This window comes from Mesorhizobium sp. M1004 (assembly GCF_040318795.1).
GTDB lineage: Bacteria > Pseudomonadota > Alphaproteobacteria > Rhizobiales > Rhizobiaceae > Mesorhizobium.
This window is the reverse complement of sequence record NZ_JAMYNB010000004.1, coordinates 224,347-338,382: the sequence shown is the minus strand read 5'-3', so window position 1 is coordinate 338,382 and position 114,036 is coordinate 224,347. Positions and strand designations below refer to the sequence as shown.

Annotated in this window: 103 protein-coding genes and 1 pseudogene (2 of these 104 cut by a window edge); 38 read left to right on the top strand and 66 right to left on the bottom strand. The window is 63.8% G+C overall.

What is annotated here, in order from left to right; genetic code table 11:
* The 5 genes in view from NKH54_RS10900 to NKH54_RS10880 are tightly spaced (each overlapping or abutting the next) and all read right to left on the bottom strand, a layout consistent with a single transcriptional unit that may run on beyond the window.
* Positions 1-672, bottom strand: partial view of an NAD(P)/FAD-dependent oxidoreductase gene (locus NKH54_RS10900; RefSeq protein ID WP_353028197.1) — the 5' portion only. It extends 624 nt beyond the left edge of the window; the window shows 672 of its 1,296 coding nt (coding positions 1-672); it begins with the start codon at positions 670-672; its stop codon lies beyond the left edge, outside the window.
* Complete coding sequence (locus tag NKH54_RS10895) at positions 669-1,652, bottom strand: branched-chain amino acid ABC transporter permease (RefSeq protein WP_353028249.1); 984 nt, start codon at positions 1,650-1,652, stop codon at positions 669-671. The genes NKH54_RS10900 and NKH54_RS10895 overlap by 4 nt, the downstream gene beginning before the upstream one ends.
* On the bottom strand, positions 1,649-2,557 hold the full coding sequence (locus NKH54_RS10890; RefSeq protein WP_352886421.1) for a branched-chain amino acid ABC transporter permease: 909 nt from the start codon (positions 2,555-2,557) through the stop codon (positions 1,649-1,651). Before NKH54_RS10890 ends, NKH54_RS10895 begins: the two co-directional genes overlap by 4 nt.
* Entirely contained in the window at positions 2,554-3,303 is a 750-nt protein-coding gene (locus NKH54_RS10885) for a branched-chain amino acid ABC transporter ATP-binding protein (RefSeq protein WP_352652790.1), read from the bottom strand. Before NKH54_RS10885 ends, NKH54_RS10890 begins: the two co-directional genes overlap by 4 nt.
* Positions 3,300-4,100: an ABC transporter ATP-binding protein gene (locus NKH54_RS10880; RefSeq protein WP_353028196.1), complete on the bottom strand. Its 801-nt coding sequence runs from the start codon at positions 4,098-4,100 to the stop codon at positions 3,300-3,302. Before NKH54_RS10880 ends, NKH54_RS10885 begins: the two co-directional genes overlap by 4 nt.
* 124 nt (positions 4,101-4,224) lie before the next feature.
* On the opposite strand from NKH54_RS10880, the gene NKH54_RS10875 reads away from it, so the two are divergent.
* The 6 genes from NKH54_RS10875 to NKH54_RS10850 are packed head-to-tail and all read left to right on the top strand — an operon-like array spanning position 4,225 to position 8,564.
* Positions 4,225-4,947, top strand: coding sequence for a GntR family transcriptional regulator (locus NKH54_RS10875; RefSeq protein WP_023682687.1), 723 nt, complete (start codon positions 4,225-4,227; stop codon positions 4,945-4,947).
* Position 4,948: 1 nt separating this feature from the next.
* The gene (locus tag NKH54_RS10870) at positions 4,949-5,437 is read left to right on the top strand and encodes a DUF3830 family protein (RefSeq protein WP_023667857.1); all 489 of its coding nucleotides are present in this window, start codon (positions 4,949-4,951) and stop codon (positions 5,435-5,437) included.
* Positions 5,438-5,791, top strand: coding sequence for a TIGR04076 family protein (locus NKH54_RS10865; RefSeq protein WP_023682686.1), 354 nt, complete (start codon positions 5,438-5,440; stop codon positions 5,789-5,791).
* On the top strand, positions 5,788-6,843 hold the full coding sequence (locus NKH54_RS10860; protein WP_353028195.1) for an aldo/keto reductase: 1,056 nt from the start codon (positions 5,788-5,790) through the stop codon (positions 6,841-6,843). Before NKH54_RS10865 ends, NKH54_RS10860 begins: the two co-directional genes overlap by 4 nt.
* Positions 6,840-7,268: a hypothetical protein gene (locus tag NKH54_RS10855; protein WP_023667860.1), complete on the top strand. Its 429-nt coding sequence runs from the start codon at positions 6,840-6,842 to the stop codon at positions 7,266-7,268. The genes NKH54_RS10860 and NKH54_RS10855 overlap by 4 nt, the downstream gene beginning before the upstream one ends.
* Before the next feature lie 36 nt (positions 7,269-7,304).
* On the top strand, positions 7,305-8,564 hold the full coding sequence (locus NKH54_RS10850; RefSeq protein WP_023692246.1) for an ABC transporter substrate-binding protein: 1,260 nt from the start codon (positions 7,305-7,307) through the stop codon (positions 8,562-8,564).
* A gap of 81 nt (positions 8,565-8,645) precedes the next feature.
* Here the strand turns inward: NKH54_RS10850 and NKH54_RS10845 are convergent, their stop codons facing one another.
* The 6 genes and pseudogenes from NKH54_RS10845 to NKH54_RS10820 form a co-directional block, all read right to left on the bottom strand.
* Positions 8,646-9,665: a LacI family DNA-binding transcriptional regulator gene (locus NKH54_RS10845; protein WP_353028248.1), complete on the bottom strand. Its 1,020-nt coding sequence runs from the start codon at positions 9,663-9,665 to the stop codon at positions 8,646-8,648.
* A pseudogene (locus tag NKH54_RS10840) lies at positions 9,662-10,452 on the bottom strand (transporter substrate-binding domain-containing protein). Before NKH54_RS10840 ends, NKH54_RS10845 begins: the two are co-directional and overlap by 4 nt.
* A 17-nt stretch (positions 10,453-10,469) precedes the next feature.
* Entirely contained in the window at positions 10,470-11,390 is a 921-nt protein-coding gene (locus NKH54_RS10835) for an isoaspartyl peptidase/L-asparaginase (protein ID WP_353028192.1), read from the bottom strand.
* A gap of 2 nt (positions 11,391-11,392) precedes the next feature.
* Positions 11,393-12,127: an amino acid ABC transporter ATP-binding protein gene (locus NKH54_RS10830; RefSeq protein WP_353028191.1), complete on the bottom strand. Its 735-nt coding sequence runs from the start codon at positions 12,125-12,127 to the stop codon at positions 11,393-11,395.
* A 1-nt stretch (position 12,128) separates the two neighbouring features.
* Positions 12,129-12,800, bottom strand: coding sequence for an amino acid ABC transporter permease (locus tag NKH54_RS10825; protein ID WP_023682681.1), 672 nt, complete (start codon positions 12,798-12,800; stop codon positions 12,129-12,131).
* The gene (locus NKH54_RS10820; RefSeq protein ID WP_353028190.1) at positions 12,800-13,471 is read right to left on the bottom strand and encodes an amino acid ABC transporter permease; all 672 of its coding nucleotides are present in this window, start codon (positions 13,469-13,471) and stop codon (positions 12,800-12,802) included. The genes NKH54_RS10825 and NKH54_RS10820 overlap by 1 nt, the downstream gene beginning before the upstream one ends.
* 178 nt (positions 13,472-13,649) lie before the next feature.
* Between NKH54_RS10820 and NKH54_RS10815 the strand changes: the two genes are divergently transcribed.
* The gene (locus NKH54_RS10815) at positions 13,650-13,808 is read left to right on the top strand and encodes a hypothetical protein (RefSeq protein ID WP_196814892.1); all 159 of its coding nucleotides are present in this window, start codon (positions 13,650-13,652) and stop codon (positions 13,806-13,808) included.
* A 10-nt stretch (positions 13,809-13,818) separates the two neighbouring features.
* On the opposite strand, the gene NKH54_RS10810 is transcribed toward NKH54_RS10815, so the two are convergent.
* The 4 genes from NKH54_RS10810 to NKH54_RS10795 all read right to left on the bottom strand — a co-directional run bounded on the left by NKH54_RS10810 (position 13,819) and on the right by NKH54_RS10795 (position 18,461).
* Entirely contained in the window at positions 13,819-14,928 is a 1,110-nt protein-coding gene (locus tag NKH54_RS10810) for an alcohol dehydrogenase family protein (protein ID WP_353028189.1), read from the bottom strand.
* Between the two features lie 9 nt (positions 14,929-14,937).
* Positions 14,938-16,317 carry an aspartate aminotransferase family protein gene (locus NKH54_RS10805; protein WP_023682678.1) on the bottom strand — a complete coding sequence of 460 codons (1,380 nt, stop codon included), beginning with the start codon at positions 16,315-16,317 and terminating at the stop codon, positions 14,938-14,940.
* 32 nt (positions 16,318-16,349) lie between these two features.
* Positions 16,350-17,843, bottom strand: coding sequence for an NAD-dependent succinate-semialdehyde dehydrogenase (locus NKH54_RS10800; protein ID WP_023753983.1), 1,494 nt, complete (start codon positions 17,841-17,843; stop codon positions 16,350-16,352).
* A gap of 129 nt (positions 17,844-17,972) precedes the next feature.
* Positions 17,973-18,461, bottom strand: a complete 489-nt coding sequence (locus tag NKH54_RS10795) for an Lrp/AsnC family transcriptional regulator (protein WP_023686966.1) — start codon at positions 18,459-18,461, stop codon at positions 17,973-17,975.
* 82 nt (positions 18,462-18,543) lie between these two features.
* On the opposite strand from NKH54_RS10795, the gene ehuR reads away from it, so the two are divergent.
* The 10 genes from ehuR (at position 18,544) to doeB (ending at position 28,507) form a co-directional block, all read left to right on the top strand.
* Positions 18,544-19,929, top strand: a complete 1,386-nt coding sequence (ehuR, locus tag NKH54_RS10790) for a MocR-like ectoine utilization transcription factor EhuR (RefSeq protein ID WP_023753984.1) — start codon at positions 18,544-18,546, stop codon at positions 19,927-19,929.
* A 124-nt stretch (positions 19,930-20,053) separates the two neighbouring features.
* The gene (gene ehuA / locus NKH54_RS10785; protein WP_023682675.1) at positions 20,054-20,839 is read left to right on the top strand and encodes an ectoine/hydroxyectoine ABC transporter ATP-binding protein EhuA; all 786 of its coding nucleotides are present in this window, start codon (positions 20,054-20,056) and stop codon (positions 20,837-20,839) included.
* Between the two features lie 64 nt (positions 20,840-20,903).
* Positions 20,904-21,755: an ectoine/hydroxyectoine ABC transporter substrate-binding protein EhuB gene (gene ehuB / locus NKH54_RS10780; RefSeq protein WP_023704762.1), complete on the top strand. Its 852-nt coding sequence runs from the start codon at positions 20,904-20,906 to the stop codon at positions 21,753-21,755.
* 201 nt (positions 21,756-21,956) lie between these two features.
* The gene (ehuC, locus tag NKH54_RS10775) at positions 21,957-22,616 is read left to right on the top strand and encodes an ectoine/hydroxyectoine ABC transporter permease subunit EhuC (RefSeq protein WP_023667875.1); all 660 of its coding nucleotides are present in this window, start codon (positions 21,957-21,959) and stop codon (positions 22,614-22,616) included.
* Positions 22,616-23,275 carry an ectoine/hydroxyectoine ABC transporter permease subunit EhuD gene (gene ehuD, locus NKH54_RS10770; protein WP_023709687.1) on the top strand — a complete coding sequence of 220 codons (660 nt, stop codon included), beginning with the start codon at positions 22,616-22,618 and terminating at the stop codon, positions 23,273-23,275. The genes ehuC and ehuD overlap by 1 nt, the downstream gene beginning before the upstream one ends.
* Positions 23,276-23,283: 8 nt before the next feature.
* On the top strand, positions 23,284-24,063 hold the full coding sequence (gene eutA, locus NKH54_RS10765) for an ectoine utilization protein EutA (RefSeq protein ID WP_023682672.1): 780 nt from the start codon (positions 23,284-23,286) through the stop codon (positions 24,061-24,063).
* A 5-nt stretch (positions 24,064-24,068) separates the two neighbouring features.
* Positions 24,069-25,055: a hydroxyectoine utilization dehydratase EutB gene (gene eutB / locus NKH54_RS10760; RefSeq protein WP_353028188.1), complete on the top strand. Its 987-nt coding sequence runs from the start codon at positions 24,069-24,071 to the stop codon at positions 25,053-25,055.
* 232 nt (positions 25,056-25,287) lie between these two features.
* Positions 25,288-26,280, top strand: coding sequence for a cyclodeaminase (locus NKH54_RS10755; RefSeq protein ID WP_023704765.1), 993 nt, complete (start codon positions 25,288-25,290; stop codon positions 26,278-26,280).
* A 38-nt stretch (positions 26,281-26,318) separates the two neighbouring features.
* Positions 26,319-27,497, top strand: a complete 1,179-nt coding sequence (doeA, locus tag NKH54_RS10750) for an ectoine hydrolase DoeA (protein ID WP_023704766.1) — start codon at positions 26,319-26,321, stop codon at positions 27,495-27,497.
* Positions 27,498-27,502: 5 nt separating this feature from the next.
* A complete protein-coding gene (gene doeB / locus NKH54_RS10745; protein WP_353028187.1) occupies positions 27,503-28,507 on the top strand; it encodes a N(2)-acetyl-L-2,4-diaminobutanoate deacetylase DoeB in 1,005 nt (334 codons plus the stop codon).
* A gap of 25 nt (positions 28,508-28,532) precedes the next feature.
* On the opposite strand, the gene NKH54_RS10740 is transcribed toward doeB, so the two are convergent.
* Entirely contained in the window at positions 28,533-30,029 is a 1,497-nt protein-coding gene (locus NKH54_RS10740) for an aldehyde dehydrogenase family protein (protein ID WP_353028186.1), read from the bottom strand.
* A gap of 532 nt (positions 30,030-30,561) precedes the next feature.
* Positions 30,562-32,079 (bottom strand): winged helix-turn-helix domain-containing tetratricopeptide repeat protein, encoded by a 1,518-nt coding sequence (locus NKH54_RS10735; RefSeq protein WP_023704770.1) that lies wholly within the window; start codon positions 32,077-32,079, stop codon positions 30,562-30,564.
* Positions 32,080-32,334: 255 nt separating this feature from the next.
* Here NKH54_RS10735 and NKH54_RS10730 point away from each other — a divergent pair, with 255 nt between their 5' ends.
* The gene (locus tag NKH54_RS10730; RefSeq protein WP_023735668.1) at positions 32,335-32,562 is read left to right on the top strand and encodes a DUF1127 domain-containing protein; all 228 of its coding nucleotides are present in this window, start codon (positions 32,335-32,337) and stop codon (positions 32,560-32,562) included.
* Between the two features lie 102 nt (positions 32,563-32,664).
* Positions 32,665-33,846: an MFS transporter gene (locus NKH54_RS10725; RefSeq protein ID WP_023704772.1), complete on the top strand. Its 1,182-nt coding sequence runs from the start codon at positions 32,665-32,667 to the stop codon at positions 33,844-33,846.
* Here NKH54_RS10725 and NKH54_RS10720 read toward each other — a convergent pair.
* From NKH54_RS10720 to NKH54_RS10705, 4 genes are all read right to left on the bottom strand, one after another.
* On the bottom strand, positions 33,837-33,971 hold the full coding sequence (locus NKH54_RS10720) for a hypothetical protein (protein WP_023682661.1): 135 nt from the start codon (positions 33,969-33,971) through the stop codon (positions 33,837-33,839). The genes NKH54_RS10725 and NKH54_RS10720 overlap by 10 nt on opposite strands.
* Positions 33,972-34,183: 212 nt before the next feature.
* Positions 34,184-34,348 (bottom strand): DUF3309 family protein, encoded by a 165-nt coding sequence (locus tag NKH54_RS10715; RefSeq protein ID WP_023667887.1) that lies wholly within the window; start codon positions 34,346-34,348, stop codon positions 34,184-34,186.
* A 368-nt stretch (positions 34,349-34,716) separates the two neighbouring features.
* The gene (locus NKH54_RS10710; protein ID WP_023726296.1) at positions 34,717-36,603 is read right to left on the bottom strand and encodes an ABC transporter ATP-binding protein; all 1,887 of its coding nucleotides are present in this window, start codon (positions 36,601-36,603) and stop codon (positions 34,717-34,719) included.
* The gene (locus NKH54_RS10705) at positions 36,603-38,459 is read right to left on the bottom strand and encodes an ABC transporter ATP-binding protein (RefSeq protein ID WP_023745621.1); all 1,857 of its coding nucleotides are present in this window, start codon (positions 38,457-38,459) and stop codon (positions 36,603-36,605) included. The genes NKH54_RS10710 and NKH54_RS10705 overlap by 1 nt, the downstream gene beginning before the upstream one ends.
* Positions 38,460-38,815: 356 nt before the next feature.
* On the opposite strand from NKH54_RS10705, the gene NKH54_RS10700 reads away from it, so the two are divergent.
* The 3 genes from NKH54_RS10700 to NKH54_RS10690 all read left to right on the top strand — a co-directional run bounded on the left by NKH54_RS10700 (position 38,816) and on the right by NKH54_RS10690 (position 41,422).
* Positions 38,816-39,052: a toll/interleukin-1 receptor domain-containing protein gene (locus NKH54_RS10700; RefSeq protein WP_353028185.1), complete on the top strand. Its 237-nt coding sequence runs from the start codon at positions 38,816-38,818 to the stop codon at positions 39,050-39,052.
* Positions 39,052-39,441 (top strand): S1 family serine peptidase, encoded by a 390-nt coding sequence (locus NKH54_RS10695; protein WP_353028184.1) that lies wholly within the window; start codon positions 39,052-39,054, stop codon positions 39,439-39,441. The genes NKH54_RS10700 and NKH54_RS10695 overlap by 1 nt, the downstream gene beginning before the upstream one ends.
* A gap of 379 nt (positions 39,442-39,820) precedes the next feature.
* Complete coding sequence (locus NKH54_RS10690; protein ID WP_353028182.1) at positions 39,821-41,422, top strand: trypsin-like peptidase domain-containing protein; 1,602 nt, start codon at positions 39,821-39,823, stop codon at positions 41,420-41,422.
* A gap of 168 nt (positions 41,423-41,590) precedes the next feature.
* On the opposite strand, the gene NKH54_RS10685 is transcribed toward NKH54_RS10690, so the two are convergent.
* The gene (locus tag NKH54_RS10685; RefSeq protein ID WP_353028181.1) at positions 41,591-42,499 is read right to left on the bottom strand and encodes a dihydrodipicolinate synthase family protein; all 909 of its coding nucleotides are present in this window, start codon (positions 42,497-42,499) and stop codon (positions 41,591-41,593) included.
* Between the two features lie 265 nt (positions 42,500-42,764).
* Here NKH54_RS10685 and NKH54_RS10680 point away from each other — a divergent pair, with 265 nt between their 5' ends.
* Positions 42,765-43,697, top strand: a complete 933-nt coding sequence (locus NKH54_RS10680; RefSeq protein WP_353028180.1) for a LysR family transcriptional regulator — start codon at positions 42,765-42,767, stop codon at positions 43,695-43,697.
* Here NKH54_RS10680 and NKH54_RS10675 read toward each other — a convergent pair.
* The 3 genes from NKH54_RS10675 to NKH54_RS10665 form a co-directional block, all read right to left on the bottom strand.
* Positions 43,648-44,379: an SDR family oxidoreductase gene (locus NKH54_RS10675; RefSeq protein WP_353028179.1), complete on the bottom strand. Its 732-nt coding sequence runs from the start codon at positions 44,377-44,379 to the stop codon at positions 43,648-43,650. The two genes, NKH54_RS10680 and NKH54_RS10675, sit on opposite strands and share 50 nt — an antisense overlap.
* A 163-nt stretch (positions 44,380-44,542) precedes the next feature.
* Positions 44,543-45,151 (bottom strand): NAD(P)-dependent oxidoreductase, encoded by a 609-nt coding sequence (locus tag NKH54_RS10670; RefSeq protein ID WP_353028178.1) that lies wholly within the window; start codon positions 45,149-45,151, stop codon positions 44,543-44,545.
* Between the two features lie 36 nt (positions 45,152-45,187).
* Positions 45,188-45,823 (bottom strand): DsbA family protein, encoded by a 636-nt coding sequence (locus NKH54_RS10665; protein WP_353028177.1) that lies wholly within the window; start codon positions 45,821-45,823, stop codon positions 45,188-45,190.
* 102 nt (positions 45,824-45,925) lie between these two features.
* Here NKH54_RS10665 and NKH54_RS10660 point away from each other — a divergent pair, with 102 nt between their 5' ends.
* The 3 genes from NKH54_RS10660 to frp all read left to right on the top strand — a co-directional run bounded on the left by NKH54_RS10660 (position 45,926) and on the right by frp (position 47,628).
* Positions 45,926-46,843: a LysR substrate-binding domain-containing protein gene (locus tag NKH54_RS10660; RefSeq protein WP_023726302.1), complete on the top strand. Its 918-nt coding sequence runs from the start codon at positions 45,926-45,928 to the stop codon at positions 46,841-46,843.
* A gap of 88 nt (positions 46,844-46,931) precedes the next feature.
* Positions 46,932-47,213, top strand: coding sequence for a hypothetical protein (locus NKH54_RS10655; protein ID WP_023726303.1), 282 nt, complete (start codon positions 46,932-46,934; stop codon positions 47,211-47,213).
* A 220-nt stretch (positions 47,214-47,433) separates the two neighbouring features.
* Entirely contained in the window at positions 47,434-47,628 is a 195-nt protein-coding gene (frp, locus tag NKH54_RS10650) for a fluorescence recovery protein (RefSeq protein ID WP_280940380.1), read from the top strand.
* Between the two features lie 77 nt (positions 47,629-47,705).
* Here the strand turns inward: frp and NKH54_RS10645 are convergent, their stop codons facing one another.
* From NKH54_RS10645 to NKH54_RS10605, 9 genes are all read right to left on the bottom strand, one after another.
* On the bottom strand, positions 47,706-48,728 hold the full coding sequence (locus tag NKH54_RS10645) for an ROK family protein (protein ID WP_023726305.1): 1,023 nt from the start codon (positions 48,726-48,728) through the stop codon (positions 47,706-47,708).
* A complete protein-coding gene (locus tag NKH54_RS10640) occupies positions 48,728-49,453 on the bottom strand; it encodes a ribulose-phosphate 3-epimerase (protein ID WP_023726306.1) in 726 nt (241 codons plus the stop codon). The genes NKH54_RS10645 and NKH54_RS10640 overlap by 1 nt, the downstream gene beginning before the upstream one ends.
* 4 nt (positions 49,454-49,457) lie before the next feature.
* Positions 49,458-50,279 carry a sugar phosphate isomerase/epimerase family protein gene (locus tag NKH54_RS10635; RefSeq protein WP_353028176.1) on the bottom strand — a complete coding sequence of 274 codons (822 nt, stop codon included), beginning with the start codon at positions 50,277-50,279 and terminating at the stop codon, positions 49,458-49,460.
* 39 nt (positions 50,280-50,318) lie between these two features.
* Complete coding sequence (locus NKH54_RS10630; protein ID WP_023726308.1) at positions 50,319-51,161, bottom strand: carbohydrate ABC transporter permease; 843 nt, start codon at positions 51,159-51,161, stop codon at positions 50,319-50,321.
* 4 nt (positions 51,162-51,165) lie between these two features.
* Positions 51,166-52,062 carry a carbohydrate ABC transporter permease gene (locus NKH54_RS10625; RefSeq protein WP_023726309.1) on the bottom strand — a complete coding sequence of 299 codons (897 nt, stop codon included), beginning with the start codon at positions 52,060-52,062 and terminating at the stop codon, positions 51,166-51,168.
* Positions 52,063-52,201: 139 nt separating this feature from the next.
* Positions 52,202-53,449 carry an ABC transporter substrate-binding protein gene (locus tag NKH54_RS10620; RefSeq protein ID WP_023820943.1) on the bottom strand — a complete coding sequence of 416 codons (1,248 nt, stop codon included), beginning with the start codon at positions 53,447-53,449 and terminating at the stop codon, positions 52,202-52,204.
* A gap of 115 nt (positions 53,450-53,564) precedes the next feature.
* Positions 53,565-54,710, bottom strand: a complete 1,146-nt coding sequence (locus tag NKH54_RS10615; RefSeq protein ID WP_023686996.1) for an ABC transporter ATP-binding protein — start codon at positions 54,708-54,710, stop codon at positions 53,565-53,567.
* 89 nt (positions 54,711-54,799) lie between these two features.
* Positions 54,800-55,750 carry a PfkB family carbohydrate kinase gene (locus NKH54_RS10610; protein WP_353028175.1) on the bottom strand — a complete coding sequence of 317 codons (951 nt, stop codon included), beginning with the start codon at positions 55,748-55,750 and terminating at the stop codon, positions 54,800-54,802.
* A gap of 3 nt (positions 55,751-55,753) precedes the next feature.
* Positions 55,754-56,554, bottom strand: a complete 801-nt coding sequence (locus tag NKH54_RS10605) for a beta/alpha barrel domain-containing protein (RefSeq protein WP_023692211.1) — start codon at positions 56,552-56,554, stop codon at positions 55,754-55,756.
* A 163-nt stretch (positions 56,555-56,717) separates the two neighbouring features.
* Here NKH54_RS10605 and NKH54_RS10600 point away from each other — a divergent pair, with 163 nt between their 5' ends.
* The 3 genes from NKH54_RS10600 (at position 56,718) to NKH54_RS10590 (ending at position 59,878) form a co-directional block, all read left to right on the top strand.
* Positions 56,718-57,479 (top strand): DeoR/GlpR family DNA-binding transcription regulator, encoded by a 762-nt coding sequence (locus NKH54_RS10600; RefSeq protein ID WP_353028174.1) that lies wholly within the window; start codon positions 56,718-56,720, stop codon positions 57,477-57,479.
* Positions 57,480-57,734: 255 nt separating this feature from the next.
* Positions 57,735-58,883 carry a Gfo/Idh/MocA family protein gene (locus NKH54_RS10595; RefSeq protein WP_353028173.1) on the top strand — a complete coding sequence of 383 codons (1,149 nt, stop codon included), beginning with the start codon at positions 57,735-57,737 and terminating at the stop codon, positions 58,881-58,883.
* 14 nt (positions 58,884-58,897) lie between these two features.
* A complete protein-coding gene (locus NKH54_RS10590; protein ID WP_353028172.1) occupies positions 58,898-59,878 on the top strand; it encodes an alpha/beta hydrolase in 981 nt (326 codons plus the stop codon).
* Here NKH54_RS10590 and NKH54_RS10585 read toward each other — a convergent pair.
* Entirely contained in the window at positions 59,866-60,930 is a 1,065-nt protein-coding gene (locus tag NKH54_RS10585; RefSeq protein ID WP_353028171.1) for a LacI family DNA-binding transcriptional regulator, read from the bottom strand. The genes NKH54_RS10590 and NKH54_RS10585 overlap by 13 nt on opposite strands.
* Before the next feature lie 226 nt (positions 60,931-61,156).
* Between NKH54_RS10585 and NKH54_RS10580 the strand changes: the two genes are divergently transcribed.
* The gene (locus tag NKH54_RS10580; protein ID WP_353028170.1) at positions 61,157-62,542 is read left to right on the top strand and encodes an FAD-binding oxidoreductase; all 1,386 of its coding nucleotides are present in this window, start codon (positions 61,157-61,159) and stop codon (positions 62,540-62,542) included.
* A gap of 13 nt (positions 62,543-62,555) precedes the next feature.
* Here the strand turns inward: NKH54_RS10580 and NKH54_RS10575 are convergent, their stop codons facing one another.
* Positions 62,556-63,200 (bottom strand): YjbE family putative metal transport protein, encoded by a 645-nt coding sequence (locus NKH54_RS10575; RefSeq protein ID WP_352758141.1) that lies wholly within the window; start codon positions 63,198-63,200, stop codon positions 62,556-62,558.
* A 255-nt stretch (positions 63,201-63,455) separates the two neighbouring features.
* Between NKH54_RS10575 and NKH54_RS10570 the strand changes: the two genes are divergently transcribed.
* The 3 genes from NKH54_RS10570 to NKH54_RS10560 all read left to right on the top strand — a co-directional run bounded on the left by NKH54_RS10570 (position 63,456) and on the right by NKH54_RS10560 (position 66,638).
* Positions 63,456-64,097, top strand: a complete 642-nt coding sequence (locus tag NKH54_RS10570; protein WP_353028169.1) for a ThuA domain-containing protein — start codon at positions 63,456-63,458, stop codon at positions 64,095-64,097.
* Between the two features lie 139 nt (positions 64,098-64,236).
* Positions 64,237-65,343 carry an OmpA family protein gene (locus NKH54_RS10565; RefSeq protein WP_353028168.1) on the top strand — a complete coding sequence of 369 codons (1,107 nt, stop codon included), beginning with the start codon at positions 64,237-64,239 and terminating at the stop codon, positions 65,341-65,343.
* Positions 65,344-65,387: 44 nt separating this feature from the next.
* Positions 65,388-66,638, top strand: a complete 1,251-nt coding sequence (locus NKH54_RS10560; protein WP_502907498.1) for a caspase family protein — start codon at positions 65,388-65,390, stop codon at positions 66,636-66,638.
* A 58-nt stretch (positions 66,639-66,696) separates the two neighbouring features.
* Here NKH54_RS10560 and NKH54_RS10555 read toward each other — a convergent pair whose 3' ends face one another.
* Positions 66,697-67,260 (bottom strand): DUF6931 family protein, encoded by a 564-nt coding sequence (locus tag NKH54_RS10555; protein ID WP_023687008.1) that lies wholly within the window; start codon positions 67,258-67,260, stop codon positions 66,697-66,699.
* Positions 67,261-67,489: 229 nt separating this feature from the next.
* Here NKH54_RS10555 and NKH54_RS10550 point away from each other — a divergent pair, with 229 nt between their 5' ends.
* Entirely contained in the window at positions 67,490-68,026 is a 537-nt protein-coding gene (locus NKH54_RS10550) for an OmpA family protein (RefSeq protein ID WP_023682635.1), read from the top strand.
* Between the two features lie 79 nt (positions 68,027-68,105).
* Here the strand turns inward: NKH54_RS10550 and NKH54_RS10545 are convergent, their stop codons facing one another.
* From NKH54_RS10545 to tagH (NKH54_RS10510), 8 genes are all read right to left on the bottom strand, one after another.
* Positions 68,106-69,719 (bottom strand): caspase family protein, encoded by a 1,614-nt coding sequence (locus NKH54_RS10545; RefSeq protein ID WP_353028165.1) that lies wholly within the window; start codon positions 69,717-69,719, stop codon positions 68,106-68,108.
* Between the two features lie 265 nt (positions 69,720-69,984).
* Positions 69,985-72,381, bottom strand: a complete 2,397-nt coding sequence (locus tag NKH54_RS10540; protein WP_353028164.1) for a M23 family metallopeptidase — start codon at positions 72,379-72,381, stop codon at positions 69,985-69,987.
* Positions 72,378-72,791, bottom strand: a complete 414-nt coding sequence (locus NKH54_RS10535; RefSeq protein WP_023738403.1) for a DUF1036 domain-containing protein — start codon at positions 72,789-72,791, stop codon at positions 72,378-72,380. Before NKH54_RS10535 ends, NKH54_RS10540 begins: the two co-directional genes overlap by 4 nt.
* A 59-nt stretch (positions 72,792-72,850) precedes the next feature.
* Positions 72,851-75,262, bottom strand: a complete 2,412-nt coding sequence (locus tag NKH54_RS10530) for a serine/threonine-protein kinase (RefSeq protein WP_023738404.1) — start codon at positions 75,260-75,262, stop codon at positions 72,851-72,853.
* A complete protein-coding gene (locus NKH54_RS10525) occupies positions 75,259-76,017 on the bottom strand; it encodes a PP2C family protein-serine/threonine phosphatase (RefSeq protein ID WP_023692196.1) in 759 nt (252 codons plus the stop codon). The genes NKH54_RS10530 and NKH54_RS10525 overlap by 4 nt, the downstream gene beginning before the upstream one ends.
* Before the next feature lie 157 nt (positions 76,018-76,174).
* Positions 76,175-79,696, bottom strand: coding sequence for a type VI secretion system membrane subunit TssM (gene tssM / locus NKH54_RS10520; protein WP_353028163.1), 3,522 nt, complete (start codon positions 79,694-79,696; stop codon positions 76,175-76,177).
* Positions 79,693-81,219, bottom strand: coding sequence for a type VI secretion system protein TssL, long form (gene tssL / locus NKH54_RS10515; protein WP_353028161.1), 1,527 nt, complete (start codon positions 81,217-81,219; stop codon positions 79,693-79,695). Before tssL ends, tssM (NKH54_RS10520) begins: the two co-directional genes overlap by 4 nt.
* A 250-nt stretch (positions 81,220-81,469) precedes the next feature.
* Positions 81,470-82,492, bottom strand: coding sequence for a type VI secretion system-associated FHA domain protein TagH (gene tagH, locus NKH54_RS10510; protein ID WP_023692193.1), 1,023 nt, complete (start codon positions 82,490-82,492; stop codon positions 81,470-81,472).
* Between the two features lie 271 nt (positions 82,493-82,763).
* Between tagH (NKH54_RS10510) and NKH54_RS10505 the strand changes: the two genes are divergently transcribed.
* Genes NKH54_RS10505 through NKH54_RS10495 form a run of 3 tightly spaced genes read left to right on the top strand, consistent with a single transcriptional unit; the run spans position 82,764 to position 85,888 of the window.
* A complete protein-coding gene (locus tag NKH54_RS10505; RefSeq protein ID WP_353028160.1) occupies positions 82,764-85,097 on the top strand; it encodes a type VI secretion system Vgr family protein in 2,334 nt (777 codons plus the stop codon).
* Between the two features lie 12 nt (positions 85,098-85,109).
* Positions 85,110-85,553 carry a DUF6484 domain-containing protein gene (locus tag NKH54_RS10500; RefSeq protein WP_353028158.1) on the top strand — a complete coding sequence of 148 codons (444 nt, stop codon included), beginning with the start codon at positions 85,110-85,112 and terminating at the stop codon, positions 85,551-85,553.
* Positions 85,553-85,888 carry a hypothetical protein gene (locus NKH54_RS10495; protein ID WP_023804384.1) on the top strand — a complete coding sequence of 112 codons (336 nt, stop codon included), beginning with the start codon at positions 85,553-85,555 and terminating at the stop codon, positions 85,886-85,888. Before NKH54_RS10500 ends, NKH54_RS10495 begins: the two co-directional genes overlap by 1 nt.
* Positions 85,889-85,924: 36 nt before the next feature.
* On the opposite strand, the gene NKH54_RS10490 is transcribed toward NKH54_RS10495, so the two are convergent.
* The 17 genes from NKH54_RS10490 to tssA all read right to left on the bottom strand — a co-directional run bounded on the left by NKH54_RS10490 (position 85,925) and on the right by tssA (position 106,127).
* The gene (locus NKH54_RS10490; RefSeq protein WP_023804383.1) at positions 85,925-86,854 is read right to left on the bottom strand and encodes a hypothetical protein; all 930 of its coding nucleotides are present in this window, start codon (positions 86,852-86,854) and stop codon (positions 85,925-85,927) included.
* A gap of 14 nt (positions 86,855-86,868) precedes the next feature.
* Positions 86,869-87,828: a DUF4150 domain-containing protein gene (locus NKH54_RS10485; protein WP_353028157.1), complete on the bottom strand. Its 960-nt coding sequence runs from the start codon at positions 87,826-87,828 to the stop codon at positions 86,869-86,871.
* On the bottom strand, positions 87,828-88,853 hold the full coding sequence (locus NKH54_RS10480) for a 3-oxoacyl-ACP synthase (RefSeq protein WP_353028156.1): 1,026 nt from the start codon (positions 88,851-88,853) through the stop codon (positions 87,828-87,830). Before NKH54_RS10480 ends, NKH54_RS10485 begins: the two co-directional genes overlap by 1 nt.
* Positions 88,850-89,947, bottom strand: a complete 1,098-nt coding sequence (locus NKH54_RS10475) for a DUF2169 family type VI secretion system accessory protein (RefSeq protein ID WP_023804380.1) — start codon at positions 89,945-89,947, stop codon at positions 88,850-88,852. The genes NKH54_RS10480 and NKH54_RS10475 overlap by 4 nt, the downstream gene beginning before the upstream one ends.
* Positions 89,947-90,489, bottom strand: coding sequence for a type VI secretion system-associated protein TagF (gene tagF / locus NKH54_RS10470; RefSeq protein WP_353028155.1), 543 nt, complete (start codon positions 90,487-90,489; stop codon positions 89,947-89,949). Before tagF ends, NKH54_RS10475 begins: the two co-directional genes overlap by 1 nt.
* Positions 90,471-94,007: a type VI secretion system membrane subunit TssM gene (gene tssM, locus NKH54_RS10465; protein WP_353028154.1), complete on the bottom strand. Its 3,537-nt coding sequence runs from the start codon at positions 94,005-94,007 to the stop codon at positions 90,471-90,473. Before tssM (NKH54_RS10465) ends, tagF begins: the two co-directional genes overlap by 19 nt.
* A 1-nt stretch (position 94,008) precedes the next feature.
* A complete protein-coding gene (icmH, locus tag NKH54_RS10460; RefSeq protein ID WP_353028153.1) occupies positions 94,009-95,334 on the bottom strand; it encodes a type IVB secretion system protein IcmH/DotU in 1,326 nt (441 codons plus the stop codon).
* 4 nt (positions 95,335-95,338) lie between these two features.
* Positions 95,339-96,673, bottom strand: a complete 1,335-nt coding sequence (gene tssK, locus NKH54_RS10455) for a type VI secretion system baseplate subunit TssK (protein ID WP_023825972.1) — start codon at positions 96,671-96,673, stop codon at positions 95,339-95,341.
* A gap of 160 nt (positions 96,674-96,833) precedes the next feature.
* Positions 96,834-97,286, bottom strand: a complete 453-nt coding sequence (gene tssJ / locus NKH54_RS10450) for a type VI secretion system lipoprotein TssJ (protein WP_023687030.1) — start codon at positions 97,284-97,286, stop codon at positions 96,834-96,836.
* Positions 97,287-97,289: 3 nt separating this feature from the next.
* On the bottom strand, positions 97,290-98,771 hold the full coding sequence (tagH, locus tag NKH54_RS10445) for a type VI secretion system-associated FHA domain protein TagH (protein WP_023729248.1): 1,482 nt from the start codon (positions 98,769-98,771) through the stop codon (positions 97,290-97,292).
* Complete coding sequence (gene tssG, locus NKH54_RS10440) at positions 98,768-99,811, bottom strand: type VI secretion system baseplate subunit TssG (RefSeq protein WP_353028152.1); 1,044 nt, start codon at positions 99,809-99,811, stop codon at positions 98,768-98,770. Before tssG ends, tagH (NKH54_RS10445) begins: the two co-directional genes overlap by 4 nt.
* Positions 99,775-101,649, bottom strand: a complete 1,875-nt coding sequence (tssF, locus tag NKH54_RS10435; protein WP_353028151.1) for a type VI secretion system baseplate subunit TssF — start codon at positions 101,647-101,649, stop codon at positions 99,775-99,777. Before tssF ends, tssG begins: the two co-directional genes overlap by 37 nt.
* A 3-nt stretch (positions 101,650-101,652) precedes the next feature.
* Positions 101,653-102,408: a type VI secretion system baseplate subunit TssE gene (tssE, locus tag NKH54_RS10430; protein WP_023682612.1), complete on the bottom strand. Its 756-nt coding sequence runs from the start codon at positions 102,406-102,408 to the stop codon at positions 101,653-101,655.
* A complete protein-coding gene (locus NKH54_RS10425; protein ID WP_023673716.1) occupies positions 102,395-102,844 on the bottom strand; it encodes an Hcp family type VI secretion system effector in 450 nt (149 codons plus the stop codon). Before NKH54_RS10425 ends, tssE begins: the two co-directional genes overlap by 14 nt.
* Before the next feature lie 52 nt (positions 102,845-102,896).
* Positions 102,897-104,402, bottom strand: coding sequence for a type VI secretion system contractile sheath large subunit (tssC, locus tag NKH54_RS10420; protein ID WP_023682611.1), 1,506 nt, complete (start codon positions 104,400-104,402; stop codon positions 102,897-102,899).
* A gap of 3 nt (positions 104,403-104,405) precedes the next feature.
* Positions 104,406-104,942: a type VI secretion system contractile sheath small subunit gene (tssB, locus tag NKH54_RS10415; RefSeq protein ID WP_023673718.1), complete on the bottom strand. Its 537-nt coding sequence runs from the start codon at positions 104,940-104,942 to the stop codon at positions 104,406-104,408.
* Positions 104,943-104,948: 6 nt separating this feature from the next.
* Entirely contained in the window at positions 104,949-106,127 is a 1,179-nt protein-coding gene (tssA, locus tag NKH54_RS10410; RefSeq protein ID WP_353028150.1) for a type VI secretion system protein TssA, read from the bottom strand.
* A 324-nt stretch (positions 106,128-106,451) separates the two neighbouring features.
* Between tssA and tssH the strand changes: the two genes are divergently transcribed.
* Entirely contained in the window at positions 106,452-109,226 is a 2,775-nt protein-coding gene (tssH, locus tag NKH54_RS10405; protein WP_353028149.1) for a type VI secretion system ATPase TssH, read from the top strand.
* Here tssH and NKH54_RS10400 read toward each other — a convergent pair whose 3' ends face one another.
* The 4 genes in view from NKH54_RS10400 to NKH54_RS10385 are tightly spaced (at most 19 nt apart) and all read right to left on the bottom strand, a layout consistent with a single transcriptional unit that may run on beyond the window.
* Positions 109,227-110,462, bottom strand: coding sequence for a VWA domain-containing protein (locus NKH54_RS10400; protein ID WP_353028148.1), 1,236 nt, complete (start codon positions 110,460-110,462; stop codon positions 109,227-109,229). It abuts the gene before it with no gap.
* 2 nt (positions 110,463-110,464) lie between these two features.
* Positions 110,465-112,717, bottom strand: coding sequence for a DUF5682 family protein (locus NKH54_RS10395; RefSeq protein WP_353028147.1), 2,253 nt, complete (start codon positions 112,715-112,717; stop codon positions 110,465-110,467).
* A 4-nt stretch (positions 112,718-112,721) separates the two neighbouring features.
* Positions 112,722-113,801 carry an ATP-binding protein gene (locus NKH54_RS10390; protein ID WP_023673899.1) on the bottom strand — a complete coding sequence of 360 codons (1,080 nt, stop codon included), beginning with the start codon at positions 113,799-113,801 and terminating at the stop codon, positions 112,722-112,724.
* A 19-nt stretch (positions 113,802-113,820) separates the two neighbouring features.
* Positions 113,821-114,036: the 3' end of a DUF5691 domain-containing protein gene (locus NKH54_RS10385; protein ID WP_023738416.1), read on the bottom strand. The gene runs 1,218 nt beyond the window's last position; 216 of the gene's 1,434 nt are visible here — the last part of the coding sequence; the start codon falls outside the window, past its right edge — the gene reads right to left on this strand; it ends in the stop codon at positions 113,821-113,823.

The following is a 114,036-nucleotide window of genomic DNA, read 5'->3' as shown; positions in this document are numbered from 1 at the left end:
CCAGCCATCCGCAGCGCGGTCGATGGAAGCGACGCGCGTCTGCTCGAAGATCCGCGCGCCGGCTTTTTCGGCGGCATCGGCCAAGCCGCGCGCATACTCGACCGGATTGAGGACGCCGCCCGAGTTATCCATCCAACCGCCGGCGTAGCCGCCGATACCGGTGAGCGTCGTGACCGCCTTGGCATCGAGCGTTACGGTCGGCCTGCCCCGCGCCGCCCATTGCTCGGCACGCGATCGCGTCTTTTCCAGCGCCGCGGACGAATGCGCCGGCTGGATCCAACCATTCTGCACAGCGTCGCATTCGATGCCATGCCGCTTGATCAGGCCGAAGACGAGGTCAGCGCTTCCCGCGGCGAAATCGATCAGCCTCCCGCCGCGCTCGGGTCCGAGTTCGGTGATGATGTCGTCTGGATCCCGCTTGGCAAAGTTCGGAACGACGAAGCCGGCATTCCGGCCGGTCGCACCCCAGGCAATGAATTCGGCTTCGAGGACCGCGACCGGAAGCCCCTTCTCGGCGGCATGCAATGCCGTCGACAGGCCGGAAAAGCCGCCGCCAACGATTGCGAGATCGACGTCGAGCCCGCCTTGCAGCGTGCCCCGGTCGCAGCGGTTGCGGCTGACGGCATGCCAGAGTGAAACGCCATGCACGTCTTGCCGGATCATGGCATTCATGGTCCGGCCTCGTTCTCCCTGGCCGCCGCCTTTTTCTGTTTGCCGGGCTTCGGCCGGCGCGGCCGATCGCCGAACAATCCGTTCGGCCGGATCAGCAGGATGACGCACAGCATGACGCCGATGGCGACGATCTGCAGCGAGGCCGCGCGTGCTTGCTGCTCGGGCGCAAACAGCACGCTGGTCAGCGTGCCCGACCCCGCCCATATCGCCCAGACCAGGATGCTGCCGGCAATGGCGCCGGCATTGCTGCCCGAGCCGCCGACGATCAGCATCACCCAGACCTGGAAGGTCAGGATCGGCAGATAGTTATCGGGCGCGATGAAGCCGGTGAAATGCGCCTGCAAAGCGCCGGCCAGCGCCATGATGGCGCCGCCGACGGCAAAGGCCTGGACGCGGTAGAAGCGCGCGCTCTTGCCCAGCGAAATCGCCGCTCGCTCGTCCTCGCGCAGCGCCTTGAGCACGCGGCCCCAGGGGCTGCGCGACAGGTGCTCCAGAGCGAGATAGGCGATCAGCGTCACAGCCGAAACGACGGCGAGGTTCGACAGGTTGAACAACAGCGGCGTTTCGGCAAGGCCGCCGAACGGGCGCGGGATGAAACCGATGCCGAACGGGCCGCCCGTGAGTTTTTGCGCGTTGAGCGCGACCAGCTGCACGACGACGGCGACGCCGAAGGTGGTGATCGCCAGGTAGTCTGATCGCAGACGCAGCGTGGCCATGCCGGTAATTGCTGCGGCGATACCGCCGACGATCATGGCGCCCGCCCAGCCGGCCAGGATCGGCAGACCGAAGCCGCCGAAGCGCGCGGCATCGTCCGGGGTCGTGAGCAGCGCCGATGTATAGGCGCCGATGGCGACGAATCCGGCAAGGCCGACATTGAAAAGGCCAGTCAGCCCCCACTGCAGATTGAGCCCCAGTGTGACCAGCGAAAAGATCAGTGCGGTGGTCAGGAAGAAGGCGCCGTAGCCGAGCAGGTCCATCAGCGTTCCCTCACACCAAACAGGCCGATCGGCCGCACGAACAGCACCGCCATCAGGATGATGAAGGAGATTGCGGCGCGCCATTCGGCGCCGATCAGCTGCACCGCACCGGCTTCGGCAAGGCCAATGATCAGGCCGCCGAGCACGGCGCCCGGTATGCTGCCGATGCCGCCCAGGATGGCGGCTGCGAACATCGGTAGCAGCATGTCGAAGCCCATGAACGGGCGGATCTGCACCAGAATGCCGATCATCACGCCGGCCACGCAGGCCAGCGCCCCGCCGATGATCCAGGTGACGCGCACCACGGAGGCAACATCGATGCCGACGATGAGGGCCAGGGCCGCATTTTGGCTCAGCGCCTGCATGGAGCGGCCGGTCTGCGTGCGTGTCATCAACAGATGCACGCCGAGCACCAGCACTGCGGTCAGCAGCAGCAGCGCGATCTGATCGGGCGTGATGCGGATGCCGAAGCCGACCGGCATGGCGATCTGGATCGCCCGGCTGAAATAGGTCGGGCGTGAGCTGAAGGTGAATTCGAGCAGGCTGCGCAGCGCCATCGAGGCGCCGAAGCTCGCCATCACCACGATGATGGCTTGCCCCTGCGAGCGCAGCCGCGAAAACAGCACCTTGTCGAGCAACAGCGCCAGCAGGGCGGTGAAAGTCATGCCGACAACCAGCGCAACCAGCAGCGGCCAGCCGAAAGACAGCGGTCCAATGGGGGCCACCTTGCCGAACATCGCGCCGATGGCGCTGACGACGGCGAGCGTCGCATAGGTGCCCCAGGCCATGAAGTCGCCATGGGCGAAGTTCGAGAAGCGCAGGATCGAGTAGGTCAGCGTCACGCCGATGGCGCCAAGGCCGATCATCGAGCCGGTCAGCAGCCCATCGACGACAAATTGCAGGCTCATGCCGCGCCTCCCTTGCCGACGGGGGACGGGCGTTGGCCGAGATAGAGTTCGGCGACGACAGGATCGTTCCACAGTTCGGAAGCAACGCCCTCGTGCCGGTCCTTGCCGTCGACCAGCACATAGGCGCGGTCGCCGATGGCAAGCGCTGCCTTGGCGTTCTGTTCGACCAGCAGGATGGTGACGCCGGACTTGCGGATGCCGGCCAGCATCTCGAACACCGTCGATACGAATTTCGGCGACAGGCCGGCCGACGGCTCGTCGAGCACCAGCACCTTGGGATGGACGATTAGGGCGCGTGCGACGGCAAGCATCTGCCGTTGTCCGCCCGACAGATTGCCGGCGGCGGTGCGGCGCTGGCGGACGAGGTCGGGGAAGGCCGCATACATTTCCTCGATGCGGGCAGGGATTTCGCGTCGCTCGAGGATGCCGCAGGCGACTTTCAGATTGTCCTCGACCGACATCAGCGGAAAGATGTTCTCCGTCTGCGGTACGAAGGCGAGGCCGAGCCGGACCATGGTGTGGGCCGGCGCGGCGGTTATGTCCTTGCCGTCCAGGAACACCGCGCCGCCGGTGATCGGGACAAGGCCGGCGATCGCCTTGATGAAGCTCGACTTGCCGGCGCCGTTGGGGCCGAGCACGACGACGATCTCCCCCTTGCCGACGGTGATCGAGGCGCCGCGCACAATCGGCACGCCGGGCTCATAGCCGGCCTCGAGATTGCGGACGTTGAGGACAGTTTCGCTCATGCCGCACCTCCGAGATAGGCCTCGATGACGCGCGGGTCGCGGGCGACCTCTTCCGCAGTGCCTTCGCTGAGCAACTGGCCGCTCGCCATGACCAGCACGCGGTGGCAGAGCCGCGTCACCATGTCGATATCGTGCTCGATCAGCAGAAAGGTGATGCCGCGCGCGTTGATGTCGCGGATGCGGTCGATGATGATCTCGAGCAGCGTTGCGTTGACGCCGGCCGCCGGCTCGTCGAGCAGGATGATCGCCGGATCGGCCATCATGACGCGGGCGAGTTCGAGCAGCTTGCGTTGGCCCCCGGAAAGCACGCGCGCCGGTTCGTGCGCCAGCCGAGCGAGCGAGACGAGCTCCAGCAGCTCGAGTGCCTTTGCCCTGGCTGCTCTTTCCTGTGCCGCCACTCGCCACGGCGTGACGAAGTTGGCGAGCAATTTTTCGCCGGCTTGGCCCTGCGCCGCCAGCATGATGTTTTCGATCAGCGTCAGATTGGGCAGGGGGCGCGGGATCTGGAAGGTGCGGCCAAGACCACGGCCGATACGCAGATGAGCGGCTTCGCCGGAGACGCGCGTGCCATTGAGCAGGATATCGCCGCTGGTTGGCAATATGCTGCCCGCCAACAGATCGAACATCGTCGTCTTGCCGGCGCCATTCGGCCCGATCAGGCCGAGGATTTCGCCCGCTTTGACATCAAACGAGACATCGTTGACGGCGACAAGGCCGCCAAAACGCCTGACGACGTTTCGTGCCGTCAGAACTGGCGCACGGGTCTCCTGCCGTTGGCGCTCCGCTGCATCGCTCATCAAACCCTCTGGCCGAAGACGATCGTTGTCGCCTCCTGATTTTTGATTTGTGATCACACTTGCGTTGATCACGTTATTCGGCTTTAATTTCATTCGCAAGCCGAAAACGGGGCAAATGCCGGTAATGCAGAAGGCTGCCATCGACAAGAACAACGGGACGATCGCAGCCCAGCTTACGCCGGTCGGCCGCGAGACGGTGCAGGATCGCGTCTATTCCGAGTTGCGCCGTGCTCTGATCGGTGGCCTTTTCGAGCCAAACCAGGTGCTGACTATCCGCGGTCTCGCCGATGCGCTGGTCACCTCGACCATGCCGGTACGCGAAGCGCTTGGACGGCTGATCACGGAAAAGGCGCTGGAGGCGCTGCCCAACCGCTCGGTGCGCGTGCCGCCGATCACGCTGGAGCGCATCGACGACCTCCTGCGCGCCCGCTCACTCATCGAAGGCGAAGCGATCGCGCTTGCCGCCACGCGTATGAGCCCGCGCCAGATCGCTTCGATCGAAGCCATGCTGGGCGAGTGGGACGAGATGCGGGCCCTGAAGCACAAGAAGGATATCGACCGCGAAGCGACGCTCAACCAGAGCTTCCATTTTGAGATCTACCGCTGCTGCGGCTCGGCTGTGCTGATCCCGATGATCGAAAGCCTCTGGCTTCAATCGGGACCCTGCATCCGCGTCGCCATCTATGCCTTCTCCGAGGCCGGCGAGGTCGATACCGCGCACTATCACCGCGGCATTGTCGCGGCACTTGCCAAACAGGATGCGCTAGCGGCGCGCGAGGCGCTGGTAGCCGACATCAGCCGCCCCTTCGCCTTCCTGCGCGACAAACTTCAATCGGCGAAGGACTGACATGCCCAAGCCCGCCATCGGCATCACAGAACCACGCTCGAAGCTTTCCGTGACGGCGCTGCTATTGCCCGAAAAGGCGCCGGAGAATGCCGCCTTCCTGCTGGCGTATCTGGCGCAGCCACGCATCATCCCAGGCATCCATGCGATGTGGACAGGACCGGAAATCTCGTGCCCGGTTCCGTCAGCCGATCTCCACGGCCAGGCCTATGCCCAGTCTTTGCCACCGGAGAATGCAACGCTGACGCCGCAGCCCGGCGATATCGTGCTGTCCTATGTGCCGCCACGCGTGTGGGGCGGCAATCCCAATGCCATCTTCGATATCGGCCTGTACTACGGGCAGGGGGCGCGGCTGCTGTTCCCGATCGGCTGGCTGGCCGGCAGCGTGGTCGCGCAAGTACTTGCCGGAGAGCGCGATCAGTTTGCCGCCGCCTGCGGCGTCATCCGCCGCAACGGCGCCTGTGACATCACCTTCAGCCTGGTGGAGGCCTGAATGGCCGACGACAGTTTCGAACTCTTCGATCTGCGCGTCGAAGCGGTCATCCCCGAGGGCAAGCCGGTCTATTGCGGCGCCAGGGCCGGCGACTATTTCGAACTCAAGGGCGAAATGCTGTCGCTGCCGGCGGGGCAGGGTTTTTCGATTTACTCGATCTCCGCCGTGTTGCCGCTCCTGGCGGCAAAGCAGCGCCCGACGCATGCAAATGACTGGATGACCTCGGATGCCGAGATCGCCTGTCCCGATCCCAATTGCGCCAGCCGGCTGCGGATCGTCAGGCTGGCCAAGCGGCGGTTCAGCCATGCCCAAACCACGGCTGTGCCGCTGCCGAAGGAGACCGACAAAAGATGAGCGCCAGGACCGTCGAACTCAGCCCCGGCTATACGATCTCGCGCGTCATCCGCGGCGGCTGGCAGCTGGCCGGCGGCCATGGCGCTATCGACCGCAGGCAGGCCGTGACCGACCTCATCGCCACCTTCGATGCCGGCATCTGGACCTATGATTGCGCCGACATCTACACCGGCGTCGAGGAACTGATCGGCGCCGCGCGCCTGCGGCTGGCCGGCGAGCGCGGTCTCGATGTTGCGGCCAGGATGAAGGTGCACACCAAGCTGGTGCCGGACCTCGAACGACTGGCAAGCATCAGCCGCGACTACATCAGGGGCATCGTCGATCAGTCGCTTCGCAGGCTGAAGACGGAGCGGATCGATCTTGTGCAGTTTCACTGGTGGGATTATGACCAGCCTCGTTACGTCGAGGCGATGGGTTGGCTCGACGAGCTTCGGCTGGAAGGCAAGGTGCGCAATCTCGGCACCACCAATTTCGATACGCCGAGGCTAGCCGAAATCCTCTCCGCGGGCATCCCGCTGGTCAGCCAGCAACTGCAATATTCAGTGCTCGACCAGCGGCCGGCAAACAGCCTTGCGGGCCTTGCCGCTAAGAACGGTGTCCGCTTCCTCTGCTACGGCTCGGTGGCGGGGGGCTTCCTCAGCGACAAATGGCTTGGCGTGGCCGAGCCCTCCACGCCGCTCGAAAACCGCTCGCTGGTCAAATACAAGCTGATCATCGACGACTTCGGCGGCTGGGAGCTGTTCCAGTCCCTGCTCAAGGCGCTGAAAGCGGTCGGCGATCGCCACGGCGTCGACATCGCCACCATCGCCTCGGCATGGGTGCTCGAGCAGCCGCAGGTCGCGGCCGTCATTGTGGGTGCGCGCAACCAGGCACATGCGCTGGCCAATACGAAAATCATGGACGTCGCGCTCGACGCCGACGATCGCGCGCGGATTGCTGCCGCCATCGCACAAGGCACCGGCCTCGCGGGCGATGTCTACGCGCTGGAGCGCGACCGTCACGGCCGCCATGGCTCGATCATGCATTACAACCTCAATGCGGGGAAGAAATGAGCGGAGAGCCTTCCCTTTTTTCGCGTGCCAGCGCTGAAATCATCGACCTGCATCGCTTCTTCGTCGACTGGTTTGTCGCCGCGCGAGCCGACGCTGTGGAGTTCGGCCGCTTCGAGGCTGTCATGGGCGAAGGCCTCACCATGGTGGCGCCGAATGGCCAGATCCTCGATCGCGACGCGGTCGTAGATCATGTCCGGACAAGCCGCGCCACTTGCGACGACGGTTTTGCCATATCGATCGAGGACATCAGGCCGGGTTGGCAGGACGCGGACACGATCGTCATCTTCTACATCGAGGCGCAACTGCGCGCCGGCAAACACAGTCGCCGGCAGTCCAGTGCGGTCTTCACCACCAGTTCATCGGCACCAAACGGCGTCGAATGGCGGCATCTGCATGAGACCTGGCTGCAGGCGCCGGAAGGCTGAACAGGCAAAAGTTCAAACAAGAAAAGGGGAACGGCAATGAAGAAGACGATACTTCAAATCACCACAGCACTGGCTCTCGTGACGATGGCCGGCGCCGCACACGCAGCGGACTGCAAGATCACCGTCGGCCTGGTCATGGAGCTCACCGGTCCGGCCGGCGAATACGGCCAGGCCGGCGCGAAGTCCGTCGAAATGGCCTTCCGCGACATCAATGAAGCCGGTGGCGTACGCGGCTGTGATCTCGCAACCGACACGCGCGACAGCCAGAGCCAGGGCAATATCGCGGTCGATGCCGCGACCCAGCTGGTACAGGTCAAGAAGGTGCCGGTGATCATCGGCGGCATCATCTCCTCCGTGTCGATCCCGATTTTGACCTCGGTCACCGGGCCGGCCAAGATCGTGCAGGTGTCGCCGGCTTCATCCTCGCCGACGCTGACCGCCCTTGGCCGCGATGGCAAGACCAACGGCATCTTCTTCCGCACCATCACGTCGGATGCGCTGCAAGGCGTGGCCGCCGCCAAATACGCCATCGACAAGGGTTTTAAGAAACTGTCGATCATCCACGTCAACAACGACTTCGGCGTCAACATGGTGGCGGAATTCTCGCGCGCCTACAAAGCGCTCGGCGGCACCATCGTCTCCGACACGCCCTATAATGAAAAGCAGTCGAGCTATGCTTCGGAAGTGACGGCGGCGATGGGAGGCGAGCCGGACGGACTCTACCTCGTCAGCACGCCGGTCGACGGCGCAACGGTCGCCCGCACCTGGATATCGCAGGGCGGCGTGCAGAAATTCCTGCTCAATGACGGCATGAACAGCCCGGACTTCATCGAATCCGTCGGCGCCGATTATCTGAAGGATGCCTATGGTACCTCTTCCGGCACCAGCCCGACGGCATCCACCGACTATTTCCTGAAAAACTACAAGGAGTTTTCGGGCATCGAACCGTCGAACCCGGCAGCCGACCGTTCCTATGATGCCGGCGCCATTGTCGGTCTCGCCATTGCCATTGCCGGCTCCGAGGATCCAGCCAAGATCAAGGATGCCATGTACAAGGCGGTCGATCCTGCCGGCACACCGATCTATGCCGGCAAGGACGAGTTCGCCAAGGCGCTCGGCCTGATCAAGGACGGCAAGCCGATCCGCTATGAAGGCGTCATCGGTCCGGTCAGCTTCGACAAATATGGCGACATCACCGGTCCGTTCCGGCTGTGGAAGATCGTCGACGGCAAGGTGACGACCGACGGTGAAATGACAACCGACGACGTCAACGCGCTGCAGGCGAAATTGCAGTAGGCGCCGGTACATTGTCCGGCGCGATCTCCGTTCGATCTCTGGGAGATCGACGCCGGACAAGCAGTCCAACATCGGCGCTAGTTACGCGGTCAAGCGCGAAATCAGCCGGGTCAATATAACGACAGGCGGCTGGCCGGGCATGAAGACCTGCGGATTGGAGAGGGCGCCGACGATATGACCCACATAGTCTGATTTGTCGTAGCCGATTGACGATATCGGGTAGGCGTCGAAATTGGTCAGGGACACATTGTCGAAGCCATAGAGGCGGAAGCGGCTGGGCCGGTTGTCGGGGAAATCCGCCCGGCAGACATCCAGAACACCCATGGCCATCGCGTCGGACGTACAAAAGACCGCATCGGGACAGCCGCGTCCCGTCAGGCCGGCGGCTGCCGCATAGCCCGACTCGTAGGAATAGTCTCCCTGGACCGTCTGCAGCAGTTCAATTCCATGATGCCGGAACGCTTCGAGGTAGTGGCCGATGCGCAGCTGTTCGACCCGCGAGGACGAACGGCCGGTCAGCAGGCTGGCCGTGCGCGCGCGCTTGGCCGCCGCATCCGCCACGGCCTCGGCGATGCCGACGCCTTCATCGGGAATGACGGTGGGTGACAGATCGTCATGCAGTCCGTTCAGCATGATGACCAGGTCCGAGCGAAACATGCGCCGCACCGTCGCTGCATCGGCAAAGTCGGAGAACACCACGGCGGCATCGACATGATAGGCAACGCCGTTGCGCAGAAAATCCTCGACCCCTTCCGCCGAGCCGATGCGGATGAGGGTGACCTGCTTGCCGATCGACTGGATTGCGTCGAGCAGCCGGTCGAACAGGTCGAGATCTGAAAGGTCGTGAATGTGGTTGACCACGACGGCAACCAGATTGACGGTCTTGGTGGTCAGGCTTTGCGCCAGGAGATTGGGTTTGTAGCCGAGCTGCGCGGCGGCCTGCACGACACGTTCGCGTTTGTCCGCCGAGACCGGTCGCGGTCCGCTCGACAGCGCACGGCTGGCCGCGGCACGCGACACGCCTGCCAGCCGCGCGACATCGGCGATCGTTGCGACGGCGCCTCGAGTGTGCGCCGATCGGTTAACGGTAGTGGGTGTCACCACAGCGGGTTGAGCGCCGGCGGGTTGGAGTCCGGGCCCCACCACTTCTTGTAGGTCGTCTCATAGGTGCCCGACTGGATGAAGTCGGACACGAACATGTCGAGCCAGCGGACGAATTCGGGATCGCCCTTGGCGACCGCGATGCCGATCGGATCGTTGGAATAGAGGCCAGGCAGCGTCACCAGGCTCGGTGTCTTGGTTGCGAGGTAATCGAGCAGCGAGGAATCCTCGATCGCCGCATCGACGCGCTTCTGTTGCAGCTGCAGAACCCCGTCGGGCGCGAACTGGTCGACATAAACGAGCTCTGCGTCCGGCACGGCTGCCTTGAGGAAGGTTTCGCCCGTGGTGCCGCGGCCGACGACAACCTTCTTGCCCGCGAGCCCCTTGAGGTCGGTTATCCCGGCATCCTTCTGGACGATGACGCGCAGCCCGGCCCGGTTGTAGGGGATGGTGAAGTTGACGGTCTTGGCCCGCTCGAGCGTTGCCGAGGTGTTTGCGACCGCGACATCGATCTGTCCCGACACCAGCATGGAAATACGCGCATCGCCCGAGACGTCGACGAACTCGACCGGCACGCCGAGCTTTTGCGCCAGCAGCGTCGCGACATCGACATCGTAGCCGACAGGGTTGTTTTGTGCATCGCGAAAGCCGATCGGCTCGCCGCCGAGCGATACGCCGATGCGAATGGTGCCGCGTGAGCGGATGTCGTCAATCATGCCGGCAAGGCTGGAAATGCCGAACCGGCCACGATGGCCAGCGCGGCGAAGGCACGCAGTACGGTCTTCATGGTTCCTCTCCTTATTTTCAAGTGACGCGTCTTGCTGCCCGCAATTCGGGTGCGGACATGGAATCCTTCCAGAGCCAGTAGCGGACCTCGCCCTCGCATCTGAAATTCACCACCTCGTGGTTCTGCTCGGCGTCGACGGCGTGGATGACCACTCCGGCCAGGAAGCCGGTGTCGAGTTCAGCCAGTTCCTCGACCGCCAGCGCGACCGCATCCGACAAGGATCGGCCAAGCTTCATGGCCAGCACGACGGTCCGTGCGGTGGCGCAGCGCATCGTCATCTCGCCGGTATGGGTGCACGCCGCCGCGCCATAGCGGCTGTCGGCGTAAAAGCCTGCGCCGGGAATGGGAGAATCGCCGAGCCGGCCCGGATATTTCCACGCCCAGCCCGAGGTCGAACTCGCGGCATGGACGCCGCGCCGCGCATCCGCCGACAGGAAGACGGTGGTGTCGCGGACCCGCTCGGGATCGGTGATAGTACGGCTGAGCGGCGCCAGATCGATATCGGGGAATTTCGCCAGCTGTTGCGGTGTGAGTTCCTGTTGCAGCCGCTCCCACCAGACGCGCTTGCTGTCCTCGAACAAGACTTCGTCTTCGGCAAAACCGATTTCGCTGGCAAAGCGCCGCGCCCCTTCGCCGGTCAGCATCACATGCGGCAGGCGCTTCATTACCTGCTGCGCCAGGGCAGCGACCGCCAAGGTCCTTGGCACGGCGCCGACTGAACCGACCTCTCTTGTATTGCCGTCCATGACGCCGGCGTCGAACTCCATCTCGCCCAGTATGTTCGGCCAGCCGCCATAACCGACGCTGCGAACCTTGACCTCTTTCTCCACCATGCCGATGCCGGCAACCATCGCGTCCAGGCTGACGGCGCCATCGCGCAGCATTTGCACCGAGGTTTCGAATCCCGGCCATGCTTCGTTGTTGGCTAACAGCAGCATTCCTAGTCCTTGCGCATCCTGGAGAGAAACTGCGCAACCCGCGGCTGCGCCCGGCCGCCGTCCGCGGCGAAGAAACGATCCGTTGGCAGATCGACCACCAGCCTGCCCTTGTCGAGGAAGACGATGCGGTTGGAAATCTCGCGCGCGAATTCGATCTCGTGGGTGACGAACAGCATCGTCGTGCCTTGCGCGGCGAGCTTTGCCAGGATGGCCAGCACCTCGGCCGTCATTTCCGGGTCGAGCGCACTGGTCACTTCATCGAGCAGCAGATAGCGCGGCTGCATGGCGAGCGCCCGGCAGATGCCGACACGCTGGCGCTGCCCGCCCGACAACTGCGCCGGGTAGGCGTTGGCCCGATCGGCAAGGCCGACGGACTCGAGCAGCTTGCGCGCCAGCGCCTCGGCCTCAGGGCGCGGCATCTTCAGCACCTCGATCGGGGCGAGCGTAATGTTCTGAAGCGCGCTCATATGCGGATAGAGGTTGAACAGCTGGAAAACGGTGCCTGAGCGCTTGCGCGCCTCGGCCAGCTCCTTCGGCTTGCTGACATCGAAATCGTCGACCGTGATGCGGCCCGACTTCAGCTTTTCGAGGCCGTTGATGCAACGGATCAATGTCGACTTGCCGGACCCTGACGACCCGAGGATCGAGACCACTTCGCCGGGCGCGATCGTCAGGTCGACGCCGTCCAGCACAGTGACCTCGCCGAACGCTTTGTGCACGTTTTCGATCTTGAGCATGTTAAAGCCCCCGCCAGGCGCTGTGCGCCCGCAGGCGGTTTTCAAGACGCTCGCCAAGCAGGGCGACCAGCTTTGCCGCGCCATAGTAGAGCAGTCCGACGACGGTCCAGACCACGAACGGCTTCAAGGTCCGCATGTTGAGGATGTGGCCGATCTTGGTCAGGTCGACGACGCCGATGACAGAAATCAGCGACGTCACCTGAAGCTGGTTGACCAGCAGCGCGACGAGCGGGCCGACCGCGAAGGCGGCAGCCTGGGGCGAAACGATATGGCGCAGGACCTGCCACCGGGTCAGGCCGAAGACACGCGCGGCCTCGACCTGCTCGCGTTCGATCGACTCGACCGCCGAGACCGCGATGACATAGACGAATGCCGCGGTGTTCGCCGACAGAGTGATGGTCGCTGCGGTGACCGGCGTCACCCTTATATGCAGCAGCGCCGGCAGGCCGAAGAACACCAGGAACAGCTGCACCAGCACCGGCGAGTTCTTCAACAGCTCCGACAGGAAGGTGACGATCTGGGCCAGAACCGGCACACGGTAGAACCGCACCAGCGCCCAGCTCAGGCCAATCAGCAGTCCGATCAGCGACGTGATGAGAAACAGCGCGACGTTGGTGCCGAGACCTTGCGCCAGCAGGATCAGGTCGTAGGAGGTGAAGTCGCTGAACCGCATCAGTCGACCGCCTCCATCATGTCCCGATTGAGATGGCGGTGGAGCAGGGTGACGCCCAGCGAGACCAGATAGGTCAGGGCCGCATAGGCACAGAGCAGCACCATATAGACCTCGAAGGGCCGATAGGTCTGCGAGACCACGATCTGGGCTGAGCCGGTGAGCTCGTTGAGCGTGATGGTCGAGAGGATCGAGGACGTAAGGATCATGTTGATGAGCACGGATCCGAGCGGTCGCACGGAGGTGCGCAGCGCAATCGGCAGCACGATGCGGGTGAAGATCTTGCGCCTGGACAGGCCGCTCACTTCAGCGGCGTCGATGATGCCCTGGTCGATGGCGAGGATGCCGGCGCGAATGATGTCGGAGGCATAGGCGCCGCCGGCAATCGAAAGCGCCACGACGCCGGTGGTGAAGGCATCGATGTAAATGCCGAGCTCGGGCAGGCCGTAATAGAAGAAGAACAGCTGGACGATGAACGGCACATTGCGGAAGAGATCGACATAGACGAAGGCGATCCGTCGAAGCATTGCCGAGGCGGAGGTGCGTGCGATCGCCACCAACGCGCCCATGAAGACGCTTCCTACCAGCGACAGCGCGCAAGCCGCGGCCGTGAGTTCGGCGCCGCGCGCCAGAAAACCCAGATGCGGGAGCAGAGTGGACAGATCGAAATGCACCGGCGGTCCCCAGTGAAACCGGTTTCACTCTTTTGGCTTTCGCCTCGTCTGTCAAGATGCAGGGTCTGGTTGCCGGCCTGTGGATTGCATTCGTTGCGATGATTCCGGTTCGCCTCATGCGCGCTATGTCTCAAGCGCCGACAATTCGCCGCCGGCTTTCAACTCGACGACGCCGCCTATGCCAGCCGCGCGTCGCTGCGATGGCGGCTGGGGCGGCGCCCTCGGTTTTGCCGATCCCGGCGCCGGTGTCGGATTCGGCTACGTCACCAACCGCATGCTGGGTTTCGACGACTCCACGCCGCAAGGTGTTGATGATGCCGTTTACGACGAGCTCTGACGTAGGGGCGTTATGTGCGGATATTCGGGTTCCACATGGCGTCCGGCACGATCACCAGCTTGCCGACGAAGTCCTTGGCAATAAAGTCTGCCTGCGCCTTGTGAAAATCGGAGAGCCTGTAGACGCCGCCGACCAGCGGCCGGATTTTCTTCGCTTCGATGTATCCAATGATGCGGCGGAAGTCGGCGCGCGTGCCCTGGCTCGATCCGTGCAGTTGCAGCTGCTTGAGATACATGGTCCTGAGATCGAGCTGCACGACCGGGCCGGCGATGGCGCCGGCGGTGGTGTACCGGCCTTCAGGTCGCAGGATGCGCAGCAGGTCGTTGAAGATCGCGCCGCCGACGAGATCGGCGACCACATCGATCGGCTGGTCGCCAGTGGCTTCATTCACGGCGGCGGGAAGATCGGCAACCCCACGGGTAATGACCGCTTCGGCGCCGATGTCGCGCACCGCCTGCTCCTTGCCCTTGCCGACGACCGCATAGGGAATGGCGCCGCGCGCCCGCGCCAGCTGCACGATGCCGGAACCGACGCCGCCCGAGGCGCCGGTGACCAGCACGCGTTCGCCGGCTTTCAGCCCGGCGCGCTCCAGCATCTGTTCGCCGGTGAGGTAGGCGCAGCAGAAGGTGGCGAGTTCGACGTCGCTCATGTCAGTATCGACGAAATGCGCATTCTCGCCCGGCACCGTCTGGTACTCGGCGTACCCGCCGTCGCGACCGTGGCCCATATAGTCAATGTCGGCGAGGGAATCGTCGTCGCGGTTGTAGATCGAAAAATCGACCATTACCCGTTCGCCGATACGGCCCGGGGAAACGCCTTCGCCGACGGCAGCGATGGTGCCGACCGTGTCGGTGCCCTGGATGCGCGGGAAGGTAAGCGTGTTGCCTTGCCGCCGCCACGTCGACACGGCGGCAGCGTCCTCCTCCGTGCCATAGGCGCCCGGGCGTACCCAGACATCGGTGTTGTTCATACCGCAAGCGCTGACCTTAACCAGCACCTCGCCGGCGGCAGGCACAGGCACTTTCACATCGCTGCGATAGACGAGCTTTTCCGGTCCGCCATGCCCGGTGAGCAGCACGGCGGCCATGGTGGCGGGGAGGGTCTTGGTCATGGCATTCATGGGTCGATCTCAGAGATTGGAAAACACGCTGTTGACGGCATCGGCGGTTTTCGAAACGACGATGTCGGCTTCCTCACGCGTCAGGCAGAGCGGCGGCGCGAAGCCTAGTATGTCGCCCTGCGGCATGGCGCGGCCGATGACGCCGCTGGCGGCAAGTGCTGTCGCCACTTGCGGCCCGATCTTGAGCGAGGCGTCGAAGAACACCCGGTCGTCCTTGTCGGCGACAAATTCGACCGCCGCCAGCATGCCATCGCCGCGCACGTCGCCGACGTGTCTGTGCCCGCCGACAGCCTTGGTCAGTTCGGCGCGGAAATAAGCGCCGGTCTCACCGGCGTTCGTCACCAGGTCCAGTTCGTCGATCAGTTCGAGATTGGCGACACCTGCGGCGACGCAGATCGGATGCGCGGCATAGGTCCAGCCATGGCCGAGCGAACCGAGCTTGTCGGAGCCCTGCACCAGCACCTGCCACATCTTGTCGGCAACGATGACGCCCGACAGCGGCGCGTAGGCCGAGGTCAGCCCCTTGGCGATGGTGATGAGGTCTGGCTTGATGCCGTAATGGTCGGAGCCGAACATGGTGCCCAGACGGCCGAAGCCCGTCACCACCTCGTCGGCGACCAGCAGCACGTCATACTTCTTCAGCACCGCCTGGATCTTCTCCCAGTAGCCGGCCGGCGGCGGCACGATGCCGCCAGTACCGAGGATCGGCTCGCCGATGAAGGCGGCGACGGTTTCGGGACCTTCGGCCAGGATCATCTCTTCCAGTCTGTCGGCGCAATGCTGCGAGAACTGCTCCTCGCTCATCGAGCGGTCGGCGCGGCGGAAATAGTAGGGCGCTTCGGTGTGCAGGACCGGCGCGCGCGGCAGGTCGAAGGCGTTATGGAACAGGTCGAGCCCGGTCAGTGATCCCGTCATCACGCCCGAACCGTGATAGCCGCGCCAGCGCGAGATGATCTTCTTCTTCTCCGGCCGCCCAAGCACGTTGTTGTAGTACCAGATCAGCTTGATGTTGGTCTCGTTGGCATCCGAACCCGAGAGGCCGAAATAGACCCTCGACATGCCCTTCGGCGCGCGGTCGATGATCATCTTGGCCAGCGTGATCGAGGCCTCGGTCCCGTGGCCGACATAGGCGTGGTAGTAGGCGAGGTTCTTCGCCTGGGTGGCGATCGCGTCGGCGATCTTCTGGCGGCCATAGCCGACATTGACGCAATAGAGACCGGCAAAGGCATCGATGCTCTTCCTGCCATTGTTGTCCCAGACGGTGACGCCTTCGCCGCCGGCCATGATGCGGGTCGGCGATTCACCCCGCGCATGCGTGCCCATATGGGTCGAAGGATGGAAGAAGTGGTCGCGATCCCAGGCATTGAGTTCGTTGGATTGGTCGAGCATTTTTTGACTCCTTGAGAGATGGCCGGACGGACTTATGCGACGTCCAGGCAGAGGTACTTCAGATCGGCGAAAGCTTCGAGCCCATGGCGCGAGCCTTCGCGGCCGATGCCGGATTGCTTGACGCCGCCGAATGGGATCGGCGCGCCGGTGATCTTGACGCGGTTGATAGCGACCATGCCGTAGTCGAGCGCGCGGCCCAGGCGCTGCTGGCGGGCGCCGTTCTCGGTAACGACATAGGCAACCAGGCCATATTCTGTGGCGTTGGCACGGGCGATCACTTCGTCCTCACTGTCGAACGGCGTGACGGCGGCGACCGGCCCAAAGGTCTCCTCGCGCATGATCAGCGCTTCGTCGCTGACATCGGCCAGCAGCGTCGGCTGGTAGAACAGCGGCCCGGCCTGATGCCGCTTGCCGCCGGTGAGACAGCGCGCGCCACGAGCGATGGCATGGGCGACCTGCTCTTCGACCCTTGCGACGGCACGCTCATGCATCAGCGGCCCGATGTCGATCTTGTCGGTAAGGCCGTTGCCGGTGCGCAGCGCCTCGATACGCCTGGCAAAAGCGGCGCAGAAGCGATCGTAGATCGGGCGCTGGACATAGATGCGGTTGGCGGCGAGGCAGTCCTGGCCGGAGGTGGCGAATTTGGCATCGATGGCGATGCTCACCGCCTTGTCCAGATCGGTATCGGCAAAGACGATCAGCGGCGCGTGGCCCCCAAGCTCCATCACCAGCCGCTTCATCGTCGGCGCGCTTTGCGCCGCGATCAGCCGGCCGATCTCGGTCGAGCCGGTGAAGCTTATGGCGCGAACGCGCGGGTCTTCGCACATGCGGCCGACGATGGTTGCAGCCTTTCCGGTGATGACGTTGAAGACACCGGCGGGGATGCCGGCGCGCTCGCCAAGTTCCGCCAGCGCCAGCGCCGACAGCGGCGTCTCGGATGAAGGATGCGCGACGATGGTGCAGCCGGCGGCAAGGGCGGCCGCCGCCTTGCGGGTCAGCATCGCCGCCGGAAAATTCCAGGGCGTGACGACGCCGACAACGCCGAGCGGCTCTCGTCGCACCATCATTTCCGCTTTGGGCAGATGGCTGGTGACGCTCTCGGCGTTGAGGCGCTTTGCCTCTTCGGCATACCACTCGACGAAGGAGGCGGCGTAGTCGATTTCGCCAAACGATTCCTGCAGCGGCTTGCCCTGTTCCAGTGTCATCAGCAGGGCCAGATCATCCTTGGCTGCAACGATCAGCTCGAACCATTTTCGCAGAATTCTGGACCGCTCCTGCGGCAGCAGTGACCGCCAAGCCGGGAAGGCACGCGCGGCGGCACCGATTGCCCTTGTCGTTTGCTGCGCATCGAGCGCGGCGACAAACGCGACCGTCGCGCCTGTGGCCGGATCGGTGACTTCAAAGCTTTCGGCCGCTTCGCTCGCGGTCCAATGCCCATCGACATAGGCAAGCTCGCGCAGCAGCCGGCGGTCGGAGAGGCGGTCGAGCGCCTCATGGCGATGCGAGCGGGCAAAATGCGCGGACATGGTCGAGGCCTCCCGGTTCGGACGATGCGGGAAGACTATCCGTCACATGCAGACAGAGAGACTGTTTCGACGCCCTGAAGGAGAGAGACTCTCTCTATTGTGCCGTCCCGACAGACATTCTCTCCGGGCTTATGCCGACGCCGGCAGCAGATCGGCTATCGGCAGCACGATTTCGTCCTTCACCGTCTTGGTGACGATGTAGGTGAAGTAGCGGTCGATGCCGATCTCGCGCTCCAGCAGGTCGTCGACCAGCCGCTGATAGGCGTCGATGTCGCGCGTCATCACCTTGACCACATAGTCGACGCCGCCGCCCACCGACCAGCAGGCGACGATTTCGGGGATGTCGCGGATGACGCGTTCGAAGCGGTCGAAATCGGCCTGGCGATGGCTGGCCAGCGTCACCTCCATCAACACGGTGGCGACCGGCGCCACCACGCGCATGGCGATCCTGGCGTGGTAGCCCGAGACGATGCCTGCCTTCTCCAGCTTGCGCAGCCGCATCCAGCACGGCGTCGGCGACAGCCCGACCTGTTCGGCCAGCGCCAGCTTGGTGATGCGCCCGTCGCGCTGGATGGCGTCGAGTATCCTGAGGTCGACCGCGTCGAGTTTCGATGTCATCGGCGTCCGCTTTTTGTCGGCATCACCATGACGGCGCATTATTTCGATTGTCAATTGCACTGATTTCGATCTCTATTAAGTCATGACATTATGGCAACCCGACCCTGCGCTCATCCGCCGGCCAGCCTATCAAACGCTGGCCGACCAGTTCGCCCGCGCCATTCATGACGGGCGGCTGGCCAACGGCGCGCGGCTTCCAACGCATCGAAGGCTGGCAGACGATTTAAAACTGTCGGTGCAGACGGTCAGCCGCGCCTACGAAGAACTGATCCGGCGCGGCCTGATTTCGGGCGAGATCGGCCGTGGCAGCTTTGTCCAGACGCAGCGCCGCGACCCGGAGCCGCCCTATCTGCCGGAGCGCCTCGGCGAGGTCATCGATCTGTCAATCCTGAAGCCGGTCTGCGAGCCGATGCATTTGGAGCGGCTGAAGCAGGCGCTGGGCTGGCTGGCCGAAAACCTGCCATCCAGTTCGGCGTTGTCGTTCCGGCCCAACATGGTGTTCCCGCGTCACCGCGCGGTGGCTGTCGAATGGCTGAAACTGTGTGGGCTCGACACCTCCGCACAGAATATCAGCCTGACCAATGGCGCGACCGCCGGGATGACCGTGGCGCTGATGAGCGTTGCGCCGCCGGGATCGACTGTCGCCACCGAGGCTATCGGCCACCACACGCTGGTGCCGCTGGCGCGCTATCTCGGCTTCAACCTGGAAGGCCTGCCGATCGACGGCAATGGCCTGATCCCGGAGGCGTTGAACGAGGTCTGCCGGCTCACCGACATTCGCGCGGTATTCGTGCAACCGTCGGTGATCAACCCGACGGCGACGCTGATGGACGCTCGGCGGCGCGAAGAGATCGCCGCGGTCGCGCGCAAGCACGACATCGCCATCATCGAGAACGATGTGCTGGGTCCGCTGGTCGAGGACCGGCCGCCGCCGGTCGCCGCCTTTGCGCCGGAGCGCACGCTCTACGTCACTTCCTTCACCAAGATCACCGTACCTGGCCTGCGCATCGGCTATCTCGCGGCGCCCGACCGCTATGTCGCCGCCGTTGCCAACCGGCATCTGGTGTCGAACTGGATGGCGACGCCGCTGGTGGCCGAGATCGCCACCAAATGGGTGACCGACGGCACGGCGATGGAACTCGTTCGCTGGCAGCGCGCGGCATTGCGCCGCCGCCAGGACATCGCAGCCGAGGTGCTGGGCGGGGTTGGTTATCGCGCCAGGCGCGACGGGCTGCATGTCTGGTTGCAACTGCCCGCGGACCGTGCCGAGGAAAGCTTCGTCGCCCAGGCCCGCCTGCAAGGCGTGGCGATCGCGCCCGGCACCTCCTTCCGCATCTCGGATGCGCCCTGGCATCCGGCGGTGCGCATCTCGCTCGGCTCGACCACCGAGGGGGAACTGCGCGCCGGCCTCGGCGTTGTCACCAAGTTGCTGCTTGGCGATCCGGAGCATCTGCTGCTCGCAATCTAAGCGGGAATTGCTCTGGAATCATGCAGTGCCGGAAATATTGTCATGATTTTATTTTCCCAATTGACATGATTTGGCGCGTTCCGCATCGTTAAGGGCACAGGCTTCTCCAGCAGGGGAAATTCATTTGTCCTCACCCATCATCAAGGTCGACGCCATTTCGAAGAGCTTCGGCTCGTTCAAGGTACTGGACGGCCTGTCGATGCAGGTCATGCCCGGCGAGAAGCTGGCGCTGATCGGCCCGTCCGGCTCGGGCAAGACGACGATCCTGCGCATCCTGATGACGCTGGAGAAGATCGACGGCGGCCATATCCAGATCGATGGCGAGCAGCTCTACCACATGGAGCGCAATGGCCAGCTGCTGCCCGCCGACGAGCGGCACCTGACCAAGATGCGGCAGAAGATCGGCATGGTCTTCCAGCTGTTCAATCTGTTTCCGCACAAATGCGTCATGGATAACGTCACGCTGGCGCCGATGCTGACCAAGGGCACGCCTCGCGCCGCCGCTGAAAAGCGGGCCATGGAACTGCTCGACATGGTCGGCATGGCTGACAAGGCGAAGTCGATGCCGGCGCAGCTGTCCGGCGGCCAGAAGCAGCGCGTGGCGATTGCCCGTGCGCTGGCATTGTCGCCGAAGATCATGCTGTTCGACGAGGTGACGTCGGCCCTCGATCCGGAGCTGGTCGAGGAGGTGATGAATGTCATGCGCAAGCTCGCCGCAGAGACCGACATGACCATGCTGCTGGTCACCCACGAGATGGGCTTTGCCCACGACTTCGCCGACCGCGTGCTGTTCTTCGACCGCGGCAAGATCGTCGAAGAGGGCAAACCAGACGAGATTTTCCGCCATCCAAAGCAGGAGCGCACGCAAGGCTTCCTGAAGAAGATCATCGCGGCCGGACATCGTGTCTGACCGCTTTGCGGGGCGGAAGACCGCCCCAGACAAAACCAAGAAGACAACAAAGGAGTTGGGAACAATGAAGAAACTTGGCATTCTGGCCGGCGTCGCCGGTCTCGCACTGACGGCGGTGCTCGCCGCGTCGAGCACCGGTTCGGCCGATGACAGCAAGCTCGAGCAATTGAAGGCGCAGGGCTTTGCCCGCGTCGCGATCGCCAACGAGCCGCCCTATACGGCGGTCGCCGCCGACGGCAAAGTTTCGGGTGCGGCGCCCGACGTGGCGCGCGAGGTCTTCAAGCGTCTCGGTGTTGCCGACATCGTCGCTTCGATCTCCGAATATGGCGCGATGATCCCCGGCCTGCAGGCCGGCCGCTTCGACGTCGTCACCGCCGGCCTGTTCATGAAGCCGGAGCGTTGCGCGGCGGTCGTCTATTCCGAGCCGGTGCTGTGCGACGCCGAGGCGATGCTGGTGAAGAAGGGCAATCCGAAGGGCTTCAAGAGCTACGAGGACGTCGCCAAGGACACGTCAGCCACCATTGGCGCGCCCGGTGGCGGCACGGAGGAGAAGCTGGCGCTCAACGCCGGCGTGCCGCGCGAGCGCGTCATCGTCGTGCCGGACGGCCAGAGCGGCCTGAAGATGCTGCAGGACGGTCGCATCGATGCCTATTCGCTTCCCGTCCTGTCGATCAACGACCTCGTCAAGAAAGCCAACGATCCGAACCTCGAAGTCATCGCCCCGGTGGTCGGCGCGCCGGTCTATTGCGACGGCGCCGCCTTCAAGAAAGGCGATGAGGCCCTGCGCGACGCCTTCGATGTCGAGCTCGCCAAGCTGAAGAAATCCGGCGAGTTCGCCAAGATCGTCGAGCCCTACGGCTTCTCGGCCGCAGCCGCGATGTCGACCACGCGGGACAAGCTCTGCGCGGCGAAGTGATTTTTCCTTCTCCCCGTTCAACGGGGAGAAGGTGGCCCGAAGGGCCGGATGAGGGGCGGCGCCAAGTTCTGTTATGCTAGCGCTGCCCCTCATCTGCCTGCCCGTCCTCCGCAGCAGCTGCGCTGCAGCTTCGGAGGGTGGACTGGCATCTTCTCTCCGTGAACGGGGAGAAGGAAGCTAACCGCCAACGTTGGAACCCGAATGACCCAGTGGTCCGGCTACCTCGGCCTGATATTGCAGGGAGCGCTTGTCACCATCGAGCTGACGCTGATGGGGTCGGTGCTCGCCCTGATCATGGCCTTCCTCGCCGGCATGGGCCGCGTGTCGCGCTTCTTTGCGCTGCGCTGGCTGGCCACCGCCTATATAGAATTCTTCCGCGGCACCTCGATCTTCGTGCAGCTGTTCTTTGCCTATTTCGTGTTGCCGTTGATCGGCCTCGAACTGACCCCCCTGCAGGCGGGTGTGCTGGCGCTGGGCCTCAATGTCGGCGCCTATGCGGCCGAGGTGGTACGCGGCGCCATCCAGTCGGTCGGCCGCGAACAATATGAGGCCTGCATCGCGCTCAACCTCGGCCGCTGGCAAGGCATGCGCCATGTCATCCTGCCGCAGGCGCTGCTGGTCATGCTGCCGACCTTCGGCAACAATGCCATCGAACTGCTCAAGGCGACCTCCGTGGTGTCGCTGATCTCGCTCGCCGATCTCACCTTTCAGGCGCAGGTCGTGCGCTCGCAGACCGGTAACACGCTGGCGCCGTTCACCACCATCCTGATCATCTATTTCGCCCTGGCGCTGATCATCTCCTGGGGCGTGCGTTCATTGGAACGCCGCATGGCGCGCGGCCTCGACGGGGTGCGCGTCTGATGGATTGGGACTGGAACTTCGTCTGGGAGATCCTGCCGACGCTGATCCAGGGCGTGAAGATCACCATCCTGGCAACGCTGCTCGGCTCCGTGCTGGCCGCTGTCGTGGGTCTGGGCATCGCGCTAGCACGACGCTCGCCCAACAAGGCGCTGTCGCGCACCGTTGGTTGGGCGGCCGAATTCATCCGCGGCACGCCGCTTCTGGTGCAGCTCTATTTCATCTTCTACGTGCTGCCGGATTTCGGCATCCTGTTGCCGCCGCTGGTCGCCGGCGTCATCGGGCTCGGCCTGCACTACGGCACCTACACGGCGGAAGTCTATCGCGCCGGCATCGACAACGTGCCGCGCGGCCAGTGGGAGGCGGCCAAGGCCTGCAATCTGAGCGCCACGCAGACCTGGACCAACATCATCATTCCGCAAGCGATCCCACCGATGATCCCGGCGCTGGCCAATTATTTCATCGCGATGTTCAAGGAGACACCGCTGCTATCGGCAATCACCGTGCTGGAGCTGATGAACCAGGCAAAGAGCGTCGCCAACACCTACTATCGCTACATTGAGCCGATCACGCTGGTCGGCGCTTTCTTCCTCGTCATCAGCCTCTTCTCGGTCGTGCTGCTGCGCTGGCTGGAACATCGCTACGGCAAGATCGAAAGGTAATTCTCAAGATGAAACCGCTGCCCGAAATCAGGCTGATGCCGACAAGGCCGGCGCTCGATGCGCGCCCGCTGGAAAAGCGCGTCGGCCTGATCATCCTTGCCACCGACCACACCAGCGAACCGGATTTCCGCCGCATGGTGGCGAGCGAGCGCATCGGCGTCTATGTCGCGCGCATTCCCTACAAGAATCCGACGACGCCGGAAAACCTTCGCAAGATGCAGCCGGAGCTGGCGGCGGGCGCCGCGCTGATCCTGCCAGACGAGCCGCTCGACGCGATCTGCTACTCCTGCACCTCGGCCTCGGTGGTGATTGGCGACGCCGAGATCGAGGCGGCGATCCAGTCTGCCAAGCCGGGTGTTCCTGTGGTCACGCCGCCCATGGCAGGCGTGCGCGGGCTGAAGGCGCTGGGTGCCAAGAAGATCAGCATCCTCACCCCTTACACCGTAGAAACCTCCAGACCGATGGCGACGTATTTCGCCGAGCGCGGCTTTGAGATCGTCAGCTTCACCTGCCTCGGCTTCGAGGACGATCGCGAGATGGCGCGCATTGCGCCGGCAGCGATCGCCGACCTGGCTCGTGAGGCGACGAATGCGCAGGCCGATGCACTGTTCGTGTCCTGCACCGCATTGCGCGGAGCGCTCGCGGTTCCCGGGATGGAACAGGCGATCGACCGCCCGGTCGTCACCAGCAATCAGGCCAGCGCCTGGAATTGTTTGCGGTTGTGTGGCGACGGGACGTCGCATCCCGAATTTGGCCGTCTGATGACGCTGCCTTTGCCGCGCGATTGACGATCATGACGACAGTCACCCTTAACGATATTCGTGCCGCCCGGGAGCGAATTGCCGGCAAAATCGAACGCACGCCGACAGGGTTATCTCACAGCCTTTCCGAACGACTGGGCATCCCCGTCCACCTCAAGCTTGAACACCGCCAGACCACCGGCAGCTTCAAGCTGCGCGGCGCCTCGAATGCCATTGCTTCGCTGAGCGCCGAGGAGAAGGCGCGCGGCGTGGTCGCGGCGTCGACCGGCAATCATGGCCGTGCGCTGGCCCATGCCGCGAAGCTCGAAGGCATGCGTGCGGTGATCTGCATGTCGCGACTGGTGCCGGGCAACAAGCTCGACGAAATCCGTCGGCTTGGCGCGGATGTCCGCATCATCGGCAACAGTCAGGACGAGGCGCAGCAGGAGGTCGAACGGCTGGTGGCGCAGGAGGGACTGGTGATGCTGCCGCCCTTCGACCACCCGGCCATCATCGCAGGGCAAGGCACGCTCGGACTGGAGATGATCGAGCAGGTCCCGGATGCCGCTCTCGTCCTGGTGCAACTCTCCGGTGGTGGACTCGCCTCGGGCATCGCCGCCGCCGTCAAGGGCGTCAGCCCCGGGACAAAAATCATCGGCGTTTCGATGGCGCGTGGTGCTGCGATGAAGGCGAGCCTGGATGCCGGTCGCCCGGTCGAGGTGGAAGAACTGCCGACGCTGGCGGATTCGCTCGGCGGCGGCATCGGTCTCGGCAACCGGCTGACCTTCGCCATGTGCCGCGATCTGCTCGACGACGTCATCCTGCTCAGCGAGGACGAGATCGCCGCCGGCATCCGCCATGCCTATGAACAGGAGCGCGAGATCGTCGAAGGCGCCGGCGCGGTCGGCATCGCCGCGCTGCTTGCCGGGAAGGTCAAGGCGACCGGGCCGGTGGTCGTTCTTCTCTCGGGCCGCAATATCGACATGAACAAGCATCGCAAGATCGTCTGGGGTGACGCAATCGCGGAGCGCGCGGCATGAAAACTCTCCCACGCCGAATTCCCGCCCACCCCCCTCTGTCCTGCCGGACATCTCCCCCGCAAGGGGGGAGATCGGCAGCTTCGATGCGGTCGCTGTTCTTGCTGCGCTGGAGATTGGCGAAGGCAGGAGTGCAGTCCAATCTCCCCCCTTGCGGGGGAGATGGCCGGCAGGCCAGAGGGGGGGGTGACGGAACACTATCCTTCGCAGTGCGCGCCTTCGCGGAGCGCGTCGCATGAGCCGGATGACGATCCTCACCGAGAAGGAACTGCGCACAATCGTGACGCTCGATCTCGACGCGGTCGCCTGCGTCGAAAACGCTTTCCGCGCGCTCGCCACATTGCCGGTGGCGATGCCGCCGATTCTGCGGTTGGACATTCACGAGCAGCGCGGCGAGGTGGATGTGAAGTCCGCCTATGTGCCTGGAATAGACGGTTTCGCCGTCAAGATAAGCTCCGGCTTCTTCGATAATCCGAAGCTCGGTCTGCCCAGCGGGGGCGGCATGATGGTGTTGCTCTCGGCAAGAACCGGTGTGGTCGAGGCGCTGCTGCTGGACAATGGCTATCTCACAGATGTCCGCACCGCTGCTGCCGGCGCCGTCGCGGCGAAGCATCTGTCGCGGCCGGATTCGTCCGTCGCCGCAATCTTCGGCGCCGGCGTGCAAGCCGGGCTGCAACTCGAAGCACTCATGTTGGTGCGGCCGATCGCCGAGGCACGTATCTGGGCGCGCGATGCGGTCAAGGCGCAGACGGCCGCAGGCGCGCTGCGCGAAAAGCTCGGCATTCTCGTGCGCGCCGAGCCGGATGCAGCCAAAGCAACCATCGGCGCCGACATCATCGTCACCACCACGCCGTCGACCGAGCCGCTGATCAAGGCCGGCTTTGTCGTTGCCGGGCAGCACATCACCGCCATGGGCTCGGATGCCGAACACAAGAACGAGATCGCGCCGGCGATCCTGCGCATGGCCGATCTCTATGTCGCCGACAGCGCCAAGCAGACACGGCGTCTGGGAGAACTGCATCACGCCATCGCATCGGGCGTGATGGGAGCCGATGCCGCGGTCACCGAACTCGGCCAGATCATCGCCGGCGAACGGCACGGAAGGCGCTCACCCAGCGATATCACCATTGCCGACCTCACCGGCACCGGCGTGCAGGATACGGCGATCGCCACGCTCGCTCGCGACCGGGCGCGGGCGGCCAATGCCGGAACCATTTTTGAAAGCTGATGCTGGCCGCAAGGCCCAACAAACGAGGACCAAGAACAATGCAACCGAACCTGAAATTCTCGCGCGCCGAATTTGCGGATCGCCTCGCCAAGACGCGGAAAGCCATGGAGGTGAAGGGCGTCGATCTCCTGGTTGTCAGCGACCCCTCCAACATGGCCTGGCTGACCGGCTACGATGGCTGGTCGTTCTATGTGCACCAAGCAGTGATTGTGCCCCCATCGGGCGAGCCGGTCTGGTACGGCCGCGGCCAGGATGCCAATGGCGCCAAGCGCACCGCCTATCTCGCGCATGACAACATCGTCGGCTATGCCGACCACTACGTGCAGTCGACCGAGCGCCACCCGATGGATTTTTTGGCCAGCGTGCTTAGTGATCGCGGCTGGGGCAAGCTGACCATCGGCGTCGAGATGGACAATTACTGGTTCTCGGCTGCCGCCTTCGCCGCGTTGCAGAAGCACCTGCCCAACGCCCGCTTCGTCGACGCGACAGCGCTGGTCAACTGGCAGCGCGCGGTGAAGAGCCCGACTGAAATCGACTATATGCGCAAGGCGGCCCGCATCGTCGAAGCCATGCACCAGCGCATCGTCGACAAGATCCAGGTCGGCATGCGCAAATGCGATCTGGTCGCCGAGATCTACGATGCCGGCACGCGCGGCGTCGACGGCATCGGCGGCGACTATCCGGCGATCGTGCCGCTGCTGCCGTCGGGCGCCGACGCCTCGGCGCCGCATCTCACCTGGGACGACCAGCCGATGAAGTCGGGCGAGGGCACCTTCTTCGAGATCGCCGGCTGCTACAGCCGCTACCATTGCCCGCTGTCGCGCACCGTCTTTCTCGGCAAGCCGACGCAGGAATTCCTAGATGCCGAGAAGGCGACGCTGGAAGGCATGGAGGCGGGGCTTGCGGCGGCAAAGCCCGGCAATGCCTGTGAGGACATCGCCAACGCCTTTTTCGCCGTGTTGAAGAAATACGGCATCGTCAAGGACAACCGCACAGGCTACTCGATCGGCCTGTCCTATCCGCCGGATTGGGGCGAGCGCACCATGAGCCTGCGCCCCGGCGACCGCACCGAACTCAAGCCCGGCATGACCTTCCATTTCATGACCGGCCTGTGGCTGGAGACGATGGGACTGGAAATCACCGAATCCATCCTGATCACCGAAACCGGTGTAGAGTGCCTCGCCAATGTACCGCGCAAACTGGTGGTGAAGAATTGAGCCCGATGCCTAGCCTCCGCCCATCTCCGATCGCGCCGACCGTCGATTTCGACAAGGACGGCGTGCAACATGGTTTCCTGCGCCTGCCCTACAGCCGCGACGACTCGGCCTGGGGTTCGGTGATGATCCCGATCTGCGTCATCCGCAACGGCAAGGGACAGGCCGCGCTGCTCACCGGCGGCAATCATGGCGACGAGTATGAGGGGCCGCTGGCGCTCTACGATCTCGCCCGCACGCTCGATCCCAAACAGGTCAGCGGCACGGTGATCATCGTGCCGGCGATGAACTATCCGGCCTTCCGCGCCGGCACGCGGACGTCGCCGATCGACAAGGGCAATATGAACCGCAGCTTTCCCGGCCGTCCCGACGGCACGGTGACCGAGAAGATCGCCGACTACTTTCAACGCGAACTGCTGCCGCGCGCCGACCTCGTCTTCGATTTCCACTCCGGCGGCAGGACGCTGGATTTCGTGCCCTTCTGTGCCGCCCACACGGTGCCCGACAAGGCGCTGGAGCAGAAAGCCTTCGACGCGGTCGCCGCGTTCTCGGCCCCGTTCTCGATGCGCATGATCGAGATTGACTCCGTCGGCATGTATGACACGGCGGCCGAGGAAATGGGCAAGGTCTTCGTCAGCACCGAGCTTGGCGGCGGCGGCACCTCGCGTGCCCAGACCGTGCGGATCGCGCGGCGCGGCATCAGCAATGTGCTGCGCCATGCCGGTATCCTTGATGGTGCGGTCGAGAAGGGCAGAACTCAGTGGCTCGACATGCCGTCAGGCGATTGTTTCTCCTTCGCCGAGGACGACGGCATGATCGAGACCATGGTCGATCTCGGCGAGCCTGTGAAAGAAGGCGCGGTGCTGGCGCGCATCCATTCCACCGGCCGCACTGGCATCGCCCCGCAGGAGATCAAGGCAAAAATGTCCGGCATGCTGGCTGCGCGGCATTTCCCCGGCCTGGTCAAAGCCGGTGACTGCGCGGCCGTCCTGGCCGTTTTGGTTTCATCGTGATTTCGCATAGAACGCCGCGCGAATATCAGTCGGTCTGGATCCAGACCGACTTGGTCTCCAGATACTCGTGCAGATGCTCGATGCCGCCCTCGCGGCCATAACCCGACATCTTCATGCCGCCGAACGGCACCGCCGGGTCGATGGCATGGTACATGTTGACCCAGACCGAGCCGGCCTTGACCCGGCGCGCAAGCTTGTGCGCGGTGCCCAGATGCGTGGTGAAGATGCCGGCGGCCAGGCCATAGGGCGTCGCATTGGCACGCGCCACCGCTTCGTCGAGCGTGTCGAAGGGCATCGCCGAAATGACCGGGCCGAAAATCTCCTCGCGCGCGATGGTCATCTGGTCCGACACGGCGCCGAAGACCGTCGGCGCAATGAAGTTGCCGCCATCGTAGAGCTCGCCGGTCAGCCGCGAGCCACCGGCGACCAGTTCGGCGCCTTCGTCGCTGCCGGCCCTGATATAGCCCTCCACCTTGCCTGCCTGCTTGGCATTGATGAGCGGTCCGATTTCCGTCTCTGCCTCGATGCCATGGCCGATCCGCAGTCTGCCGGCGAAATCGGCGAGCCGGCGGACGAACTCGTCATGGATTTCGCGCGCCACGAACAGCCGCGAGCCGGCAATGCAGATCTGGCCCGAATGCACGAACACCGCCATCGCCGCGATCGGAACAGCCTTGTCGATGTCGGCGTCGCGGCAGACGATGATCGGCGACTTGCCGCCGAGCTCCAGTGAAACGCGTTTGAGGTTGGCCACGGCTGCCCGCGCGATGGCCTGGCCGGTCAGCGTCGATCCGGTGAAAACGATCTTGTTGACGTCTGGATGTTCGGCGAGCCGCGCACCGGCTTCGGCCCCGGTGCCGGTGACGACGTTGACGACGCCGTCGGGCACGCCGGCTTCCTGCATCAGTTGCGCGATCAGCAGCGGCGTCAGCGACGCATCCTCGGACGGTTTCAGCACGATGGTGCAGCCTGTCGCCAGCGCCGGCGCGATCTTCCAGATCGAGGCGGCGGTCGGCGCGTTCCAGGGAATGATCGCACCAACGACGCCCACCGGCTCGCGCCGGGTGAAGGTGACGATCTCGCCGGGAATCGAATTGTCGATCGCCTCGCCATGCAGCGCCGTCGCCATGCCGGCATAGAAGCGCAGCATGCCGATGACGCGGCGCCGGTTGGAGAGCGTGCGCGTGATCGGCAGTCCCATATCGAGCGTGTCGGAAACGCTGAGCTCTTCCCAATGCGTCTCGAACAGATCGGCGATCCTGAGCAGCACGCACTGCCGCTCGTAGGGCGAGAATTTGGACCATGGGCCTTCGAAGGCCGCGCGCGCGGCGGCCACCGCCGAGTCGATATCGGCAGCCCCGCCGCGCGGCACTGTCGCCAGCACCTCGCCTGTTGCCGGATTGAGTGCCTGCATGCCCTGGCCGGACTGCGCGGCGACCCACTTGCCGCCAATGAACATCGGTCGGAATTCGCCATGGTACAACGCCGTGGCCTTCGCCTTCGGGTCGAAGTTCAGCGTCATCTCTTCCTCCTCGCAATTCCTTGGCGACTATTACTCCCGCCGCCGACCTCAAACAAGGAAAGCTAAAGGGCGCTCAGATAACCAGGTTGTGCGGGTGACTTCCGATCGCGCCAGCAACAAGAAACAGACAGCCGCTAGAGCATGGTCCCGAAAAGTGGAAACCGGCTTTCGGAAAAGATTGTGCTTCGACAAATGGCATCTAGAAAAATCATCGCGAGTTGTCGGAGCGCGTCGCTAAAAGCTCAATGAGGCAAGCCGATCATTGCCCACGGCGACCGTGATGCCGGCATTGCAGACGAGAGCGCAACAGGCAGTCGCCAGCCGCCACCCAGCGCTCACCCGTGGCCGGATCGATCGTGGCCGTTCCAGCCGGCTTCACCGTGACAGAGGTTTCGCGCGCCGCTTCGCTGCAATCGCTGTTGGATGACTGCTCGCGGAAGCAAGATCGGTCGAGCGGCCTCGCGACGTGCAAACATTGGCAGGATTGATCCGCAACCGACGGTGCCTGGCATCGATCGAGCACGCCGGTCCGTCACTCCGGAAGGCCGGCCTTTCGGAAGCCATCGACGAAATGGTCGAGCGTGGCAGTGTCGCGGAACGGCTCCGTCTCGACCCAGTGACGGGTGGTGAAATGTGGGTTCGCGACGAGGAACAGGTCGACCTCGGCGCGCGCCTCGTCGATCCGGCCGAGTTGCGCAAGGCTTGCCGCAAGGAAACGGCGCGAGCTTGTCCGATACGTCTCGTCCCGGCGCGTCGTCTCGACGGCGGCTTCATAGTCGCGCGCCGCATATTGCGCCTGGCCGAGCGTCAGATAGTACCAGCTTGCCGGAAACGGGTTCAGCCGGAACGCCTTGCTGATATAGTCGAGGCCCTCCTCGACGCGCCCGGCCAGGACCGCGATGTCGGACAATGTCGCCCAGGCATCGGCCTCGTTCGGGTCGAGCTCGAACGCCTTGGCAAATCCCACATCCGCTTCGTCGAATCTGCGCTCATAGGCAAGCAGGTTGGCAAGCACCCAGTGGCAGCCGGCATCGTTGGGATCGATCGCCACAGCCTTGCGCGCCAGTTCCAGGGCAAGGCCGCGGGCAGGCTCAATGGGCTCTCCCCAATGCACCCATCCCATCCAGTGGTTCATGGCAAGCCAGCGATAGGCTTCGGCATAGTCCGGATCGAGCGCAAGCGCGCGCGTCAGCAACAGATGCGCTTCGCGCGCCGTCTCCGGCGAGACGTCGATCAGGTTGCGGGCCCGCACGCACAGATCGTAGGCCTCGAGATTTCGGGGCCGATTGCGCGGCAGCGGCGCGCGCAGCCGGCCAAGCAGCGCCTCGACGATCTTGGCCGTCACCTCGTCCTGAACGGCAAAGATATCTTCCAGGCCGCGATCGAAGCGGTCTGCCCATAAATGCTCGCCGCTCAGCGCGTCGACCAGCTGGGCGTTGATGCGCACGCGCCCGGCGGCGCGTCTGGCGCTGCCCTCCAAGAGATAGCGCACGCCAAGTTCCCTGGCGACCTCGCGCACATCCACCGCCTTGCCCTTGTAGGCAAAGGTCGAGTTGCGCGCGATGACGAACAGGCCGCCGATCCTCGACAGGTCGGTGATCAGGTCTTCGGTCAACCCGTCGGCGAAGGCTTCCTGCTCGGGGTCGTTGCTGAAATTGGCAAAGGGCAGCACGGCTATCGACGGTTTGGCAGGCAGCGGCAAAGCCTGTCGCTTCTCGTCGCCGAGCTGTTCGATGGCGCCGGTGAAGCGATAGCCGACGCGCGGAACGGTCGATATCCATTCTCCGCCGTTCGTGGCCGGACCCAGCAGCTTGCGCAATTGCGCAATCTGGACGGTGAGGTTGCCTTCCTCAACGGCGGTGCCTGGCCATGCCGCATCCATCAACTCGGCCTTGGCCACGATCTCGCCGGGCCGGGCGACGAGCGCCGCCAGCAGCTGCAGTCCGCGGTGGCCGGCGGCTACGGGAACTTGGTCCCGAAGGAGCGTTCCCGCACCCGGATCAAGCACGAACGGACCAAAGGCAAAGCGCGATCCCTGCATAACGCGCATCTATAGAGCAATTCCAGGAAAGGTGTGAAGGCGGTTTTCCCACGGGAAAGCGCGGCGGAGCGCTTCACGGACGTATGGCGTCAAAACAAAGAGTTGAGCACCTCGCCGTTTCCATGAAACGGCGAGGTGCTCTAGCCGGTTTGGAACTTTTGAGAACTATTTGGCTGCGCTTAATTACGGCGCCGTCCGCATGCGGCAGAGTTCAACCTCTTGCAAGCCGAGGGCTGTCGCTCCTCAAACCGAATGGAGGTTGCCATGAACGATACCCTTGCTTCTGCTCGTGCAGCCTTGCCGGAAAAGGCGGTGTCATCGGGCCGGCGTCCGACGGGCCCGCGGGGCATGATCGCGGCCTGGCGCGAGCGGATACGCTTTCGCTGGGACCTCAAGCAGATGGCGGAGGCCAATCCGCACCTGATCGACGATATCGGTCTGACCAGACGCCAGCTCGAGGCCGAAATCGTCAAACGCTTCTGGCAAGTGTGAGCTGATGTCGCGGATAAGACCCGCCCGCCTGTTTGGGCGTACCGCGGCGTTTTGCCGGCATTTGCACTTGCCGGAACGTGCCGATCCTGCTTCGAAGTCGGCATGAGCGCCGAAGACGCGACGTCACCGCCGGAGAACCACATCGCATGGGCCGCGATGGCCGGCATCATCGCGACAGTTACGGTGTTCGCCATAGCACAGGGGCTGACGTATCCGCTGCTCAGCTTCATCCTGGAACGGCAAGGGACGACACCGGGCCTCATCGGCCTCTCGGCCGCGATGACGCCTCTGGGTTTCATTATATCGTCGCTCTTCACGCCGGCGCTGGTCCGGCGGGTGGGCGCGGCGCGCTTTGCGGTTGTGTGTTCGATCCTGGCAGCAACCGTCCTGATCGCGATTGCCTGGACGCAGGATGTATGGGCCTGGATGCCGTTGCGCTTCCTGCTCGGCTTCTTTGCCAATCCGCTTTACGTGATCAGTGAAACCTGGCTGGTCTCGATCACACCCGCCGCACGCCGAGGCCGCATCATGGGCCTATACTCCTCCATCGTTTCCGCCGGCTTTGGCCTCGGCCCGCTGTCGCTAGGCTTGGTCGGCACGCAAGGATGGCCACCCTTCATCATCGGCAGCGCGGCCTTCCTTGTCTGCGGCCTGATCGTGCTTGCCGTCGCGCCACGCCTGCCCGACATGCCGCGTGAGGGCGAAGCGGTGTCGGTCGGCGGCTTCTTCGCGCTGGCGCCGCTGCTCTTGTTCGCAGTCTTCACGGCTGCCGCCTTCGAGCAAGTCCTGCTTTCGCTGTTCGCGGTCTATGGTGCCGCGCTCGGCAGCACTGAGCAGCGCATCGCTTCGCTCATCACCTGTTTCATCGCCGGCAATGCCGTGCTGCAGGTCGTGCTTGGGCGCGCCGCCGAACGGTTTGGCTCGAAGCCGATGATGCTGTTCTGTGTCCTGGCTTGCCTGGCCGGTTGTTTGCTGTTGCCGTTGCTCTTCGCTACATGGCTTGTCTGGCCGCTCTTCTTCGTCTGGGGCGGGGTCTCGTTCGGGATCTACACGCTGTCGCTGATCCAGCTCGGCGAGCGTTTCACCGGTCAAGCCTTGATCGCCGGCAATGCCGCCTTCGCGTTCGTATGGGGGGTAGGCGGCATCGTCGGCTCACCCGTGGCCGGGCTGGCGATGCAACTGACCGGACATCAGGGACTGCCATTGTCGCTTGGCCTGCTGTGCTGCGTGCTGGTGGTGTTTCTGCTGGCGGAGTTACGGCGGGTTGACCGCGTTCAGGCGTAAGGCGTGCCTGCCATTGCGGCCTTCAGGCCGATGCTGCCCTTGTCGACAATAGCGAGAAAGGCCGGACCCGCCTCGTCGCCGTCCTGGGTTTCTCGAAGCGTCCGATCCGCCTCGATGAACGCCACGGCCGCCAGGCGGGTGTCGGGGTCTGCAGCTTACGCCCGCCGCCTTCGGATAGTGCCACCATTAGGATATCCCAGCTCGTCGCGTTCGCTCTCGCTCGCGCCGACGCCGGCCCAGTCCGGACCAGCAATGTCTTCAGCTGCCATGTCTTCAAACCTCGATGTCAGGCGAAAACGCGGCCGCCGTAGAAACTCGGCGGCCGCCAATGGCGACGCTATATTCGCCCGAGAACAACCAGAATGATCACGATGATCAGCACCAGCCCGAGGCCACCGCCGCCATAGTAACCAGTGCCGTAGAACGGGCCGCCGCCGAGGCCGCTGAAGCCGCCGAGCAACGCGATGATCAGGATGATAATAAGAATGGTACCCAGGCCCATATGCCGTCTCCTTCGCTGCCGCGCCGTTCACGGCGCGGCTCGAAGAACTAAACTCCCAGCAAGCCTTCCTGTTCCCCGGCGATTTTCATCCGACGGCTAAGGAACGAAAGCCATCATGACGGCGTTTGCTGAGGTTCAGGCGCAAGCTGCGCGTGCCATCGCGCGCGCTGGGCGGCGCGTAGAATTCAGAATTTAGGCGGGATCGCCCTCAAGGCGACCGGCGGCTCGTCCACCCGAACGCGCCGGCAGGCGTGACGCCGGGCTTACGCTGGAAGGCGAGATGAAACGTGTCGGCATCTGAAAGCCGAATTGGTCGACGACGAGTTTTGGCCCCGCACCATTTCCAGTCGAGCCGAACCGGCAGCAGCTCACGTCGCCTTGCCGGCCGGCGCGCCTATGTCTTCCTCGGCAATATCGTCGAACGATGCGTAGTTCATGTTGTAGAGCCTGGCATAGAGGCCCTTGGCCGCCATCAGCTGCTCGTGGTTGCCGCTTTCGACGATCTCGCCGTTCTGTAGAACGATGATGCGATCGGCGCCGCGTATGGTCGCCAGCCGGTGCGCGATGACCAGCCCGGTGCGGCCTTCCAGCAGCGTGACCAGCGCTTTCTGGATCAGCATCTCGGTGTAGGAATCGATGCTCGCCGTGGCCTCGTCGAGCACCAGGATTTTCGCATCGGCGACCAGTGCGCGTGCAAAACTGATCAGCTGACGCTGGCCGAGCGAGAGATTGCCGCCGCGCTGTTCGAGCTCGGTGTCGTAGCCATCGGGCAGATGCTCGATGAAGTCGTGCGCGCCGACGGCCTGCGCCGCGCGCACCACCTCCTCGCGGGTAGCCGATGTCTTGTGGTAGCGGATGTTCTCCAGCACCGTGCCGGAAAACAGGAATGGCTCCTGCAACACCATCGCCACCTGGTCGCCGAGCGAATCCTGCGTCACGTCGCGCACGTCGTGGCCGCCGACCCGCACCTCGCCCGACCAGACATCATAGAAGCGGTGCACCAGCGCCATGCAGCTCGACTTGCCCGAACCGGTCGGGCCGACAAGCGCAACCGTCTCGCCCGGATTGACGCGGAAGGAGATGTTTTTCAGCACCGGCTGGTTCTGCCGGTAGCCGAAGGTGACGTTCCTGAACTCGACCGAACCGTCCATGTCGCGCGTCAGCGCCACCGCGCCTTGTTTGTCGCTAACGTCGACCGGCACGTCCAGCACTTCGGAGATGCGTTGGCCCGACGCCATGGCGCGCTGCATGACACTGTACTGCATGGTGAGCGAGCGGATCGGGTCGAAGAAGCGCTGGATGTAGAACAGGAACGCCACCATGACGCCGATGTCGAGGCTGTGCGACAGCACCATCGAACCGCCGACGACGATGACCGTCGCCATCGCAATGCCGGTCAGCGTGTCGACGATCGGCACCATCACCTGCGCATATTTGGCCGAGGTCAGGTGAGCCCTGAGATTGGCCAGCACCTTCTCGTCATAGAGGTCGAAATTGACGTGCTGGCGTTCGAGACTCTGCACAGTGCGCACGCCATGGATGCCTTCCGCCAGCGCCCCATTGGCAATCGAATTGGTTTCGTGCGCGGCCATGAAGGCGACCTTGGCGCGCGGCAGCCAGAACAGGCGCACGATGAACAGCGCCGGCATGGTCGACAGCGTCAACAGGCCGAGACGAAAATCGAGCCACAAAAGCACGCTGACAATGCCGAAAAGAAGCACGATGTCGCCCACCGACATGACCGATGTCTCGAGGAATTCCTGCATCGAATTGACGTCGCCCTGCAGGCGCGACATCAGCCGGCCCACCTCGGTCTTGTCCATGAAGCTCAGCGAGACGCGCTGCAGATGGCTGAACATGGCGCGGCGCAAATCCGACAGCACATTCTCGGCCACCTTGCCGACGACGCTTTCCTGGATATAGCTGGCGGCATAGTTGATCAGGATGATCAGGGCGAAGGCACCGATCGCCCAGTTCATGACGGAGCTGTCGGCCTTGCCCGCCGCCATGCCGTGGTCGATGGCGTAACGGATGACCAGCGGGATCGCCAATTGCGTCAGAGTGAACACCAAAACGGCGGCGACCGAGATGAAGATCCGGCCCTGATACGGTCTCACGAAGCTCCAGATGCGGCGCACGATGCGCGGATCGTAGACCTTGCCGAAGACCTCTTCCTCGTCGCGGTGCGAACCGACGACGGCCCTTGTGGGCCGCCGGCTGGTGTCTTCCTTCTGGTCGTCGTTCTGTGTCGACATCATGCGGCTCCCACCGCCACCGGCAAATCGTCGTCCGGCCGCAGCTGCAGGTCGTAAAGCGCGCGGTAGCGTCCACCCAGCGCCAACAATTCCTGGTGCGTGCCGCGCTCGGAGATGCGGCCATTCTCGACGAACAGGATCTGGTCGGCATGCATCAGCGAGCTCAGCCGGTGCGAGATGATCAGCGTCACGCGGTCCTTGGCGAAGCGCTTCATCGCGGTGCGGATTCGCTGCTCGGTGCCGGCGTCGACAGCCGCGGTGGAATCGTCGAAGACCAGCACCGAAGGCCGCAGCATCAGGGTGCGGGCGATGGTCAGGCGCTGCCGCTGGCCGCCGGAAAGCGATGAGCCGCGCTCGCCCACGACCGTGGTGTAGCCGGCCGGAAGCCCGATGATGTAATTGTGCAACTGGGCGTATTCAGCCGCCTGCCCGATGCGGGTCTCGCGCGCCCAGGGATTTCCATAGGCGATGTTGTTTTCGATCGAGGTGGTGAACAGGAAGGCGTCCTGCTGCACGACGCCGACCGCCTTGCGCAACGATTGCAGCGTGACCTCGCGTATATCCTGCCCGTCGATGGTGATCGCGCCTGACGTCACATCGTAGAAGCGCGGGATCAGATGCGCGATGGTCGACTTGCCGCTGCCAGGCGGGCCGACAATGCCGACGGTCTCGCCGGACCTGGCCTCGAAGGAAATGCCCGACAGCGCCGGCCGGCCGCCGGCGCCCGCGTAGCGGAAGCCGACATTGTCGAAGCGCAGCAAGCCTTCGGTGACCACGAGATCCTTGGCATCAGGCGCATCCTCGATGTCAAGTTCGGCGTCAAGCAGTTCGAACAGCCTTGTGCCGCAGGTCGAGGCGCGGGCGAACGAGTTGACCATCAGCCCGAGCTGGCGCACCGGCATCTGCAGGATGGTCATGAAGGTGAGGAACTGCGCCAGCGTGCCTACGCTGATCTGGCCCGCGATCACCTTCTGGCCACCGAACCACAGCACCAGGCCCATGGCCGCCAGGAAGGAAAAATTCATGGCGCTGGTGTTAGAGACGCGGATGTCGACGCGCTGGTCGGCAAGCTCCAGCGCCGACTTCTTGGCGCGGTCGAATTTTTCCAGCTCATGCCGCTGCGCCGCAAAGGCGCGCACGACGCGGATTCCGCCGAGGTTCTCGTCCATCACCCGGCTCAGCACTGACAGCCGCTCCTGCAGCGTCAGCCAGGTGCTGCGCAGCCTGAGCTGTGTGACCGAGGAGCGCCAGGCGACGAACGGCACGAAACTCAGACTGAGCAGCCCGAGCTCGAGATCGGTGCTGATCAGGAGATAGGAGCCGACGCCGATCAGCACGCCGAGCAGCACCACGCGCAATATGCCGGTGGAAAAGAACATGCGCACGCCGTCGAGGTCGAGCAGGCCAAGCGTAATCAGGTCGCCGGTATGCACCCGGTCATGGAAGGAGAAGCTCAGCCGCTGGATCTTCTCGTAGAAGGCCAGGCGCAGCTCATAGCCGGTGCGGTGGCCAACGGCCTCGCCATAATAATTCTGCGCCATGGTGAAGAGGCCGCGCAGAATGCTGACGACGAGCAAGGTGATCGCCGTCGTCCACAGCGCCTGCTCAGCCGCCGCGCCGCCGCCTCCAGCCATCACGCCTTGCGCCTGGTCGATGGCGTGGCCGAGCAGGCGCGGGATGAACAGCTGCAGCGTCGCGGCAATGAAGGTCGAGGCGATGGTGATCGCAACTTGCCAAGGATGGCGCAGCGTCATGCGCACGATGCGCAGCAGCGTGCTGAGGCCCTTGCCCCAGGACGCCTCCGCCACATGGGCAAACGATTTGCCGCGCATCGCTGCGCCGCGGGTTGCATCCATTGCCAAGGAAAATACCCAATCCGATCCGGACATTAGCCCAGACGAATGAAAACAGACTCAGTTTCAGATACCGCGATGGTACGCCTCGATTTTGACCGTTCAAGGGCCAATGGCGGTATCGCACTGTGCCTGAAATGAAAGTGAATACTCGGCATCGGCCCAGCTGGATTTGCCTGTGGGGTAGTCATGCCTTCACCAGGCTGATCGCACGTTTGGCTGCTCCATGCTCTACTCGCGACTCTCAGGTGGTTGATAGCAGTCCTTCAATTTTCCCCGATTTCTTCGCTATTTCTTCTTCGTATACTTTCCCCGCATGACGACGTGTGTCAGTATTTATTGTCGCTGGGGGCGATAACGTGTCACGCATTTTCATCAGCCATTCGAGCCGCAACAATGCCGAGGCGCGTGCCATACGCGACTGGCTGATTTCCAATGGCTGGGACGACTATTTCCTCGATCTGGACCCGGAGCGCGGCATTGTCGCCGGCCAGCGCTGGGAGCGCGCACTGCACGAGGCGGCCAATCGCTGCCAGGCGGTGCTGTTCCTGGTCAGCGCGGCATGGTTGGATCTGAATGGTGCGAGAAGGAGTTGATGCTCGCCCACAAGCTCGACAAGCCGATGTTCGGCGTCATTATCGATGACAAGGTGTCGATCGCCTCGCTGCCGCCCAAGCTGAAGGATTTTTGGCAGGCCAATGAGAATTGGTATAAAATTGCCTCCGACCGATCTCGGTCGGTAGTAATCCGGCGTGCCAACGGAGGTGTTCGGGAGGTTGGAACGGGTTTTATAATGAAAGGCTCTGATGTCATTGAGGGCTATGGTTCGGGGACTGTTATTGTAACGTGCGCTCACGTTGTTAAGGGAGTTGAATTAGTTGATGCATACTTGCCAAGCGTAGATGAAAGTAATGATGTAAAAATCGAAAGTATAGTTTTTCAGTCTCCGGCAAGTGATCTAGATATATATCAATTTTACCTATAGGGCATGGCTTGCTGTTTGGAGCCGTAGCCATAGATGATGTAACGCCAGACAGAGAAGCTTCAGTTTCATTCGCGCCGGCAATGGACACTGATGGAAATTCGTAAAAAACGTCTCTGGCCATGGCCGGATATTGTGGGTGTTGAGCCTTCCAGGCAAGGATATGGTCCATGACATACCCCTCAACTTAACCCGGGACAATTTCTCCGGAAGCCGTGTTGCCGCGAACCAGCTGCGAGCAAGCGCAGTGCCGGCAGGAGACGTACTGCGCTGCTTCAGATCGAGGGATATCTCGCAGCCCCTATGATTTCATTGCGGCTGACGGGCCGGCGGCGGACCGAATGACACAGGCAAGAGAGCCGTAGGGACGGGGAACAAGACAATGGACGACTACAAGGAACTCATCGAACAGGCAATTTCGGCCAATCGCAGGTATGATCTGAGGGAACTGCGAGAACTCTGCGAGCGGCTGGGGATGGCCCTGCCGGAGCCTTCGGACAGCGCGGGGGCGCTTGGCGCGGCGCTGATGAAAGAACTTCGGCGCAACCGCAGGTACGACCAGATACAGATGCTGGGCGAGGCGTTCATCAAGGCCGGTTACTGCACGCCGCGTATCTGGACCATCTATGCGCAAGCCCTGGTCGACCGCGGCAATCAGGTGGCCGCAATCGGCATTCTGGGAAATCTTGCTTTGGAGGCCTCGGCCGAGGAGTTCGCCAAGGAAGCGTCGGAGATTCACGGCATACGCGGGAGGGCATGGAAGGACATTGCCTATGAGGCGATAGGACAAAAGCGCCTCGATGTAGCAAAGAGAGCATTAAAGAGCTCCTACGAGTGCTACTCGAAAGGATTGGAAACCAATCCCGACGATGTCGGAATGCTGGCATGGCACGGGACGCAGATCGTTGCCGTGGCACACCTCGCTGAAAGCCACGAGCTGCGCCATGATTTCGGCTCGAAGACCGAGCTTGCCAAAAATATTCTGAAACGCATGGCAGCTGACTATCGCGGCGACGGCAACGATGACCCGTGGATCCCCACAGCGGCAGGCGAGATGTGCGTAGCGCTTCAGGACTATGCAGGGGCGCGTGATTGGTATCAAAAGGCGATCGGGTCCGAGCGCACCGACAATTTCACCCTTGCCAGCGCGCATCGGCAGCTTTCGCAAATATGGCGCATTGGCGAGATCGAGGAAGGCGCCATAATCGGAGGCCTCATTCTGGACGCTCTCGTGGAGATGGGGGGAGGCTTCCATTTGACGAAAGGCAATGCCGACCAGCTTCAGGCCCTGATCGGCACAACGCCCCCGGTCTCACTCGTGGCGCTACGATTTGCGATGAAGTCGGCTGAATCGATCGCGATGATTCGTTCCGGCTTTGCCCCCCTTGGCACGGGCTTCCTCGTCTCCGCGGCCGACATTGGGCTCGACCCCGCAATCGGGCAGGTCGTGATAACCAACGCTCACGTGGTCAGCGATCCATCGCAGAGCGGGGCCGCATTGCCGGGAGATGTTCAGGTCACGTTCCAGCTTCAGCCCGGCAACAAGGTTTACACGGTGGCGAAGATTGTGAAGTGTCTTTCCGTAGGAACTCACGATTGCAGCGTGTTGAAGCTCAACAAAGACGTATCCGACATCGAACCTTTGGAAGTGGTGGATTTGCCGTTGGTGATGCCGCCCGATCCAACCGCGGTCGTTATTGGCCATCCGTTGGGGCAGGAAATTTCTTTTTCGTTCCTCGACGGCCGGCTTGTGGCGTTCGAGCCTCTGGCGGAAGCAAAGCCGCAGCGCATGCACTATCGATCGCCGACCGACAATGGCAGCTCAGGCAGCCCGGTGTTCAATCGCAATTGGAAAGTGGTGGGCATCCATCACAAATATGTCGAGAACGCATCGCCGCTAGACGGCAAGGCGGGGGTTTATTCTGCCAATGAAGGCATCTCCATGGGATCGATCTGCCGGGCTTTCAAAGCTGGCCTGGGATAAGCGATCCGGTTGTCATGCCGTTGCGCGAATCCTGCCTCGGTTTGTGTAGAACAAAGCGGCTCCATTGTGAGGAGACAATCCGGGCTTCACTCGGCACGTTACTTCACGAAATCGGGACGGACGTTGGCTGTCGTGGCGCTCGGTGGCGGTTCGACGCTGTGCTGAGCCTCAGTTGCGGCCAATATGATCGGCTGTGGGACCGAGCGCCGTGAGCAGCGCCTTGCCGCTTGCCAGCCTTGCATTCTGGTGCGGGGCGCGCAGGTTCAGCCAGCGTTTGTCGCCGGAGCGCACCGCCAGCACGGCCTTCATTGCCGGGATCAGGCCTGCATCCTGGATCACCTTGCGGAACGCCCCGATCGCGGCGTCCGCTTCCGTGACGTCTTGGCCAGCGATCGTCGCGTCGTAGAGGTCGCGGATGGCCGCAGCGTTGAGATTGACGGTCGCGGAGATACAGCCCGCAGCACCACTGGCGAGCCCCTTGGTCAGTTGCGCCTCCGAGCTGGGGAACACCGCGACGTCGGGTGCGGCGGCAATCACCGCCGCCGTGTTGTTCCAGTCGCCGGCGCTATCCTTGTAGGCGACGACCGTCTCTGGAAACGCCGCGCTCAACCGGGCGGTCAGGGCAGGGCTTACCGGCACGCCGGAGTTCTGCGGGATGTGGTAGAGGATCATCTTCAGCGCCGGGTTGGCCACCCTTTCGATCAGCTCGCTGTAGTAGCGCGCCTGGCCATCGTCCCCGGCGGCCGTGTAGAAGAACGATGGCAGCACCATCACGGCGGCGCAGCCGAGGCCGACCGCGTGCTTCGACAGTTCGACGGTTTCGGGCAGTGCGGTGACGCCGGTGCCGGGCATCATGCGCCCCGGCGAAATGCCTGATGCAACCAGCCATTCCAGCGCCTGCATGCGCTCGTCGAGCGAGAGCGACAGTGCCTCGCCCGTGGTGCCGAACGGCGACAGCAAATGGGCGCCCTGGCCCAGCACCCATTTGGCATGTGAGATCCACAGTTCATGGGCAATGCGGCCATCGTTCTCGAACGGCGTCAGGATCGGGGCGATGGTTCCTTGCGGGCGGGGCATGTCGGTCCTTCCATCGGTGCTGGAAATCAGCTTGGCATAGAGCATACGTGCGATGCGATCTGCCAGAGGCGATCTCTTGGGCCACCGCGCCGGCCGTGGGAAAACTTGCGGGTCATTGCCGCGAAATTCTGGCCCCTTGGTCTGCCGCAACCAGATGACGCCGGCGTCAATGGGTTGCAAATGGACCGGGGTTGCAAATGGACCAGGGTTGCAAATGGACCGGCCAAGCCCGAAATATCGGACTGAGACCAGATCCGGAAACGGCATGCACCCACGATTGCTCAAGACCTTCCTCGCCGTGGCGCGGCACCGCAACATCACCCGCGCAGCGCGGGAGGTTCATCTGGCGCAGTCGAGCGTCAGCGACCAGATCCAGTCGCTGGAAAGCGAACTTGGTATCGTCCTCTTCATCCGCTCGCGCCACGGCCTCGACCTGACGACGGCCGGCGACGCGCTGAAACCTTATGCGGAAGAGATTCTGCAACTGGCGGAGGAGGCGCGTGTTGCCGCCGAGGCAACGACGGGAATGACCGCCGGAACGGTTACGGTCGGCGCGCTGGAGACGATTGCCACTGTCAAACTTCCGCAATGGCTGGCGGCCTTTCGAGGCGACCACCCGGAGATCGGTCTGCGGCTCAAAATCGCCGGCAGCGATGCCCTGCTGCGGCAGCTCGAAGAGAGCGAGATCGACGTCGCCTTCTGTTTCGACAAGGGCGGTCTGGATGAACGCCTGGCCCGGCGCACGATATCGGCCGAGCCGCTGGTCCTTGTCGCCTCACCCGAACATGCGCCCGCATCGGGGCAGATCGACCTGGCCGCGCTCGCCGCGATGCGTTTCGTGGTGACGGAAACCGGATGCGTCTACCGGCATCTGTTCGACACTGCCTTTGCCGAGATGGCAGCGCCAGAACTTGCCGCCGAAGTCGGCAGCATCGGCGCCATTGCGGGCCTGGTGGCGACTGGTGTCGGCATGGGCCTGGTGCCGCGGCTGGCCGTTGCCGACGCGCTCGATCGCGGCGAGATCGTCGAATTGCCGTGGCCGGGTCCGGCCCGCACGGCGTCGCTGGTCCTGATCTGGCGCCGCCGGCGGGTTCAGCCGCCGGCGCTGAAACTGCTGCTGGCGGCCGCGGCCAGGAATTTCGCTGCGCTCAGATCAGCCGGTGACCGCCCTCGACATGCAGAACCGTCCCTGTCGTAAAACCGTTGCCCATCAGAAAGGCGATGGCATCGGCAATGTCGTCCGGCTGTCCGACGCGGCCGACCGGCAGGCGCCTGGCCATTGCATCGAGCGTCTCGTCCTTCTTGTCGCCGGCCACAAAACTCCAGATCGGCGTGTCGACCCAGCCCGGCGAGACGGCGTTGACACGGACCGGCGCCAGCTCGACCGCTAGCGCCCGCACCAACCCTTCCAGCGCAGCGTTGACGGCGGCAACGACCGAGCCGCGCGCCGCCGGCCGGTAGGCGGCAATGCCTGAGGTGAAGGTGATGGAGCCGTTGGCCGAAAGCTGCGGCGCGCCATGCTTGGCGAGCAGCAGCGGACCGTAGAATTTGCTTTCGACGACTCTCTGCGCCGCCTTCAGGTCGATCGCAGGCAATAACTCATAGGCGCCTTCGATATCGGCGGCGGTGCTGACGATATGGTCGAGCCGGCCAATCCGCCTGAACAGGTCAGCGACCTGATCCTCCCTTGCAATATCGGCCGCGACGGCGCTCAAACCGGAAGGGTTCTGCAGAGCCTCGCCGGCACGCTTGAGCCTGGCTTCACTGCGGCCGACGATGATGACTTCGGCGCCTGAGACCAGGCACCGCCTTGCCAACGCCAGCCCCATTCCGGAGCTGCCGCCAATGATAGCGATTTTCGATTTTGCGATGTCTGCCATGTTTCCGTTCCTGTCCTGAACCGCTCCGGCGAGAGTCGCAGACCGGCGGCAGGAGTGGAAACGGAAGAAAGCGATAGTGCCATCGGAGGCTCCGATGGCACTATCGTCGATAGGAACCGACGCGGGCCGCTCCGTCGAGTGCCCGCCTGTCAATGAAGTGCGCTCAGTAGCCGACCGTAAAGCGCTGCTTGATATGCGCCGGCTTTTCGATCTCGTCGGCCATGACGATGGCGTAGTCCTCGAAGGAAATGCTGCTGCCCTTGTCGGACGTCAGCAGCGTGTCCTTGCCGATGCGGTATTTGCCGGTCCGCTCGCCGGCGACGAACAGCGCCGAAGGCGACAGCAAGGTCCAGTCGAGATCGTCGACCGTCCGCAGCGTGACGAGGAAGTCGGCGCCCTTCTGCGCCTCGGCCTTGTAGATATCAGGGAAGGTCGGCGTGTCGACCAGGCGCTTGCCGGGCGCAACCTCAAGGCTGCCGGCGCCGCCGACGACGAGGTAGCGTTTGACGCCGGAAGCACGCACGGCTGCGACGAGCGTATCGGGATCGCTGTCGAGGAAATGCACCGAGGAGATCACCGCGTCATGACCCTTGATCAGGGCGGCAATGCCATCCTTGTCGAAGACGTCGCCCTTCTTGGCAGTCACGCCCGGAAGTGCCGCGATCTTGTCTGGATGCCGGGCAATGGCGGTGATGCTGTGACCGCGATCGGAGAGTTCCTTAAGCAGGCGCGAGCCGACCTGGCCGGACGCGCCGATAAGTGCGATTTTCATGGGGATTTTCCTTTCGTCTGGGGAGAATTTCTGGGACTACGCCGCCTCGATGTGAGCGACGAGATTGTCGTAGCTGCCGAACAGCGCGTTGGCGCCGATCAGGCGCGGCGCCGTTTGGCCGATCACCGCGAGCGCGGGAACGCCATTGGCATGCAGCCGCTGGAACAATGTCCGCCCGCGGCTGACCAGGTCGTCATGCTTCGCCAGAAACGCCTGCGTCGGCGCTTTCAAAAGCTTTGCCGCGTCGCTCATGCCGGCGTCGGCCAGTACCGCGGCGACGCCGTCAACCGTCACAGTATCGCGGCCGTCGACATAGCGGGCATGCTGGATCGCCTTCAGTGCCGCAAGTCGCTGGCGCCAGTCGTCCAGTCCGGCGGCGTTGATGCCCATGGTGGCAGCGGAAGAATCGAGCAAGGTGCCGCTGACATCGAGCACATTGTCGAGATAGGCCTGGCTGAAGCGCTGTCCGCTCAGCCGTGCGATGCGCTGGTCATTGTCCCAGGCATGGGCGGCGAAGCCTGCATCCAGCGGCCGCGCGCCGGCACCGGAGAAAAGCCCCACCGGCAGCAGTTCGAGCGCGGTCCCGGCGGCCAGTCGATCCAGCATCGGCGTGGCGCCATAGCACCAACCGCAGAGCGGGTCGAAAAGATAGGTTAGGGTTACATTGGTCATGGCGGCCTCATTCTGTTGCCCGATAGATGACAGCTGGACGGCTTGCGAAAAATAGCGATCAATCATACAAACTGTCTGATAAAATCGGACAATGAGCGGCCTGTGACCGAACTCCTCAATCTCAACCGGCTCGTCTACTTCGCCACCGTGGTGGAGACCGGCTCGTTCACGGCCGCTGCCGACCGTCTCGATGTTGCCAAGGCTGTGGTCAGCCATCAGGTCGGCAAGCTCGAAGAAGAGCTTGGCGCTACGCTGTTGCGGCGCACGACCCGGCGCGTGACGGCGACCGAAGAGGGTCGTCTGTTCTATGACCGGACCGCGATCATCCTGCGCGAGGCGGAGGCAGCCTATGGCGACATTTCGCAGCGAGCGGCGCAGCCGACGGGGACGCTGCGGCTGACGGCGCCGCTCGATTATGGCGAGAAGGTGGTGGCGCCGACCATCGCCGCCTACATCAGAAAATACCCGAAAATGCGGGTCGAGACGATCTTCGACGATGCGGTCAGCAACCTGGTCGACGAGCAGATCGATCTTGGCATCCGCGTCGGCTGGCTTGCCGATTCCAGCAATCTGGCGCGGCGGCTGGGCAGCCTGCAGCAATTCGTCGTCGCCAGCCCGGAACTGGCCGCCAGGCTGCCTGGGGAAGCCAGCCCCAGGCAGGCGAAGTCGCTGCCCTGGGTCGGCAACGCCCAGTTGCGCGGGGTCGGCCAATGGCTGTTCTCGAGGGGCACGGAAACGGTGCTGGCCGAACTCAACCCCGTCGTCAGCTGCGACAAGACACCAGGCGTGCTGTCCTGCGTGCTGGCCGGCATCGGCCTCGGCATCTTTCCGGATTACAGTGTCGCCGACGACATTGCGCGCGGCCGGCTGGTGCGGGTGTTCGCGGACTGGACCTTGCCGTCCGGTGGCATCCATGCCGTCTTCCCGCCGGCGCGCTTCAGGCCGGCCAAGGTGCGCGCTTTCGTCGACCTCTTGGTTGCAGCCGAACGGCGGCGCGCGCGCAGTGCCGTTACAGGCTGATTTCGCTGGCTATGGTAATCAGGGAACCTTTGTTCGGCCCACGCTTTTGAATATGCTGCGATTCCGAACCGTCAGAAGGGTATTGCCGATGACCATCAAGATCCTCGCGATCTCCGCCCTTGTTCTCGCGCTTGGCTGCAGCCTGTCTACCGCAGCGCTCGCCAAGGAGAAGAAGCACCGCCATCGCCAGCCGGAACCGGAGCAACGCTACGTTCCCGCCCATCGCGACCTCGTCTATGCCCTGTTCGGCGGCCCGCGCTACTATGACAAGATGCTGATCACCACGGCGGCCGGCCCGTGCTCTTACGACCGGGTCGGGCCGGACGCGAATGCGCTGAACAAGGTCAACGATCACCATTGCGGAAAGTAGATTGGTCCCAACGGCGGGGTTGTCCTGCGTCGCAGGTTTTACCGGATGACGGCCGCCGCGAACTTGAGAGAGACAGTCGATGACCGCTGATGAGAAATGGTCTCCGTCCGAAAAGAAAGTCGCCCCGCACTGCCTATGACGCAGCGCTGAAGGTGGCGCTCGATAAGACGCTGGCTGAACTCAAGAGCAGGGCCCACGTTGCGGCAACGCCTTCCGAAATGTGGGATGTCGAAGACTTCTGCTGCAGCAGCGACGGAAGATGGACCAGATGTTCGACTATCGCTATTCACAGCTAATACAGGTCTTCGCCAATCTCATCCGGCAAGGCTATCTCGAGGAGAATCTCCTTGTTGGCTTGTCGGAAGACAAGCGGCAAACGATCCGAAAATACGCCAGCTGGAATCGCGAAGGGTAGGGGTCCTCTTCGGGGACCTTGGCGCTGCATTCAAACTGGACCATTCACCATCTTCGCGCGCGCCGCGCAGCTCGAGTTCAGCCATGGCGTGCCTCCGTGGCATCGGGGGTCGCGCCTCTGTCCTTGTCGTCCTGCGCCATCGCCAGCGGCGCACCGCCTTCCCACAGGATCAGGCTGGCGGCGCCGATCAGCCCGGCGCGGTCGCCGAGTTCAGCCTGCACGATCGGCACGTCGCGATAGGCCGGCATCGCCCGCTGCTGGATGACCGCTCTGATCGACGGTGCCAGAAGGTCGAACCCGTTGGAAAGGCCGCCTCCCATGACAATCAGATCGGGCGAATAGAGATGAAGCAGGTTGGTGAAGCCGATGCCCAGCCATTGTGCTTCCGCCTCGATCAGGTCGAGAGCGTTGGCGTCGCCGGCCTTGGCAGCCTCTACGACATGCCTGGCCGAGACGTCGCCATCATTTGACAGCCGTCGTAAGAGCGAGCCGTCGCCCGGCGCGGTCAGTCGCGTGGCGCGGCGGCCGAGCGCGGTTCCGGAGGCAACGGCCTCGAAGCAGCCGATGGCGCCGCAAAAGCAGCGGTCGCCTTCACCGGTGATGGTCATGTGGCCGATCTCGGCCGCCAGTCCGCGCCTGCCGTGATAGATGTGGCCATCGGCGACGACGCCGCCGCCAATGCCGGTCGATACGGTCACGAACACCAGCGATCCGCTGCCGCGTCCGGCGCCAAAACGCCATTCGCCGAGCGCCGCCGCATTGGCGTCGTTTTCCAGCCGCACCGGCAGGCCGAAATGCCGCCCCAGAATGTCGATCAGCGGCACATCATGCCAGCCGGCCAGCGTTGGCGGCGCAATGACGATCCCCGCCTTGGGGTCGAGTGGCCCCGGCGCACCGACGCCGATGCCGGCGACCTTTGCCTGCGGGTGTTCCCTAAGCAGCGTGCCTGCCAAAGCGACGATCTGGCTGATCACCGCCTCCGATCCCGCACCGGCAAGCGTCGACGCTGAAGCATGAGCGACGATACGGCCATCGCTTTCGACCAGCGCACCGCGCAGCGCCGTGCCGCCGAGATCGAAGGCCAGCGCAAGCTTGGTCATCAGGCGGCGACCTCCAGCCCGTGCAGCCAGGCCATGCGCCGGGCAAGGTCGGGATCGCCGAAGGCCAGCGAGCCCAGCACCACGGTCTCCGCACCTGCGGCGCGCAGTAAGGGCACGGTCTCGTGGCGGATGCCGCCATCGGCGGCGAGCACGATGTCGGCCTCGCGGCCGGCTTTGCGCATCAGCGCGCGGGCCTCGATCAGGCGCGGACACGCCTGCTCCGACAGGCTCTGGCCCTTGACGCCGATGGAAGTGCCGAGCAGCGTCATAAACGCCACTTCCGGCAGGAAGGGCGTGACGGCCGCGACCGGTGTTTCCAGCCGCAGCACCACGCCGGCCTCGGCCCCGAGTTCACGCGCCACTTTCACGGCGCGCAGACCGGTCTCGCCGTTTTCGGCGTGCACACTGATCAGGTCGGCGCCGGCCTCGATGAACTGGCGCGTCTGTTCCTCGACGATCTCGGCTTCGACCATCAAATGGACATGGATAGGCTTTGCGGTGAGCTTGGCGATGCGCGCCACCAGGTCCGGGAAGAACAGGAAGCCAGGGGTGAATCGGGCGTCGGCGACGTCGATATGATGAACATCGACATGGGTCTCGATGCGCTTCAAATCGCGCTCCATATTGGCGAGGTCGGCCGACCACAGCGAAAACTCGCCGATAAGCCGGTTGCGCGGCAGAGCGGCAATTGCGGCGGGGCCGGACAGGGGCTTGTTCGTCGTCATCGTCTCAGGCTCCGTAGCCGCGCATTGTCTGGCGGTTGGTTTTGACGGCGCCGGCAGGGTCGGCGGCAGCCGTTTCGGATTCTTCCTCCAGCACCAGCCAGCCGTTGAAATTGGGTGCAGCACCAGCGATCTCGATCACCTTCGCCGTGTCACAGACGCCCTTGCCGAGCATCGCCCAGGTTCCATACGCGTCGACATCCTTCAGATGCAAATAGCGGATGCGGTCGCGATAAGTGGTGAGCGTATCCGCCATGTCCTGGCCACCGCGCGAGATGTGGCCGGTGTCGGGCACCCAGCCCACCAGCGAGGCGTCGAGCAGCCCGAAGATGCGGTCGTAGTCGGCGCGGTCGAACAGCAGCGTATTGTGATGCGAGCTTGGATGCACCGCGACCTGGACGCCGGCCTCGCGCCCGAGCTCGCCGGCTTTGTTGTAGACCTCGGCGGCGATGGCAAACTTGCCGTCGCGCGGCCCGTCGGAAACGATCGTGGCCGAGCCCATCGACACCAGCGCGCCGGGAAAGGCGGCGGCGAAGTCGATCCAGCGTTTGGCGGTCTCGAGGTCGGCGCCGATCTCATCCCTGAGCGTGAAACCGCTCTTCGAGCCGAAGGCGAAGGAGACGAGCGTCAGTCCGGATGATTTCAGCGCGGCCGCGAACTCCGCCGGCTTTTCGGCATAGCGGCCGATCATCGTGTCGGTGATCTCGATGCCGGCATAGCCGCCATCGGCGATCGCCTTGAGCAGATCGTCCGCGCCGCCGGCGAAGCGGTCCCCGAGCATTTCCCAGGTAAAGGTCTGGCAGCCGACTTTCAGGTCTTTCACGGTCATCCTTTCATTCCTTGATTCCACCTCCGTTCGAGGGATACCCTACTTGACCGAGCCCGCGGTCATGCCGGCGAGGAAGAACCTCTGGGCAACCAGGTAGATGACCAGCAGTGGCAGCGAGCCGAGCACGCTCATCGCCATCATCTGGTTCCATTCGAAGGCGTGTTGTCCCATCAACAGCTGGATGCCGATCGGGACGGTGCGCATGGACGTCGACTTCGTTAGCGTCAGCGCAAAGAGAAATTCGTTCCAGCACAACAGGAAGGTGTAGACCGACGTCGCCACGATACCAGGCAGTGAAATCGGGACGATCACCCGCCACAGTGCGGTCCAACTGGTGCCGCCGTCGACAGCCACCGCTTCATCGAGGTCGCGGGGCAAGGTGTTCAGATATCCCGTCATCAGCAGGATCGCATAGGGCAGCGTGAACACCAGATAGGTCAGGATCAGCGCGACATAGGTGTCGAAGATGCCATACGAGACGACAAGCCCGAAGAACGGGATCAAAAGCGTGATCGGCGGGATCGTCTGCGTGCTGATGATGAGCGTGTTGAGGCTGCCCTTGCCGCGAAAATTGAAACGGCTGAACCCATAGGCCGCCAGCAAGGCGATCAGCACCGTCAGCACGGTCACCGCTCCAGCCACGAAGTAGCTGTTGAAGAAGAAGCGCAGCTTTACCGGATCACCAAGGATGGCCGCATACGCTTCCAGCGTGAAGGCCTTCGGCAGGACGGTTGGTGGCAGGGCAAAGATTTCGGTGTTCGACTTGAACGAGCTGCTCAGCATCCAGTAGATCGGGAAGGCCGCGAAAAAGAGCCCTGCGGCAAGCGCGACATGGAGCGCGGCGGTGATCAGCCTGTCTTTGGGCGTGTGCCTTTTCCTCATGTGACTACCGAGCCTTTTGATAGCGGATGTAGAACAGCGTCAGGCCGAGAGAGATCAGCAGGATGACCACGGCGCTCGCCGAGGCCTGCGATAGGTTGTAGCTCGAAAACGCCAGCTTGTACGTGTAGGTGCTGAGGACCTCGGTCGAGTAGATCGGACCGCCACCCGTCGTTATCCAGATCAATGGAAAGACCTGCATGGTCCAGATGAAGTCGAGCAGCGAGATGCTGATGATGATCGGCATCAGCTGCGGAATGGTGATGAAGATCAACTTCTGGTAGGCCTTCGCGCCGTCGATATCGGCGGCCTCGTAGAAATCCTCGGGAATGCCCTGCAAGCCCGCGAGCAGGCTGACCATGAAAAGCGGGTAGCCCGCCCAGATATTGGCGAAGGTGACGGCGTGCAGCGCGGTCGCGGGCGAGGAAAACCACTCGACCTTGGAACCGATGATGCCCATCTGCATGAGAACACTGTTCACGACACCATTCGGCTCAAGCAGAAGGCGCCAGATCACCGCGATAATTACCGCGGTGAACAGCCAGGGCAGTATGTACAGCACGCGCAGAATGTTGCGCAGCGTCGGATTGATGCGGTCGCTGTTCAGCATGAGTGCGAAGAGCATGCCGATGGTCATATGGAAGACGACACTCATGCAGGTGAAGTAGAGCGTGTGCCACAGCGAGGCCCAGAACACCGGATCGGCAAAGATCGCCTGGTAGTGTTTCAGTCCGGCAAAGGACGGGTCGCGACGCAGCACCGCGCTGTTCTGGAACGAATAGCCAATCACCGTCACCATCGGCAGCAGCATCAGAAGGCCGATTATGAGGAGCGATGGTGACAGATAGAGATAGGGTGCGACCGCTCGTTTCAGTCGATGGTGGGAGCGCTTCTGCCCGGTCATGTGCGACCCCTGGGATGTGCCTTCAGGAGGAAGGTGCGCTTCAAAAACAGGTCCATCTCAAATTGCGATCCGTTGTTGACGGGGGGCCTGGCCGAGGCCGGGCCACCCGGTGGAAGATAGCAAACGGGCAATGGGCAGCTCAGAATTTCTCCACCCAGCCCTTTTGAGCGTTGGCTGCGGCTTGTTCCGGAGACTGCTCGCCGGCGAGCATCTTCTGGGCTTCCACATCGAACTTGGTCATCAGGTCTTCGGCCACCGGCAGCCCCGTGAACTCGTTGGCGAGATAGCCGGTCTTGAAGATTTCGAAAGCCTTGGCGAAAGCCTTGTCCGAGGTCACGAAATCGGGCTTGGCGTTGACGTTGCCCGGGAAGGCGTTTGCAAGCGACACGAGCTTGGCATTCACCTTTTCACTCATCAGATATTGGACGAGCTTCCAGGCTTCATCCTGATGTTTCGAGGCGGCGGAGATGCCGATGCCCCAGGAGGCATAGGGAAGGCCGCGCTTGCCGTTGTAGTCCGCCACGACCGGGACCGGGATGAGGTCGAAGTTCAGCTTGGGATTGCGTTTGCGGATGAGATTCACATGCGCGAGCGAGTCGATCATCATTCCGACCCGATCGTTGACGAATTCCTCGACCTTTTCCTGCTCGGTCTTGGTGGCAATGCCGGGCGAGATGACGCCGGCGTCGTTCAGCGATTTGACGAAAGTGAGCATATCGACGACCGGCTTGCCCTCGAGAGCCGGCTTGCCTTCAACCATCATCGATTGACCCGAGGCCCAGACCCACGACATCAGGTCGTTCTGGACACCGGACGGCGTTTGCAGCGACAGGGGCAGCACCCAGCCATACTGGTTCTTGTCGGCATGGGTCATCTTCTTGGCGGCTTCGAGAAACTCCGCGCGGGTCGACGGCAGCTTGGTGACGCCTGCCTGGGCGGCGAGGTCCAGATTGACGAAGACCGGATAGACGAACGAAGCCACGGGAAACATCACCGCCTTGCCGTCCACCTTGATGATATCCGCGACCTGGGTCTTGTCAAACCCGCTCGCATCCATCATCGGGTTCATGTCGGCCAGCGCACCCTGCGCGTTCAGATTGTTCACCCAGGCGCCGTCGAGACCGACGACGTCGCTGAGCGTTCCGGTTGCGGCGCCGACCGAGATCTGGTCTCGCGTAGTCGCATAGGGACCGCTGACCAGCGTCACCTTGATGCCGGGGTTTGCAGCCTCGAAGTCGTTCATGATTGCCCTGAGCGATCCCGCCGGCAATTCGGGCTCCCACCATTGGGTGAATTCCAGCGTCGTGTCCGCCATGGCGCCGGTTGCACCAAGCAACCATGCGGCCGCGGCTATTTTCAGCATCGCGGGTCGTATCCGAAACATCATTTTCTCCTCCTTCTTCAAGGTCGGCCGCACAATGCGGACGATCGTCTGTTCATTCAGAAGCCTTCTTGTATCTTCCGCAGGCACCTCGCTCCCGCCCGCGGTCTTCCGCAGATCTTCAGATCGCCAGATGCGTTTCGGGATCGAAGAAATGGAACTTGGCATCATCCACGGCCAACCGGATTTCCGAGCCGGAGCGGACGGCGCTGATCGGCTCGAACCTCGCCACCGCGTTCGACGCCAGGCCGAAATCGTCCACCGCATCCGGATCGCCGGAGTCCACCCGGACCGCGTCGATGTTCATGTGGACGATCTGTTCGGAGCCGAGTTCCTCGATCGAGGTCACCCTGGCCGGTATCGTCTGATACTTGCGGCCGGATTCAAGGCTGCTGTCATAAAGATCCTCCGGTCTGATCCCGAACACGACCTTGCGCCCCGCATACGACCTCAAGGCCGGCCTGCGCACGAAGGCTGCATCCTGCAGCCGGACGGCGAAGTCGCGAAAAGCGAGCTCGCCGCCCTTCAGGGTCGCCTCGAAAAGGTTCATCGAAGGAGAGCCGATGAAGCCGGCAACGAAGGCGTTAACCGGCGATTCATAGAGCCTCTTGGGTGTGTCGACCTGCTGCAGCACACCGCCTTTCAACACCGCGACTCTGTCGCCCATCGTCATCGCTTCGATCTGATCGTGGGTCACGTAAATGGTCGTGACGCCGAGCTGCTTTTGCAGGCTGGTGATTTCGGCGCGCATTTGCACACGCAGTTTCGCATCCAGATTGGAAAGCGGCTCGTCCATGAGAAAGGCGGCCGGCTCGCGCACCATGGCGCGGCCCATGGCAACCCGTTGACGCTGCCCGCCTGACAGGTTCGCGGGTTTGCTGTCCAGCAAAGACGTCAGCTGAAGAGTTTTGGCGATCTCGTCCACGCGCTTCTTGCGCTCGGCCTTCGGCTTGCCTGCCAGCCGCATCGAAAAGGCGATGTTTTCGGATACCGTCATATGCGGGTAGAGCGCGTAGCTCTGGAACACCATCGCGATGTCGCGGTCCTTGGGCGGCATGTCGACGACGTCGACCCCGCCGATCCGAAGGCTGCCGCTGGTGATGTCTTCCAACCCCGCGATCATTCGCAACGCCGTGGATTTGCCGCAGCCGGAAGGCCCGACGAGGATCAAGAACTCGCCGTCCTTGACCGACAGGTTCAACTGGTCGATTGCGCGAAAACTGTTCCCGTAGGTTTTGCAGATCTTCTCAAGAATGACTTCTGCCATATTCCTCCCTCCACAAGTATAAGCCCCGATTTTTATGATTCTCCTGGGCTTGTGTTCGCCTGCGAAATGTTTCGTCGGATCGTTTCAGGTCATGCTCCAGCATCCACATGCGCATTTTTCAGGTCGACTGCTGACGGCGCGTTCGCCGATGCCAGGAGTTGCGTGACCTGGTCCTCGGTCGGAAGCGCCTCGCGCCCGCCACGCCCCGTTATCGAAACGGCCGCCGCCGCGGCCGCGAATGCCACCCGGCCCGCGGTGTCGGCTCCGCGCGTCAACGCATGGGCATAGGCGCCATGAAAGCAGTCACCCGCGCCTGTGGAGTCGACGACCGCAACCCGGTGCGGGGGCAGGTGCCAGAGACCTGTCTCTTCACGGCCGCGATAGTACACACCCCTGCCTCCATCGGTCAGAACCACGGCGGATCGCGATGGCAACCACAAGGCATCGAGCATCTCGGCAGGCGATCGGCGCCCCGTGGCAGTCCGTGCAAAGCTAAGTGGAAGAATGAGATGGTCGCAGAGCGCGATCAGCCGCTCCGTGGCGGGGCCGCTGCTCCATTCGATATCGCCGAGGATCGCAAGGCCGAGATCGCGAGCCCGAGCCACGACATCCAGCGACCCGGTCGCATAGCTATCTACGATCAGGACGGTTGCGCGGCTGAGGATATCGTCCGGAAAGTCCGGAGCGGTGCCCAGCATCGCATCGTCGTCATACGCGATGAACCTTTCCCCGTCCGAGCCGACGGTGATCCGCGAGTGCACCGGGCGCGCGTCGGGATGGCGCGGCGCGAATGCGGTTTCAATACCGCTCGCCACGAGATCGAGCTGCACCGCGTTGTCCGAGGCACTGGCCAGCCATCCGACGAACCCGGCGGTTCCGCCGAGCCGCGCGACGGCGGCCAGCGCCGTCGCGACATTTCCCCCGAAGGCGCGGGTACTTTGCAGAACCTTACCCTTGCCCGCCGACAATGGCTGATCGACGTAGACGATGTCGTCGATCGCAATAGCGCCGAAGCCGAGGATCGAGGGGATGGTGGGCATCGTTCAGGCACCCGCCTTCGCCAGGGCGTCTTGCGCCGAAAGGCCGTCATGGATGACGCCGCGAAAGGCAAGCGCTGCCTTCTCCGGATCGCCGTGCCCCCAGAGATTGCGGCCGACCACGGCGCCGCGCGCGCCGGCACGGATGGCGTCCGCCGTCTGCTGAAGCGCGCCGAGCAGCGTATCGGTCTTTGGACCGCCCGCGATGACAACCGGCACCGGGCAGGTCCGGACGGTCTCCCGGAACGACTCGAAATCGCCGGTGTAGCCGATCTTGATCACGTCGACGCCGGACTCGTAACCGATGCGCGCCGCATAGGCGATCTCGTCGGGGGTGAAGACGATCTTTGCTCCGTCGGTGAAATCGCGAGGGTAGATATGCGCCACCACAGGCATGCCGTAGCGGGCCGCCGCATTCACCGAATCGGTCAGCCAGCGTATGTATTTGCCCTCCGTCGCGCCGCGCACCGGAATGGCCACGGCCAACGCATCGGCGCCCGCGCGCACCGCATCCTCGGGCGTTGCGATCAGCTCGCTGATGCGATCGTCCGCGGTGAAACAGCCCGCCTGAATTACCAGGGAAGCTTTGCCCGCATATTGCGGCCACAGATGGCGCGCAGTGCCAGGCTGGATGCTGACATAGTCGGGTTTGCCCGCCATGACGCGTGCGAGCGCACCCGGCAGGTCGGCAAGGCCGCCTTTGCGCACGTCGCCATAGCCGACGAAGTGGTCGACCGCGCCGCCAAAAAGGTTCCCCGATGGATGCGAGAAGAGGCGCGCGAGACGCACCTTGGTTCCTAGGCTCATGAGTCCAAAATTCCCTGATCGGTTGATTTAAAAATGCTCAATCCAGTGTTTCCGAAAGAAAAAAGAAAAACAATCTTTCGAAAGCTTTCGAATCTCCATATTTCTCGGTAAGGTGAGCCGAGGCCGGCGCGATTGCTCAGCGCAGGCAGGCAGGGGCAGGGCAATGTTGTCGGAGCAGAGACGCCAATCGATCCTGGGCGAGGTGCAACGCAGCGGACAGGTTCGCATCAAGGACCTGTCGGACGGGTTCGGCGTGTCGGAGGTCACGGTGCGCTCCGACCTCGAAATACTGGACCGCAAGGGACTGCTGACCAAGACCCGTGGAGGGGCGGTGACCCGGACCACCGATTCGACGACGGCCGCGTTCGCCCGCCGGATGCAAACGAACCTCGACGCAAAGAAGCGCATCGCCCGGGCGGCGCTGGCCCTGTTCGAGGACAACCAATCGGTCATCTTCGACGGCGGCTCAACCTTGATGCAACTTGCCATGCAGTTACCGCCGCTCAGCAATGTCGTGGTCGCGGCCACGGCCATGAATATCGTGCAGCATCTTATGCATCGTCCCGGGCTCGACGTTCATATGATCGGCGGCCGGGTCTATCCCGACACGGTGAGCACGCTGATCACCGATGCCGATACGGCTCTCGGCGGCCTGGTAGCGCATCAGGTATTTGTTGGAGCGCATGCGATAGACTCGTCACTGGATGTGGTCGACGTGAACGAAGACATGGCGCGAACGAAGCGGAACCTCGTTCGCATGGCCCGGCGCGTTGTCCTGCTCGCCGATTCGAGCAAATGGGGCGTCAGCGGGACGTCCAAGGCATTTTCGCTGTCGGCCGTCGATGTGGTGATCACCGACGATGGCCTGCCCGGTCCAATACGCGGTGAGCTTGATAGGGTCGGGGCCAAGGTGATCTATGCCTGAAGCCGTCCCGGTCTCTGATGCGCGACGGAAGACGCGCATGACCCACGGGCTTCGCAGCGGCCGTCGGCCGTTTTTCGTGCCGGTCATGTTCTCCTCCTCGCGCTGGCGGCCTCCCAATGCGCGCCAGAATTCTCATAAGCTCTATAAAAATTTTACGCGCGTCAACATTTAAAATCCTGTATAGCGGATTGCGGGGGGGCGTGGGAACTGCAACGGTTCGTGCAGCATGCCCTTGGCTTCGGAGGAAAGCTGGAAATGCACGGAAAGTCAGAGACAAAGCTCGGCATCGGTGTCATCGGCTGCGGCAACATCTCGATGACCTATCTGCGCAATGCAGCGCTCTTCGGTGGTGTCGAGCTACGCGCCTGCGCCGACATTTCCGCTGACATGGCCGAGCTGCGCGCCAGCCAATACGGCATCCGAGCGATTGGCGTCGACACGCTGCTCGCCGACCCCGACATCGACCTCGTGCTGAACCTGACCATCCCGGCGGCGCATTTCGACATTTCGTTGTCAGCGCTCTCGGCGGGCAAGCATGTCTTCACCGAAAAGCCGCTGGCAACCTCTGCCGCCGACGGCCGCCGCCTTGTCGCCGAGGCCGCGAAGCGCGGCCTGCTGATCGGCTCGGCGCCGGACACATTCCTGGGTGCAGCCGGCCGCCGCGCGCGCCGGCTGATGGATGACGGCGCGATCGGCAAGCCGGTGACCGGCACCGCTTTCATGATGGGACGGGGCATGGAGCACTGGCATCCCAATCCGCAATTCTATTATCAGCCCGGCGGCGGTCCGGTCTTCGATATGGGGCCCTATTACCTGACCGTGCTGGTCAATCTGCTCGGGCCGGTCGAGCGCGTCATGGCGATGGCGACGCGCGGCCAGGAGGAGAGGCTAATCACGGCCGACGGGCCGTTCAAGAACACGACATTCAAGGTCGGCACGCCGACCAGCATAATGTCGCTGCTCGAATTCCGTTCCGGCGCCACCGTCACCTTCGGCGCCTCCTGGGACGTGTTCAAACACTCCAACCATCCGATCGAACTGCACGGCACCGAAGGCTCGCTCAGGCTACCCGATCCCGACACGTTCGGCGGCACGGTCTCGCTGTCGGAACGTGGCGCCGACTGGGCCGATTTCGCCAGCGAGAGCGAATTGTATGGCGCCCGCAACTGGCCCTATGTGGCGCCCGACCGCGCCAATTACCGCATGCTCGGCGTCGCCGATCTGGCGCGCGCGCTGGCCACGGGCAGAAAGCCGCGCGCCTCCGGTGAGCTGGCGCTGCATGTGCTTGAGATCATGGAGGCGATCCTGGCTTCGGGCGAAAGCCGTGGCTCGGTTGCCGTCAACGGCACGGTCGACCAGCCGCCGCTGCTTGGCGAAGAGGAAGCGGCAACCCTGCTTGCCTGACGGGAGGTTCGTCCGTGACATCGCCGCCATCCCTGCCGACACTCGATCCGGAGGCCCGGCATGTGCTCGAGCTCGGCAGCCAGGCCGGCGCGCCGCCGTTCGAAACGGGAACGCCCGAACAGGCGCGCCGTGCCTACAATGAGGGCTTCCCAAACCTGCAAGGCGAGCGTGAGCCGGTAGCGGCACTCAATGAGCGCATCATCTCCGGACCCGGCGATCCGCTGAGGCTCAGGATCTATCGCGGGCAGGGCGCGCCTTCGGCAGGCGCTCCGGCGCTGCTCTATCTCCATGGCGGCGGCTGGGTGATCGGCAATCTCGACTCGCATGACGAGATCTGCCGCTGGTTCGCCAACGAGGCAGGCGCTGTCGTCGTTTCCGTCGACTACCGGCTGGCGCCGGAACACAAATTCCCGGCGGCAATAGAGGATTGCCGAGCGGCACTTGCCTTCATGCAAAGCGCCGCGGACGAACTCGGCATCGACGCTGCCCGCATCGCGGTTGCCGGCGACAGCGCGGGCGGCAATCTCGCCACGGTGCTCGGCCTGCTCACGCGGGGGGACAAAAATCCGCCGGCAGCGCAGCTGCTGTTTTATCCCAACACCGATGCCGGGCAGACGACGGACAGCTATCGCCGCTTCGCCATAGGCTTTGGCCTGACCGCCTCGACCATGGCCTGGTTCCGCGACCACTATATCCGCAATGCCGCCGACATCGGCAACTGGCGTACCTCACCGCTGAAGGCGGAAAGCCTCGCCGGTGCGCCGCCCACCTTCATCGCCATCGCCGGTCACGACATCCTCGCCGACGAAGGCGAGGCCTATGCCAGGCGTCTGCAGCAGGCCGGCGTGCCGGTCGTGCTGGAACACTGGCCCGGTCAGATCCACGGCTTCGTCTCGATGGGCCGTCACGGCCCGGCAGCGAGACAGGCGGTTGCCGCCGCCATTGCCGCGTGGCGAAGCTTCGATCCTGCCTTTGGAAAGGCTCAAGCGGACTGACGCATCACCAGGGCGGCGTCGAGGCTGACCTTCGGCGCGACGTTTGCCCTATCCTCGTTGAGCAAAGCGAGCAGTGTCTCGACGCTGCGCCCCGCCATGGCGGCAAAATCCTGCGCGATGGTGGTCAGTGCGGGGCAGGTGTAGCGGCTCAGCGGATGGTCGTCATGGGCGGCGATACGCAGGTCGCAATCGGCCTTGCGGCCGATCTTCAGCCCTTTCGCGAAGGCTGCCGCCATCACGCCGAAGGCCAGGCGGTCATTCGCACACAGTATGGTCTTGCCGGGCAGACCCCCGGTCTTGCCGGGCAGACCTCTGGTCTTGCCCGGCAGGCCGCTGGCCCCGAGCATCTGTTCCATCTGCTCGTAGCCGATGCGCTCGAAATCCCATGTGTAGTCTCGGGTGTTGCCGATAACCACCGGGTCCTGGCCAAGCTGATGCATCGCGGCGACGTAACTGTTCAGGCGCTCCGGCGAATTGTGATTGACATGCGGGATGTCGAAATAGACCGGGGGGTCGCCGGAGCGGCAGAGATAGTCGACGATGGTCGAGACGCTCTGGGCATTGTTGTTGCCGACAAAGGGCGTGCCGCCTTCGAGATAGGTATCGAAATAGACGACCGGCATTGTCTGGGTCAGCTTCTCCAGCGTGCGCCGGTCCGAGCGCAAGCCGAGCGGCGCGATCAGCGCGCCCGAAACTTTCAGCGACAGGATGGTACGTGTCGCCTCCATTTCGAGCTCGGTCGAGCCATGCGAGGAGATGACGATCGGCCAGTAGCCCTCGTCGCGCAGCCGAAGTTCGATACGGCTGACCATTTCGGAATAGAAGGGGTCGGTGACCGTCGGTACGACAATGCCGATGGCGCGGGTGCGCTTGCGGTTGAGGTTGCGGGCAAACAGATTGGGCTGGTAGTCGGACGACCGCAACGCCTCTTCGATGCGCTTGCGCGTTGCCGGCTTGACGCTGGTCGGATCGTCGAAATATTTCGACAGCGTCGGCCTGGAGACGCCGCAGGAGCGGGCGAAATCCTCCATCGTCTTGTGCGTCATTGGCATTCAATCCTCGTCTGGCACGCGCCAGAACCTCGGTCATCCCTTGACGCTGCCCACGGTCCTGCAGCCGGCGCGTCTGCCACGCAACGGCAGACGAAATTTACAGGAAACGTCAGTGGGTTCAACGCGCAATGACAGATTATACCGTGCGTAAATTTGTTCAATTGACGCGAAAATTGTCGCGCATCAAAGTCTCGGTCACAAAGAGCGCTGAAACAGTCCAGGCACCATGACACAACAGATCGATCGGCTTCTTTCCCAGCTTTATCGTCGGCTCGATGCCGCCGCGGTTGTGATCGGCGATGCTATCGATCCGCGCTACAGCGACGACCTCTCCGGCAAGGGCGGCGGCCAGCCCGAACTGGTCTTGCGTCCGCGCAACGCCGCCGACGTCGCCGAAATCCTGCGCCTATGCAGTGGTATCGGCCAGAAGCTGGTCGTCCATGGCGGCCGCACCGGGCTGGCCGGCGGCGCGCGCGTGCAGCCGGGCGAAGCGGTGCTGTCGCTGGAGCGCATGACCGCGGTCGAAGCGCCCGACGGCGCCGCGGCAACCATCATCGCGGAAGCCGGCGCGCCGCTGCAAATGGTGCAGGAAGCGGCCGATGCGTCCGGCCTGATGTTCGGCGTCGATATCGGCGCGCGCGGCACGGCGACGGTCGGCGGCAACATCGCCACCAATGCTGGCGGCATTCGCGTGCTGCGCTACGGCATGTACCGCGCCCAGGTGCTGGGGCTGGAGGCCGTGCTTGCCGACGGCTCGATCCTGACTTCGTTGCGTGGCCTGGCCAAGGTCAATTCGGGATACGATCTCAACCAGCTTTTCATTGGCAGCGAAGGCACGCTGGGCGTGGTTACTCGCGCCTGTCTGCGGCTGCATCCCAAGCCCGCCACCGAGGTTGCCGCCTTTTGCGCCCTTGGCTCGCTGGAGGCGGCGATTGCGTTGCTGGGGTTGCTCAAGCAGCGGCTCGGGCCCTTGCTTTCGGCCTATGAGGTAAACTTCTCGCCGCTCTACGGCGCCATGATTGCCGGCATGGCCGCGCCGGCGCCGCTGCCTGTCGGCGCGCCCGTCTATGTGCTGGCCGAGATCCAGGGCAGCCAGGCCGACCTGGACGGCGAGCGTTTCGCTTCGGTGCTGATGCAGGCGGTCGAGGACGGCATCGTCGACGACGTGGTCGTCTCGCAGTCGCCACGCGAATTCCGTGCGCTATGGGATGTGCGCGAAGAGGCCAACCGCTTCCTGTTTGCGATCGAGGGCATGATCGGCGTCGACATCAGCATCCCGTTGGCGACCATGGCGGATTTCCTGCGCAACGCCGAAGCCGCGATCCACGCCGTCGACAGCAGCGCCGAGATCTACGTCTTCGGCCATCTCGGCGACGGCAATCTGCACTATCAGGTCGACAGCACGGAACCGGCGGCCGCCTATGAGATCATCTATCGCGGCGTGGCGGCATGCGGTGGCGCCGTCTCGGCCGAGCACGGCATCGGCCTCGACAAGAAGAAATGGCTGAACCTCGTGCGCAGCGACGCCGAACTATCAGCCATGCGCCGGCTGAAGGTGGCGTTCGATCCGCACAACATTCTCAACCCAGGGCGGATTTTCGATATCATTTGATCGCCAGGAGGATCTAGCTTGCAACTGGCGAGAGCAGCGCGTGGAAGTCGACCGTTCTCATCTGCTCGACGCCGTCCAGAGTCATATTTCCCGCGACATAGACGATGATTGCCAGACCGAGCCAGCCGATCCAGCGATACCTGGCAAGCAGCGCCGCCACCAGCGTCGAGGCGACCGCCATCAGAACCACCGACAGGATGAGACCGAACACCAGCGCATTCATGTCGTGGGCGGCGGCGCCCGCCACGGCCAGCACATTGTCCAGCGACATCGAGACATCGGCGACGACGATCTGCAGGATCGCGGTGCGCAGCGCCTTGGCCGGCCGCGCCGTCGCAAGTGCTGCGGCTTCAGTGTCGACGTCCTCGCCGTCGCCGGCCGAGCGCAACTCCTGGAACATGTTCCAGCACACCCAGAACAAAAGCATGCCGCCGACCAGCATGATCCCCGGAATTTCCAGCAGTTGCACCGCGATCACCGCAAAGACGACGCGGATCACCGCCGCCGCGGCAATGCCGGCGATGATCGCCTTCTGCCGCAACGCCTTGGCGAGGCCTGCGGCCGCCATGCCGATCACCACGACATTGTCGCCAGACAGCACAAGGTTGATGGTGATGACTTCCAGATAAGCGGCTACAGTCGTCTGGTCGAAACTCATAGAGCGGTCTCCCCGGAAGGCTCCGGCTGGTTGCGGCGGATCGGACCGATGTCTGCGCAAACGCGAAGACAGCTGATTTGAGTGCAGCCCGGTATTGAAACAAGACGCCAGCGCGGCCAATCGGTCCTCATCCACGGAATTCATCGCCGGGTCGTGATTTCCGACCAGAAATGCCCGTCCCAGAATGCCCGTCATGGAAGGAAGACAAAAGCGTTCCGCTTGCCTATCAATATTGCCGACCAAGGAGAGACGAGCATGAGCAAGACGGCACTGATTTTCTGGGGCGGATGGGAGGGGCACACGCCGGCCCGCAGCGCCGCTGTCGTCAGCGAGATATTGACGGGGCATGGCTTCGAAGTGCGGACAGAAGAGGGCACATCGGCGCTCGCCGATCCGCAGCTCCCGGCCATCGATCTGATCGTGCCGGTGATCACCATGTCGACGATCGAGAAACCGGAGCTGCAAAACCTCACCGCCGCCGTCAGCGGCGGAACCGGCCTTGCCGGGTTCCACGGCACCATGGGCGACAGTTTTCGCAACGAGCCGAACTATCAGTTCATGACCGGCGGCCAATGGGTCGCGCACCCCGGCGACATCATCGACTACCGTGTCGACATCATCAGCGACGATCCGATCGTCAGGGGTATCGAGGGTTTCGCCTACCATTCCGAGCAGTATTACATGCATGTCGACCCGAGCAACGAGGTGCTGGCGACGACGACGTTCAGCGGTGAGCATCTCGATTTCATCGACGGCGTCGTCATGCCCGTGGTCTGGAAGCGCCGCTACGGCAAGGGCCGCGTCTTCTTCAGCGCGCTCGGCCACACCGCGGATGAGTTTTCCGTCCCGCAAATGCGCACCATCTTCGAGCGTGGGGTGCTGTGGGCCAGCCGGTAACCGGGGCCTATCCGAGCAGGCAACGGCGATATCACGCCTCCGCTACTCGCTAAGCCGCGGCTAACGCTCTATGCTGGCTGAGGTCACGGCGTTCGACCGCCGTCATCGCAACTGAAATGTGTTGTCACGGGGGACATGCATGTTCGGGGTCGTCGGATTAGTAAGGCATGGAAAGTCGTCGCAGCGCTGGGGTCCGCCCGCTCTGGTGGTCGTGGTGTTCGGTCTGTTGCTGCTTGCGCCGCAGGCGGCCAACGCGCAGCTGAACTGGACGCTCGATCCGGCGAATTCGACACTCACCTATCAATCGGTGAAGAAGAACACCATTGTCGAAACCAACAAGATCAGGAACCTCTCGGGCACGCTGACATCGGATGGCGCCGCCAAGGTCACGTTCGACCTCAACTCGGTCGACACCGGCATCGACCTTCGCAATGTCCGCATGCGCTTCCTGTTCTTCGAAACCTTTAAATTCCCGACGGCGGAAGTGACGGCGAAAGTCGATCCCGCCGCTTTTGCCGATCTCGCCACCAAACGGCGCATGAGCGCGCATATCCCGTTTCGCCTGAGCCTGCACGGCGCCGACAAGGACCTTGAGGCCAATGTAGTGGTCACCATGATCACCGACAGCATGGTGTCGATCGCCTCGGAGGCGCCGGTCGCCGTCCATGTCGAGGATTTCGGCCTGTTGCCCAACATCGAAAAACTCCAGCAGGCGGCCAATGTCAGCAGCATCGTCCCGACGGCTTCGGTGTCGTTCGACTTCGTCTTCACCGCTGATGGGGCCAAGCCGGCGGCGGCGCCTGCCGTCGCCGCCGCAGCCCCAGCCGATGCCGGGCCGGTCGCCACAGATGCAGGCAAGACGTCCTTCAGCGACGATGAATGCCTGAACAGGTTCGAGGTGCTGTCGCGCACCGGCGCCGTCTATTTTCGCCCAGCCAGCGCTCGGCTCGATGAAAAGAGCCGCCCACTGCTGGCCGAGGTGGTCGGCGTCGTCGGCAAATGTCCGAAACTGAAGGTCGAGGTTTCGGGCCATACCGATTCCGACGGCTCGCCGACGGCCAACAAGAACCTGTCGGAACGGCGCGCCAAGGCGGTCGCCGACGCGATCATCGCTGCGGGCATTCCATCGGCGCAGATCACGGCTTCCGGCTATGGCGAGGAAAAGCCGGTGGCGCCGAACGATACGCCGAAGAACAAGGCGCTGAACCGGCGGATCGAGTTCTCCGCCACGCCGCTCTCCAACTGAGCCGGTCCTTAACTGAGAAGGCCCGTCAACCGAAAAGGAATCCGGTGCGTTTGGACATCATTGCAAGTTGCGGCAACTTCATGCGCGGCATCGGCCTCGCCGTGCTGGCGCTTGCGTTGACCATTACCATGACCGCGGCCAGTGCCGAACGCCGCATCGCCCTGGTGCTCGGCAATTCCCATTACCGGAACGCGCCGGTGCTGCCCAATCCGGTGAACGATGCGCAGGCAATGTCCGATCGCCTGAAGGGGCTGGGCTTCGAAATCGTCTCCGGCCTCGATCTCACCAAGGCGCAGACGCAGGAAAAGATCGCGCAATTCGCCAGGCAGGTGCGTGGCGCCGATGTCGCGCTGTTCTTCTATGCCGGTCACGGCCTGCAGGTCTCCGGCAGGAACTACCTGCTGCCTGTCGATGCGGCGCTGGAGGACGAGACCTCGCTCGACTTCGAAGCCGTGCAGGTGGACTTCATCCTGCGGCAGATGTCGCGCGAGACCAGCATCAGGCTGGTGTTCCTCGACGCCTGCCGCGACAACCCGCTCGCCGATGTGCTTGCCAAGGAGACTGGCGGCGACAGCACGGCAAGCAGCGGCCTTGCCGAAATACCGATCGAGAATGGCGGCGCCGGCACGCTGGTCGCCTTCGCTGCCAGTCCCAACCAGCTCGCCTATGACGGACCGGGCGAGCACTCGCCATTTTCGGCGGCGCTGCTTGCCCATATCGGCGAGGTCAACGTCTCGATCACCGAAGCGATGAACCGGGTTACGTCGGATGTGTTCAAGGCCACAGCCGGACGCCAGCGGCCCTGGATCAACGTTTCGCTGACCACCGATGTCGTGCTTCACAAGGTCGATCTCAAGGCGCCGCTGATCGTCGGCGATTCCGGCCCGGCTGCGCCCGAAGGCGATACGCAGGCGCGCACCGGCGCGGCCGCCAATCCGCCGGGTACGGACGCCGGCGAGCAGGCGCTGGAACAGCTGCGTGAGGAAATTCCGAAGCTGGGCTCGGACGCGCCAATCCTTTTCGATGTTCCGGTCAATTTCGGCGACCCGGCGATCGACGGCAAGAGCATCGCCCAACTCATCCAGGGCAAGCCGCACTTCAGTCCGGTCGAGGGCCTGGAAAAGTCCGTCTGGGACAACCAGTGCAGCAACTGTCATCAATGGACCGAGGAGCGGCTGTGCGACCAGGCCAAGACCTACGTCACCAATGATGCCTCGGTGTTGCGCCTGCAACACCCGCTGGGCACGCGCTTCAAGGTGGCACTCGGCAAATGGGCGCAAAACGGCTGCAAATGAGACCGCCAACAATGGGTTGGATCAGATTTCAATGAAATCTCATCACGATCCAGAGCAATCAGGCTCGGCGCAGCGCCTCGGTTTCGGCCAGATGGATGCCCATCTCGACAAAGGCGGTGAGCACGGAGAAACGGTCCGCCACCGCAACCCGCGCCAGTCCGGCCAGTATGCCGGCATTGACGGCATGCGCAGCCGGCAGCGGCCGCAGCCTCGACCCGTTGGTCTGCGGCGTCAGGCCATTGATGTGCCGTTGCGCCGCTAGCGCGATCCAGCCGGCAGGCGTGTGCTGCTGCGTCATCGCCGCCCCGGCGACAGCCTCCCGGCGGGTTGCATTGTTGGGGTCGCCGACCCACTCCTGGATCAGTGTCAGCGTTGCGAGGTCCTGCTCTTCGAGCAGCTCGGTCAGATGCCCCAGGCACTCATGGCCCCACCAGATTGCGGCCCGGTCAGGCAGGAGATAGGCGCAAAAGGTAATCGCTTCCTCGGGGATGCGCCCGGCCATCAGCCGGCGGCAGAACTCGAGCGAGGGTTGGTCGGTCGGAACGGCCGTCATGTCCCGAGCGACAGCCGTGTTCGCGGCGAAGAGATCGCGTGCGGTCTGGAATCGAAGCCCGTTGACCATCGCTGCTGTTATCCTCCCCCAGCCCTCACTCAACCCGCCTGCGAGGCGCGGGTCAAGTCTGTCGACCACCACATGTCCATGACGTTGTTCACAGACAAACGCCTCACGGTTTGGTATATTCCACAGCCGACCGTGATCTCGACAGATCATTGTCGAACAGGAAGAGTTGGCCCGGATCCATGGATCGGGCCTGAGTGAAAATCGGATGCTCGAAACGGGAGTAACCGTTATGCAGCGGCACATTTCAGTCTTGGCATTGGCGACCGTGCTTTTCTCGACTCACGTCTATGCCGACCCACTTCAGAAATCGGAAGACATTGTGAAGTTCTTTGCCGGCACGATCGATCACGGCGCGGCACGCGGGATTTGTGTCGGCACCGAGGACGAGTGCAAGAGCAAGACCGGCCAGAAAGAAAAGCCTCCGGAGAAGACCGGCCTCGATATGCTGATCAATTTCAGCCTGGATTCGTCCGAGCTCGACGCCAAGGCGCGCAGCGAACTCGACGAATTCGCCAAGGCGCTGAAGGACGATCGGCTGAGCAAGCTGTCCTTCGTCGTCGAAGGCTATACCGACGCATCCGGCTCGGCGACCTACAATGAGGGGCTGTCGCAGCGCAGGGCGCAGTCGGTGACGGCCTTCCTCGAATCCAACGGCATCGAAGCCACCCGCATCAAGGCGGTCGGTCTCGGCGAGGCCAATCCACGCAACCCCGACCCCTACGATCCCGTCAATCGCCGGGTCGAGATGCGGATCAAGGCGCAGTAGCGTCGCCGGCTGCGTTTTCCGGCCATCAACGCCGCGCGTCCAACGGACACGCGGCGTTTTTGTCGTTCGATGTGATCGATCAGTTCTTGAGCACGCCGCCGACCGCTACGCCGGTGCCGAAGATCAGCGCCTTGGTCAGGAAATCATTGTTGTCCCGCGGCGGCGGCTCATCCTCGCGCACGACCTCCCGGTTGCGCCTTTTCTGCACGAACTGCTGCTGTCGGCGCGGCTTCTGGGCGTACTGCTTCTTGCGTGGCTTTTCCGCCACCGGCTTCAGCGTGCGGGCCTTCTGCACCATCTGTTTTTTCGGCTTGTCCACGCCGGCCTGGTCGGCCTCATGCTTGGCACGCACGGCCTCCATCATCGGATCCGTCTGGATAACCAGGAATGCCAGTTGCTCGCGCGTCAGGAAGGTGGTCGGAGGCAGCCCGTTCCCCTCTTGCCAGTCGCCGATCGCTTGCCGGGTCTTGGCGCCGATATTGCCGTCAACGCGGCCAAGCTCGTTGCCCAGCGCCTCGACGCGCAATTGCAGGTCGATGCGGCCCTGGCGATCGAGACCGATCGCGTTCTCCGTCGCCTCGGTGCCCAGCACCTTCTTCATGTCGTCCGAAATGCCGACCGAGGTGCGCACGGCAGAACCCGAGTTCGCTTCGTCGGCATCGAGCGCTGCCACCTGCCGTTCCTGGGCTTTCGGATCGTTCAGCGCATCGATGTTGAGCCGCGCCACCGTGGCGAAGCGGCCATTCGGGAACTGTTCGAGATAGGCTTCGTAGAATGGCGCGGTGTTGCGCTTCGAGGCCTCGTCCCAAAGCCGCTGCTCGACTTCCCACGAAGGCGGTTCGCTGGTGACGGGGGCAGGGGCGGGCGCTGTCGCGGCGTTCGCGTCGTCGGCGGCCGGTTTTGCCACCGGCACGGCTTCGGCGGCCGGTTTGCCAAGGAAAACCTCGCGGCCCAGCGATGCGTTGTGCCATGGCCGCTGGCGGCCTTGCGTGGTCTCGGCCACTTCGCCGCGCACCCGCGTCAGCGCGCTCTGGATCTCGACGCCGGGTTCGGTCAGGTGCCTGGCGAGCGCGGTCGAGTAGGGGCTGTCGACGCCGTTGCCGTCAAAGGCGATGGCGCCCGGGTCGGTGGCATAGGCAATCAGGATGCCGCCGGTGCCGAAGCCCTCTGATTTAGGGTCGATCGGCGCCAGGCCGGTGCCCAGCGCGGTGGAGCGGGTCTTCGGCATCGCGGCCGCCAGCGTCCGTGCCAGCGGATTGTCGCGGCAGGCATCGAGGATGATGACGCCGACCGCCGGGTCGGGCGGCAGTGCGGCCATGAAGTCGTCGATCTGGACGGTGCGGGTCTTGAGATAGGCAGGTGACGTCAGTTCGGCGTCGACCGGGATCAAAAAGTTCTTGCCGTCGACTTGCATGCCGTGGCCGGCATAGAAGATGACGGCGAGGTCGGCATCGTAGGACTGCTCGGTGAATTTGCTGATCAGGCTGTGCATGCCGGCATTGTCCTGGTCGACGCCCTCGATCACCTCGAAGCCCGCATTGCGCAGCGTCGATGCGATGAGATGCGCGTCATTGGCCGGATTGGGCAATTCGACGGCATGGACGTATTTGCTGTTGCCGATGACCAGCGCGACGCGTTTGACGCCACCGGCATCCGGCGCCGCCGCCTGGACGGTGCCAAGCGCGGTCAGCATTAACAGAAAAAATCCGCTCAAAAGGACGGCAAACGCTTTCATGGGATCGGCCCTCCGCCCCAATGGGGCGCGTTATTGATGGCTGCGCATGCTAGATTTCACCAGCGACTGTATCGCTTCTGCCAAAATGGCTCTTGGGCGTATGTGATCCCAGCCACAGTTTTGGTTCACAAGGACCCAAAAACCTTCCCAAATATCCGCAAACATACCATTCGCCGGCCTCAGAACCAATCGGCTTGGCGAAAGCCGGGGCGAACTGCCAGCTCTAGCCCGGCTCAAGAGTATTTTGGATCGAGCCGACCAGTGCCGTTATCGCCTGCTTGTATTTTTCGAACTCCGGCGATGTCTGGCGGACTTCCGTCGTCGTCGGCTGGCCCGCATCGGTGGTGGCGGGCGTCGGCAATTTGCGGCCCATCTTCCGTTCCGCCCAGTCGACGACGTAGCTGGCGGTCTTGCCGGTAAGAAATGGGTTGGCCTGGATAACGGACGATCCGAGCACGGCGCTCAACTGCGCCGATCCCGGCGACGCCAGCACCTGATGTGCGCCTTCCATGCCGAGGAAATGGCAGAGATAGAGCCGGCCGGCGGTAATCTGATGGCCGCGCGCCTTGAGATAGGCTTCGCCCTCGCGCGCCAGATTGCGCACCATCTCACGCGAGATGGTGGCGTCGTAGCGCAAAGCGAGCAGGTCTGCGGTCGACAGCGATCGCGCGAGTTCGGGACGATAGGTGTTCATCATCCGGATCCAGGTCTTGGATATGAACTGGCCGGCGCCTGTCGCCGAAGACAGCGGGTTCTTGGCCCGCGCGCTACCGCCCGATTCGACGTGGACGATACGGTCGGTCAGCGTTTCGACGGCGGGATCGCTGGAAGTGACGGCGATTGCAGCGGTCACTGTTCCGAGCGGATCGATCGCCTGACCGCTTTGATAGAGTTCGAAATGCAAATGTGGCCCGGTCGACAGGCCGGTGGTGCCGATATAGCCGATGATGTCGCCGGCCTTCACCTTGGTGCCGACACCGCTGGCAATGGCGAATTTCGACATATGCGCGTAGCGCGTCTCGCGGCCGCCGCCATGGGCGATCTTGACCACATTGCCGTAGCCGCCGCCGTCGCCCTGGAAGATGATCTCGCCGTCGAAGGCTGCGGCGATCGGGGTCCCCACGGGTGCTGCCCAGTCGACGCCTTTGTGGATGCGAACAACGCCCAGGATCGGATGCTTGCGCGGCCCGAAGGTCGACGTCATGACACCGTTGACCGGCGTCACCATGCCGTTGGCCACCGTCAGCGAGCGCACCTGGTCATCGCCCGAGACGCAGGAAAACTGGCCGTCGCTCTGCTGGAAAACCAAACAATCGAGGCTCTTTTGCGTGCCTTGGATGCCGACATAGAGCACCCGTCCGTCGGTCTCGTTCTTGCCGCGCGGCGTCTGCGAATAGATCAGCACAAGGCGCTGGTCCTCGCTGGCGAAAGCATCCAGATCCTGTCCGCGCGACAGATACATGATGGCTTCGCCGATGATGCCGCTCGGCACATTGTTGCGGGCCGCCGTCGAGTAGATCGCGTCGAGCAGGCGGTATTGCCGTTTCTGCGTGCCTTCGGTCTCGGCGCCCGAATAATTGAACAGGTCCTCGCGCACCCACGGGTCGACGCCCGACACGAAGGCGCCGGCCGCGTTGCGTGTCAGCGTGCCTACAAAGACGTTCCTGGCGTAGATCGAGACCTGCATCAGCGACATCGTCGTGGTCTCGCGCGTCGGCCTGAAGCCGCGCATCGCCACGACATAGCCAGGCTGCAGGCCGTCCTTGTCGAACAGCGCCTTCAGCGCCTCGCCGGCAAGCTTTGCGTCGTCGGCGGAAAAATGCGCATCGAGCGCCACGCTGTCCAGGCTGCGGTCGTTGAGGATTTTCACGAAAATGTCCTGGGTCGCCTCGAAGCGCTGGTATTCCGAGCTGACGGTGGCAACGCTGGTGTTGTTTTCGACCGCTGTCTTCTGAAAGGCGGGGAGTGCTGCTTCGCCCTCATCGATGGTCTCGCCCCAGCCGGCCTCGGGGTCATCGGCCGCCGTCGATGCACCCGGAGAGGTCTGCGGGTCAGGAGCTGGGCCGGAGGCCGCCGGAGCCCCGTCCGCGCCGGGCGATGGTTGAAGATCGTTCTGCAGGTCATTCTGCGGATCGTTGGGTTCGGCGGGTGGCGCGACCGCGGTCTTCCGCTGCGCCTGAAAGAAAGCGAAATCCTCTTGCGTCGAGGGGATCGTCGTCATGAATTTTTCGCTGGCGCTCAGCATCACGTCGGAGAGAACCATGATCTGAGGGGAGATGCCGGCCTGGTCGAGCTCCCTCGGGCGCGGCATCCCGCGGCTCTTGGCGGCGCCGGCTTCTGGCGCCAGTGTGATCCACATCGGGTCGCCGGCAAGGTCGATGATGGCCGGCACGTAGACCGATGCGTCGGCCGGTACGTCGTCCGAGCCTTCGACGGCGTGCAGTTCCTCGTCCTCGTCGCCGAACGACCAGTAGTCGGCGGTAAGATAGAAGCCGGTGGCAATCGCGGCGAGGACGATTGTCGCCAGGCCAGCCGCCAGCCCGAGCCAGTTCCTGCGCCTGCGCAGCGCGGCGCGCGCCTGCTTCTTTGCCTTGAAGCTGGTGTCGATGCTGTGCGTCACGGCGCGCTTCCGGTCAGGAAGAAGGTCCAGCGCCCCTGTTCCTGGGTGTCGACTTCGAGAAACTTCGCCGCGATATGGCCGCGCTGCCAGCATTCATCGATGCCGCGGATCGAGAACCGCCGCCGCTCGATGCACATGTCGGTGGAGCCTGCCAGAATGGCGTGGCCGAACACATCCGTCGCGTAGATGTAGATGTAGCGGTTGGTCAGCTCCTCGCGAATGACGTTGACGCATTGATTGGCGCCGATGGTCCACCAGCCATCGGTCTGGTCGGCATCGTCGATCTTCTGACCTACGGCAAGATTGACGACGTCGAGCGTCTGGTTGCAGACGGTGAATTCGGCGCGCGCCTGCCCAGTGGAAAGAAGCGCCAGCAACAGCGTCGCAACCGCGCTCGCGGCGAGCTTCACCCGCACATTCCGGGCAAGCAGGACGGGATCTCGGCGACGGCGTTGCATCGGCGTCGGTGCTAGCCGCCGAGGCGGAAATATTTGGCGGTCGCCGAAAATGCCGAACTCCTGGCGCCGATCTCGTCGAGTATCCTGGGCAACAGCACCGAGGCCGGCGTCGGCGTTGTGAAGTCCGCCGCCTTAATGTCCTGCGGCCCGGTGATCACCATGATGATCTGCGGCAACGCCTTGCCTGCCGCCTTGTCGGCGGCGCCGAGCCCGATCGGGATCGAGAAGGTCGCCTTGTCGGCTTGTACGACAACATGGTCGTCGAGGTTGAAGGCGATGCCCCTGTGGTCGATCAGGAACACGCTCGACACCAGCCCGCCATGCGTCACCAGCGTGCCGTCGATCGGCGAGCCGTCCGGCACCGATGTCTGGTCGAGGACAAGCTGCGGCCTGTCGGCCGTGCTCGCGCCCATGAAACGCAGGAAGCCGGTGATCCCGCATTGCGGGGGCTGGATAAGGCGGACGCTGATATCCGGCTCGACATGGAACTTCGCCTGGAATTCCCCAAGCAACTGTTCGAAGGGTGGCACCGACGTGCCGAAGCCCTCGATCGCGACACCCTTGTCGGTGGCCGACGTCACCGTCGCATAAAAACAGTCACCACCATTGAAGGCGCGTACCCAGGTGGCCCGCTCCGCGGCCGCATCGGCCGGTGGCGGCACCTCCGGCTTGGGCACGTTCATGGCAATTTCGGGCTCTGCCGGCTTGTCGGCCTGCTCACCGCTGGCGATATCGGGCTGGCTTGGCTTGGGCTCCGCGGTCGATTCAGGCGCCTGCGTGTCCGGCTTGGGCGCCTGCGCGGCCGGTTCAGGGGCCTGCGCCTTGGGCTCGGGCGCTTGAGCGGTGGGTTCCGGCGCCGGTGCTGTGGGCGTGGGTGCCTCGGCCGTCGGTTCAGGTGTTTGCGTGGCCGGCGCTGTCGCCTTGGGCTCTACCGGCGGACTGACAGGCTCGGGGTTCTTCGCGGCATCGGACTGTGACGGGCCGGATGGCGGTTGCAGCGCGACGGTCTTGTCGGTTGGTGCGGCCGGCAGCGGGGCCGTAGCGCTCGACGCGACTGGCGGCGTCGGCTGCGGCTCGACCGGCGCTTTGGCCTGATCTTCAGCCGGAGTCTCCGCTGGTTGCGGCTTTGGCACCGTCTTCTCGACCGGCGCAGTGTCCGGAACGGGCTTGTCAGCGACGATCGGCTTTGTCAGTTCGGGTTGGAGCGGCTTGCCGGTGTCGGCGACGCGAGGCCGGTCTCCGAATCCCACGATACTCGATGCATAGAGCCCTCCAAGCGATACCACGGCCACCGCCGACAGCACCGCGATCGTCAGATTTCTGCCTGTAGTAGCACGCTTCGGTGGTGTGCTTGCTCGCTTGGGAGTTTCAGCAGCCGGTTTCGGCTGCGACAGGTGCGCCGGGCGCACGTGCGGCACGAAAGACGGCTCCGCCGTGCCGCTTGGCGGGGCCGAACCGAAGCCTTGGGCCGGCGAGTCCCCGACCTTCGAGACAGGCCCTGCGGTCTGCCCGGTTCGCGGCAGGCCGGGCCGGGGCGCGAGCGATGCCGGCGGCAAGGTCGCGTCGCTGTCGTCGCGCGTCAACCGGGCGATTTCGGCCATGCTGGCCGGTCGATCATCCGGGTCAGGCTGCAGCATCGCTTCGACAATGTCCCTGAAATCGGCATCGATGCCGGAGAGATCAGGGACGGTCCGCCGTTTTTCGACGATCTCGTATTGCGAGCCGCCCATGTCGATCGGCTTGCCGCGCAGCGCCGCCGCCAGCACCAGCCCCAGGCTGTAGATGTCGGACTGTTCGCTGACCTCGCCGCCATAGAGCCCGAGCTGCTCGGGGGAGACGTAATTGTATTTTCCGGCAAACTTGCCGCCGATCAGCGTCTCGCCACCGACCGCGGCCGATCGCGCAATGCCGAAATCGATGATCTTTGCCCGCTCGACCCGGCCGCCCGGCAGGATGATGTTGTCGGGCGACAGATCGCGGTGGATGGCGCCGGCCTGGTGCACGGCGCTCAGGCCCGAGGCCAGCCGGTGGCACAGTTTGCGCACATCCGGAGTCGCCATCGCCCCGCCGCGCATGACGTCGTACAGCGACTGGCCGTCGACGAATTCCATCGCCAGATAGGGCCGCCCGATGCCGGGATCTATGGTGAAGACGTGGTAGCGCACGACCGCGTCATGCGACAGATGGTTGAGGATCGAGGCTTCCTTGCGAAACAGCGACAGGATCGTCTGGTCGCGGGCGAATTCCGGCAGCACGATCTTGATCGCGACATGATCGCCGGTCTGGATGTTGTGGCCGCGATAGACTTCGCCCATGCCGCCCGACGCGATGCGTTCGTCGAGCTCGTAGATGCCGCTGAGCTGCGTGCCGACGCTGGTATCCGCCATGTTGGGCAATAGCCGAGTCTTGTCGTCGGAGCTCATCGGTCGCGGCCTTCTGCTCGGGACAGGCCATTGCCTTTGTCTCTGATCTTGACCAGAACGATGGTGACGTTGTCCGTGCCGCCGCGCTCAAGCACCATGGAAAGCAGCTTTTCGCAGGCAGCCTGCGGCGCTGCCGAGAGCACTGCAGCCGCAATCTCCGCGTCACTGACATGCGCCGTCAGGCCGTCCGTGCTGAGGATGAAAATGTCGCCGGCAAGGGTCTCTCCCTGCTGGAAGTCGATGGCGATTTCGTCGTTGACGCCGATGGCGCGGGTGATGACGTTGCGGCGCGGCCAGTTCTCCGCTTCGGCCGCGCTGATCGCGCCGCTGTCGAGCAGTTCCTGGACCTCGGTGTGGTCGCGCGAAATCTGCGAGATCGCGGCGTTGCGCACGAGATAGACGCGGCTGTCGCCCGACCACAGGCAGGCGAACCTGCCGTCCATGGCCAGCAGTGCGGCAACGGTGGAGCCGATGGTCACGCCGCGTGAGCGCGAAATCCGGCGGATCTCGGCATGCGCCCGGTTCAGCCGATCCTCAAAGCGGGCGCGCAGATCCGGCGCCGAACTGGCGATGCCGATCGTCGCCAGATGCTCGACAATGCTTGCCGAAGCGACTTCTCCGGCCTCGTGCCCGCCCATGCCGTCGGCCACCACCCAGAGGCCGATCCGCGGCTCGACCAGGAAGCTGTCCTCATTGTGGTCACGCACGCAGCCCTTGTGGCTCACGCCGTAGCTCTCAAAGGCGGCATCGTTCACTTGCCTACGCTCCGCAACGCCTTGGCTGACGTGCCTGGCCAGTCTGCCACAGCCCCATTCATTAGAGTATCGAAATCTAAGCCGCTGATGACGGACCGTGTGGTGCCGCCGCTGTCTCTGCGTCCTGCAATCGCTGGTCCTGCCATGCAATTCCCCATCAGAAAGCCTTCGGACAGCTGAACGCGGAAAGCGCCGGCAGCGTGAATGGGTTGCCGTCCTCCCCGGTCTTGATCGTGTAGGCGACATCCCGTCCGCCGATGACGAAATGCGCTTCGAGACTATCGCCATTGGCGGTGACCTGCCCCTTGTCCAGCAATCGTTTCAAAGCCCAGGGACCGTCGAACTTGATTGCGGACTCGCGGCCGGGCAGCTCCGGCGTCAGGCTGAGACTGGCCGAACCGGTCTTGCCCGGCCACGGAATCAGGCCCGGCGTGTTGCCGGCTTGGGTGGCCTGCAGCACCTGGCCGTCGATATTGAGCAGCGCCATGTCGGCATCGCCATGCAGCGACAGCGGCGTGAAGGTGATGTTGATCGACGGCACCGGCCCGCCGAGCGGAAAGAAAGCCGCGCGGATTTGTGCCGCGAGCTGAAAGTTCTTCAGCGTCGATTTCGCCAGATTGCGGCCGAACCTGGTGTCCTGTTTCCAGTCCCAGTCCTGGCCGCTCATGTCGACCAGCGACGCCAGGTTCTGCGCGAAGAACCGGTCGAGAACCCCGCCCGGAGAAAACAATCTGGCAAAATCCGCCATGGCGACATCGTCGGTGCCGGCGGGGGCAAATGGAAAGCGCCCGGCAATCACCTCCTCGCACGGACGGCCGACGGTCTCCTCCAGCATCTCGTTGAGACGCGTGGTCGATGTTTCGGCGACGGTGCCCTCGAAATCGTCCGCCGCCGCGCTCACCATCCTGGCCAGCGCCTTCGGCAGCCGCGAAGCATTGGCGCGCAACGTCGAGATCTGCAGCTGCAGATTGGCGTTGGCCTGGTCCGTCTGGGCGGGGACATCGGCGGCCAGCCGCACGCTCTGATAGATTTCGCGGAAATTCTGGGTGAGGGCGTCGAGCGGCCGCTGCCCCGGCGCCCCGGCCACCAAAGCCTGGAAAGACCGGAACTGGGCTTCGATGTTGGCGCCGGGATCCTGGTTCTGGGTGTTGACAAAGGCGGCCCCGGCCCGGCTCTGCGATTTGCGCGCCGCAAGCTCGATGCCGATGCGGGCGAGGCCCTTGGCGCGCGCGGCGATTTCCTGGTCGCTGTCTTGAGACGGCGCAGCCGGATTGCGCTCTTGCGTCAAAGCTGTTTCGCGCGCGATGGCCTCGAACAGCTGCATCAGCGGTGAGGTCGGTGATCCCGCTGCGGACAGCGCCAGATATTGCGGTTTGTCGGCGGCCATTGGCTTGAACTTCAACCTGTCGAGCACCTCGTTCCACGCCGCCGCAAAACTCTTGCCGTAGCGGTCGAGAAGTTCCGGGCCGAGCTTGAGCAATTCCTGGTCGAAGCCGCCTTGCTCGCCGCTCGAACCGATCACCCATTGATCGTCGACCAGCGCCTGCGCGCTCTTGGCAAGTTGCGCCAGATAGAAGTCGAAGCCGGCATGGGTGTAGAGACCGGGGACGCGAAGGCCGGCGAGATCGTTTCCGTCATTGCGCTCGAACAGCATCGGCGCTTCCGGGCCGGCTTGCGAGGCCACCGAAAAATCGTCCAGCGCCGCCGCATAGGTGGCCGACTGGATGAGAGCGGTGGCGCGATCGGCAAGGCTCATGCGGCCGAGCGAGCGCTGGGCGGATTCGACCAGCGTGCGGTTGAGTTCGAACGAGGGATCCTGGTCGTTGTCGAGCGCCAGCATGGCGCGCAAATGCTTCTCCAATTGCGCCCGGCCGTCGCGATTGTGGGCGCCGGGATAGCGGTTCTGTTCCCAGTCCAGTTTCAGCCAGGTGACGACCAGTTCGTCATCCACTTTCGGCGCCTTGCCGCCTAGCATCAGGTAAATCTTCAGCGGCTCGTACAGCGCCATCGGATCGGCCATCCTGGCCTCGATCGTGCGTTCGAGCTGGAACAGCAGGCGCGAGCGGAACATGCGCTCCAGCCCTTGCCGGTAGGCAGTCTCGGAAGCCGAAAGGATACGCTCACGCTGGCTGAGGCCGAACGTCGCCGTGGCCGGGGTGGGCTGGTCTCTCGTATCGTAGCCGGCCGGCAGGCCGCGCAGCGCATCGAGCGCGCCGATGACGGTTTCGAGGTCGGCATCCAACACCGTCGTGCTGGCCAGCAGCGGCGCGGCTGTCGCGCGGTATTGGCCTGCCGCCTGGCCGGTCGCGGCGACCAGCGATTTGTTGGTCGTAAAGCTCAGGCCGAGAACGCCAAGCGCGGCGATCGCTATGGCCGCGATCGCTGTCAGGCCGGCGTAGCGGGCGATCGCAACGCGCCTGTCGGCCGCCCTGTCATAGGACACCCAGCCGGACTCGGCGAAAATGACGCGGCTCAACAGATCGTGCAGGAAGAAGCTTTTGCCGGTGCCGGAAAGATGCGCCTGGGCATTCCTGCCGAAACTGCGGCCTATGCTGCCCAGCAACTGGTCGATCGGCGTGCCTTCCTGCGTGCCGGAAGAAAAATACAGGCCGCGCAGGGGGGCGTTCAGCTGCTTGCGCGTCGGCTCGAAAACGCCCTCGAGGAAATTCACGATCCGGCCTTTCAGCGCACCGAGCTGCGCGGCGAAGCCGAAAATGGCGATGCGCGCGACCGGATCGGTCTCCGCCTGCAGCCGCTCGCTCATCTCTTCGGTCAGGCGCTTCACCAGCGCGTCGAATTCGGCTGGCGCTTCTGCGACCATGTTCAGGCCGCGCTCGGCGGTCTGGAAGGTCGCGCCCCACACCTTGCGCCGGCGTGCTTCGTCGAAACCGCCGAAATATTCCATGAATCCGGAGACCAGGTCGGCCTTGGTGAACAGCACGTAGACGGGAAAGCGGACCTTCAGGACCTCGTGGATTTCCTGCAGGCGGCTGCGGATCTCGGCGACACGGGCCGCCTGCTCTCCGTCCGCCATCAGATCGGCAAGGCTGATCGCCAGGATGACGCCATTGATCGGCTGACGCGTCCGGTGCCGCTTGAGCAGCGACAGGAACGCCAGCCAGCTTTTGCTGTCGGTCCGTGCATGGGAATCCTGCGTCGTGTAGCGCCCGGCCGTGTCGATCAGCACCGCCTCGTCGGTGAACCACCAGTCGCAATTGCGCGTACCGCCGACACCCGCCACCGGCTGCGCCTGGCCCGACCCGGCAAGCGGAAAGTTCAGGCCGGAATTGACCAGCGCGGTGGTCTTGCCGGCGCCCGGCGGGCCGATGACGATGTACCAGGGGACGTCGTAGAGGAAGTTGCGCTTGCCGCTCGACTGCCTGAGCGTCGCGACTGCTTCGTTCATGCGAGCTTCCAGCACCTTTGCATCGCTGCCGTCATCCTCGGCGCTGGCCATGGCGGCCTCCAGCGCCTTCTGCGCCTTGCGCCTGCGCCAGAACCGGATTGCATAGATGATCGCCACCGTTCCGACGACGATGCCGATGATCGCTGCCCGCAGCCAGATGGGATCCAACGGCCGGGCGCCGGCAAAGCGGATTAACGGGCCGGCGTACCAGACCGCGGCGGCAAAGCCGGCGAGCGCGAGCGCGCTGAAGATGCGCAGCAGCCAGCCGGTCACAGCATCTCCTCCCGCGGGATCATTACATCGACACGGCGGTTTTTGGCGCGGCCGTCCGGCGTTGCATTGTCGGCGATGGGCTCGTCCTCGCCCTTGCCCTCGACCTTTGTCCGCGACGGATCGCTGAAATGCGCTGCGATCATCTTTTCCACCGACTGGGCACGTGCGACGGAGAGGTCGAAATTCGATTTGAAGGCGCTGGTCTTCTTCGGTTTGACGTTGTCGGTGTGGCCGACGATCCGGATCGGCCCGCGCTCCGCGTCGAGAGCCGCCGCGATGCTGGCGGCCACCGGCTCGAACTCCGGCTTGACCTCGGCTCGTCCCGACTGGAACAGCAGGGCGTTGCTGATTTCCACGATGATGAAATCACCCTTGGTGCCGACGCTGACGCCGCCGCCTTCGATCTCCTTGGCCAAGGCAGTGCGGATGCGATCGACCTGCGCAATCGTCGTTGGCGCTGCGACGACTTTCACCTCCTCGGTCAGCGGCACGAAACCGGTGCGCTCGATGGTGACCGGCGTCGCCGGATTGAGCGCCAGCAACTCGCCGGCAACAGCCTCGCCATCATTGGTGATGAGCACGCGCAGCGTGAAAAAGGCTGCGGTCAAAACTGCCGCGGTTGCAGCGGCTATGGCCCAGAGCGGAACCCGCCTGGAGCCTTGCGCCGATGTGACCGACAAGCCTTGCCAGCGCGGCGAGATGTCGTCGTCACCGAGGACGCGGAAATAGGCTGATGTCTCGTAGACGTCGCGGCGGACCCGTTCGAGGCTCTCGCGCGGCTGGCCGCGATACTGGCCTTCGAAGCCAAGCGACAGGCAGACATGCATCAGCTCGATGAGATTGCGATGAGGTTCCGGCGTCGCCAGCACCGTGTTCAGCGCCTGGAAAAAACCGGCGCCGGTGGGTTTGACCTGGAAGAAGCGCTGCAGCATGGCGTGCTGCGCCCACGCATCCCGGCTGGAACCGGGCAGATTGGCGACGATATCGTCGGCGGTTTCGCAAAGCACATAGCTGGCGATGCGCGCATCCTCTTCCGAGGTATCGGTCCTGGCGATCTTGCGGTCGAAATCCTCGACCAGGCCGGCGACATGCTGCGCCAGCGGCTCGGCCGGTCTTTCGACAGCCATCAGCCGCAGATGCCCAAGCAGTATCAGCAAGGGCGCCGCGGCAGCGACGATCGGGTTGGCCGCGCCATAATCGACGGCATCGCTGGCGCCGAGCAGCGCATCCCATGGCGTTTTCCCCGCCGTCCCGGCTGAGCCGTGAACGGGCGGATCGGCCGGCGCGTTGGCGAAGGGCGTTCCCTGATAGATCACCGTCCCCGTGACGTCGGACGGCGGCTGGCGGCCGGCGTTGGGATCGAAAACCGTGGGTTCCGGGACGCTGGCAGGGGCGATCACCGTACTGCCGGGGGCCGGCGCATCGCGGGCGAGAACCGTCTTTTGCTTGCGGCCGGGATTGGGGCGGCTGGGGCGGATGACGGTTTTGCCGGTCGGATCGAAAGGATCATCCTTCGAGCTCATCGCCGATCCCTGCCTCTACGCCCGCGCGCCGCGACGCACAGCGCCATGTCCGCGCAAACGCGGACCGCAGGACGCTATCTCGCCGTGACATGACATGTGCCGCAGACCCCCGAGGTCGACCAACCGTACCCGCGTGCTCAATCGTCGTATGTGATCGTAGTCTCAGAAGGTTGCGATGGAAACCCGGCGCAATTTTGGTGGCCGGCCCGTGCTCGGGTCGCCTTCACGGTGTCTTCAGCGGTGCGCGGGCTTAGCCCTTGCCGGTCTTCTGTTTGGCGGCCTTGGCATAGGCTTCACTGAAATAGGTGAGGAATATGTCCAGCATGCCATTCTCGTGCGCTTCCTCCTTGGCCCGCCAGGTCGCGACCAGCGCGTCCCAGGCGCGCGTTTTCTTCGAGGCAAAGGAGGATGGCGGCAGTTTTTTCGCAATCGCCTCGGGCGACAGATCGTCAAGCAACCGCGACAGCGCTGCCTGCATGGCGGCGAAGGTGGCGAATTCATGTGTTTTGAGGTCGTGGAAAGCGTCTTCGATGCTGTGCCTGGCATCGAGATAGCCGGCCCTGCGCCGCGCGAACATGATGTCGAGGATTTCGTCTGTCCCGGGCACGAACTTTAGCGGATTGTTGTCGGCGGAATTGATCATGGTCCGGTCGCTGGTCTTGGCCAGGACTTTTGCAGCGGCGCGCGCCTTCAACAGCAACACCAGCTCGTCGACGACGATGCGCAGCACCGCGCCGATCTCGCCGGCTACCTCCTGCGGTTGGCGCAGCAAAAGCACCTCTGGCGGAATGCCGGCGCCGGCGGCAATCGCGCGCAGGATCTCGTCGGCTTGCTGCGGCCGGCTGGAGACCGAAGCGGGTGGCGCGGTCGGTGACCGTGGCGATGCGACATGGTCTGGAAAGGATCCGGCAACGGGCATCTGCCGTTGCGTCGAACCATGGCCACCGAAGGCTGGGTTCCCGTCATCGATCGACACCGAGACGATATAGCGGCCGATCCGGAGCCGGTCCCCTTGCGCCAACCGATGCGGGCCGGTCAGGCGCTGGCTCGACCCGTTGACGAATGTGCCGTTGCGCGAGACGTCGTGGAGAAAAAAGGCGCCGCCTTCGTAGCGGATTTCGCAATGTCGGCCGGAGATGAACTTGTCCGGATCGGGCAAGGTCCAGGCGCAGTTCTCCCGCCCGATCTCGAAGCCGCGGTCGCGCGATGCGTAGCCGGGCGGCAGCCCGGCAGGCAGGACATCGACATTGCTGATCTGCAGACTGATGAACATGCGCTATGGACCGTCGACCGCTGCCGTTTCCATTGATCCGATGTGCCACAGTCTAGCAGCTTGCGGGCACAGCGGGAGAGCGGCGTTTCACACTGGCGAAAGCGGCGCAAACAGCAACGGCCTGCCGCTTGTCCTCTTTGGTCTGCCATAGAACATGTGGTAGGCTCAACATGGCTTGGGTGGCAAGTTGCGAAATATCCCTGAACGTGAGGTCGTTAACACAAGAAGGGCTTCGAACCTGCCACACTAGCGCTCAGGAGGGGCACGACCCATGCCGAGTGAACAACGCGCCGCGCTTGTGCAGACGCCGGTCGGCGCCGAGCTGTTGACCTTTACGCATCTCGTCGGCCGCGACGAGATCAGCCGCTGCCTTGCCTACACCGTTGGATTTGTTTCGACCAATGCCGATATCGACCCGCTGAAGATGCTGGGCGGCGCCGTTTCGATCGAAGGCGAGGCCGACCCCAAGCGCTGGTTCAGCGGCCTCATCGCCGAGTTTCGCCTTACCCGCATCGAAGATCGGCTGGCTCACTACGAGGCGGTCGTCAGGCCGTGGCTGTGGTTCCTCGGCAATACCACCGACTGCCGCATTTTCCAGGACAAGACTGCCGTCGAGATCGTGGAGGAGATCTTCTCCAAATATGGCGGCATCGCCAAGTTCGAGAAGCGCTTGCAAGGCTCCTATCCGCCGCGCGAATATTGCGTGCAGTACGACGAGAGCGACCTCGATTTCGTGCAGCGGCTGCTCGAGCATGAAGGCATAATGTACTTCTTCGAGCATGCCGAGGGTGAGCACACACTGATCCTGGCCGACGCCATGAGCAAGCTCAAGCCGGCGCCGGGCTATGAGACGGTGCTATATCAGTTCGAAGGGCAGGGCTCGCGCCGCGACGTCGAATACATCACCGACTGGATTCCAGGCAGCGCGGTGCGCCCCGGCGCCTATGCCCACACCGATTATGACTTCGAAAAACCCGCCGCCGATTTGATGGCGAAGTCGGCGCAGCCCTTCGGCCACAAGCAGGCCGCGGGCGAGAACTATCGCCACCCCGGCGCGCATCTGGAAGTCGGGCGCGGCGACAGCCTAGCGGCGATCAGGCGCGAAGAAATCCAGGCGCCGCATATGCGCATTGCCGCTGTCGGCACCGTGCGCGGCCTGTTCTCCGGCTGCACCTTCAAGCTCGACGGCTTTCCGCGCGACGACCAGAACAAGGAGTATCTGGTGATCAGCGCCGAGTACCGGCTGTTCGATCCGGGCTATCGCGCCGGCGTCGACACCGATGGCGAGAATTTCAAGGTGGTGCTCGGTGTGGCGCCGACCTCAGTTGCTTATCGGCCGCCGCGCATCGCGCCAAGGCCGATCATGCGCGGGCCGCAGACGGCGACCGTGGTCGGTCCCTCCGGCGAGGAGATCTTCACCGACAAATATGCCAGGGTGAAGGTGCAGTTCCACTGGGACCGCCTCGGCAAGAAGGACCAGAAGAGCTCCTGCTTCGTGCGGGTGTCGCAGACCTGGGCCGGCAGCGGCTGGGGCTTCATCCAGATCCCGCGCATCGGCCAGGAAGTGATCGTCGATTTCATCGAAGGCAACCCGGACCTGCCGATCATCACCGGCAGGGTCTACAACGCCTCGCAGATGCCGCCCTACGGACTGCCCGGCAACGCCACGCAGTCGGGCTGGAAGTCGAACTCGTCCAAGGGCGGTGGCGGCTACAACGAGCTGATGTTCGAGGACAAGGCCGGCTCCGAACTGGTCAACTTCCAGGCGCAGAAGGACCATCACCTTGTGATCAAGCACGACCGCAACAAGACGGTGCAGCACGACCAGTCCGACCGCATCGACCACGACGCCAAGCACTCCGTCGGCCACAACCTCGACGAGGACGTCGGCAACAACAAGACGGTCAAGGTCGGCGTCGACCAGACGACGAATATCGGGTCGAACGACACCGAGACGGTCGGCAAGAACCGCTCGCTGACGGTGGGCATCGACGAGACGATCGGCATCGGGTCGAACTCGACCGAGACCATCGGCGCCAATCACACGCAGACCGTGGCGATCGTGCAGACGGTGACCGTTGGCGCGGCGCGCGTCGATTCGGTTGGAGCATCCGAGATCCGGACCGTGGGCGGTCCGCAGGCGAACACGATCGGTGCGACGCGGTCGGTCACTGTGGGCGCGGCGCAGAGCCACACCATCGGTGCGGACGACAGTTGGCAGGTTTCGGCCGGCCAGAGCGTTCAGATCGGTGCCGATCAGAGTTTCAGGATCGGCGGTGCACAGGCTACGGACGTAGGCAAGGACCGCAGCACCAAGATTGCTGAAGGCGATTCCACCGAAGTCGGCGGCGACCGGGCTCTCAAGATCGCTAAGGGCAGCGCTGTCGAAATCGGTGAAGACGGCGCAATGAAGATCGGCAAGAGCCTGCTGATCGAGGCGGGCGACTCCATAATGATCAAGTGCGGTTCCGCGGGAATTGCTTTGAAGAAGGACGGGACGATCACGATCGAAGGAAAAGACATAACCGTCGTAGCTTCGGGTGAGATTGGCGTCAAAGCTTCGAAAGACATCACCATGAAGGGCAGCAAGATCAACCAGAACTAGGACTCGCTCGCTATGACTAGGACCATTGGGAAGACCAAAACCATTGAGAAGATCGAAGGGGTGGTGATCGGTGTTTTCCTGGGCTTCGGCGAGGAAGCACCGTTGGTGGTTTTCCCCGGCAACCCGAAGCAAACTGCGATTCCGGCCCGTAGTTTGACGGAACTCAACTCATCGATGATCGGAGTTGAGGTGGCATTGCTGTTTCAGGAGGGCGATCCGGGACGGCCGCTTATCGTCGGCCGGATCGTCGAGCCAGCGCGCAAGGTTGCGCCGGCACAGGTCATTCGCGATGGCGGGAGTGTGAAAATCGTCGGCGACGAGCGGATTGAACTGCGCTGTGGCAAGGCGACGATCATCATGGAAAAGGACGGCCATATCACGATACGTGGCACCTATCTGACCAGTCATGCCAGCGCCGTAAACCGTATCCGCGGCGGATCCGTGAATCTCAATTGATGCCGGTGCCTGTCCTCCCGGAAATCGTCCGTCAGCACGCCGAGATGGCGGCATTCCTGTGGACGGTGTATGACTATCACCTGCTTCATCCAGATGAGAACCCTGACATGGACGAGGTGCGTCTCGCGCGCCTCGTTGCAAGGATCGAGGCACATTTGGACGGCTTGAGGGTGGCCGGGCCCGAGGGGCTGGCGATCGCCACAAAAGCTTACGAGGCCTTTCCGGAAGCTGGCGAACTCTTTGTCCTGCGTATGCTCTCTGTTCCCGATCCGCCGCGGATTGCAGCACTCGACCTTGAAAAGGTGCGCGGCTACTTGGCGGCTGGACGGCGGTAGTTGCAGGCCTTTGAGGCTTTTCTCTCCCGGCAGGTTTCACAAAAACCTGCGAGACATATCGATTATGCCGGCATGAAGGCCCTTGTTGTATCCGAACTCGAACCCGACCCACGTCGACCCGTCGAATAAGAAGACTTCCTTCCAACCAACCACAACCAGGAATTCGCTTGATGCCTGCATCGCATAGCCGTAGCCCAACTCTTTGAGCGGAGCGAGCTTCAACCGCTTCTGGACATAGAGGCCGTACTCATCGTCGCCCCAGTAGCGCTTGCCCTTGAACTCGCAAATCGAGAAGAAGTCCCGTTCAGGCGCTTCGATGGCCGCGAGGTCGTCTTCGAAGTACTGGAAACAATAACCGTCCTCGCAACCTATGTTTACAACCCCATCCTCGGCGACTTGAAGCGCATTAATAGAGCGGTTGAAATTCAGAGGAATTCTCTTCCAACCATTGCCGGCAAGGCGAAGCAATGTGCCGTCGTCTCCCGCCACATGAACCGGACCGTTTCGCGGGCCATGCATGGCCCGCAGGAACGATTTGGCGATCGGCTTGATTGTTCGCCACGCATGGCCTTCGGCCACGCACACGGTTCCATGTTCGCCATACAAATAAACTGCGCCGCCCTCCTGATGGTAGAGCTTGTTGAAGAACTGGTCGGGGGTCCCACTGGTCGCATGCGCAGTGCCGTGGAGGAAATGGGTCGTGCCGCCGATTTCCAATGCTACATGGTCGATTGGAGTAGGGCTGACATGCGCGAGGATAAGGTTTGGAACTTCAAGCAGTGTCTCGTAGCGAAGTGTCTTTCCGTCGAACAGAACTTTCAGCAGGTATGAATGCCCGATTTCGTCGTTTTCATCACTTAGCTGAACCGATACACTGAAATATCTCCCCTCAAGATGAAACGCGCTCATTACCTCTACGTCGATCTGATCTGGTTCGAGATTGGCGAAGGGAGTTTTCAAGGCCATTGCAAAAAGCGCTCCTAGCGCATCGTGTACATTTTACCAAGTTCTTCTTGTGTTTTTGCGGGAACCACAACACTCTGGATATAAGCCATAAAGATCATCTTGAGGCATTTCTGGATGTTTTCTCTAGTCTTTGGGCTGGCGTTCTTAGACTCTTTGTGGTTGACTGTAACGGATTCGACAGCCTTGTCGACACCACCTCTCAACCTCGGCGGCTGCCCCTGATTGAGCCGCCTAGTGTTGTAGTCGCTCATCATGTTGGTCTTTAGATTGTGTGGGGATCCCTTCTTGCTCCCCTTTCCTGACTGATATCCTCCGCCCTTTTTGTGTTTGTACGATCGAATACAGACGCAAGGGGCAGTATTTTGATCATAGTTTTTCCATTTTGGATATGAGATATTGTGCTCGCGGTCGCCTTGAAAGTATTCGTTGCTAACAAAGTGCTCGGATTCATATCCGGCTGGACATTTCTTATCCTCGTGAGCGTGAAGTCTCATGTTGTGCTTTTGCAGAAGGGTTCCGCAAGTCACATTGCCCATATTGACTGTCAGGATATGGGCCCAAGGAACGGCTGCGGTTGCGGCTGTAGAGGCGTGGTTGTTGGTCGACAGATCGGTGAACCGGATCACCGGCTCTCCGTCGAATTTCACGTCGTTGGACCAGGAATTGAAGTATTCCTTGCCGGTATTGGTCGAGGTGATGATGCCCTTCTTGGCCGCACACCCGGCCTCGTCGCCAGAGGTCTTTGAAAGGTCGGACTTGTTCTTGATGTTGACGGTCTTGCCGGAGATCTTGACCGTTCCAGTACCCTGCTCGGTATCGCTGGACACCCCGAACAGGGGGTACGGGATAGGTACGCCGGGAGGAGTCGCGGGATTTTCCGGAGGGGTGAAGCAGACGTCCGGAAACGCCGCAATTGTCTTACCGTCGCTCCCTTGGCCGGAAATTTCCAGCCCGTTGGCGAAGACGTTTCCCATCAGACGGCCCGTCCTGCAAAGACGGCGGCCCCGCAGGCGCCAGCGTCGTTGGAGGCTTCAACGAGCACGGATTCACCCATGGCGTAGCCCTTGACGGCAGCGGTGAATGCCCAACCCAGCATGAGTGGGACCACGGCGGCCCCGACATTACCTAGGGTTTCACCGGGCGACCAGATATCCATGAACTCGCGGCGGCCACGGGTGAGCCGCAGGGTGGCCAGAGCGCTCTGCCTGAACCAGTATTTTTCGCCGATCAGGTCGGAGATGCGATAGCCGACACGATGCATGGCGATACCGGTCTCCTCAAGTGCGGTCCGGTAGGCGGCGGTCATGCCGTCACCGCGCGACGCCAGATCATCCGGATTGTAGATGAAGGCGGGCTCTCGGCTGAAGCCGAGGCCATGCAGGTGAAGGCTGCCGGCGGTCGCCCGGGGGGAGCAAAGGATCGCGGCGGCCGCCTCGCCGGGGATGAATCCGTCCGGGTTGTCTGGAACCAGCAGCCGGTTTTCGGTAAAGTAGTGCGTGACGGTGCCCGCCGTCAGGTAGCTGTCGACGCCGACGATCATCACGAAAGGGGCTTCGCCGGCCGAGAAGATTCTGCGGGCCTGTTTCAATGCGACCAGCCCGGAGGGCCGACCGTGCGCCACGATCCGTGCCTTGTTGGGACTGGTCAGCTTGGTGATCGCGGCTATGCGCGCGAGCATGCGCTGTCCGTCCGAGGCCGGCCGCCCGGGGCGGTCGTTTTCGGCAAGGCATAGAATGAGGGCGGCGTCACCTCGCGCCTCCGGCGCGCCGGCAAAAGCTTCGGTGATCGCCATCGCGGCAAGGTAGGCCATACGCTTCTCGCCGACCCAGTCACCGGGCAAGGGAACGGGCGCGCCTATAAGGCGCTCTCCGCCCGCGGCGAGGAAACCTGTCTCCTGAAATCCGTCTACCCCGGCTCGCATTGCTGCGCATGACGAGGGCGCGTCGAGGCCGACGGCGGTCACCATGCCGATCGAAACGACATTAATCGCTGCGCTCATGCGGCTTCATCCTCGGGCGCGGCCCCAACGGCGCGTATATAGTCCCGGCCAGTGGCTCGCGCTCGCAACATCGACTCCGTCGGCGGGCCAATCCAGCATTCGGTGAAGTCCAGGATCGTGCGATGAATGCGCTGAGACACGCGCCAGACCAGCGAGAAGCAGCGGTTCTCGGGATCAAACAAAATGGTGTCGGGAAGGATTTCTCCTTGAAATGAGAGTTCTCGCTCTCTGAACAGCGTCATCGGCAATGCCGTCTGTGGCAGGCGAAAGCTTACCCGGCCCTCAGGGGTCAGGTTGACCAGATGTACTTCTTCGCCACCTTTCGGCTGGTCGATCTGCTGGTCGGACGGCGCCATCTGGAAATAGCGCTCATCGAAATCCGGAGGCAGGAATGGAAAGATGTTGGCTACCCAGTTGTCGTCATAGGTGCCGCCATACTCGATCCGGCCAGGCCAGCCACGGCCCATTGGACCAAAACTCATGGGCCTGTAGTCGCTGAACGGCGAGCGGATGTCCTCGCCGACGGCTTGGGTGTTGGGAAGGCGCAGGCCCGGGATCAGCCGCTGGTTCCTGGCACGCGACCAGCCGGTTCCGACCGGGTTGTATCTGTAACTTGCCGGCGCCTTGTCCTCGGGGTCGAGCCGGTCAGTTCCGCCCCACGCAACGTCGTAGGAAATCGGCAGGCGTAGGAACGGCTGCGGCGCTGTAGCGGCAAACATTGGCCCGATGGCACGCCACTCACGCGTGCCCACCACCTCGAAGAGTTTCGACCAATTTCCAACTTTGATGCCGACCGGCACGCGCTCGGCTGGTCTCCCGTTTGGGGCGTAAGCACAGCCATTGGCGATGATGTCGCAGCGTGGCTTGCGGAAAGCGAAATCGGTTTCCCATAATGTTGCGGAATAGCCGGGTTCACCGGTCTGCGTGTCGGCCATGACCAGCGGTACCTGCTCCGCCGATTTCTGCACCGGTCCGCCTGGCGTTGCGGGAAAGTCGAACGTGCCTTTCACCACCACGACAATCCACTCATGGGCGGCCTTGTCCGTGCCCACGGTGAATTGATGCGGATAGCCCATCTGGTTCCAGATCTGCATCAGCTCGTCTCCCAACTGCCGGCGAGAATTGTCTCCAGCGTCGCTTGCGGCGAGTGCGGGTCGATGTCGAAAATGTCGGAGTGCGCCGTCCACATCACCATGTCGGCGATCAGTTCTTCGCCCGGCTCAGCAGGCGGCACAGGCAGTTCGCCGAGCGCTGCGTCCAGTTCGTCGGGCGTCAGTTCGCCCCGCTGGGCGGCGCTGGCGGCCTCCTCGATTCCGGCAAACCATGCCTCGGCATGCGTCAGCGAGACAGGCGTTTCGGGTAGCACGGCGACAATGCTCAAGGGGAATTTCCGGCCCACCTTGTCGGCGCTCTGCAGGATGATGCCCGCCGACGCGCCGAAGGAGTTCGGGCCGGCCAGAAACCGCAGCGCCGTGGCCGGCGGCCAGATGTCCTGGCCAAACAGCGGCACCAGATGCTGCGCCAGCCAGCGGTCCCAAAGCCGCACGAACTCGCCCGTCAGCCGCCGGCTGACGAAGTCGCCGGTGGCGGGCATTTTGCCGTAGAAGCCAGGCAGGATCAGATCTGCGGCGGACATGAGAATTTCTTGAACATCTGGAGGTTGTAGGGATTTTCCACGCTCGCCGCCTTCAGCTTGAAGTCGGCGTACATGCCTTTCGTCCCCAGCCGCAGGCTGTAGACGTCGGACAGCGAGGTGCCGGTAAAGCGGCCGCCGCGCAGCATCCTCAGCCACGCCCAGCTACCCGTCTCGTTGAGCATGATTTCGGGCGAGCCGTCGATCGGCTGGAAGGCGAGCGAGATGACGCCGGTGCCGTCCTTGCCGGGCCAGGTCATCGGTTGCGGCCGCGTCGCATTGTTGAAATAGACCAGGTTCTGGCCGTCGAGATTGAGCGTGACACGGGTGACGTTGGGCGACAGGTCTGTCGGCTCCAGCGTAAAGGCCATCACCGGGCCCTGGCCGCCAGGGAAGAGATCGTCGCGAATGCGCCGCGCCTGCTCGAAGGCGGCAAGCGCCGACGGATCGAGTCCGAAATCGGCGCGCCATTTCCATGGCTGCGCCGATGTGTCGACATAGCCGAGCAGATGGTCGTTGATGAAGCCGTCGATCATGCCCGCCGGTCCGAACAGGCGGGCGAAGTCGCGCACATTGACGTCGACGGCGCTGTCTGGGCTGAACGGATAGCGGTCGTTGAGCGCGGCCTGGCAGAAGGGCAGGATATCGGCGCGCCAGATGGCGTTGAGCTCGGAGGCCACGGCCTTCTGCGTCAACCCGCTGGTGTCGCCGGCAATGCCGCTCAGCCAGGTGTTGACCGGGTCGGGCAGGATCTGTGCCTGGCGGGCGACGGCGCCGGTCAGTTCGGCCAGCCCGCCCTGTTTCTTGATCGCGTCCTGCGGGTCGGGATTGGCGGTCACCGTTTGCAGCACATTGGACAGCGCCGTCAGCGCAACGACCGCGGCATCGAGCGCCGGCGGCTGGCCGTCGACCTCGGCAATCGTGCTCTTGAGCGGCTTGAAGTGTTCGGCCACCAGCGTGCCGGTCAGGTCGACTTCGCTGGCCGATCCTGCGCGCGGCAGCAGCTTGGCGCCAGTCTTGACGATCTTGCCCAGTTTGCCGAGTTTGCCCAGCAGTTTCGAGCCGCCCTTCGCCGCCGCCTTGTCGTCGGTCGGCGCCTCGTCCGAGCGGGTGAGGTCGACCTCCTGGACCACCGCCGTCAGCAGCCGCTTCAGCGCGGAATCGGCGCTGGAAAGGTCTTTCAGATTCTCGCTGGCAATGTTGAGGTCGCTGAGCGGCGCCAGCCGCATGTCGCGCAAAAAACTGTCCCACTGCGCGATGTAATCGTCATAGTAGAGCTTCAGGATATCTTCCGATAGCGCCGACACCGAGGTCTCGGAATTTTCCGAGCAACCGCCGGCAAACACCGCGCGGTCGAGTGCCGCCTGGGCGGCCACATCCTCGACCCGGTCGAGGATCGCGTCGTGGAAGCCGTCATAGGTGAAGGCGCCTGATATGCCGACGCGCAGCGTCTTGTCGGAGCGTCGCGAAAACACCTTGGCGCCGTTCGGCCCGGCGAAATTGGCGGGGATCCATTCCTTCAATCCGGCCACCGCCGGATCGGCCAGCAATTGCTTGTAGGCCCGCGCCGGCAGCGAGATCGTGCAGACCGTTTTCAGCGCTTCGGCGACCAGCGCCTGGTCGGGCGCGATGTAGCTGTCGTCAACCGCCATGCGCCGGATCGCGGCCAACTGGTGTTCTTCCGCATCGGCGGTCGGGAAGGGCGCGGCCGGCGCGAATTCGGGCAGGTCGTTCACCCACCAATTCTCGACGAAGTCGGAGTCCATCTGAGACAGGCCGGTCATCATGCGGTAGGTCTTGAGTGCGCCCAGCATGAAGTCCGGATCGCGGATCTGCCGCCACATGGTCGCTTCGAGCAGCGCCACCATCCGCGGCTCCAACACGTTGCGCAGAGCGTGGTCATAGGTGTCGGTCTGCGCCCGCATCATCTCGGCCGAAGCCGATGGTCCGAGCAGGTCCTGTGCCTTGTTCGGAGGCGCAGTCCTGGCATTGACGACTTCGTCCATGGCGGTCAGGGCAACGTCCATCGCCGGCTGCAGCACCGAGGCGGGCGTCGCCGCGGTCGACGTCAGCGGCGCCTGCAGCGCTTCGAACTGGCCGGCTTGCGCGGCGATGGCGTTGCGATTGTCGTAGTAGGACCAGGTGAACAGGCCGCCGGCGAGTATGGCCGCAGCCGCGCTGGCAGCGGCGGCACCGCGCCAGATCCAGCTGCGGCGGCGCTGCGCCAGCGGATCGAAGGTGCCGAGTCCGGCCTCCTTGAAGATCACCTCGGTCAAAAGGTTCTTGAGGAAGAAGCTGCGCTTCTCGAAGCGCTGCGCCGGCATCGTGCGTCGTGCCGGCAGGCCGAAGGAGGAGGCGAGCGCCGCGGTCAGCCGGTCGATCGGCGCGCCTTCCTGGGTCGCCGAGGTCAGATAGAGGCCGCGCAGCCAGGCCGCCTCCTCGTAGCGGCTCTCGCCGAACATCGCCTCGACCAGCACCTGGATCGGCTCGGACAGGCTTTGCAGCTGTGCGGGAAAGCGGAAGATCTCGGCCCGTTCGGCCAGCTTGTCCTCATCCTCCAGCCGTGGCACCAGCCGCTTTTCCAGCTCCCTCGACAGCGTCGTGATTTCACCCGCGATCGCCTTGGCATCGACGCGCGCGTCGAGCGGGAAGGTCGTCCCCCATACCTGTTCGCGCGCCGCCGTCGACAGGCCGCCGAAGAAAGCCTCGAAGCCTCTGATCAGATCGGCCTTGGTCAGCATGAGATAGACCGGCAAGCGGATTTCCAGCCGCTCTTCGAGCTCGGCCAAGCGCCTGCGGATCTTGCGGCCATGCGCCTTGACGGCTTCGTCGCCCTCGGACAGCGCGTCGATCCCAAGCGCAACGATGACGCCGTTGAGCGCACGACGGCCACGATGCTTCTTCAACAGGTCGAGGAAGCCCAGCCATTCCACGGCGTCGACATCGGGCTGGCTTTCCTGCTGGACATAGCGCCCGGCGGTGTCGATCATCACTGCGTTTTCGGAGAAGAACCAGTCGCAGTTGCGGGTACCGCCGATGCCCTGCAGATCGTCGGTCAGGTCGATCGGAAAGTTGAGGCCGGATTGGCGCAAGGCCGTCGTCTTGCCGGTCGCCGGGGGGCCGACGATCACATACCACGGCATCTCGCGCAGGAACTTGCGGCCGCCGAGCTTGCGGCGCTTCAACTCGACCATGACGTCCTGGAACTTGGCGCCGACCGCGGCGACGTTTTCCTCGCCCGGGCTGAGCCGCTTTTCCTCGACCGGGGCGGAAATCTCGGCGACGAACATGCGGTTGGCGCGGATCGCGCGGCGCTGCGCGACAATCAGCCAGATCAGCCAGAAGATCACCAGAAGAGCGATGATGACGATGCGCACCGTCTCCGACGCCATCGGCACATAGTCGCCGACCCGTACGATCGGGCCGAATACCCAGATGATCAGCGACAGCAGCGCCAGGCCGATCAGCGTCCACAGGAAACGCGAAGTCAGGACCGCCCAGAGGAAGCGCAGGATGAACATGTCACAGCCTCTTTTCGACCAGCACTTCGACGCGGCGGTTCAAGGCCCGCCCTTCGCGTGTGCCGTCGTCGGCCACCGGATCGGTGGCGGCCCGGCCTTCGGAGCGCACGCGCTCCTTCGGCACGCCGTTCTGAATCAGGATATCGGCAATTTCCGCGGCGCGGGCTTCCGACAGCCGCTGGTTGGTGGACAGTGGGTTGGTCTTTTGCAAGGGAACGCCGTCGGTGTGGCCGACCACGGTGATATCGCCGATCAGCTCCTGGTTCTCGAGGATCACCCTGGCGACCGAGGCGATGAGCGGATCGAAGCCGTCTGTCAGCTGCGCGCGCGACGACTGGAAGAGTTCGGGATTGGAGGCCTGGATGACCAGCCGCGCCAGCGACACGCTCTCCGTGCCGCTCAGCGCTCTCTTGAGCTCATCCGGCGCCGCCGCCTGGAATTCCGGCAGCAGCGCGAAATCCACGGCCACCGGCGGCGGCGCGTCGACCTTCGGCGAAGCGCGGGTGACATCCGTACGCGTCGGCGGCGGCAAGGCGCGAACCAGCGCCGAAAGCTCGACCGCCTGGCTGCTCAGGCTCATCGACAGGCCGATATGGATGGCTGTCGCCATCACCGCCGCTGCCGCAACCATCACCCAGATCGGCACGATGAAGCGCTGCGGTTCGTCGGAGGCGATCACGCCCTTCCAGTTGGGCGACAGCGGTGCGCCTTCGGCGTCGCTGTCGCGCAGGAAACGCGCGGCCGCCACACGCACGGCATTGAGCGAACGGTCGCCGGAGCGGCCCGGCACTCGATATTTGCCGCGGAAGCCGAGCGCCATGCAATGATACTGCAACTCCAGCATTTCGCGGTCGCGATTGGGATGGCGTTCAAGCTCTTCGAGCCGGGCGAAGAACTGCGCGCCGGCATCGACGTCGCCGCGCAGCATCACCACCAGCGGCTGGCGCGGCCAGGCGCTGGCCCCGCCCCACGGCGTATTCAGCGCCAGATCATCGAGCAACGCAGCCACCAGCCACGCGGCCTGGTCGGCGCGCTCGAGCGAGGAGCCCTGCGCCATGGTGGTGTCGCGGCAGCGCACAAGTTCGTCGAGCAGCCTGGTGCGCAGGGCTTCCGGGTTCTCCGGCGGCTGCGCGTTTTCGAGTTCGGGTGCAAATTCCAGCAGCGGCGAGAACGCGTTGACGAGCACGTTCGGATGCGCGCGCGCGGAGCGTTTCGCAGTCACCCCTGACGCCGGCAGCGGCATGGCGCGCGGCGTTGTCGCTCCGCTCAGCCGAATGCGCGTCCGCTCCCGATCCTCGGACAGTCCGAATGGATCGTCCCTGCTCATCATCTCACCTGTTGACCGAGTAGCAGTCGACCTGCGGTTCGCTGGGCAGCACGCCCGAAACGCCGATCACGAAACCGGGCGCTTCGAGCAGCGAGGCCCAGTGCTCGCTTTTCTGGTCGAGTTCGAGGCACAGCCGGTCGCCGTCATAGGGAATTTCGCGCGGTTGCGAATGCAGGGGCTTCAGCGGAATGCCGGGCAGGCGTGATTTCCACAGCCCTTCGAATTCGCTGGCCGAGCCGACGGTCGCCTGGTTGACGAAAATCTTGCGCAAGGCATCCTCCGACAGTTCGGAGCCGATCCGCACCACGATGCGGCTCGCCACCAGAAGTTTCGGGTTGTCGATGCGGATCTTCCACACATTGGTGGCATGGCGCATGACCGGCAGGGCGCGCGATTTCGGCTCGATGTAGCGCAGGCTGAGGATCAGCGAGCGCAGCGCATCGGCCAGCGCCGAATAGGCGGGTCCGGGCGCCATGTGGTCGTAGACAGGCAGTTCGCCGAGCCGCCTTGCGCTCGAACCGTAGGTCGCCATCGAGCCGGCAAGGCCGGCAAGTTCCATGTAGACCTCAGCCGGATGGAAGACATCCTGCGCCAGCATGTGCGCCAGCCGCGGCCGCGCGGCGTTGACCAAATTGAGGATCAGAAGATCCTCGACGCTGCGCCCGGGGCCGCCCAGCACCATCTTGCCATGCGCCTCGGCGATCTGGTCAAGGCCGGTGACCACTTCCTGCAGCAGGCGGCTGTACCAGGACGCCGCGCCGATGACCAAGGTCGGCGGCAGGAAGGTGTCGTCCAAGGCAACGCCGCCATCGGCGCGCACGCCCTTGAGTTCGGCCACCGGCAGCGCGGTGTAGCCGCCGACGGCCGTGCCCGGCGCCAGCAACAGCGCCTGCGGCCGTGCGATCTCGATTTCCTCAGGATCGGAGCCGCCATGCACGGCGTCGCGCACCGAGACGATCCGGCCGCGATAGCGTGCGCCTGACGGCTCGGCGTGAGCCGGGTCGAAGCCGACGCCGCCGGGCGGTTCGAGCGGCAGTGCGATCAGCACTGGCCCCGCGCCCATCTCCGGCGTCACCGCCAGCGGCCGCGGCGCATCCATCGTCTCAGGGATCGCGAACGGCGTCCCGTCGGGAAAGATGCCGCGCGCCGAAAGCACCGAGATCTGGCCGGCATCGAGCTGTGCCTGATCGAGCATCAGCGTTCGAAAGCCGAACGTATGCAGATGCCCGGCCTGCAAGGCGCCGCGCACCGTCGCTTCGAAGAAGCGGTCCTGTTGCTGGAAATGCTGGGTGCGGAGGAACAGTCCCTCCGACCACAGCACCCTGTTTGCATCGCTCATGCCGACACTCTCTGCTTCCTGCTCATCGCCTCGCGCGGCTTTGCGGATTTCGCCGCCCAATGCATGTCGCTCAAAAGTGGTCACGGTTTTGAGAGAACGACATGCATAAAAACAAAGACCTAAAGCGCGTCGCCTGGATCGCGTTCAAACGCGACGCGCTTTAGGCGGAAATGCCGCCGCTGCCGAGCTTCACATTGACGGTGAACTTTGATCCCGGCGAAACCGATTTGGTCGTACGCCAGTTGCGCCCGCCGGGTTCCCTGATCAGCGCGACGAAGCCGAGTGCTGCCACTTCCGGCTCGACCGTGATGGTCTTCGATGCGGTCTTGCCGGGTCCGACGGAAATCGTGTCGGAGCCGATGAGATCGCCGCCAAGTGCGGAGCCGGCACCGCCCTGCAGGGCGAAATAGTCGGCCGAATTGAAGGCGCCGGTGCTCTTCAGCCGTAAGACCATTACCGTTACCGGCCTGTCGCCGCCGCCCGGTCCCGGGTTCATGCCGGCCCCACCGGCCAAATTGACCGTTATGACGGAGGGTTTAGGCGGGCCGCTCTGGCAAGCCGTCAGCAGTCCCGTAGCCCCGATGGCCAGAATGAATTCGCGTCTGTCGATCATGTCTCAGTCCTCCTCATATGCGTCCCTAAAATCAGCGCCGATTTCGCCCAGAAAGCGCGTCTCGGCGCTGTGAGCGATTTCACGGTGGCGTTTCTGGTACAATTCCCAGAGCTTGGCGCCGCGCCCGCCGGTCAGCAGATTGCCGATCGCCGAACTCGACTTCAGTTCCTGCTCGATCGCCGCCGGATCGAAGCGGTCGATCATGCGCTTGAGCGCGCCTTGCACGCCGCGCCAGGCACGAACGTGGTGCTGCGCCAGATCGCGCACCGCGTCCTTGATCGCCGCTTCGGCGCCGAGGAAACCGGGGCTGCGCTCGGCCAGCATGGTCACCAGAGCATCGTCGACCGAAGGCAGGAATTTGAGCGGGTTGACCTCGGACGCGCCAACCACGGTCTGGGCGACGCGGGCGTTGCCCTTCTCTTCGGCGCGCTTGCGCAAAAGTTGCATCAACCCTTCCATCATCAGCCGGTATTCGCGGCCGAACTTCTCCATGTCGGCCACCGGATCGCTGCCGGGAAAATCGGACTCGCCCATGCCCATGCCGCGCAGGAAAGCGGCGCGCAATTCCGCGTCCGCCTGTCCGGTCGACGGCCGCGCAGCAGCTTGCCGGACAGGAGCACGTGGTGGCGGTGGAGGCGGGGTTGGCGGTGGCCGCTGTGGCGATGCCTCGGCCGCGCGGACCGGCAGATCCCAGGGCGCCGGGGCAGGCGAGGGCGCATCCACTGCGCCGCCATCCGTCGCGCCTGCGTCGAGACTGGTGGACTCGGCCGGGCCAAAACCAAACCCGTCATCGTAGGCCGGCGGCTGCTCGGAACTGGATCTGCTCGGCTCTCTCGACAGCGGTGCGGAATCGAGGCCGAAGGGATCGTCGAACAGCGGCTTGCCAACACCCTTGTCGGGGGCGGTCTCGGCCACCGGCGTTGCCACAGGGTCGAGGCTGAACGGATCGTCGAACGCCTGCGAGCTGCGTTCATCGGACCGCGCACGCGCGAATGCGCCGGGCACCGGCTTTTCGAATGGATCGGGCAGGTTGGCAGGGCGTGGCCGTCCCGGCTCTTCTTCCGTGGTGGACGAAAAGAAATCGTCGCCGCCGAGGCTGACCGGCGCCCGCGACGCCGCCGGCTTACTGGCAGGCGCTGAAGGCCTGGAGGCCGGCGCCTCGGTCTTCGCCGTCTGCAAATCGACCCACACCACATAGTCGCCCAGTCGCAGTCGCATGCCGCTTTGCAGGCGCGCGGTATTTCCCGCGCCGAGCGGGCTGGCGGCATCGTCGATGAACAACCCACTGCTGGAGGTATCGGTGACGAAATAGCCGCCCTGCTTGCTGGTGATCTTGCAGTGGGCGCGCGAGACGAACATGTCGGGATCGTTGATCTGCCAGTCGGCGTCGGCGCTGCGGCCGATTACCAGCTCGCCCTCGTCCAGCCGCGCCTGCCGCGTGACTTGCGCGCGTGGTCCCTGTTCGAGAGTCAGAAGCAGGCTCATGCCGCCACCTCTTCCCGCCAGCCGACGATGGTCCGCAACCGCATGTCGTCGGCGTCCCCCTTTTCGACCGGTCGCGCCAGCCAGGTGGTGCGGGCAAGCTGGACGGTGCCGAGCTTCGCCGGCGGCACTGCCTTTGCCGCAAGCACGATCCTGAGATCGACATCGATGGTCTCGCCGATCAGGTCGCGCACCGCCTGCTTCAACAGCTTCAGCCGCTCACCGCCCGGCAGGAAGGCCTTGTAATCGATATAGCTGAGCGCGCCGATGCGCAGCTCGATGCGGCTCTGCCGGCTGAAGCTGCGCGGGCCGATGGTGGCGCTGCGGCCGAGCGTGGCATAGCTGCCGGCAAGCCGCGTCTGTAGCGCCTTGGGGATGGTCATCCAGGCCGCGACGAACTCCTTCAGCACCACCGGCACTTTGAAGGCTTCGGCCAGGAACAGCGTCAGTCGCTCGGGGCCGTCGACTTGGGCAGCGAGCGAGGCGGCCTGGCGAAGTTTTACTGTATCGAGTTCGGCATCCTGCGTGCCCGGCAGCCCGATGCCGGCCATCGCTTCCAGCATGGAACGGACGCGGCCGCCGACACCGCGTTCGACCTGCACAGCCGGATGCGCATCCGCCCAGGCCCGATAGTAGAGCGCCATCATCCTGTGCTGCAGGATATTGACAAAATCGACGAAGGTCGTGTCGCTCGTCTGCCGCGCCTCGGCGCCGGCATACCAGCGTTGCGACAGGCGATCGAGCACCCAGCGCGTCAGATGCAGTGGCATCGGCCCTTCGGGTCCGAGCAGGCCGAGATTGTTGACCGTGACGCGTGCCGGCGACTTGTCCGTCGGCTCGCGGAAATCCACCACGTCCTGCACTGCGAAGGACAGCCGCACATTCTGGCCGAGCCTTGCCGGCTCGCGGTCCGGCCGGCCGGAATGGCCGAACAGGCCGCCTTGCCGTTCGAGCCGGCGCAGCAGTTCGAAAAAGTCGAAACTCTCGGACAGGGTTGCGGCTCGCTCTAGATCAGGTAGCGATTGCCGGGCGTCATCGGCCATGGCACATCCTCCTGTTTCTGGAGCAACCGCGTGCGCGTGCGCACGAACCCGTTAATGCCGGCATGGCGGGCAAACAGCCGCGACAGCAGGCCCGACAGCAGCAGAGTGCTCTGTCCCGCCAGCACCGACTGGTCGACATGCAGCGTCACTTCCGTGCCGCGGCCGAAGCACATCGGCCCTTCGATCGCCAGCCTTTCGATCACCGCGCGCGAGTCGATGCGCACGATCGAGCGCACATTGCGGGCGAGCCCGGGGTCGCCGCGCTCGGCATAGAGATCGAGCAGCGCGTGCAGCGGATCGACGCCGCGGCCTTCCTTGGCCAGGCTGAGGAAGTTGAGCGCCAGCTGTGACACCAGTCGCCAGGCCAGGTCGTCGGCGCGCGACTCGCCGTCGGCGCCGGTCGGCAGCGCTGCCGGGATCGCCGGCTGCGGCGAACGCAATGCGCCGAGCAGCCGGACCGTCTCCACAGGGTCGCCGGCTTCCAGCGTCAGGGTCGGCGTGTCGTCGAGGATGGCCAGGTCGCGATTGGTGCAAAGCGCCATGATATCGACGCGCTTGAGCGGCCTGTTGGCCTGGCTGTGGACCGGGCGCGAGATCGCCAGGAAGACGTCGTCGCCGGCATAGGAGGTGCGGGTCACCCCCTGGCGCCGCTCGTCCTCGGTTGGCCGGCGCGGCCGCCGCTCGGTCGAATAGACCCAGCCGCTGCCGCGGTTTTGCCCGAGGCTGAACAGCTCCGGTATCTCGGCATCGGGCCCCTCGGCATCGGCGTCCTCGACGCGGATGACCCGGTAGATTTCAAAGTCGCGCGCCCGCGTACGGTCGGCATGCAACACCTGCCGCGTCTTGCGCTGGTCGAGCTCGATGACGTTGCACTCGCGCTCGAAGAGATTGATGATCGGCGTCGCGAACAGATCAAAATCCGCCGGCGTCAGGTCGGCGAGCTCGGGCACGGGACGCCTGAACAAAAAGACGATTTCGAGCCCGGCCTGGCATTTACGCACGACCGGCAGCAAGCCGGTGACGCGCGCATAATGGAAGCGCTCGGGCATCATGAAATATTCGCGCAGCAGGCGGTAGCCTTCGAAGGTCGGCCGCGTGCGCGGCATCAGCGCCTCGGCATCGGCAATGCCGACCATCTCCGGCGGCGGTAGCGGCGACAATGGATTGGTCTTGCCTTCCGGTCGAGCGCCGACACCAGAGCAGACTCCGAAGATGGCGTCGAAGATCAGCGGCGCCTTGGTGCGGTTGGCGAAATAGAAGTCGAGCCGGTCGAGCGCCAGTTCGTCGAGCTTGCCTTTGCCGGTCCGCGCCAGCGTGATGCGAAGTGCCGCTTCGCCGGCCTTCCCGGCGATCGGGCCGATGCCGGCGGCGGCAAGCGCGCTGCGGTCCTGGAAATAGCCGACCGAACTGATCGCGATCGGAAACAGCGTCATGTCCTGCGCGGTGGTGAAGGTGCAGCGCGTCGACAGGCCGGCTTGCAAGCTGGAGACCAGCCGCGTGCCGCGCTTGACGACGTGGCCGGCAAGCATCGTCTGCACCTGCTGGCCGGGCTTCAGCACCACCATGGCGGTTGCCGGCGCCGGCGTGACGAGATCGGGATAGAGCACGTCGAGGATGCTGCGCGAAAACCGCGAGCGCTCGGCATCTACCTTCAGGCGCGTGCGCGCGGCGAGGAAGGCGACACCGTCAAGCAGCCGCTCGACATAAGGGTCGGGACACGGCACCGTATCCAGCGACAAATTGCGGGCGACCGCCGGATGCATGTCGGCGAACTCCGCCGCCAGCCCGCGTATGTGGGACAGTTCCTCCTCGTAATATTCTACGAAGACCCGGTCCATCTCTCAGGCTTCCCTGAACTCGGTGCGCGCCAATCCGTTATCGAGATTGATCGTCGTGCGCAGGCGCATGCGCTCGGGCGTCGGCGTCATGATCAGCACGGCGTCGATCTCGATCTTCAGGCCGGTCTTGTCGCCGAGGTTGACCGTGACTTTGGTCGCGCTCTCCTTCAGCCGCGGCTCGAAAGTGGCGAGCACGGCGCGGATCTCGCGTGCCAGAACATCGCGATCGAAGTCGCGCGACGACCGGCCGGAGAAGGACGGCACGCCATAATTGACAACGCTGCGGCGCACCTCCGGAAAGTCGGCCAGCGATGTCGGACTGTCGGTCATCTGCTCGGCCTCGAGATCGGATAGCAGCGGCGCGGATTCGAAACGCTCGGTGTTGAACAGCGCCTCGATGTCGCGCCGCACGGCCTCGCGCAGCACATCGGGCGACACCACGATGCCTCGGCTTTCAAGCTCGCCACGGTGCCGGTTCTGAAACGCCAGCCGGTGCAGCCGGCGCTTCTGATCGGGGTTCAATGCGTCATCGGCGTCGATGCGCCTCGGTCCGTCTGCCAGCAGCTCGTCCAGGCGCTCTGCGCCAAGCTCCTCCTGCAGAGCCTGCCTGAGCCCGTCTATCTCCGAGCTCAGGCCCGGCAGATCGTTGACGAGGCGGTCCCACAGCGAAGGCTGTACCGCCTCGCGCTTGGCCCGTGAACCGCCCGCCTGTACCTTGTCGGCGGCAGGGCGCTTTGCTCGCCCCTCACTTGCCGACATAGACATCCATTTCGGCTTCGTCATTGTCGTCATAGACGAACTTGATCTTCTTGTAGGCGAAGGAGACTTCCTCCTGGATCAGGTCGGCTTCATCATCGGCCTGCGACATGTCGTATTCCATGATCGAGGCGTCGGTCAGGGTAACGACCAGATAGTCCTTGCTCTCGCCGTCGATGGTCCGCCGCGCGGAGAATTTGACCTCGTCCAGCGCCTTGTTTTCGAACAGGGCCTTGGCCAGATAGGGTGAGGCCTTGTCATAGTGCTTGGTGAACTTGATCATGCCCATCGACACGCGGCCTCGGCGCGAGAGGGAATTGGGGTCGTAGGGCGCGACCATCTTGTAATCGACGCCATGGATTTCGATCTCGTCGTCATGGCCGTCGCGTGTGCTAGGCCCCTTGATATCCGGAACTTTCAGAAAACCGTCGATCTTCATTGTGGGCATTTTCGTTCTCCACCGCTTTCAAACAAAGGTTTGGTTGCTGCAATCAGGTCTTCACGGACGGCAATTCCGACACCAGCCTGAGCGAGGCGTTGATGCCCTCCAGCTGGTAGTGCGGGCGCAGATAGAAGCGGGCATTGTAGTAGCCCGGCCGGCCCTCCACGCTGTCGACCTGCACCTCGGCGGCGGCAAGCGGACGCTTGGCGCGTGCCTTGTCGTCGGCGAAGGCCGGGTTGGCCAGCACGTACCGGTTGATCCATTCGGTCAACCAGATCTGCATGTCGGTGCGTTCCTTGAACGAGCCGACCTTGTCGCGCGCAATCGCCTTGAGGTAGTGGGCGAAGCGCGAGACCGGGAACAGATAGGGCAGGTTGGCTGAGAGCCGCTCGTTGGATTGGGCGTCGGGGTCGACCAGGCGGCCCGCCCGCGTCTCGTCATCCTGCAGCGAATGGGCGCCGATAAAGGCCGCGAGATCGGTGTTCTTGCGGTGCAGGATCGGCATCAGCCCGAGCTTGGCCAGTTCCGCCTCGCGCCGGTCGTCGATGGCGACTTCCGTCGGGCATTTCATCGCGATCGAGCCGTCATCGGTCGGGAAGGAGTGCACCGGCAGGTTAAGCACAGTGCCGCCATTTTCGACGCCGCGGATCTGGGTGCCCCAGCCATAGAGCTTGTGGCTGCGGTTGATGTTGACGCCCATCGGGAAGGCAGCGTTCATCCAGACATATTTGTTGTGATCGCCCTGCACTTCCTCCTCGAAGGAGAAGCCCTTGACCGGGACTGTCTCCGAGCCGTAGGGCAGCCGCGCCAGCACGCGCGGCATGGTCAGCCCGATATAGCGCGCATCCTCGCTCTCGCGCAGCGATTGCCACGAGGCGTAGGCCGGGTTGGAGACGATCTGCTGCAGGTCCTGCGGGTTGGGCAGTTCCTGCCAGCTGTCCATGCGGAACAGCCGTGGCGAGGCGGCGGCGATGAACGGCGTGTGCGCCGAGGCGCAGATGCCGGAGATGTTGCGCAACAGGCCGACGTCGCGCGGGTGGTTGGAGAACTCGTAGGCGCCGATGACGCAGCCGATCGGTTCGCCGCCGAGCATCGAATACTCGTCGGTGTAGACCTTCTTGAAGATCGGGCTCTGGTCCCACATCTGGCCTTCATAGTCTTCGAGCGTATCGGCCAGCTGCTCCTTGGAAATGTTCATCACCCGGATCTTCAGCTTCTGATCCGTCTCGGTGTTATTGATGAGATACCAGAGGCCGCGCCAGGTGCCTTCCATCTGCCGCACTTCCGGCGCGTGCAGGATTTCGTTGACCTGGGTCGTCAGCATCTTGTCGATGCCGGCGATCAACGACTTGATCGACTTGATCGAGTTGGACGAAATCGTCGTCGTCTCGGAGCGCGACTGCGCCGCCAGCGCCAGGTTGCGAACCAGCTGCTGCAGCTTCTCGCTGTCGTCCTTCTTGACCTTGAAGTCCTTCTCCAGCAGCTGGCTGAATTCACCGAGATCGACGGCCTCGGCCTCGGCGACGGATGCTGCGGTCTTTTGCTGTTCGGCCATGATCTATTCCTCGCCCTTGTCGTCGGACAGCGCCTGGGCGGCGATCTGGCCAAGCAACGGCTGGTTGTTCAGCAATTGGGCTATGCGCTTTTCGGCATCGACGCGGCCGTCCATGAAGCCGAGCAGCTCCTCGAGCTGGCGCCGCATCTTGAGGATTTCGGCCAGTTGCGGGACCTGTTCGGCGATCTTGTCGGGGGCGAAATCGCCCATCTTGGTGAAGGTCAGGTCGAGCGCCAGTTCTTCGTCGCGCTCCTGTCCCTCGGCCTGCGGCAGCGTGTTCTTCACCCGCGCCTTGACCCTGGGTCCCAGCGCTTCCATGAATTTGGGGAAGCGGTTGGCATCGGTCTCGACAAAGGAACGGTCGAGCACCGTCTTGGACGCTTCCCTGGTCTGCGATGCGCCCGACAGGTCGGCCATCACGCCCATGACGAACGGCAGTTCGATCGTCGTCGGGCTGCCGTAGGTTTCGACATCGTAGGCGATCTGCACGCGCGGGGCGCGATTTCGCTCGATGACCTTCGCTTTGCTTTCGGCTGGCATGTGTTGCTACCTTTCATCCTTCTGGGCAGTCTTCTTGGCGTCGGGAACGCCGGCGAGCAGCCGGAATTCCTTGAGCCCCGACGGGGCGAGGTCTTCCATCAGTTCAACGAAATCCATGTGCACCATCCTGCGCACCCGGCGGGCGAGATGCGGGATCGGACTCGACGGCTCGGTGCGGTCGTAGAACGCGACCACAAGGTCGAGGCACTTCACCACATCGTCGCGCGAGGAAATCCTGTCCGGGAGCCCCGCACCGGTCTCCGCGTAGCTTGCCATCGTCTCGGCTCCATGACCGTTTCTGACCGGCGCGGCCGGGCTTGCCGGGGGAGCAGCCGGGCTGGCAGCCCCCTTCGTCGCTGCCTCTTCCGTGGTCTCGACCGCCGTGTTGCGTTCCAGCGTCGTCAGCACGCGCTGCAAAAATCGTTTCAGGTCCGGGACGGCAGCCCCGTTGCCGTCAAGACGGGCATTCAGGGCCGTATCGACCGCGTCGAGCGCCTCGATCGCTGCGTGCGCCCCGGCGATGAGCGCTGTCATCTGTTCACCGGCCTGGTCCTGATGGGCGGCACAACCGCTGCCCACCCGGTTCAGGAGCTGTCCGTGCGCGCTGACCAGCGCTGCCTTCTCCGTGGCATTCAATCCCGACGCCGCTTCCTGAAGCATGACGCGATCGTCGAGCGCACCCTGTTCGAGATCGCGTCCGCTGATCGGCCCGATGGGACGCGGCGCGAAGAAGACCATCTGCCTGAGGTTCGCCAGCAGGCCTTCCTGGCCGTTCTGCAGGTCGGCCAGCGCGTTGAGGCGGCGCAGGGCGGCCTCGCGTGGTTGGGGGCTGGCCCGCAGCGCCGGGTGCATCGTCTGCCAATGCGTCTCGAATGTCCTTGCAATCAGGGTCAGGCCCTGTGCCAGTCCGGCCAATCCCTCTTCATTGGCCAGCGCCCGGGCGACAATGACAAGCAGGCGCAGGTCGCGGCCATGCGAACGCAACTCCTCGGCCTTGCCGAGCACGGCAGGCCAGTCGACCGGAATGGTCGATTGCGCGGCTGGCTTGTTGCGCCCGTCATGGACGACCTTGACCTGCGGCTCCGTGAGCCGCTCCAGCTCATGAAAAGCCGGATCGTTGCGCAAGTCTTCGCCTGACGGATTTTCACCGTCCAGCGGAGCAAGCCAGAGTGCGAGATCGATCACAGATACCCCCGGCGACCGGCTCTAAAACCGTACGTGACCCAACGTTAGCACACGGTTGCATATTCCCACAATTCGCCATCCGCTCAAAAGTTAACGAGCGCTAATGAATGTCGGTGCAACTGCGTCTCGGATGGCGCAATTCATGGCGTGCTTGGCCAACCTCGTATGTGAAGCGCATCGCATAGGATTATAAAAAATCGTGGTTGTCTGCATTTGGCGGCGCGGGACTCTCCACAAAGGGAAAAGGCCGGCTGCATCAAGCGCTTTGTCAAGCGGCTGCTTATGTGGCAGGCTGTCGACGGGCAGATTGCAGGAGCACGTTCGATGGAACAGCGCCGGTCGTCGCAGGGGTTCAAACGCAAGGAACTGGTTGGCAAGCTCAATCCGGTCTGCCTGCGCGCCTTCAAGGCCGCCGCCGACAGCGCCAAGCTGCGCGGCAATCCTTACGTCGAACTCGTCCATTTCATAGAACAACTGGTGCTGTCCGAGCGTTCGGATGTGCAGATGATCATTGCCGATGCCGGCGTCGATGCCAGCCGGCTTACCAGCGAAATGACCCGCGCCGTCGACAAGCTGCCCTACGGCGCCACCTCGATCGAGGAATTTTCCGACCACATCTTCCACGCCATCCAGGAGGCCTGGAACCTGGCGACGCTGGAATTCGGCATGGAGGAGGTCCGCAGCGCCCATATCGTGCTCGCCTGCCTGAAGACGCCGGTGCTGGAAGGCCTGGTGGCGAAGATCAGCGGCGAATTCGACAAGATCGACGCCGACGGGGTCATCGCCCGCTTTGCCGAGGTGGTGGACGGTTCGCTCGAAGCCGGCGCCACGGCAGCAGTGGCTCCCACCGCGGAGGCGCCGCGGCGCGCTCCGGGCGGGGACTCCGCGCTGGCCAAATACGCCACAGACCTCACCCAGCGCGCCCATGACGGCAAGATCGACCCGGTCGTCGGCCGAGACCCGGAGATCCGGCAGATCATCGATATTCTGATGCGGCGCCGGCAGAACAACCCGATCCTGACCGGCGAGGCCGGTGTCGGCAAGACCGCGGTGGTCGAGGGGTTTGCCCTGCGCATCGCCCAGGGCGACGTGCCGCCGCCCCTGCAAGGCATCAGCGTGCGTATGCTCGACGTCGGCCTGATGCAGGCCGGCGCCAGCGTCAAGGGCGAGTTCGAAAAGCGCCTGAAGGCGGTCATCGACGAAGTTCAGTCATCCGAAACGCCGGTCATCCTGTTCATCGACGAGGCACACACGCTGATCGGCGCCGGCGGTGCGGCTGGAACCGGCGACGCTGCCAATCTCCTGAAACCGGCGCTGGCGCGCGGCGAACTGCGCACCATCGCGGCGACCACCTGGGCCGAATACAAGCAGCACATCGAAAAGGACCCGGCGCTGACCCGCCGTTTCCAGGTGGTCAAGATCGATGAGCCGTCGGAAGCGGTCGCTGTGCTCATGCTGCGCGGTGTAGCCGGCGTGCTCGAACAGCATCACGAAGTGCAGATCCTGGACGAGGCGATCGAGGCGGCGGTCGGCCTGTCGCATCGTTACATCCCGGCGCGGCAATTGCCCGACAAGGCGGTCAGCCTGCTCGACACCGCTTGCGCCAGGGTGGCGATCTCGCAGCATGCGACGCCGGCCGAGGTCGAGGACATTTTGCGGCGCCGCCAGGCGCTGGAAGTCGAAAGCGGCATCATCAGCCGCGAGGCCGCGATCGGCATCGAAGTAACTGACCGGCAGGCGCGGGTCGAGGCCGGGCTCACTGAGGCCGGGACCATGCTCGCCGCCGCCGAGGAGCGCTGGGAGCGCGAAAAGGCGCTGGTTGCCGAGATCCTCGAACTGCGCGCGCGGCTGCGCGGCGACGGCGTCCCGCTCGATGCGGTGGCGACAGCTGAGGCCGAAGCCGAACCGGCAGCGCCGGACGAAGAAAAGACCAAGGTGCCCAAGGCCGAGACGCCCAAGGCCGAAACGTCCGAGACCGAAGCGCCGGCTGCCGAAGCTGCGCCGTCAGATCCTGCCGCCGATCTGGCGCGGCTGCGTGAACTCATGGCCGAGCTTGCCACCGCGCAAGGCGAGACGCCGCTGATCCTGCCGTCGGTCGACCGCAATGCGGTAGCTGCCGTGGTCCAGGACTGGACCGGCATCCCGACGGGACGGATGCTGTCCAGCCAGACCGAAAAGGCGCTCAAGCTGGCCACCACGCTGTCCGAACGTGTCGTCGGCCAGGATCACGCCATGGAGATGATTGCCAAGCGCGTGCAGACCAGCCGCGCCGGGCTCGGAGCGCCGGAAAAGCCGGTCGGCGTGTTCCTGCTCTGCGGCCCCTCGGGAGTCGGCAAGACCGAGACGGCCCTGGCGTTGGCCGAGACGCTCTATGGCGGCGAACAGAACCTGATCTCGATCAACATGTCCGAATTCCAGGAGGCGCACACCGTCTCGACGCTCAAGGGCGCACCGCCCGGCTATGTCGGCTACGGCAAGGGTGGCATTCTCACCGAGGCCGTGCGCCGAAAACCCTATTCGGTGATCCTGCTCGACGAGGTCGAGAAGGCGCATCCCGACGTCCACGAGATCTTTTTCCAGGTCTTCGACAAGGGCATGATGGATGACAGCGAGGGAAGGCGCATCGACTTCAAGAACACGCTGATCCTGCTGACGTCCAATGTCGGCTCCGAAGTCATCATGGAGCGGACCGGCAACGGCACGGTGAGGGCTGGGCTCGACGGCCTCGATGCTGCACTGCGCGCTCCACTGCTGAAGGTGTTTCCAGCGGCCTTCCTCGGCCGCGTCGTGACCATCCCTTACTATCCGCTCTCGGATTCGATGATCGAGGCCATCACCCGCCATCAGTTCGGCAAGATCGCGCGGCGGCTGCGCGCCAGCCACGACGCCGAACTGGTGATCGGCGACGGCGTCATGGCGCTGGTCAAGGCGCGCTGCACCGAAATCGAGTCCGGTGGCCGCATGATCGACGCCATCCTCACCAACACGCTGTTGCCGGAACTCAGCCGCGGCGTGCTGAACCGGTCGCTCGACGGCGAGAAGATGACCAAGGTGACCGTCAGCGCTTCCACTGACGGGTTTGCCTATTCGTTCGAATAGTCAGGCCTGACTGCTCGGCTCCGTCTCGGCGCGGATCAGCTTGATGTCGGCGCCGGCTGCCCAGGCGCCGATATCCTCGCGCCGCAACGCCGCCGCCATCATGTCGGGAAACAGGTCCGGCGTGCAGGCGAAGACCGGTATGCCAAGTGCCGCGACCGAAGCCGACATCGCCGGATCATAGCCCGGCCGGCCCTGATCGGTCAGCGCCAGCAGCACGATGACATTGACGCCGGACCGGACCAGCGCCGCAAGCCGCCGCAGCAAGTCCTGGCCGTTGCCGCCCTCATAGAGGTCGGTGATCAGCACGAAGTGGGATTTGGTCGGCCGCTCGATGCGGTCGGCGCAATAGGCGACCGCCTGGTTGATGTCGGTGCCGCCGCCGAGCTGCACGCCAAACAGCACCTCGACCGGGTCGCTGAGCTCTTCGGTCAGGTCGACGATGGCCGTGTCGAAACAGACCAGCTTGGTGCGCACGACCGGCAGCGACGCCATCACCGCGGCGAAAATCGAGGCGTAGATCACCGAGCTCGCCATCGAGCCGGACTGGTCGACGCACAGCACCACTTCGTCGAGATCGACCAGCCGGCGTTGCTTGCGCATGAAGCCGACCAGTTTTTCCGGCACGACGGTTTTGTGCTCAGGCTGGTAGTGGCGAAGATTGGCCGAGATGGTGCGCGGCCAGTCGATGTCGCGTTGGCGCGGCCGGTTGGTGCGCCGCGACTTGTCGAGCGCGCCACGGATCGCCTCGGCGGTCTTCTGCTCCAGCCGCTGCATCAGCTTGGCAACGATGTCGGCGATGATGGTGCGGGCGATGTCCTTGGTCTTGGCCGGCATCACCGAACGCAGCGAGATCAGGTCGGCGACGAGGTTGACGTCGGCCTCGATCGCCTTGAGGAATTCCGGCTCCATCAGCATCTGCTTCAGGTTCAGCCGCTCAAAGGCATCCTTCTGGACGATCTGGACCACCTGGGCGGGAAAGAAGGAGCGGATATCGCCCATCCATTGCGCCACGCGTGGCGCCGAGCGGCCGAGCCCGCCGCGCCGCTTGCGCGGGTCGGAATCGGCATTGGCGCCGTCGCCGTAAAGCGCATCGAGCGCCGAAGACAGTTTTTTGTCATCACTGGAAAGGGCGGAGGAAGCCTCGTCATCGGCGCCGATCGCCAGCCGCCAGCGGCGCTCGCGCCCGCTATCGGAGGATGCTGGGCCGGGTTCGGGCACTTCGGCTTCGTCATCCATTGTCACACTCCGCCCGCCAGCAATGGCCCAAGCCGCTCCAGGTGACGGCGCCAGCCCTCGCCGCCATCCGGCGCCGGCGTCAGGCCGGCCGGCAACCTTGCGGTGCGGCCGAGCACGGCCTCGATCAACCGCCGCCGCTCCATCGAGTCCAGATTGGAGAAGACGCGGCGCAGCAATGGCAGATGCGCGATGAAAGCGTCCTCGTCGAGCGATTTCAGCCACCCATCGACGGCGCCGCGCAGGCCCTCGTCATAGATCAGCCGCTGGCCGGCAGTGCTGAAGAAACCTTCGAAGAACCCCGCTGCCTGGGCGACCGGCGTCCCCGGCGACAGCCTGCGTCCGAGCAGCCCGGCGGCGTCCTCTGCCGACAGTTGGCCGGCTTCATAGAGCAGATGCGCGGCGCAGCCGGCGAGCAGCGCCGTCGAGCGCGGACCTTCCAGCACGCCGGTCATGCCGTTGCGCCATGCATCGAGCACGTCTTCGCCGGGCTCGACCAGCCGGATCGCCGTGTCGGCCTTGCGCACAGCACCGACCAGCGTGGTGGCGGCCTGCTCGTCCAGGTCGCGCACCGCATAGGGCAGCGCGATCGCGCCTTCGACGATCAACCGTTCCAACAAACCGGACAGCCGGTTGGTTTCGGTCTTGCGCGCCTCGCCGTAACGGATGATGTCGGCAAGCGGCGGCACCGAGGCCAGCATCTCCAGGCATTCGCTGCTGTGCGCTGCGCGCGCCTCCAACGCTACAAGGCCGGCGCTCGCGGCCTCCGACAGATCTGCCGTAATGGCGCTCTGGACAAGGGCGGCAAGCGTGTCGAGGCTCGCGGCCGCACCGAGCATCTGGATCAGGCGGCCATTGGCGGCCTTTTCGATAGTCGGGCCGTAGATCAGGTTCTCGACCAGGCGCACGGCATATTCCGGCTCCCAGGCCAGCGTCCATTTTTCGCGAAAGGTGCCGCGGCTGCGGCCGGCGTCGGCCAGCCTGCCCCATTGCACGCCAAGCACGTTCAGCCGGTGCAGCAATGTCGAACGAAACAGTCCGCTTTCGCTGCGCAGATCGACCGACAGCTCGCGTTCCAGCGCCTCCGGCTTCAGCCGCGCCGCCTTCTGGTTGCGCTGCAGGTCCTCGATCAGCGGCGCCAGCGGCGTGTCGGGCGGAATCTCGCCGACATCCGCGCCCAAAAGCAGCTCGGCCTCGACCAGCGCCCACAGCACCGCTTCGCCGTTGAACAGCGCCGCGATCGCGGCATCGCGCAATTCCTCGAAGCCGGGCTTCGGCCGCTCGCGAATGGCAGCCAGTGTGCGCGCAAGCCGCTCGGCCTCGATCAGCGACGCGGTCGACACCAGATGGCCCTTCGCCCGCAGCACCGCCGCGATCGTCGCCAGCCACAGCGTCGCGGCGTCGCGCCGCCCTCGTGTGCGCCACAGATGCTTGCACCAGCCGGGCGCGACGACGCCGGCGCCATAACCATAGCCCAGCGCAAGACGCGGCCCGGTCCATGGCGCCCATGTCATGATGCTTTTGCGCCGGGCAATTCCCTTGATCAGCGCCTGGTCGTTCTTCTGCGTGTGCGCGGCCTGCAGGGCAGGCACATGCCATGCGCCGCAGACGACGGCGATCGGTCCGGCGAATTCCTTGCGCGCGGCGGCGATTTCCAATCGCATATGCGCTTCACGCTTGGCCTCGAACGGCGCGATCGCACCTTCGCCGTCGCGCAGCGTCGTCATCGCATCGGTGATGGCAGCGAAGATTGGACCCGGCTGCGGATTCTGCTCGATAATGTCGGCCCACCAGCTTTCGCCATCTTCATAGCCGGCGGCCGCAGCCAGCGTGCCGATCGGGTCGCGATGCGATGCGGGCTCGCCATCCTCACCGGTTTCGTCCTTGGGTTCGGGCTTGTCGGCGTCAGCCGTTTTGTCGGTGTCGTCGGTTGCCGGTGCCGCGAACCGTGCCGATGACGGCAGGTCGATGAACCGCAATGCCGCCTTGTTCTCCACCGCCCACACCGCCGCCTGGTATTCCGGCGAGAACTCGGCGAACGGCCAGAAACTTGTCGCGGCCGGGTCGTCCTCGGGGTAGCAGAGCAGCGCCACCGGCGGCTGCATCTGCGGGCGCGCCAGCAATGGCAGCAGGGCGGACGCGTCGCTCGGCCCTTCGATCAGCACCGCGACCGGCTGCAAGTCCCGCAGCGCCTGCACCAGGCTGTCGGCGGAGCCCGGCCCGTGATGACGGATGCCGAAATAGGCGACGTCGCTCATGACCTCAGATCGCTGCGTTCAGTGCCGCGTAATAGCCGGCATAGTCCGGCCGCTTCTTGAGCACCGTTTCGAGATATTCCTCCAGCACCACCTTGTCCTGCACCGGGTCCTTGACGATCGCTCCGACAAGGCTGGCGGCGAGGCCTTCGGCGCCGAGTTTGCCGCTGTCGAACCACGCCGCCTGGCTGAGGCCGCCGACCATGGTGGCGATCGCCTCGGCGGTCGACAATGAACCCGAAGGCGTCTTCAGCGTCACCTTGCCGTCAGCGGTTGCGCCCGAGCGCAGCTCGCGGAAAATGGTCAGCACGCGCGCAATCTCCTCGCCGACATTTTTCGGCACCGGCAGGTCGAGGCCGCCGGCCATCTCGTCGACCCGCTTGGAGACGATCGCCACCTCTTCGGCCATGTCTTCGGGCAGCGGCAGAACCACCACATTGAAGCGGCGCTTGAGCGCCGAGGACAGCTCGTTGACGCCCTTGTCGCGATTGTTGGCGGTGGCGATGATGTTGAAGCCGCGCTGGGCATAGAGCGAGGTGTTGAGCTCCGGGATCGGCATCATCTTTTCCGACAGCACGGTGATCAGCGTGTCCTGTACATCGGAGCCCATGCGCGTCAACTCTTCCAGGCGGCATAGCTTGCCGCTCTCCATGGCGCGGTAGAGCGGCGTCGGCACCAGCGCCTCCTGGCTCGGCCCTTTGGCCAAAAGCTGCGCATAGTTCCAGCCGTAGCGGACCTGGTTCTCGTCGGTACCGGCCGTGCACTGCACGATCAGCGTGGAATTGCCCATGATGGCGGCGGCGAGATGTTCCGACACCCAGGATTTTGCGGTGCCGGGAACACCGAGCAGCAGCAGCGCGCGGTCCGTGGCGAGTGTCGCCACCGCCGTTTCCATCAGTCGGCGGCGGCCGACATATTTTGGCGATATCACGGTGCCGTCGCTTGCCTTGCCGCCGAGCAGGTAGGTCAGAACGGCCTTTGGCGAGAGGCTCCATCCCGCAGGTTTTTGCTTGTCGTCATTGCGCGCCAGCGCCTGCAGTTCAGCGGCATAGGCCTGCTCGACGGGGAGGCGGATGGCTGCGTTCATGGTGCTGTTCTCCGGATTGTCATGGGTTGGTTCCCGTCAGGGCCGCGTTGAGGCGCAGGAAAGCGAGCGAGGCTGCCGCCGGCGGCATGCCGGCCGCAACGACATGCTCGATCAATTTTTCCGCTGTCGCCGCAGTGGCCAGAAAGCCCAAAGTTTCCAACAGGTCGTCGACGGTTCGCTTCATCGCGTCATCATTGCCGGCGACAGCCGAACGCAACACCGCCAAGCTCTGGCC

Excerpts from the sequence above, each read along its gene's own strand:
- NKH54_RS10890 (WP_352886421.1), bottom strand. The coding sequence starts at position 2,557 with ATGAGCCTGCAATTTGTCGTCGATGGGCTGCTGACCGGCTCGATGATC.
- NKH54_RS10885 (WP_352652790.1), bottom strand. The coding sequence starts at position 3,303 with ATGAGCGAAACTGTCCTCAACGTCCGCAATCTCGAGGCCGGCTATGAG.
- NKH54_RS10880 (WP_353028196.1), bottom strand. The coding sequence starts at position 4,100 with ATGAGCGATGCAGCGGAGCGCCAACGGCAGGAGACCCGTGCGCCAGTT.
- NKH54_RS10875 (WP_023682687.1), top strand. The coding sequence starts at position 4,225 with ATGCAGAAGGCTGCCATCGACAAGAACAACGGGACGATCGCAGCCCAG.
- NKH54_RS10870 (WP_023667857.1), top strand. The coding sequence starts at position 4,949 with ATGCCCAAGCCCGCCATCGGCATCACAGAACCACGCTCGAAGCTTTCC.
- NKH54_RS10865 (WP_023682686.1), top strand. The coding sequence starts at position 5,438 with ATGGCCGACGACAGTTTCGAACTCTTCGATCTGCGCGTCGAAGCGGTC.
- NKH54_RS10860 (WP_353028195.1), top strand. The coding sequence starts at position 5,788 with ATGAGCGCCAGGACCGTCGAACTCAGCCCCGGCTATACGATCTCGCGC.
- NKH54_RS10855 (WP_023667860.1), top strand. The coding sequence starts at position 6,840 with ATGAGCGGAGAGCCTTCCCTTTTTTCGCGTGCCAGCGCTGAAATCATC.
- NKH54_RS10850 (WP_023692246.1), top strand. The coding sequence starts at position 7,305 with ATGAAGAAGACGATACTTCAAATCACCACAGCACTGGCTCTCGTGACG.
- NKH54_RS10835 (WP_353028192.1), bottom strand. The coding sequence starts at position 11,390 with ATGCTGCTGTTAGCCAACAACGAAGCATGGCCGGGATTCGAAACCTCG.
- NKH54_RS10830 (WP_353028191.1), bottom strand. The coding sequence starts at position 12,127 with ATGCTCAAGATCGAAAACGTGCACAAAGCGTTCGGCGAGGTCACTGTG.
- NKH54_RS10825 (WP_023682681.1), bottom strand. The coding sequence starts at position 12,800 with ATGCGGTTCAGCGACTTCACCTCCTACGACCTGATCCTGCTGGCGCAA.
- NKH54_RS10815 (WP_196814892.1), top strand. The coding sequence starts at position 13,650 with ATGCCAGCCGCGCGTCGCTGCGATGGCGGCTGGGGCGGCGCCCTCGGT.
- NKH54_RS10810 (WP_353028189.1), bottom strand. The coding sequence starts at position 14,928 with ATGAATGCCATGACCAAGACCCTCCCCGCCACCATGGCCGCCGTGCTG.
- NKH54_RS10805 (WP_023682678.1), bottom strand. The coding sequence starts at position 16,317 with ATGCTCGACCAATCCAACGAACTCAATGCCTGGGATCGCGACCACTTC.
- NKH54_RS10800 (WP_023753983.1), bottom strand. The coding sequence starts at position 17,843 with ATGTCCGCGCATTTTGCCCGCTCGCATCGCCATGAGGCGCTCGACCGC.
- NKH54_RS10795 (WP_023686966.1), bottom strand. The coding sequence starts at position 18,461 with ATGACATCGAAACTCGACGCGGTCGACCTCAGGATACTCGACGCCATC.
- ehuR (WP_023753984.1), top strand. The coding sequence starts at position 18,544 with ATGACATTATGGCAACCCGACCCTGCGCTCATCCGCCGGCCAGCCTAT.
- ehuB (WP_023704762.1), top strand. The coding sequence starts at position 20,904 with ATGAAGAAACTTGGCATTCTGGCCGGCGTCGCCGGTCTCGCACTGACG.
- ehuC (WP_023667875.1), top strand. The coding sequence starts at position 21,957 with ATGACCCAGTGGTCCGGCTACCTCGGCCTGATATTGCAGGGAGCGCTT.
- ehuD (WP_023709687.1), top strand. The coding sequence starts at position 22,616 with ATGGATTGGGACTGGAACTTCGTCTGGGAGATCCTGCCGACGCTGATC.
- eutA (WP_023682672.1), top strand. The coding sequence starts at position 23,284 with ATGAAACCGCTGCCCGAAATCAGGCTGATGCCGACAAGGCCGGCGCTC.
- eutB (WP_353028188.1), top strand. The coding sequence starts at position 24,069 with ATGACGACAGTCACCCTTAACGATATTCGTGCCGCCCGGGAGCGAATT.
- NKH54_RS10755 (WP_023704765.1), top strand. The coding sequence starts at position 25,288 with ATGAGCCGGATGACGATCCTCACCGAGAAGGAACTGCGCACAATCGTG.
- doeA (WP_023704766.1), top strand. The coding sequence starts at position 26,319 with ATGCAACCGAACCTGAAATTCTCGCGCGCCGAATTTGCGGATCGCCTC.
- doeB (WP_353028187.1), top strand. The coding sequence starts at position 27,503 with ATGCCTAGCCTCCGCCCATCTCCGATCGCGCCGACCGTCGATTTCGAC.
- NKH54_RS10740 (WP_353028186.1), bottom strand. The coding sequence starts at position 30,029 with ATGACGCTGAACTTCGACCCGAAGGCGAAGGCCACGGCGTTGTACCAT.
- NKH54_RS10735 (WP_023704770.1), bottom strand. The coding sequence starts at position 32,079 with ATGCGCGTTATGCAGGGATCGCGCTTTGCCTTTGGTCCGTTCGTGCTT.
- NKH54_RS10730 (WP_023735668.1), top strand. The coding sequence starts at position 32,335 with ATGAACGATACCCTTGCTTCTGCTCGTGCAGCCTTGCCGGAAAAGGCG.
- NKH54_RS10725 (WP_023704772.1), top strand. The coding sequence starts at position 32,665 with ATGAGCGCCGAAGACGCGACGTCACCGCCGGAGAACCACATCGCATGG.
- NKH54_RS10715 (WP_023667887.1), bottom strand. The coding sequence starts at position 34,348 with ATGGGCCTGGGTACCATTCTTATTATCATCCTGATCATCGCGTTGCTC.
- NKH54_RS10710 (WP_023726296.1), bottom strand. The coding sequence starts at position 36,603 with ATGTCGACACAGAACGACGACCAGAAGGAAGACACCAGCCGGCGGCCC.
- NKH54_RS10705 (WP_023745621.1), bottom strand. The coding sequence starts at position 38,459 with ATGGATGCAACCCGCGGCGCAGCGATGCGCGGCAAATCGTTTGCCCAT.
- NKH54_RS10695 (WP_353028184.1), top strand. The coding sequence starts at position 39,052 with ATGCTCGCCCACAAGCTCGACAAGCCGATGTTCGGCGTCATTATCGAT.
- NKH54_RS10690 (WP_353028182.1), top strand. The coding sequence starts at position 39,821 with ATGGACGACTACAAGGAACTCATCGAACAGGCAATTTCGGCCAATCGC.
- NKH54_RS10685 (WP_353028181.1), bottom strand. The coding sequence starts at position 42,499 with ATGCCCCGCCCGCAAGGAACCATCGCCCCGATCCTGACGCCGTTCGAG.
- NKH54_RS10680 (WP_353028180.1), top strand. The coding sequence starts at position 42,765 with ATGCACCCACGATTGCTCAAGACCTTCCTCGCCGTGGCGCGGCACCGC.
- NKH54_RS10675 (WP_353028179.1), bottom strand. The coding sequence starts at position 44,379 with ATGGCAGACATCGCAAAATCGAAAATCGCTATCATTGGCGGCAGCTCC.
- NKH54_RS10670 (WP_353028178.1), bottom strand. The coding sequence starts at position 45,151 with ATGAAAATCGCACTTATCGGCGCGTCCGGCCAGGTCGGCTCGCGCCTG.
- NKH54_RS10665 (WP_353028177.1), bottom strand. The coding sequence starts at position 45,823 with ATGACCAATGTAACCCTAACCTATCTTTTCGACCCGCTCTGCGGTTGG.
- NKH54_RS10655 (WP_023726303.1), top strand. The coding sequence starts at position 46,932 with ATGACCATCAAGATCCTCGCGATCTCCGCCCTTGTTCTCGCGCTTGGC.
- NKH54_RS10645 (WP_023726305.1), bottom strand. The coding sequence starts at position 48,728 with ATGACCAAGCTTGCGCTGGCCTTCGATCTCGGCGGCACGGCGCTGCGC.
- NKH54_RS10640 (WP_023726306.1), bottom strand. The coding sequence starts at position 49,453 with ATGACGACGAACAAGCCCCTGTCCGGCCCCGCCGCAATTGCCGCTCTG.
- NKH54_RS10635 (WP_353028176.1), bottom strand. The coding sequence starts at position 50,279 with ATGACCGTGAAAGACCTGAAAGTCGGCTGCCAGACCTTTACCTGGGAA.
- NKH54_RS10630 (WP_023726308.1), bottom strand. The coding sequence starts at position 51,161 with ATGAGGAAAAGGCACACGCCCAAAGACAGGCTGATCACCGCCGCGCTC.
- NKH54_RS10625 (WP_023726309.1), bottom strand. The coding sequence starts at position 52,062 with ATGACCGGGCAGAAGCGCTCCCACCATCGACTGAAACGAGCGGTCGCA.
- NKH54_RS10620 (WP_023820943.1), bottom strand. The coding sequence starts at position 53,449 with ATGATGTTTCGGATACGACCCGCGATGCTGAAAATAGCCGCGGCCGCA.
- NKH54_RS10615 (WP_023686996.1), bottom strand. The coding sequence starts at position 54,710 with ATGGCAGAAGTCATTCTTGAGAAGATCTGCAAAACCTACGGGAACAGT.
- NKH54_RS10610 (WP_353028175.1), bottom strand. The coding sequence starts at position 55,750 with ATGCCCACCATCCCCTCGATCCTCGGCTTCGGCGCTATTGCGATCGAC.
- NKH54_RS10605 (WP_023692211.1), bottom strand. The coding sequence starts at position 56,554 with ATGAGCCTAGGAACCAAGGTGCGTCTCGCGCGCCTCTTCTCGCATCCA.
- NKH54_RS10600 (WP_353028174.1), top strand. The coding sequence starts at position 56,718 with ATGTTGTCGGAGCAGAGACGCCAATCGATCCTGGGCGAGGTGCAACGC.
- NKH54_RS10595 (WP_353028173.1), top strand. The coding sequence starts at position 57,735 with ATGCACGGAAAGTCAGAGACAAAGCTCGGCATCGGTGTCATCGGCTGC.
- NKH54_RS10585 (WP_353028171.1), bottom strand. The coding sequence starts at position 60,930 with ATGCCAATGACGCACAAGACGATGGAGGATTTCGCCCGCTCCTGCGGC.
- NKH54_RS10580 (WP_353028170.1), top strand. The coding sequence starts at position 61,157 with ATGACACAACAGATCGATCGGCTTCTTTCCCAGCTTTATCGTCGGCTC.
- NKH54_RS10575 (WP_352758141.1), bottom strand. The coding sequence starts at position 63,200 with ATGAGTTTCGACCAGACGACTGTAGCCGCTTATCTGGAAGTCATCACC.
- NKH54_RS10570 (WP_353028169.1), top strand. The coding sequence starts at position 63,456 with ATGAGCAAGACGGCACTGATTTTCTGGGGCGGATGGGAGGGGCACACG.
- NKH54_RS10565 (WP_353028168.1), top strand. The coding sequence starts at position 64,237 with ATGTTCGGGGTCGTCGGATTAGTAAGGCATGGAAAGTCGTCGCAGCGC.
- NKH54_RS10555 (WP_023687008.1), bottom strand. The coding sequence starts at position 67,260 with ATGGTCAACGGGCTTCGATTCCAGACCGCACGCGATCTCTTCGCCGCG.
- NKH54_RS10550 (WP_023682635.1), top strand. The coding sequence starts at position 67,490 with ATGCAGCGGCACATTTCAGTCTTGGCATTGGCGACCGTGCTTTTCTCG.
- NKH54_RS10545 (WP_353028165.1), bottom strand. The coding sequence starts at position 69,719 with ATGCTGACCGCGCTTGGCACCGTCCAGGCGGCGGCGCCGGATGCCGGT.
- NKH54_RS10530 (WP_023738404.1), bottom strand. The coding sequence starts at position 75,262 with ATGAGCTCCGACGACAAGACTCGGCTATTGCCCAACATGGCGGATACC.
- tssL (WP_353028161.1), bottom strand. The coding sequence starts at position 81,219 with ATGAGCTCGAAGGATGATCCTTTCGATCCGACCGGCAAAACCGTCATC.
- tagH (WP_023692193.1), bottom strand. The coding sequence starts at position 82,492 with ATGTTCATCAGTCTGCAGATCAGCAATGTCGATGTCCTGCCTGCCGGG.
- NKH54_RS10505 (WP_353028160.1), top strand. The coding sequence starts at position 82,764 with ATGCCGAGTGAACAACGCGCCGCGCTTGTGCAGACGCCGGTCGGCGCC.
- NKH54_RS10500 (WP_353028158.1), top strand. The coding sequence starts at position 85,110 with ATGACTAGGACCATTGGGAAGACCAAAACCATTGAGAAGATCGAAGGG.
- NKH54_RS10495 (WP_023804384.1), top strand. The coding sequence starts at position 85,553 with ATGCCGGTGCCTGTCCTCCCGGAAATCGTCCGTCAGCACGCCGAGATG.
- NKH54_RS10490 (WP_023804383.1), bottom strand. The coding sequence starts at position 86,854 with ATGGCCTTGAAAACTCCCTTCGCCAATCTCGAACCAGATCAGATCGAC.
- NKH54_RS10485 (WP_353028157.1), bottom strand. The coding sequence starts at position 87,828 with ATGGGAAACGTCTTCGCCAACGGGCTGGAAATTTCCGGCCAAGGGAGC.
- NKH54_RS10480 (WP_353028156.1), bottom strand. The coding sequence starts at position 88,853 with ATGAGCGCAGCGATTAATGTCGTTTCGATCGGCATGGTGACCGCCGTC.
- NKH54_RS10475 (WP_023804380.1), bottom strand. The coding sequence starts at position 89,947 with ATGCAGATCTGGAACCAGATGGGCTATCCGCATCAATTCACCGTGGGC.
- tagF (WP_353028155.1), bottom strand. The coding sequence starts at position 90,489 with ATGTCCGCCGCAGATCTGATCCTGCCTGGCTTCTACGGCAAAATGCCC.
- tssM (WP_353028154.1), bottom strand. The coding sequence starts at position 94,007 with ATGTTCATCCTGCGCTTCCTCTGGGCGGTCCTGACTTCGCGTTTCCTG.
- icmH (WP_353028153.1), bottom strand. The coding sequence starts at position 95,334 with ATGAGCAGGGACGATCCATTCGGACTGTCCGAGGATCGGGAGCGGACG.
- tssK (WP_023825972.1), bottom strand. The coding sequence starts at position 96,673 with ATGAGCGATGCAAACAGGGTGCTGTGGTCGGAGGGACTGTTCCTCCGC.
- tssJ (WP_023687030.1), bottom strand. The coding sequence starts at position 97,286 with ATGATCGACAGACGCGAATTCATTCTGGCCATCGGGGCTACGGGACTG.
- tagH (WP_023729248.1), bottom strand. The coding sequence starts at position 98,771 with ATGAGCCTGCTTCTGACTCTCGAACAGGGACCACGCGCGCAAGTCACG.
- tssG (WP_353028152.1), bottom strand. The coding sequence starts at position 99,811 with ATGGCCGATGACGCCCGGCAATCGCTACCTGATCTAGAGCGAGCCGCA.
- tssF (WP_353028151.1), bottom strand. The coding sequence starts at position 101,649 with ATGGACCGGGTCTTCGTAGAATATTACGAGGAGGAACTGTCCCACATA.
- tssE (WP_023682612.1), bottom strand. The coding sequence starts at position 102,408 with ATGTCGGCAAGTGAGGGGCGAGCAAAGCGCCCTGCCGCCGACAAGGTA.
- NKH54_RS10425 (WP_023673716.1), bottom strand. The coding sequence starts at position 102,844 with ATGAAGATCGACGGTTTTCTGAAAGTTCCGGATATCAAGGGGCCTAGC.
- tssC (WP_023682611.1), bottom strand. The coding sequence starts at position 104,402 with ATGGCCGAACAGCAAAAGACCGCAGCATCCGTCGCCGAGGCCGAGGCC.
- tssB (WP_023673718.1), bottom strand. The coding sequence starts at position 104,942 with ATGCCAGCCGAAAGCAAAGCGAAGGTCATCGAGCGAAATCGCGCCCCG.
- tssH (WP_353028149.1), top strand. The coding sequence starts at position 106,452 with ATGGAACAGCGCCGGTCGTCGCAGGGGTTCAAACGCAAGGAACTGGTT.
- NKH54_RS10400 (WP_353028148.1), bottom strand. The coding sequence starts at position 110,462 with ATGGATGACGAAGCCGAAGTGCCCGAACCCGGCCCAGCATCCTCCGAT.
- NKH54_RS10395 (WP_353028147.1), bottom strand. The coding sequence starts at position 112,717 with ATGAGCGACGTCGCCTATTTCGGCATCCGTCATCACGGGCCGGGCTCC.
- NKH54_RS10390 (WP_023673899.1), bottom strand. The coding sequence starts at position 113,801 with ATGAACGCAGCCATCCGCCTCCCCGTCGAGCAGGCCTATGCCGCTGAA.